Source organism: Mycobacterium paraseoulense, from assembly GCF_010731655.1.
Lineage (GTDB): Bacteria > Actinomycetota > Actinomycetes > Mycobacteriales > Mycobacteriaceae > Mycobacterium > Mycobacterium paraseoulense.
The window spans coordinates 1142788-1258130 of the sequence record NZ_AP022619.1 but is presented as its reverse complement, the minus strand read 5'-3'; the positions used below and the strand labels follow the sequence as shown (position 1 = coordinate 1258130).

Sequence of the window (115343 nt, the reverse complement as noted above, 5' to 3'; positions counted from 1 at the left end):
CAAGGTGTTCCTGCTCTCGCCCGCCGACGTCGATGTGTCCCCGGAGGAGCGTCGGCGGATCGCCGAAACCGGCTTCTACGCTTACCAATAACGCTGAGCAATAACCCCTACCGGTAGCCCTGGGTCGGCGGCGCCGTTCCGGTGGTCCCCGGTGGCTGGGCCGGCTGAGATGTGGGCCGGGCCCCGGAGTCGGTACGCTGGCAGGCGCCGCGCAAGCCCGCGGCGCTTGACATCTCATCGGTAAGGTCGGGGCTGTTCAGTTGGTGCTGTTCTTTCAGATCCTTGGGTTTGCGCTGTTCATCTTCTGGCTGCTGCTCATCGCCCGGGTCGTCGTCGAGTTCATCCGCTCGTTCAGCCGTGACTGGCATCCCACCGGCATCACGGTGGTGATCCTCGAGATCATCATGTCGATCACCGACCCTCCGGTGAAGCTGCTGCGCCGGCTGATCCCGCAACTCACCATCGGGGCCGTCCGCTTCGACCTGTCCATCATGGTGCTGTTGCTGGTCGCGTTCATCGGCATGCAACTGGCATTCGGGGCCGCGGCCTGAGCCGCCCGGCGCGGCGCCACCTTCCGGGCCGGCGACGGTTCGGCCACGTTTTAGCTTCGGTTTGGCGCCTGCGATTTAAAAATTCTAAGGTTTCCGATTTTATTGCCCTCAGTGTTTGAAATTGGTTCTTATTTATTGGCCTCAACAGCAACGGTCGCGCCTGGTGTGACAGGATGGACGGCAGTTGCACGACGGCTACCACTGCGTTCTACACTTTCCAGAACGTTAGACAGGAACTTGAGGGGACGAAACAATGCCGCTTACACCAGCCGACGTCCACAATGTGGCGTTCAGTAAGCCACCGATCGGCAAGCGGGGCTACAACGAAGACGAGGTCGACGCCTTTCTCGATCTGGTGGAGGCGGAGCTGACCCGGCTCATCGAAGAGAACAGCGATCTGCGCCAGCGCATCGAGGAGCTGGACCACGAACTTGCCGCCGGCGGTGGCGCCAGCGCCGCCCCCGCCGCCGCGCCCACCCAGGCGATTCCCGTCCCCGAGCCGGAGCCGGCGCCCAAGGCGGCGCCGGTGGCCGCCCCGGCCGCTCCCGCGGCACCGGGGGCCAGCAACGAGGAACAGGCCATGAAGGCCGCCCGGGTGCTGAGCCTGGCCCAGGACACCGCCGACCGGCTGACCAGCACCGCCAAGGCCGAGTCCGACAAGATGCTGGCCGATGCCCGCGCCAACGCCGACCAGATCCTCACCGAGGCCCGCCAGACCGCCGAGACCACGGTCACCGAGGCCCGGCAGCGCGCCGACGCCATGCTCGCCGATGCGCAAACCCGCTCCGAGACCCAGCTGCGCCAGGCCCAGGAAAAGGCCGACGCCCTGCAGGCCGACGCCGAGCGCAAGCATTCCGAGATCATGGGAACGATCAACCAGCAGCGCACGGTCCTGGAAGGCCGCCTCGAGCAGCTGCGCACCTTCGAACGCGAGTACCGGACTCGGCTCAAGACCTACCTGGAATCGCAGCTGGAGGAGCTCGGCCAGCGCGGATCGGCGGCTCCCGTCGACTCCAGCGCCGACGCCGGCGGGTTCGAGCAATTCAACCGGGGTAACAACTAGCCTCACAGGCGTGCCGGGAGACTCGCCAAGCTGCGCGGTTGGCACACTGGATCTGCACACGAACTGGCTGTCCCGCTCGTCGCTTGGAGGATGACCGATGCTGATCATTGCGCTGGTATTGGCCCTGGTCGGGCTCGTCGCGTTGGTGTTCGCCGTCGTCACGAGCAACGAGTTGGTGGCCTGGGTGTGCATCGGCGCCAGCGTGCTCGGCGTCGTGCTGTTGATCATCGACGCGTTGCAGGAGCGGCAGCGGCGGGACGCGGGCGGCGCAGCCCAGCACGAGGCCGAGGTCCAGGACCAGGACGGCGCCGGTGAAGAGGCCGTCGACTATCCCGAGGACGCCTCGCAGGAGGGCGGCTACGAATCGTCCGGGGAGCCCGGCACGGACTCACAATCCGGGGCGACGGAACAGTCTGCGGTGTCGGCGGAGGGCCGCGGCGACGAGGCCGCCAAGTAGCACTCAGCCGGTCGCAGTGGCGAGCGCCTGACGCACCTCGTCGTCGCTGACCTGGTGAAAATCGGCGTACACCTGGCCGACGGCCTCGAACCCCGGCGGCATCGTCACGCAAACCACTTCGTCGGCCTCGAGCGCGAGCTCGCGGCAGGTCGACGCGGGTCCCACCGGGACCGCGACGACGACGGACTTCGGAGCCGACGCCCGCACCGCCCGGACGGCGGCCAGCATGCTGGCGCCGGTGGCAATGCCGTCGTCCACCACGATCACCACCTTGCCGCGCGGGTCGGCCGGCGGGCGACCGCCTCGGTACGCGTCCTCGCGGCGGGCGAGTTCGGCCGTCTCGCTCTCGATCACCTCGCGCACCTGCTCGTCGGTGATCCGCAGGCTGGACACCACGTCGTCGTTCATCACGACCCCGCCGCCGCTGGCTAGCGCGCCCATCGCGAGCTCCGACCAGCGCGGCACCCCGAGCTTGCGGACCAGGAACACATCCAGCGGGGCGTGCAGGGCCGCGGCGACCTCCCCGGCCACCGGCACGCCGCCGCGGGCCAGGCCGAAGACCAGCACGTCGTCCCGGTCGCGGTAGGACATCAGCTGTTCGGCCAGCGCGCGACCCGCCTCGCGACGGTCGCCGAACGTGCGCGTCGCAGAGTGCCGGAGAAATCCGTCGGGTGTCATCGGTCGCAATCCAGCCTACGGCTTCGTAGCGGCCCCGCGCCGGTCAGCGAACCCGCGTCTGTCCCGGAGCGTTCTCGCCGCGCCGGTCCGCGCTCGACGTGCCCGACTCGGGGTCGGACGCGGCGACGAGGTGGTCGAACGTGCCGGTGACGTCCAGGATGCGGTCAAGGAATAGCGGCCGATGGTCCAGGTGCAGGCGCACGCCCGCCTGAGAGCTCTGGCGATGGACGAGGAGCAGGCCGGACAGGCCGGCGGAGTCGCAGAACGCCAGCCCGGAGAGGTCGAGATGAAGGTGCGCCGGGGCCGGTCGTTGGCTGAGCAGCCGACCGACGGCGGCGACCATGGCGTCCACGGTTTCGTACACCAGGTCGCCGGAGATCTGCAGGCGGGCCGACGGCCCCGTCGTGGCGACGTTCAGGGAGAGGTTCATGCCGACGCTCCAGGCTCTGCGACGGTGGTGAGGGCATCGTTTGCTGCTCGCAGTAGACGCAGGCTGCGGGGAAACTCCTTGAGTTGCACCGCCAGCAAATCCAGCGCCGGGTGAAGCGACGCCGCCGGAACGCCGCGCGCGGTGAGGATGTCGGCGGTCCAGGTGATGAAGTCGGTGAACAACGCGTCGTCGTCGGTATACAGGCTCACGGTGAGGAAGTCCACGATGTGGGCGATGTCTTCGACGGTGCGCTGGTGCTGCTGCGTGGAGTAGGCGCGCATGGCGGGAAAGCGGTCCTCCAAATCGGCGACGGTGGTCTTGACCAGTTGCGCCGCGCTCCGGCTCACCATGGTGAATTCCTGGTCGACCAGGTGCGGCAAGTCATCGACCGGCTGGCGGTTGGGAATGCGCCGGACGGCGGGGAATCCGCGAGTCAGTCGTTCGTGGGCGGTGCGGGCGTCGGGGGCCCAGGCGTCGGCGCCGAGCCTGCGGGCGAAGCGGCCGTCGCGGCCGAAGGCCGCGCCGCCGGCCAGGACCGGGAACCCGGCGGACTGGCACGCGACGATCGCGGCGTGCGCGTTGGGCAGCCGGGTGGGAATCGAGCAGGAGAGCGCCACGACGTCGGGGCCGTGCTGGTGCACGTGGGCGATCAGGTGCGGGGTCGGGACCTGCGCCCCCAGGAAGTCGACCTGCCAGCCGCGCAACCGCAGAACCTCGGCCAGCAGCCGGGCGGGCAAAGCGTGCCACTCGCCGTCCACGCAGGCCAAAGTGACTCGACCGCCGCCGCCCTGGACTTTGCCGGCGGGGTGATGGGCCAGCGCGGCGATGACGCGATCGTTGATGGCGGTCGCCGCGTGTTCCTGCGCGACGCTGATGCGGTTGGCGGCCCACTCGGTGCCGACCTTGTGCTGGACGGGGGCGATCACCTGCAGCAGCACGTCCTCCGGCGTCATGCCCGCATCCATCGCGGCGAACACCGTGGCCGCCGCCGCGTACTCGTCGCGGTCGGCCAGGGCGCCCCAAAGCCGTTCGCGGACAACGAGTTCGTCGGCGCCGGTGGCCTGGGACGCAGCCATGTCGGTGTCGTGGGGCCTCATGCCACGTACCTGCCCCGGGTGTGGCCGTCGACGGCGCTGAGGTGGGTCCGCTGCGGGGCGGTGATGGCCACCACCGCGATGTCGTCGTGCACGCGCTGCCCCACCCATTGCGCGGCCAGCATCAGGACGCGTTCGACGACCGCTTCGGCCGGGAGCCCGGCACATCCGGTGAGCGAGGCCGCCAGCCGCTGCTCACCGAAGAAGTCGTCGCCGTAGGGACCGCCGCGCGCCTCGGTGATCCCATCGGTGTACAGCAGGCAGGTTTCGCCCGGCGCGAGGGAGGTCTCGAAAGACTGCACGGTGATGCGCTCCAGGGCGCCGACCAGGGTGCCCTTGGTGTCGGCCTCTTCCACCTGCCCGTTGTCGCGCACGATCAGCGGGGGCGGATGCCCGGCGCAGGTCAGCCGCAGCGCCACCTGCCCGTCCCGGTGCGCGACCGAGGCCAGGACCAACGTGGCGAACCGCGTGTGGTCCGACGACAACATGGCGCGGTTGAGCAGCGTGAGCACACCCTCGTGGTCCTGCGCCAGCGGGGTCAGGGCCTGCAGCGTGTTGCGGATCTTGCCGGTCATCACGGCGGCCTCTAACCCCTTCCCGCACACGTCGCCCAGCACCACCAGCGTCTCGTCTTCGGGGCGCGCGGCGGGATGAAAGTCGTAGAAGTCGCCTCCGACGACCTCGTAGTCCTTCGATGCCCGGTATCCGCCGGCGAATTCGATGCCGTGCAACCCGTGCAGCGGCGGAGGTAGCAGGTCACGCATCAGCGTGCGGGTGATGGCGGCCTGCTCGGCGTAGAGCCGTGCGGCGGACAGCGCTGCCCCGGCCCGGGCGGCGAACAACCCGGCGAAAAGCTCATCGTCAGCGCTGTAGACCGGGCGATCGGCGCGTCGCAGCAACACCAGCGCCCCCGCTGAGACGCCGTGGCCCGGCAGCGCCAGGATCATCACGGACCCGACGGCGCCCGAGAAATGGTGTGGGACAAGCCAGTCCGGTACCGTCACCGGGTCGATCCAGCCGGAGGAGACGGGCGGGAATCCGTGTAGCGCCTCGCTCAGCCCCGCGATGTCCGCGGGGTCGGCGTCGACACTGGACTGCTCCACCACGCCGGCTGCGCCGCTGTAGAACACCGGCAGCCGCCGCCCGCGGCCCGTGGGCGCCACCAGCGCCGCCGCGTCGGCCAGGTGCCGGGCGGCCATCTGAACGGTCGCCTCCCGGCAGCGGTCCACGTTCAGCGACGCCGTCAACACCGACGACGTTTCCAGCAGGATCGCCGCGCGCTGCTGCTCCCGCGCGAGCGCTTCCTGCGCGTCGCGCAACAGCTGGCCGGTGTCCTCGACCAGCGACCACGCCACCTCGCCGCTGGGCAGCACCGCGGCGTGGGCGTCGAATTTGCGGCCGCCCACGCTTCCCGAGGCGACGGACGCGTCCCGGTTGACCGAATCGGGCGCGATGTGGACGAGACGATCGTGGGCCCGCCACAGCCAATCGACCGACTCGTCGATCCGGGCGCCCTGCAGCGCGCCGGGCAACAGCGATTCGGCCGACCCGCTCAGTGCCCGCACGATCCCCTCGCGATCGAGGAGCAGCGTGGGGCACGGCACCGCCGCCCACAAGGCGTCAAGGTCACTCTCGACGCCTACGTGGGCACCATCATGCATGCGGTTGACCTGTCAACGGAGAATCCGGTTTCGGCTGATACCCCGACTGTACGCGGAGTGGGTTGGGGGAGAGGTTCGTTCGCGCCGCGGCCGGGGTGGCCGCGCGTCGAAAGAGCAGCGGAGGAGCCACTTCTCGACCCCGTCGCATGGACTTCGGCAGAGCCGCCTCTCGAGGCGGGAAGCGGGCCTGCACCACGCGTGTCCGAGGGGGGACTTGAACCCCCACGCCCATTAGTAGGGCACTAGCACCTCAAGCTAGCGCGTCTGCCATTCCGCCACTCGGACAAGACCAACCGCATGGGTTGGCAGCTAAGGCTATCGGATTGTCGCACGCGGACCCAATCCAGTCGGGCCGCTCAGCACCGAGCCGAGCGGCCTCCGCAATGGTAGGAAAGGTGGTTGTGACCGCCCAGACCGAGTTCCCGACCGACCCGAGTGACGATGTGGTCGAGGTCGTCAGCAGGTTGATCCGGTTCGACACCACGAACACCGGGGAGCCGGAGACGACGCGGGGCGAGGCCGAGTGCGCGCAGTGGGTGGCCGAGCAGCTCGCCGAGGTCGGCTACCTGCCGCAATATGTCGAGTCAGGCGCGCCGGGCCGGGGCAACGTGATCGCCCGCCTCGCGGGCGCCGACAGCTCGCGCGGGGCGCTGCTGATCCACGGGCATCTCGACGTGGTGCCGGCCGAGCCGGCCGAGTGGAGCGTGCACCCGTTTTCGGGCGCAATCAAGGACGGCTTCGTCTGGGGCCGCGGCGCGGTCGACATGAAGGACATGGTCGGCATGATGATCGTGGTGGCCCGGCAGTTGAAGCGGGCCGGGATCGTGCCGCCGCGCGATCTGGTCTTCGCCTTCCTCGCCGACGAGGAACACGGCGGCAGCTTCGGGGCGCAATGGCTGGTCGCCAACCGCCCCGACCTGTTCGAGGGCATCACCGAGGCGATCGGCGAAGTCGGCGGGTTCTCGCTGACCGTGCCGCGCCGAGACGGGGGTGAACGCCGGCTCTATCTGATCGAGACGGCGGAGAAGGGTTTGTCGTGGATGCGGCTGACCGCCCGAGGTCCGGCCGGGCATGGGTCGATGGTGCATGACCAGAACGCCGTCACCGCCGTCGCCGAGGCGGTCGCCCGGCTGGGCCGGCACCAGTTTCCGCTCGTGCTGACCGACACCGTCGCCCAGTTCCTGGCCGCCGTCGGGGACGAGACCGGGCTGACGTTCGACGTCGACTCGGGCGACCTGGCGGGAGCGATCGAGAAGCTCGGCCCCATGGCCCGCATGCTCAAGGCCGTGCTGCACGACACCGCGAACCCGACGATGCTCAAGGCCGGGTACAAGGCCAACGTCGTCCCGGCGACTGCCGAAGCGGTGATCGACTGCCGGATCCTGCCGGGGCGCAAGGCGGCGTTCGAGGCCGAGGTCGACGAGCTGCTGGGCCCGGACGTGAGCCGCGAGTGGATCAAGGACTTCTCGTCGTATGAAACCAGCTTCGACGGCGACCTGGTCGACGCGATGAACGCCGCCGTGCTGGCGCTGGACCCGGATGGCCGCACGGTGCCCTACATGCTTTCCGGTGGTACCGACGCGAAAGCCTTCGCGCGCTTGGGGATTCGCTGTTTTGGTTTCAGCCCGCTGCGGTTACCGCCGGACCTCGATTTCACCGCGTTGTTCCATGGGGTCGACGAGCGGGTACCCGTGGATGCGCTGAGGTTCGGCACCGATGTGCTGGCACACTTCCTGACACACTGCTGAAGACACGACACGCAACGAGAGGATCGCCCATGAGCACCGCGCCCGACCCGTACGCCGCGCTGCCGAAGCTGCCGTCGTTCACCCTGACGTCGGAATCGATCGCCAACGGCCAGGCGCTGGCCATGCCGCAGGTCAGCGGAATCATGGGCGCGGGCGGAGAAGACGTCAGCCCGCAGTTGAGCTGGTCGGGGTTTCCGGGGGAGACGCGCAGCTTCGCCGTCACCGTCTACGACCCCGATGCGCCGACGGCCTCGGGGTTCTGGCACTGGGCGGTGGCCAACCTGCCGGCCGACGTCACCGAACTTCCCGCGGGCGCGGGGGATGGGAGTGACCTGCCCGGCGACGCGCTGACGCTGGTCAACGACGCGGGCATGCGCCGCTACATCGGCGCCGCGCCGCCGCCGGGTCACGGGCCGCACCGGTACTACATCGCCGTGCACGCCGTGGACGTGGACAAGCTGGACCTCAGCGAGGATGCCAGCCCCGCGTACCTGGGCTTCAACCTGTTCCAGCACGCGATCGCGCGCGCCGTCATTCACGGCGTCTACGAGCAGAAGTAGGCGCGGGGCCGCGGCCCGGATTTTCTGTCGGTGGCCGGGCGTACTATTCGAACATGCGTTCGAGTGATGCTTACGGCCGCATAGCCGCCCTGCTTTATCAGTTCGAGGCGGCGTTGGATCGGCTGGATGCATTGATCTATGAGCTGAGCAGCCCGTTCGTGTGGCCAGTTAGGCGGCGGACATGGCTGTGACCGACCGTGAGGCGATTCAGCACGACGTCGACGCGTTGCGCGCGGTGGTCTCCCGCTTCCAGGGGCATTCGTATGACCCGCTGACCAATCCGGAGCGGTTGCGGTTGTTGGAGATGTTCGAGTGCGAGACGCGCCGGCTGCAAGTGCCAAGTCATCAACTCATCAATCAGGTTGCCGAGCAGGCTGATTCCGCCGAGCTGGGCGGCAAGCTGAGCTGGGCGCTGGCCGACCGGCTGCACATCACTCGGGGGGAGGCCAGCCGCCGCGTCGCCGAGGCCGCCGAGCTGGGCCCGCGGCGGGCGCTTTCCGGTGAGCCGTTGGCACCGGTTTTGCCCGCCACCGCGGCGGCCCAGCGCGACGGGGCCATCGGGTCGGACCATGTGGCGATGATCCGGCGGCTTTTTCGCCAGCTGCCGGAATTGGTCGACATTGAAACGCGCGAGCACGCCGAGAAACACCTGGCCTCCGAGGCCACTCGGTATCGCCCGGATCAACTGGCCAAGCTGGCCCGCCGCCTGATGGACTGCCTCAACCCCGACGGCAATTACACCGACGCGGACCGGGCGCGGGCACGGGGGCTGGTGCTGGGCAACCATCAGGCCGACGGTATGTCGCGCCTGAGCGGGTGGCTAACCCCCGAGGCGCGCGCCAGCTGGGAGGCGGTGCTGGCCAAGCTGGCCGCCCCCGGGATGTGCAACCCCGGCGACGAGGCGCCGGTGGTCGACGGCGCCGCGTCCGAAGAAGCCATCGAGCGCGATACCCGCAGTTCCGCCCAGCGCAATCACGACGGCCTCAACGCCGCCCTGCGCGCGATGCTGGCCAGCGGCGAACTGGGCCGACACAACGGATTGCCGGCATCCATCGTCGTGACGACCACGCTGACCGAGCTGGAAGCCGCCGCAGGCAAGGGCTTGACCGGCGGGGGCACCATCTTGCCGATGTCCGACGTGATCCGCCTGGCCCGCCACGCCCACCACTACCTGGCCGTCTTCGACAGGGGCGAACCGCTCGCCTTGTATCACGGCAAGCGTTTGGCCTCACCCGGCCAGCGAATTGTGTTGTACGCCATGGATCGTGGCTGCTCCCATCCGGGTTGTGATGTGCCGGGCTACTACTGCGAAGTCCACCACGTCGACGATTGGGCCAGCACCTGCCGCACCGATATCGATCAACTCACCCTGGCCTGCGGACCCCACCACCGGCTTCTCGAGAAGGGCTGGACCACCCGAAGACGCGCCAACGGCGACACCGAATGGATTCCGCCGCCGCACCTGGATCGTGGACAGCCGCGGACCAACACCTTCCACCACCCCGAGAAGGTCCTGGCCGAAGACGATGACGAAGATGCCGACGAAGCGGGGGCGGCCTAACTCGCCGGGCCGCCGGCCCTCGGCGCCGCCGACCCGACCGCGTCGCTGAGCGAGGCGAATCCGCCGTCGCGGAGCCGGCGGGCGATGCCGTCGTGAATGCGCTTGGGCCACAAGCCGCCCCCGTAGATGAAGCCGGTATAGGCCTGCAGCAGCGACGCGCCCGCGGTGATCCGCTCCCACGCGTCGTCGGCGGTTTCGATGCCGCCGACACTGACCAGCACCAGGCGGTCGCCGACCCGGGCGTAGAGCCGGCGCAGCACCTCGGCGGCGCGGCGCGCCACGGGTCGTCCGGAGATGCCGCCGGGGCCCAGCGCGTCGACGCCCGGCGTCTTCAGGCCGTCGCGCGACACGGTGGTGTTGGTGGCGACGATTCCGGCCAGCCCCAACTCGACGGCCAGGTCGGCGATGTCGTCGAGATCGGCATCGGAAAGGTCGGGCGCGATCTTCACCAGCACGGGTTTCGACGTCTCGGCCAGGACGGCCGACAGGATGGGCCGCAGCGACTCGACGGCCTGTAGGTCGCGCAGGCCCGGCGTGTTCGGCGAGCTCACATTGACCACCAGGTAGGACGCCAGCGGGGCGACCAGGCGGGCGCTGGCCCGGTAGTCCTCGACGGCGTCGGCGGCCGGCGTGGCCTTCGTCTTGCCGATGTTGACCCCGATCGGGATGTCGGGACGGTGACGGGCGAGCTGGATCGCCAGCGCGCCGGCGCCGAGATTGTTGAAGCCCATCCGGTTCAGCAGGGCGCGGTCGGCGGGCAGCCGGAACATCCGCGGCGGCGGGTTGCCGGGCTGCGCGTTGGCGGTGACGGTTCCGACCTCCGCGTACCCGAACCCCAAAGCACCCCAGGTCAGCAAACCCTTGCCGTCCTTGTCGAAGCCGGCGGCCAGCCCGAGCGGCCCCGGAAACCGCGCCCCGAACACCGTGCTCCCCAGCACCGGATCGGTGGGGGCGAGCAGGCGGTGCAACAGCCGCCGCGTCAGGGCGACGGCGGTGGCCCCCCGCAGCACCGCGAAGACCAGCGTGTGGATGCGTTCGGGCGGAACCAGGAAGAACAGCCGTCGCACAAGGCCGTACAGCACGCCTTCGCGCGGTTGGGTCACCGTCACAGTTGCGGCTGGTCGGGTCGCCGGTTGTCCAGCCGAGACTTCTTGCGGCGCAACAACACCCGGCGGCTGCCGTCGGTGTAAAGCCGCACTCGGGTCAACTCCCAGCCCCGGTATTCGGCCTCGATGGACAGGCGGATGGACGCGCTGAGCCGGGTCACCTCGGGCGGCAGGCGCAGCGGCACCCACTCGTATTCGTCGGACAGTTCGGTGTCCCAGCCCGGGGGCAACTGACTTCGGCGCGGCGCGCTCAACGCGTACCCGCCGCGTGTTCGATCACCTGCACCCCCGCACCGGACCCCGACACCACGTACAACGTGTCCGACGCTTCGTCGAAGGCCAGTGAGTTCGGTTGCTGCACGGTTGGGTAACGCACCTTTTCGACGGGAATTCCGGTGGACAGATCGTAACCAATGACCATATTAGAAGCGGTCTGCGAAACCCAGGCCAATGCGCGCGAGCCGGCCAGGCCGTACGGCGCCTGCGGCACCGGATAGGCCTGACGCAGGATCAGCGGGTCGACGCCGTAGGCGAGTAGCTGGCCACCCCGGGTGTCGGCGACCAGGATGCGGCCCCACGGGTCCGCGGCCATGGTGGTGGCGCCTTCACCGGCCCGCAGCGCCTGTTGGACCTGACCGTCGGCGCCGATCGTGGTCACGGAGGTCTGTCCACGGTCCAGGACCGCGGTGGTGTTCCCTTGCGTTGCAAGACAATCGACGCGTGCGAAGATCTTGCTCCGGCCGGCGACGGTCGCGGTGGCGGCGGGTGTCGGCGCGGCGGGCGCGGGGGAAGCGAGCGTGTAGACGGCCCCGTCGGCGCTGCCCAACACCAGCTTTCCATCGGCCCGTTGGGCGACCGCGGTGAATTCGGTCTGCTGGGCGTCGGTCACGTTCACCTGTCCGGTGTGGCCGGTCACCAGGTCGACCACGACATAGCCGCCCCGGGCTGCCAGGAAGAGCGTGCCGTGGCCGTCGTCGGTCAATGCGTTCGCCGGTCCCGGCAGGTCGATGACGCGCGGCGGGGCCTGGGGGTCGTCGAAGACGGTGACGGTGGCCGGCTCCGCCGGGCCGGCGCCCGGCGCCAGCACGGCCAATCGGTGCGTGCCGCCGTCGAAGGCCGCCGCGGACGCGCGGGCGGGTAGCGGTCGCACCGCGCCGGCCGGGTTCTGCGACTCCGGCGGAGAAACGGCGGCTGACGCCGGTTCGATGGTGGGCGGCGCGGATTTGAATGTATTCGACGAACATCCCGTGACCGCGGCCAGCAAAAGGGCGACGCCGACCGCACCGCGGTGAGCTGCCATTTGATTACGGACTTTCCTTGACAGCAATTATTTTCCCTCGCGTAACGACTGTGGACTTCCTACTCTAAGGAACGCCTTCGCATCCAATATGGCCATGTCGCGCGCATCAAGGCCCACGCGCGAGGTATGGTCGGCTTATGGCCGTCATCGTTGACCGGCAACTCGCGGAAAAAGAGTTTGCTGTCGAGGACATGTCGACAGGAATTTTCGCGAGCGGGTATGGACAAGTCGGTGATGGGCGCAGTTTTGCGTTCCACATCGAGCACGGCTCGCTCGTCGTCGAGATTTACCGGCCGCGCCTCGCCGGGCCGGTGCCGCAGGCCGACGAGGTGGTCGCCACCGCGGTCCGCAGCCTGGTCGACATCGACCTCACGGACGAGCGGAGCCTGACCGCCGCCGTGCGCGACTCGGTGGCGCACGCGGTGCCGGTGGCGCACTAGGCACGCGCTGATCCATCGCCCGCGCTCGCAGCGGGTACGGTCGTGTTCGTGGTTGCCCCAGCGTCTCGGACGTCCCGGTCGGACACCGCGGCATGACGGTCATCCTGTTGCGGCACGGTCGCTCCACCTCCAACACCGCCGGCGTCCTGGCCGGTCGCTCGGAGGGCGTCGACCTCGACGACAAGGGCCGCGATCAGGCCGCGGGCCTGATCGACCGGATCGGTGATCTGCCGATCCGCGCGCTGGTGAGTTCGCCGTTGCTGCGCTGCCGCCGCACGGTCGAGCCGCTTGCCGCCGCGCTGTGCCTGGAGCCGATCATCGACGAGCGGCTCGCCGAAGTGGACTACGGGGACTGGACCGGCCGCAAGATCGCCGAGCTGGCCGGCGAATCGCTGTGGAAAGTCGTGCAGGCCCACCCGAGCGCCGCGGTCTTCCCCGGCGGCGAGGGGCTGGCGCACGTGCAGGCCCGCGCCGTGGCCGCCATCCGGGAACACGATCGACGGCTGGCCCTAGAGCACGGCGGGGAACGCGGCGGCGACGTCCTATGGGTGGCCTGCACTCACGGTGATGTCATCAAGGCGGTCATCGCCGACGCGTACGGCATGCACCTGGACGCGTTCCAACGGGTCACCGCCGACCCGGCGTCGGTGAGTGTGGTCCGATACACCGAATTGCGTCCGTTTGTGTTGCACGTCAACCACACCGGTGCAAAGTTGGCCGCGGCGCTGCGGGCCGGGCCACCGCCCCAGGACGAGGCGAAGGCGAAGACCGACGGCGAGTCCCCGGCGGCACCAACGGAACAGCCGACGGAACAGCCGACGGAACAGCCGGCCGCGGTCGTGCCGTCCAGCGACGCGGTGGTCGGCGGCTCGACCGATTAATTCCGCTTAAAACACGTGGGGCGGGGCAATCGAATCGCACGGCGAAGGCAACAGCCGGTATTTTGGAGGTGCCATGGCCCGCGCAATCCACGTCTTCCGCACACCCGACCGCTTCGTGGCCGGGACCGTCGGCCAACCCGGAAACCGCACCTTCTACATCCAAGCGGTGCACGATTCCCGGGTGGTGTCGGTGGTGTTGGAGAAGCAGCAGGTGGCGGTGCTGGCCGAACGCATCGGTGCGCTGCTGCTCGAGGTGAATCGGCGGTTCGGCACGCCGGTCCCGCCGGAGCCCGCCGAGGTCGAGGATCTCAACCCGCTGATCACGCCCGTGGATGCCGAGTTTCGGGTCGGAACCATGGGGCTGGGCTGGGATTCGGAGGCCCAGACCGTGGTAGTCGAGTTGCTCGCGGTCACCGACGCCGAGTTCGACGCGTCGGTGGTGCTCGACGACACCGAGGAGGGCCCCGACGCGGTTCGCGTGTTCTTGACGCCGGAGTCGGCGCGGCAGTTCGCCACCCGCTCCAATCGCGTCATCTCGGCGGGACGGCCGCCGTGCCCGCTGTGTGATGAGCCGTTGGATCCGGAGGGCCATATCTGTGCGCGCGCCAACGGCTATAGGCGCAGCGCGCTTCTCGGGCCTGACGATGAACTCGAGGCCTGACGACCGCGAGGTGTTGCGCAACGGTGAGCTGACAGTCCTCGGACGCATCCGCTCAGCCAGCAACGCCACCTTCTTGTGCGAGTCCACGCTCGGCGAGTCGATCGTGCACTGCGTCTACAAACCGATCTCCGGTGAAGCCCCGCTGTGGGATTTTCCCGACGGGACGCTGGCGGGTCGCGAACTTGCCGCGTACCTGGTGTCGACGCAGTTGGGGTGGAACATCGTGCCGTACACGGTGATTCGTCACGGGCCGGCCGGCCCGGGCATGCTGCAACTGTGGGTGGAACAGCCCGGCGACGCGGCCGACTCCGACCCGAGGCCCGGCCCCGACCTGGTCGACCTGTTTCCCGCCAACAAGCCCGAGCCGGGCTATCTGCCGGTGCTGCGGGCCTACGACTACGCGGGCGACGAGGTCGTCTTGATGCACGCCGACGACATCCGGCTGCGGCGGATGGCCGTCTTCGACGTCCTGATCAACAACGCCGACCGCAAGGGCGGCCACGTTCTGCGTGACATCGAGGGCCACGTCTACGGCGTCGACCACGGGGTGTGCCTGCATGTCGAGAACAAGCTGCGCACGGTGTTATGGGGCTGGGCCAACAAGCCCGTCGACCGGAAGATGCTGGAGGCGGTGGCCGGGCTCACCGAGGCCCTGGGCGGCTCGCTGGGCGATGAACTGGCCGAGCACATCACGCCGGCCGAGGTCGCGGCGCTGCGCAGGCGCGCGCATGCGCTGCTGAACGATCCGGTGATGCCGGGCCCCAACCGGCACCGTCCCATTCCCTGGCCGGCCTTCTAACCCACGGCTTCTGAGCCGTGGGCGGGCGTCGGGAATACTGAGCCGGTGAGCCAGGGCCCGGAAGAGCTGACCGACGCCGCACTGGCCGCCGAACTCGCCGCGGACGCGGGGGAGCTGCTACTCAAAGTGCGCGACGAGATCGGCTTCGGTCACCCGTGGGCATTGGGTGACGCCGGCGACACGCTGGCCAACGAGCTGATCCTGCGGCGGCTGCGCGCCGAGCGCCCCCACGATGCGGTGCTCAGCGAGGAGGCATACGACGACCGGGACCGCCTCCGGCGCGACCGGGTGTGGATCATCGACCCCCTGGACGGCACCCGGGAGTTCTCCACGCCGGGCCGCGACGACTGGGCGGTGCACATCGCGCTGTGGCAGCGCCCCGCCAACGGCCGGCGGGAAATCACCGACGCGGCGGTGTCGTTGCCGGCCCGTGGGAACACGGTGTACCGCACCGACACCGTCACCGCGGACGCCGCCCGCGTCGGCATCCCCCACACGTTCCGGATCGCCGTCAGCGCCACGCGGCCACCTTTCGTGTTGCACCGCATGCGCCAGTCGCTGGCCATCCAGCCGGTGGCGATCGGTTCGGCCGGCGCCAAGGCGATGGCCATCATCGACGGCGAGGTCGACGCCTATCTGCACGCGGGCGGCCAGTGGGAGTGGGACTCCGCCGCGCCCGCCGGGGTGGTGATGGCCGCGGGCATGCACGCCTCACGGCTGGACGGCTCGCCCATGCGCTACAACCAATTCGATCCCTACCTGCCCGACTTCGTGATGTGCCGCGCCGAGGTCGCGCCCATCCTGCTCGCGGCCATCCGCGACGCGTGGCGCTAACGACGCGCGTTTAGAGTCGATGCCATGCAGTCGTGGGTGTTTCCACCGGTGCCGGTGGTGCCGGGGCGTGGCCCGGAGCTTCGCCTGTATGACACCTCCGACCGGCAGGTGCGCCCGGTGGCGGCCGGTACCCGCCCGGGTGCGGCCGCGACCATGTACGTCTGCGGCATCACCCCGTATGACTCCACCCATCTCGGTCATGCGGCGACGTATCTGACCTTCGACCTGGTCTACCGGCTGTGGCTGGATTTGGGCCAGCCGGTGCACTACGTGCAGAACGTGACCGACGTCGACGATCCGCTGTTCGAGCGCGCCGAGCGCGACGGCGTCGACTGGCGCGAGCTCGGCGATCGGGAGGTCGCCCGATTTCGCGAGGACATGGCGGCGCTGCGGGTCCTCCCGCCGCGCGATTACGTCGCGGCCACCCAGGCGATCCCCGAGGTGGTCGAACTCGTCGAGAAGATGTTGGCCTCGGGTGCGGCGTACGTCGTCGACGGCGACTACCCGGACGTGTACTACCGCGCGGACGCCACGCCGCAGTTCGGCTACGAGTCCGGCTACGACCGCGAAACCATGCTGCGACTCTTCGAGCAGCGCGGCGGCGACCCGCAGCGGCCCGGCAAGACCGACGAGCTCGACGCGCTGCTGTGGCGCGCCGCGCGGCCGGGGGAGCCGAGTTGGCCGTCGCCGTTCGGCCCCGGGCGGCCCGGCTGGCACGTCGAGTGCGCGGCGATCGCGCTCAGCCGCCTCGGCAGCGGACTGGACATCCAGGGCGGGGGGAGCGACCTGATCTTCCCGCATCACGAGTTCACGGCCGCCCACGCCGAATGTGTCCGGGGCGAGCGACGATTCGCCCGGCACTACGTGCACGCGGGGATGATCGGCTGGGACGGGCACAAGATGTCCAAGAGCCGCGGCAACCTGGTGCTGGTGTCGACGTTGCGGGCGCAGGGCGTCGAGCCGGCGGCCATCCGGCTGGGGCTGTTGGCCGGGCACTACCGCGCCGACCGGTTCTGGAGCCAGCAGGTGCTCGACGAGGCCAACGCCCGGCTGCGGCGCTGGCGCACCGCCACCGGGCTGCCCGCCGGCCCGGACGCCGCCGACGTGATCGCGCGGGTACGCCAGTATTTGGCCGACGACCTGAACACACCCAAAGCCATTGCCGCACTTGATGGTTGGGCCACCGACGCCCTCGAATACGGGGGTCACGACACCGATGCGCCGCGGCTGGTGGCCACCGCGATCGATGCGCTGCTCGGGGTGGAGCTGTGAACACGGAGCTGTAAAGGCGTACGTTGTCGGCCATGACGTCGCTGCAGGACCAAGTCGTGTTCATCACCGGTGGTGCCCGGGGAATTGGCGCCGAGGTCGCCCGCCGGCTGCGCAAGAAGGGCGCCAAGCTCGTGCTCACCGATCTCAACGACGCCGAGCTGACCGCGCTGGCCGCCGAACTCGGCGAGGACCACGTGCTGACCGCGGTCGCCGACGTGCGGGACCTGCCGGCCATGCAGGCCGCCGCCACCCGGGCCGTCGAACGCTTCGGCGGCATCGACGTCGTGGTGGCCAACGCCGGCATCGCCAGCTACGGGTCGGTGCTGCAGGTCGACCCAGAGGCGTTCAAGCGGGTCATGGACATCAACGTGCTCGGCGTCTTCAACACCGTGCGCGCCACGCTGCCCACGGTGATCGAGCGCCGCGGCTACGTGCTCATCGTCTCGTCGCTGGCGGCCTACGCCGCGTGCCCGGGCCTGGCCCCCTACAACGCGTCGAAGGCCGGCGTCGAGATCCTGGCCAACGCGCTGCGGCTGGAGGTGGCCCACCACGGAGTCGCCGTCGGCTCGTCACACATGTCGTGGATCGACACCGCGCTGGTCCGCGACAGCGAGGCCGACCTGCCGGCCTTCGGCAAGCTGCTCGCCAGCTTCCCGTGGCCGCTGAACAAGACCACCACCGTCGACAAGTGCGCGGACGCCTTCGTCAAGGGCATCGCGGGCCGCCGCAGCCGCATCTACTGCCCGGGCTGGGTCGCACTGTTCCGCTGGATCAAGCCGGTGCTGTCCACCCCGCTCGGGGAGCTGCCCCTGCACAAATCGACCGCGGAACTGTTGCCCCAACTGGATGCCCAGGTCGCCGCGCTCGGACGCTCCACCAGCGCCTATAACCAGGGTCTGGGCAAAAAGCAGCCTTAACGTCCAAACCCGGGCCGGCGGCGGCGCAGATACCGCTCGAACTCGGCGGCCAGCGCGTCGCCGTCGATCTTGCCCAGGGCTTCGTTCATGTCGACCTCGGCGTCGCCGCGCTGTTCCAGCGACAGCACGTACTCGGCCAGGTCCTCGTCCTCGGCGGCCATCTCGGTGATCGCCTGCTCCCACTCCTCGGCTTCCGTCGGCAGGTCGGCCAGCGGAACCTCGATGTCGAGCACGTCCTCGACGCGGCGCAGCAGCGCCACCGTCGCCTTCGGGTTGGGCGGTTGCGACACGTAGTGCGGCACCGCAGCCCAGAACGTCACCGCGGGGATCCCGGCGGCCACGCAGGCGTCCTGGAACACCCCGGCGATGCCGGTCGGGCCCTCGTAGCGGCTTTCCTCGAGCCCGAAGCGCTTCGCCGACTCGGGGCTGTAGGCCGCGCCGGAGACGGGAACCGGCCGGGTGTGCGGCGTGTCGGCCAGTAGCGCTCCGAGGATGACCACGGTGTCCACGTTCAGCTTGTCGGCGATGGCGACCAGCTCGGCGCAGAAGGTGCGCCAGCGCATGTTGGGCTCCACGCCGTGCATCAACACGACGTCGCGGTCGCTGCCCGGGGGCCGGCAGTGCGAGATCCGCATCGCCGGCCACACCAGCTCGCGCGTGACACCGTCGACCTGCCGGATGACCGGGCGATTCACCTGGTAGTCGTAATAGGCCTCGTCGTCGATCTCCAGGATCGGGTCGGCTTCCCAGATGGCCTCGAGGTGCTCCAGCGCGTCGCTGGCGGCGTCGCCGGCGTCGTTCCAGCCCTCGAACGCCGCCACGACGATGGTGTTCTGCAGTTCGGGCAGCGCGGCTCCTCCATACGGGGCGCCCTCGGGCGGGGTCACAGAATCAGCGTACGGCCTCGCGGCCCGATGTTCGGGGCGCGGTGGCCACGGATTGCCGGCCGATCGCCGCTCGACAGGGGGCTTTGCATAGGACGACTATTCTTATGGGGTGACGCCGCCGACGGACACCGCGGCCGAGACGAAATACGGTTCGGCTGCAAACCCGTTAACCTTGGTAACTACGACATTGCCGGCAAGATCCCGCGAGACAGCGCGCAGAGGGCAGCGCGAGCGCCAAGCGGGTCGGGTCGAGCTGGGCGTCCAGACGTCGGGTGACGACGTAGACTTTTCACCGTCGAGAGGCGTTGCAACGGTTATTGGGGGGACCCGGGTCCCCGCCGGTATCCGCCACGCTCGGCAGAGTCAAGGACGCCTTCCGTAACGGAAGGAACGTGCGTGAACTCCTCTATTTCAGAGACCTTCGTGCCGAACATCCGCCCAGACTGCACCGACGAGCTCAAGGCGGCTCTGCGCCGGCGGATCATGGTGATCGACGGCGCGATGGGTACGGCGATCCAGCGCGACCGGCCGGACGAGGCCGGCTACCGCGGCGATCGGTTCACTGAGTGGCCGACCGCTCTGCAGGGCAACAACGACCTGCTCAACCTGACTCAGCCGCAGATCATCGAGGGGATCCACCGCGAGTATCTCGACGCGGGCGCCGACATCCTGGAGACCAACACGTTCAACGCGAACGCGATCTCGCTCTCCGACTACGACATGGCGGACCTGGCCTACGAGCTGAACTACGCCGGCGCCGCCCTGGCGCGGGCGGCCGCCGACGAGTACAGCACACCGGAGAAGCCGCGTTACGTCGCCGGCGCAATCGGGCCGACGACGCGGACCGCGTCGATCTCGCCCGACGTCAACGACCCCGGGGCCCGCAACGTCTCCTACGACCAGCTGGTCGCCGCCTACCTCGAAGCCGCCAACGGCCTGGTCGACGGCGGTGTCGACCTCCTCATCGTTGAGACGATCTTCGACTCGCTGAACGCCAAGGCGGCGGTGTTCGCACTCGAGACGCTGTTCGAGGAGCGCGGACGCCGCTGGCCGGTGATCATCTCGGGCACCATCACCGATGCCTCCGGGCGGACGTTGTCCGGTCAGGTCACCGAAGCGTTCTGGAACTCGATCAGGCACGCGAAGCCGATCGCGGTCGGCCTCAACTGCGCGCTGGGCGCGCCGGAGATGAGGCCCTACATCGCCGAGATGTCGCGGATCGCGGACACCTTCGTCTCCTGCTACCCGAACGCCGGACTGCCCAACGCCTTCGGCGAGTACGACGAGTCCCCCGAGCGTCAGGCGAGCTACATCGCCGACTTCGCCGAGGCCGGCCTGGTCAACCTCGTCGGTGGGTGCTGCGGGACGGCGCCGCCGCACATCACCGAGATCGCCAAGGTCGTCGAGGGCAAGCCGCCGCGCAAGGTGCCGGAGATGCCGGTGGCGACCCGGCTCGCCGGCCTCGAGCCGCTCAATATCACCGACGACTCACTGTTCGTGAACATCGGTGAGCGCACCAACATCACCGGCTCCGCCCGGTTCCGCAACCTGATCAAGGCCGAGGACTACGACTCCGCGCTGTCGGTCGCCCTGCAGCAGGTCGAGGTCGGCGCGCAGGTCATCGACATCAACATGGACGAGGGCATGATCGACGGCGTCGCCGCGATGGACCGGTTCACCAAGCTGGTCGCGGCCGAGCCCGACATCAGCCGCGTCCCGGTGATGATCGACTCCTCCAAGTGGGAGGTCATCGAGGCGGGCCTGAAGAACGTCCAGGGCAAGCCGATCGTCAACTCGATCTCCATGAAGGAGGGCGAGGAGAAGTTCGTCCGCGAGGCGCGGCTGTGCCGCAAGTATGGCGCCGCCGTCGTCGTGATGGCCTTCGACGAACAAGGGCAGGCCGACAACCTGGAGCGCCGCAAACAGATCTGCGGGCGCGCCTACCGGATCCTGACCGAACAGGTCGGCTTCCCGGCCGAGGACATCATCTTCGACCCGAACTGCTTCGCGCTGGCGACCGGTATCGAAGAGCACGCGACGTACGGGATCGACTTCATCGAGGCCTGCGCCTGGATCAAGGAGAACCTTCCCGGGGTGCACATCTCCGGCGGTATCTCGAACGTGTCGTTCTCGTTCCGGGGTAACAACCCCGTCCGCGAGGCGATCCATGCGGTGTTCCTGTACCACGCCATCAAGGCCGGCCTGGACATGGGCATCGTCAACGCCGGCGCGCTGGTGCCCTACGACTCGATCGACCCCGAGCTGCGGGACCGCATCGAGGACGTCGTCCTGAACCGCCGCGCGGACGCGGCCGAGCGGCTCCTGGAGATCGCCGAACGGTTCAACCGCTCGGAGAAATCCGAAGACCCGGCGGCGGCGGAGTGGCGATCCTTGCCGGTCCGCGAGCGGATCACGCACGCCCTGGTCAAGGGCTTCGACGCCCACGTCGATGCCGACACCGAGGAGTTGCGGGCCGAGATCGCCGAAGCGGGTGGCCGCCCGATCGAGGTGATCGAGGGCCCGCTGATGGACGGCATGAACGTCGTCGGTGACCTGTTCGGCTCGGGCAAGATGTTTTTGCCCCAGGTCGTGAAGTCGGCCCGGGTGATGAAGAAGGCCGTCGCGTACCTGCTGCCGTACATCGAGGCGGAGAAGGAAGAGTCCGGCGCCGCAGCTGGCAAGGACACCAACGGCACGATCATCATGGCGACCGTCAAGGGCGACGTCCACGACATCGGCAAGAACATCGTCGGGGTTGTCCTGCAGTGCAACAACTTCGAAGTGATCGATCTCGGTGTGATGGTGCCTGCCGAGAAGATCCTGGCCGCGGCGAGGGAGCACGACGCCGACATCATCGGGCTGTCCGGCCTGATCACCCCGTCCCTGGATGAGATGGTCAACTTCGCCGCCGAGATGGAACGCGAGGGTATGGAGATCCCGCTGCTGATCGGTGGCGCGACCACCTCGCGCGCCCACACCGCCGTGAAGGTGGCGCCGCGTCGCAGCGGTCCGGTGGTCTGGGTCAAGGACGCGTCCCGCTCGGTGCCGGTCGCCGCCGCGCTCCTCGACGACAAGCAGCGGCCGGCCCTGCTGGAGGCCACCGAGGCCGACTACGCATCCCTGCGGGAACGGCACGCCCAGAAGAACGAGCGACCGATGCTGACGCTGGAGAAGGCCCGCGCCAACCGGACGCCGATCGAGTGGGACGGCTACACGCCGCCGGTGCCGGCTATCGGTGCGGGAGTACGGGAATTTCAGGACTACGACCTCGCCGAGCTGCGCGAGTACATCGACTGGCAGCCGTTCTTCAACGCGTGGGAGATGAAGGGCAGATTCCCCGACATCCTCAACAATCCGGCCTCGGGGGAGGCGGCCCGCAAGCTGTACGACGACGCCCAGGAGATGCTCGACACCCTGATCAAGGAGAAGTGGCTGACCGCCAACGGGGTGATCGGGTTCTTCCCGGCCAACGCAGTCGGTGACGACATCGAGGTCTACACCGACGACACGCGTACCGAGGTGCTGACCACGCTGCACAACCTGCGTCAGCAGGGCGAGCACCGGGACGGCGTCCCGAACCGGTCGCTGGGCGACTACATCGCGCCCAAGGACACCGGTCTGGCCGACTACGTCGGCGCATTCGCCGTCACCGCGGGGCTCGGCAGCCAGGAGAAGATCGCCGAATTCAAGGCGGACCACGACGACTACAACGCCATCCTGCTGGAGTCGCTCGCCGACCGGCTGGCGGAGGCGTTCGCCGAACGTCTGCATGAGCGGGTCCGCAAGGAGTTCTGGGGATTCCAGCCCGACGAGCAGTTGGACAACGAGGCGCTCATCGACGAGAAGTACGTGGGAGTCCGCCCCGCCCCCGGATACCCGGCGTGCCCGGAGCACACCGAGAAGGTGACGCTCTGGAAGTTGATGGACGTCAAGGAACGGACCGGCATCGAGTTGACCGAGTCGATGGCGATGTGGCCCGGCGCCGCGGTCAGCGGCTGGTATTTCTCGCACCCGCAGTCGCAGTACTTCGTGGTCGGCCGGATGGCCCAGGACCAGGTCGCCGACTACGCGAAGCGCAAGGGCTGGACGCTGGCCGAAGCCGAGCGCTGGCTCGCGCCGAACCTCGGCTACAACCCCGAGGACTGAGCCCTACCATGATTGAGTTCGCACCGGGGGAGGGACGTTGATGCTGGAGCGGGAGTTGAACCGGATTGCCGACACCGCCGTGGAAGCCGTCAATGTCACGGTCCTGCACGTCCGGCGCACCGTCGGAGCGCTGTGTACCGCGCTCGACCGCACGAAACGCGAAGTCAGCGATCTAGCCTGGGACTACGGCGATCTGGTGACAAGCGTCCGTTTCTCGGCCCGCGGCAGCCGCGCATCCACCGGCGACGACGCTCAGGCGATGCGCAGCGAGCACGTTGCCGACGTGATATCGATCGACCTCCGGCGCCGAAAGGCCAACTGAGACAACCCGAGAGGCGCATGCGCTAGACGCGCAGCACCGAACTCAACGCCGACAGCGGGATGTGCGCCTGCACGGTGCCCCCGTCCATGAACCACTGCATGACGCCGGGCGTGAAATTGAGCGGCTCGTCGTGGGCCACCGGATAGTCGGGCATGTACAGGATCAGCTCGTCGGGCGTCACCGCCCACGCCTTGTACGCCCCCGAGTAGACCTTGTCGGGCGTCCAGCGGTCGACGGTGAAGGGATAGGTTCCCGGGTCGTGTGGCGGCGGCGCTTGGTTGAGCGCGGTTTCGATGAACGGCTGCGCCAGTGGGGGAAGGGCGGTCAGCGGATTCGACGTCGTCAAGTCGGCGAGCTGCACCCGCCGGCCGCCGACCATGTCGAACGTGAAGGTCCGGTAGGCGTTGTTGGGCTTCGGCCCGTCGGCGTGGTAGTCCTCGTGGAAGACCGCGCTCAGCAGGTTGCCGTGCCGGAAGACCTCGAAGTTCTCCTCGCCATAGCTGTCGGCGGCCATGCTGCCGTTGGCCGTCTTCCAGTTGTTGACCAGGGTGCGCAGGTAGTCGCGAATCACCGGCCCCGCGGTCGGATTGTCGACCAGGTCATCGGGTACGGCGACCTTGATGTCGCGTACGGCGTTGCGTTCCGACGTCACCGAGGTGTGGCAGTACTGGCCGTCCCAGTCGCCGCCCAGCTCGCCGCAGAACGAGGGGGCGGATGCGTGCGCCGGGGCGGTGCTGGGAATCGTTGCGGCCGCGACCAATACGGCCGCCGCGAACAATGTCTTGAGCATGAGATGGGTCCGCCCGAGCTCAGAGGAGTTGGACTTTGCTTGCCCGCCAGCGACCGTCGACCTTTTCCATGGTCATCTTGATCCGGCTGCGATCGATGCGTGGGTCGGGTGCGGCGGTGTTGGTGACGGTCTGGTCGATGAAGACGAGCACGACAACCTTGTTGGTGGATTGCGACTGGATCGCCGAGTCCACCACCACGCCGTGCGCGGTCGCCTTGTTGTCGATCAGCAGCTGCCGGAGCTTGACGCTGGACTGGGTATACATGTCTTTGAACTCGCCCGTCGCGCCATCGAGGACCTGCCTGAAGTTCTCGTCGACCTTGTTCGAATCGATGCTCGTCAGCACCTGTGCGTAGCCGATGGCCGCCTGTTGGGCCTGTTCGCCGGCCAGTTTCACCTGATGATCTTGCCACTGCCGCCAGCCGAGAAACCCCGAAACGGCAAGTGAGGCAACGAGTAAGGCGGGCAGCGCGCTGCGACGAAGGTAGTGCCGCCAGGGCCGCTTGCGGCGCTCGGGACGTTTGCGTTTGAGCAGCGCGCCCCCGCCCTCGTCCTCATCGTCCCCGCCGGCCGCTGCGTCGGCGTCGCCGGTGGCCACGTCGCCGGGCTCGTCGGTGCGTGAGTCAACGGCGTCTTCGGCTGCGGCTTGCGGTGTTTCGGCATCCGGTAGCGCTTCGGCGCGCGCCTTAACTTTCGGGTTCTTCACGGTGGTCACGATCACGATCAGCTCCTAACGATCGGCTCGGCTGGTTTACGGCTCTAGTGCGGCGGTTCGATCGGTAGAGGCGGGCCGCCGTAGGGGGTGGGAATGGTGTACCGACCCCGCGGGGTCGGGTCCGTGCGTTGGCCCAGGTTCGCCCCGGGCGGCGGGCCGGCGGTGTCGTCGCCGCCCGGCCGCGGCGCGTTCTTGGCGCCGCGGATCGAGACCGCGGGGTCGTCGTCGCGGCAGTAGGTGTACAAGAACGGCTCGTAGTAGTCCGCGGCCGAAGAGGGGTGCGACGGCGTCCCGTAGTCGCACACGTAGCGGGGGTAAAGGTCGGCCGTGGCCCAGACGCCGCCGTCGTGAAAGGCGCTCGTCACGGCGTCCAACACCGACCCGCGGTAGTCGGGAAACAGCGCGTTGAGCGCCGGGACCCGCAGGTAGAGCAGCTGCGACATGGTGGCCATGCTGCCCAACAGTTGCACCATCGTGTCGGAATTGTCGGCGAACAGGTTGTCGACGGCCGACAGGGTGCGCGGCGTCTGCGCCGTCAAACGGCGGTAGCCGGCCTGCATCCTGGCCACGCCGGCCAGGGTCCCGTTGAGTTCCGTTGCGGCGGCGCCCAGGCCGGCGTTCTTGTCGCTCGCCAGGGTGAGTACGACGCGACTGGTCTTGAGGATGCTGGTGGTCTGCGGCAGCACCGAATCAAGCGTGGAAAGCAGGAACGTGCCGCCGTCCACGATGGCGGTCAGCTTCGCCGGGCCCTCCTTGCTCAGGCTCAACTCCTTTTTGATCGACTCGATCTTGTGGGGGTCGACCTGGGCCAGTAGCCCGTCGGCGTCACCGAGCAACTGTGCCAGGCTGACGGGGACGTCCGCGTGGTCGGAGGTGATGACGCTGCCGTTGTGCAGATACGGCCCCGCGTCGGATGCGGCCTCGAAGTTGATGTACTGCTCGCCGGCCGGCGAGAGGGCCGACACGTGCACGACGCTGTTCGCCGGGATCCGCACCCTCGACGTGATGCTGGCGATCGCGTTCACCCCGGTGTCGGTGATCTGCAGCGACTCGACCCGGCCGACGCGCACCCCCCGCAGTGCGACATCCTGGTTGGGCAGCAGGCCACCGGATTCCGCCAGTTGCACGGTGACCCGGTAGGACGAGGCGAAGGGCTTCACCCGCAGCGCGCCGATCATCAGGTAGGCGGTCGCGACGACCAGGATGAGCACCAATCCGGCCACCGACAGCCAGACCTGCCGCCGGTGACCGGCCCGCACCGCCCGGACGGTGAGGTTGGCGAAGTCGTTGACGGCGCGGATCATGGTCGCGGTCCTGGCGCCGGCGGGGGGCCCGGCGCGACATCGATCTGGCCCGGGATATTGGGGTCCGGTACGACGGGAACCTGCGGCGAGTCGGGCCCCCGCCCGACGACGCGTTCCTGCAGCCGCCACAGGGTGTACTTGAGGGTCCCGACGAGCAGGTTCACGTTGTAGTGGTGCGGTCCGTGCAGCCCGATGTCACCGGGGAATCCGATATCGGGGAGCGAGCCGAGCATGATCTTGTCCACGCTCACGCGCACCGAAATCGAGTTGCCCGCCGTCGATTTGACCAACGCGGGGATCAACCGGTTCAGCGCCAGCCAGCTGGTATCCGGGCTCACCGCAACGTCGTTGGCAGCCCCGGCGACGGTGTTCAGGTCGCGGATGATGCTGCGGCCGCTGGTGTCGGTCCCGCCGATCGACGGGAACCTGGCCAGCAAGCGGGAGGTGTCGCCCACCTGCACGGCCAGATCCGAAATCTGCGTGGTGTTGTCGGCCAGGGCCGAAGTGGCGGGACCGGCAGCCGCCATCAGGTCGCTGATAGTCTGATTCTCGCCGTCGAGTTGATCGGCCAGCCGCGACAATTGGGTCAACGCGGTCGAGATCTGATCGGACCGCGAATCCAGGGTCCCGAGCAACTGGTTTGACTTGCGGATCATGTCGCCGAACGCCTGGCCCTGGTCACCGGTCGCCTTGCCGAAACCGTTGATGATGTTGGTGAAGTTGCGCACCGCGCCACCGTTCACCAGAATCGCCGCCGAGCTGAGCACCGACTCCACGGTCGCGGCCGCCGCCGTCGACTCCAGGCCGATGGTGTCGCCGTCCTTCAACAGCGGCCCGTCCGGTTCCCCCGCGGCCGGCGGCTTCAGAGCGACGAACACGTCGCCCAGTGGTGTCGCGGTCCGCAATTCGGCGGTGCTGCCGCGGGGCAGTTGTACACCGTCCCTGATGCGCAGCCTGGTGACCGCCGTGTAGTTACGGGCGACCATCGATTCGAGCTGTCCGACGTCGGCACCGGCCAGCTTCACCTTGGCGTTCATCGGCAGGTTGAGCGCGTTGGAGAACACCGCGTTCAGCGAATAGCCTCCCGAACCCAGTCCCGGGGCCGGAAGGGGCAGGCTGGCAAGGCCGTTCGTGGCGCATCCCGCGGTCACCATCGCCACCGCCGCCACCGCGACCGCCACCATTCCCCGCGTGCCCGGGGTCGTCATTTCTGCCCCATGGCGGCCAATCCGTCCAGCACATAGGTCAAGCCGAAATCGGGACCGAAATCCTGGATGGTCCCGGTGCTGCAGCCCAGTTGCCGCAGGCCCATCAGGTTGCAGATCTCTTTGGTGTACTGGCTGTCGAAGAGCAACCGGTCGGTGAGGAAACGGGCGCGGACGCTGCCGTTCGCGCGGTCGATCATGTTGTAGGCGTTGTCGGCCACCAGCGGAGCCAGATCCAGCAGTTCGGCCAGGTCGCGACGCTGGTCGGTCACCATCTTCAGGGTGGCATTGCCGTTCAGCACGCCCTGCTTGATGTTGTCGCGGTTGGCGTCGAGCAGGTCGCCGGCGCGCTGGATCAGCTGGTCGAGCTTGCGTCCGGTGCTGCCGCTGCCGATGTCCTCGTCGGCCATGATCTGGCTGACTTGGTGGATGGTGGAGGCGAATTCGCGCAACTTGGCGTCGTTGGCCGACACGGCATCGAACAGCGTGCTGATATTGTTCACGATCGTGGTGATCTGCTCGCGGGTCGCCGCGCCGCCGTCGCTGGACAGCCGGAGCGCCTTGGACAGCTCGCCCAGCGCCGCTTTGATCCGTTCGCCGTTGCCCTTGACCACCTCGGCGCCCCCGCCCAGCACATCGGCGATCGGTCCGCCGCCGCGGCCGTCGCCCTCGAGCGATTTGGTCACCTTGTCCAAAACGTTGAGGACGCTGCTGAATTCGACTGGCGTCTTGGTCCGGGGCAACCCGATGGTGTCGTGGTTCTGAAGGGTCGGTCCGCCGTGATAGGGCGGCGTGAGTTCGATCTGCCGGTCGGTCAGGATGGAGGTCGACACGGTGACGGCTTGCGCGGCGGCGGGAACTTTGACGTGGCGGTCGACGGTGAATTCGACTTCCACGTAGCCGCCCTTCGCGGTGATCTTGGTGATCTTGCCGACCGACATGCCCAACACCGCAACCTCATTACCCTCGTAAAGACCTGAGGCGCTGTCGAATTGGGCGGTCAACGTGATCGTGTCGTCGTCGGAACCCAGGTACCACCAGCCGACGCCGATCATCGCGGCGATGACCGCAACGGCGGTCACCACCGTCAGCACGTGGCCCCTCACTTGCAGTCCTTGAAATACTGGATCATCCCGAACTGCTTGGCGCGGCCGCTGATGGCGCACATCCACGAGTCGATCAGCGGAACGTTGGGGGCGTTGAAGTTGATCGCGTTGCCGTCACCGGTGAGGTTGGCCGCCTCACGGAAGAAAATCGGGCTGGTTTGCAGCATGCTGTGCAGCAGGTCGTCGTGTTGAGACATCAAGTTGGTGAAGTCCCGGACGTCCTTGATCAGCGCGTCCAGGCCCGAGCGGTCGCTGACCACGACCTGGCTCATGGTGTCGACCAGGCTCGAGAGCGATTGCATCATCGCGTGGAAAACCGCACGCCGCGCCACGAATTGGCCCAGCAGATCTTGGCCCTGGTCGACCAGGGTGCCGATGCCAGCCTGCTGGCGCCGCAGCGTGTTGGTCACCAGTTCGGTGCTGCGCAGCAGCTGTCCCAGTTGGTCTCGCCGTGTCGCGATGATCGAGGAGAGCGTGTTGATGTTCGAAATCGCCTGGGGCACAACCGCGGGCAGGCCCTCGAGCTGCTTACCCAGCACCGCAAGCGATTGCGCGAACCGGTCGGAGTCGACCTGCTCGAAAGTGGTGGTGGCGTCCTGCAACGCGGCCTGCAGGTCGTAGGGCACCTCGGTGTGGGCGAGATCGAAGGTGTTGTTGGGCAGGTGCGCCGGCCCGTTGGGTTCCAGCGCGAGATAACGCGAGCCCAGGATGGTGGTGACCTTGATCTGTGCCCGGGAATCCTTGCCCAGCGCGATGTTGTCCCGGATCTTCAGCCCCGCCTCCACATGGTCGCCGACCAGTTTCATGCTGGTGACGTTGCCCACGGGGATGCCCGCGACCACGATCGGGTTGCCGGCCCGCAACGAGGCCGCCTGGAGGAACTCCGCGGTGTAATGGCGGTATCCGGCGCCGAGCGCGTGCACGAGCAGCATCACCGCGATGATCACCGCCACCACCGCGACGGCGACGAACCCGAGCCACGTCTTGTTGTAGCTCTCCAGCGGACGCTTCGTCATCCGCCGCCAAACGGACGGGTCAGCCATCGGCCGTGCTCCTGCATCTCGGTGTGTGCCACGCCTTGTTACCGGGCGTGGCGGCGTTGACGATGATCGGCACCACGTCGTTGAGGCCGGGGAAGAACCCCATGAAGTTCACGTCGCAGACGTAGGCGTTTCCGTAGGCGCCCTGGTTGCCGACCCGGGTGAGCCCCTTCAGCAGCAGTGGGATGTTATCGCCGAAGAACGCGACCTGTGGTTCGACGTCCATGATGTGTTTGGTGACGCCGGGCTGGCGATCGATGAATTCGCGCAGTGCCGGATAGACGTCCGTGGCCGAGGCGGACAGCCGGCCGGTCACCCTGGCCAGGGAACCCACGGAGGCGACCAGGTCCGGGCGCCGGGCGTCGAGCTCGCCGACGACGCTGCGGGTCTGCGCGATGACCCCGTCGAGATTGTCGTTCTGTTCGGCGAGGTTGCCCATCACCTTGTCGAGATTGGTGATCACGGCGCCCAGGGCCTGGTCCCGTCCCGCGAATGTCTCTGTGAGCGTCGAGGTCTGGCCGACCAGTGTGGCCAGCGACGACGTGTCGCCCTGCAGCGAGGCGATGATGCCCTTGGTGAGGTTGTCGGCATCGTGGGGGTTCAGCAGGCTGAACAACGGCTCGTAGCCGTTGAGCAGCGTGGTGACGTCGAACGACGCTTCGGTGCGTTCCAGGGGGATGGTGCTGCCCGGCGGAAGCAGCTGAGGGCTGCCTTCCTTGCCCAACGACAACCCGAGGTAACGCTGGCCCACGATGTTCTGGTAGGTCACCGACGCGAGGGTGTTCCCGAACAACCGCTGTTCTTGCTGCACCACGAACGAGACTTTCGCCAGCGTCCCGTCCAGCTCGATCTTCTCGACCCGGCCGACGCGAACGCCGGCCATGCGCACGTCGTCCCCTTCGCGAAGCCCGTACACGTCGCTGAAGACCGCCGAATACTTGGCGGTGTTGCCGGCCACGTCGCGCCGCAGGCTCACATACACCAGCCACGTCAGTGTCAGCGAGACGATCATGAACAGGGTCAAGGCGATCAGCGGGCCGCGGAACCTCATTTGGCCTCCCCGGATGGCTGCGCCGGTGCGCGGGTCAGGGACACCGTGGTGCCCCGGGCGACCGGACCCAGCAGCAGCTCGGTGGCTTCGGTCGTGGGCGCCCCGGTGATGACGCCCAACATGTTTCGTTCGTACTGGCTCCCCACGGGTCCCACGTTCCCCCCGAAGCGAGAGACGCCGAACGAGGCCTGCGGAATCCACGGCGCCTTGGGCGCCACCGGCGCGACCCACGGCTCATGCGGTTGTGGCGTCGCGGGCGCCCCCGGCGAGGGGTTGTCGGGATTGGCACTCCCCGGCACGGGTGGTGAAGGCGTAACCCCGGCGGGCAGCGGGGGATTCGGGTCGGACAGGTTGGGGTTCGGGCTGATCAGCGGTGGACCGACGGCGACAAGGTTTCCGTCGGGGCCGATCACCGTCCCGGGGGGCGGCGCCAGATCCTTGGGCGGCTGGTAGTTCTGCGGCAGCAGCACTTCGGGCAGATCCGGCCGCACCGGAACCAGCGGGGCGGTGAAGCAGCTGGGCCCCTTCAGTTCGCCGTAGTGCGGGCAGTCGGCGCGGGTGTAGGTGGAACTGGGGGTGAACGTCAGCATCGCGCGCATGTTGCCGAGGTTGGTCTCGGGGTTCCAGACCTGCTCCATGAACTGGTTGGCCAGGTTGTCCAATTTGGTCACCGCGGGCACAAAGTTGTTCGACTTCTGCGCCAGCACGCCGAGGACGGGGGTGAAATCGGTGGTGATGCGGATGAGTTGGTCGATGTGGTTGCCGAACGACTGACGCGTCGTGCCGACCGTGTAGTCGGCGCCCGACAGCAGCGACGCCAACTGTCCGCGTGTTTCGGCGAAGGTCCGCATCGGCTCGACGGCCTGGTGCAAGGCGTCGAGAAGGTCGGGGGCCGTCTGTGCGAGCCCACGCGTCGCATCCAGCAGCGCGGACACCGTGGACGGGCCGGCGTCGGTGCTGACAATCGAATTCAGCTGATCGAGAAGGCGATTCAATTGTGCGCCGGCGTTGAGCAGGCTGACGCGGCGGTGGTCGGTGGCGGCACCCAGCGCGGCCAGGATCCCCACTGACCTGTCGTCGCGGCCGCGTCCCGCCGCGGCGAGCACGTCGCGCAACTTGCTCACCGTCGTCTGAAAGAGAACGGTCGGAAGCCGCCGGTCTTCTGAGATATGCGCGCCGGCCCGGATCGTCGCGCCGGGGCCGTTGCCGACCAGCTGAACCGACGAGACCGCGAACACGTTGCTGGGCACCACGCGCGCGGTCACGCTGGCCGGAATCGACTTGGCGTACTCCGGTTTGAGGTCGATGTGGACATAGTTCGGTTTGCCGTGCTCCGCGGGGAGGACGCCGTTGACCATCCCGACGAGCACGCCGTGGTACTTGACGTCCGACTTTTGCGGCAGGCCGTCGCCCACGTTGACCAGATCGGCGATCACCCGCACGTAATCGTTCAGCCGGCCAGTGGATTTGACCAACATTGCGGTGGTGAGCAGGGTGCTCACGAGCACCACCGCGATGCCGATGCCGAGCAGCTGGCGGTCGGAGGGGCCCCGTCCGTCCAGCTCAAAGGAATTGGGCATGTTCCACCGACCTCGCCACGGGGCCTACCCGCCGAACCTTGCGCCGGAGTCGACGCCCCACAGCGCCATGGTGAGCAGCATGTTCACGATGATCACGACGGTGATGCTGGCCCGCATGCCATGTCCGGCGGCGACCCCAACACCCTCGGGCCCGCCGCTGGCGTAATACCCGTAGTAGCACTGGATCGTGGACGCGATCCAGACGAAGACGACGGCCTTGATCAACGAGTAGACGACGTCCTGGCCCGCCAGCATCAGCGTGAAGTAGTGCAAGTAGGAACCGGTCGAGCCGCCACTGCCGATTGCCACCACTATCTGCGTGCTCAGGTATCCGATCGCCAGGCACGCGGCGTACAACGGGACGATCGCCACCACCGAGGCGATGAGCCGGGTGGTCACCAGGTAGGGGATCGGGCGGATCGCAATGGATTCCATCGCATCGATCTCCTCGGCGATGCGCATGGATCCGAGTTGGGCGGTGAAGCGGCAGCCGCCCTGCATCGCAAAGGCGAGTGATGCCATCAGGGGAGCCAACTCGCGGGTGTTGACCAACGAGGAGACGAACCCGGTGGCGGGCCCGAGCCCCAGCAGGTCCAGGAAGTTGTATCCCTCGATCCCGACGAGCGCGCCGACCGTCATGCCGAGCACGACCGCCACACCGGCGGTGCCGCCGCCCACCACGATCGAGCCGTTGCCCCAGGTGATGTTGGACAGCAGCCGCAAAAACTCGCCGCGGTACTGGCGCAAGGCGAGCGGCACGGCGACCAGCGCGCGGACGAAGAACACCAGCAAATGGCCGAGCCGGATGACCGGCACGGTGCCCCTGCGGTAGAGCCGGACGAGCGGGACCGAGATCGGCGCAAACGGTCGATAGGCGGAGGCCGTCACGTCACAGCCCCGTCCTGGGCGACAACATGATGTAGAGCTGGCTGATGGCGACGTTGACGATCATCAGCAGCAGGATCGCCTCGACGACCGCCGCGTTCACAGAGTTGGCGACTCCCGTCGGTCCGCCCTTGGTGGACAAGCCCTTCTGGCTCGACACGATCGCCACGATGGCGCCGAACACGATCGCCTTGAGCAGCGCCAGGATCATGTCGCCGGTCGTCGCGAACGACGCGAACGTCGACACGAAGCTGCCGGGTGCACCGTTCTGGAAGTACACGTTGAACATGTAGCTCGCGAAGAATCCGGCGAAACACACGACGCCGGTGAGGGCCACGCCGATCATCACCGCCGCGGCGAACCGAGGGACGACCAGACGGCGGATCACCGAGACGCCCATCACCTCCATCGCGTCGGTTTCCTCGCGCATCGTTCGCGAACCCAGGTCGGCGGTGATGGCCGACCCGACAGCCGATGCCATGAGGACCGCGGCCACCAGCGACGCCCCCTGCCGGATGACCGCGAGCCCGCTCGCGGCCCCGGCCAGCGACGTGGCCCCGACCTGGCCGGCGAGCAGCGCGAACTGGATGGAGAGGGTGACGCTGATGGGCAGCGACACCAGAATGGTCGGCAACACCGCGGTGCCGGCCATGAACGCGCCCTGGCGGACGAACTCTTGCCATTGGAATCGGCCGGACACCAGGTCGAAGAAGAAGTATTGAACGGTGCGCACTCCCAGCACGAACTGCTCGCCCACCGTCGTCAGCGACGCGAGCGGGTGACGTCGCACGTACCCCACCGACCAGTCCCGGATGGCGACGACGCCGTCGACCTGCGCCGTCATAACGGCGTGGCCCGGCGCGCAGCCAGCAAACCCGTGGCACCGGTCATCGCGTACCAGCTACCGCTTCCATCGGCCCTCTCCCCACCCCGAATCCCTGAGTGCCGAGCAGAGGACCTCGAGCGCCATTGAAGGCTATTGTTATTAAAATAGTGTCAACAAGCCCTTAGACTCTGCAGTTCATTGGTGTGTGCCGCATCACGTTAGCCTACTTGATAGGGACTTTCAATAGTGTAGAGTCACTCATCTCGGTTCGTCGCTGGACTGCGCCGCGGGTTGGAACGTCGGAATGACGAAGGTGATGGCATGCCCTCAGCAAACACCGGTTCGTTGCGGGACCGACGGCGGGCCGCCTTGCTGACCAAGATCCAGCAGACCGCGCACAGGCTTTTCGCCGAACGCGGCTTCGAGGTGGTGACGACGGAGGACATCGCCGCGGCCGCCGGGATTTCCATCAGCACCTATTTCCGGTACGCGCCCACCAAAGAGGGTTTGCTGGTCGATCCCGTCCGGGAGGCGGCCGCCGAGATCGTCGGTTCGTACAGCGCGCGGCCGCCGGATGAGTCGCCGGTGGAAGCCTTGATCCAGCTGTTCGTCACGCGCGCCAGAGATGTCAGCGGGGTTGACAACCTCGACCCGTGGCGCAACGCCGTCGCGACCGCGCCCCACCTCTTGAGCAAGTCCGTGCTCGTCAGCCAGGCCGACCACAGCAAGTTGATCGAGCAGGTCGCCCAGCGCATGGGCGTGGACGCGGCGGTGGACATCCGGCCCGCGCTGTTGGTCCACACGAGTTTGGCGACAGTGCAATTCGTTCTCGACGGGTGGCTGGCATCGGATATGGCCACCAGCCCGCCCTTTCACGAGCAACTGGAAAAAGCGCTGCGGATCACCCTCGCCGGTTTCGACTGAGCGTGGGTTCGGATCCGGCCGGAGTGAAACCGCCGTGACTTTGCTCGCCGCCGCGTGAAACAATCGCTGGCCGTGAAGACCTTCGAGGACCTGTTCGCCGAACTGGGCGAGCGCGCCCGTACTCGCCCGGCCGGCAGCGCCACGGTCGCCGCGCTGGACGGCGGCATCCACGGGCTGGGCAAGAAGATCCTGGAGGAGGCCGGCGAGGTGTGGCTGGCCGCCGAGCACGAATCCGACGACGCCCTGGCCGAGGAGATCAGCCAGTTGCTGTACTGGACGCAGGTGCTGATGGTTGCCCGCGGCCTGTCCCTCGACGACGTCTACGCGAAGCTGTGACCATGTTGCGCGTCGCGGTTCCCAACAAGGGCACGCTGAGCGAGCCGGCGAGCGAGATCCTCGCCGAGGCGGGCTACCGGCGTCGCACCGATTCCAAGGACCTCACCGTCATCGACCCGGTCAACCAGGTCGAGTTCTTCTTCCTGCGGCCCAAAGACATTGCGATCTATGTGGGTTCGGGTCAGCTGGATTTGGGCATCACCGGACGGGACCTGGTCCGCGACTCCGACGCGCCGGTCCGCGAACGATTGGCGTTGGGTTTCGGGTCGTCGAGTTTCCGGTATGCCGGCCCGGCCGGTCGCGGTTGGACGACGGCGGATCTCGCAGGCAAGCGGATCGCCACCGCCTACCCGAACCTTGTCCGAAAGGACTTGGCGGACAGGGGTATTGAAGCAACCGTCATCAGACTCGACGGGGCGGTGGAGATTTCGGTGCAGCTGGGTGTGGCCGACGCGATCGCCGACGTGGTCGGTTCCGGGCGCACGCTGAGTCTGCACGACTTGGTGGCCTTCGGCGACCCGCTGTGCGACTCGGAGGCGGTGCTGATCGAGGGCGTCGACCCGGACGGCCAGGGCGAGACGCGGGCGGCGCGCGACCAACTGGTGGCGCGCATCCAGGGCGTGGTGTTCGGCCAGCAATACCTGATGCTCGACTACGACTGCCCGCGTTCGGTCCTGGACAGGGCCACCTCGATCACGCCCGGGCTGGAGTCGCCGACCATCGCGCCGCTGGCGGACCCGGACTGGGTGGCCATCCGCGCGCTGGTGCCGCGTCGGGGCGTCAACGAGATCATGGACGAGCTGGCCGCCATCGGCGCCAAAGCGATTCTGGCTTCCGACGTCAGGTTCTGCCGGTTCTGACCGAACGGGTGCGGTGCCCGCGGCTGTGTTAGCGTCCGCCTAGGGCTGCTTGCCCGTGTTGCTCCCCATGGGCCGTCATCCCTTGCCGTTACCGGGTCGTCCCAGGAGGGTCTTCGTGACACATGCGCTTATTCTGCTGCTGGCTTTACTGATCGGTGTCATCGCCGGGTTGCGCTCGTTGACGGCTCCCGCCGTGGTCGCCTGGGCTGCTTTCCTGGGGTGGATCGACCTGCATGGCACGTGGGCCGCCTGGATGGCCAGCATCATCACGGCGGTCGTCTTCACCGTGCTCGCCGTCGGCGAACTGGTCAACGACAAGCTGCCCAAGACGCCCGCCCGCACGGCGCCACCGATCTTCGCCGCCCGGATCGTCACGGGCGGGCTGGCGGGCGCGGTCCTGGGCGCCTGGCCGCACTGGACGTTTTCCGCGCTCGGCGCGGGCGTCGTCGGGGCGGTGCTCGGCACCCTCGGTGGTTACCAGGCGCGCAAACGCCTGGCCGCCGTGGCCGGACGGGACCTGCCGATCGCGCTGCTGGAGGACGCCGTCGCGATCGTCGGCGGATTCGTCATCGTCGCGGTGACCGGCCACGTGCTGACGGAGTACCTGCTGACGGCGGTTAAGTGACGGAGCATTTCGACGCGATCATCGTCGGGGCCGGACAGGCCGGGCCGCCACTGGCGGGGCGGCTGACGGCGGCGGGGCAGCGGGTCGCGCTGGTGGAGCGCAAACTCATCGGCGGCACCTGCGTCAACACCGGATGCATCCCGACGAAGACACTGGTGGCCAGCGCGTACGCCGCGCACCTCGCGCGCCGCGGTGCCGACTTCGGGGTGGCGACCGGGCCGGTCAGCGTTGACATGGCCAAAGTCAAGGCGCGCAAAGACGAAATCATGCTGGGCGACCGTAAGGGCGTCGAGGACTGGCTGGCGGGCATGGACGGCTGCACCGTCGTGCGCGGGCACGCCCGCTTCGAGGATCCGCACACCGTGCGTGTCGACGGCACCGCCCTGCGCGCCGACCGGATCTTCCTCAACGTCGGTGGCCGCGCGGTGGTGCCGGACATCCCGGGCCTGTCCGGCGTCGAGTTCCTCACCAACGTGTCGATCCTCGAACTCGACGCGCTGCCGGATCATCTGGTCATCCTCGGCGGCAGCTACATCGCGCTGGAGTTCGCGCAGATGTATCGGCGCTTCGGGGCGCGGGTGACGGTCGTCGAGCGGGGGTCGCGTCTGGCATCCCGGGAAGACGAGGACGTGTCCGCCACCATCCGCGACATCCTCGAGGACGAGGGCATCGACATCGTCGTCGGCGCCGACGACGTGCGGATCACCAAGACCGACAACGGTTTTGAGCTTACGCCCAGCGGCGGCGCCGCCCCGATCGCCGGAAGTCACCTGCTACTGGCCGTGGGCCGGCGACCCAACACCGACGACCTGGGCCTGGAGGCGGCCGGTGTGCGGACCGACGCCCGCGGCTACATCGTGGTCGACGACCAGCTCAAGACCAACGTCGACCACATCTGGGCGATGGGGGACTGCAACGGCAGGGGTGCCTTCACCCACACCTCCTACAACGATTTCGAGATCGTCGCCGCCAACCTCCTCGACGGCGACCCGCGGCGGGTGAGCGACCGCATCACCACCTACGCGCTCTACATCGACCCCCCGCTGGGGCGGGCGGGCATGACCGTCGACCAGGTCCGCGCGTCGGGACGTCGCGCGCTGGTCGGTAAGCGCCCGATGACCAGAGTCGGCCGGGCCGTGGAAAAGGGTGAGACGCAAGGCTTTATGAAGGTGGTAGTCGACGCCGAGACCCAAGAGATTTTGGGAGCGGCCATCTTCGGCGTCGGCGGTGACGAGGCGATTCACGCCATCCTGGACGTCATGTCGGCCAAGGCGCCCTACACCACGCTGGCGCGCACCATGCACATCCATCCCACCGTCAGCGAGCTGGTGCCCACCATGCTGCAGGAAATGGCCCCGCTTGCGGGGGACGGGTCGCCACCATCAAACTAGCGCGCTGCGGTGGCGGGGCGACGGGAGCGGCGTCGCCTGCTGCGCCCCGCCGTCGAACCGTGGGTGGCAACAGGGGTCGGCGCGGGCCGAGGGGCCGCCACCGGCACGGCCGCGATGGTCTCCCGGGGCGCGGCCTGGCCGGCCAGGTTGTGAATGACGGGGGAGGCTGCGGTGACCTGCTGGGGGACGGCGCGGATGGCCGCCTTGCGCATCATCGATTCGGTGTCGCGGCGTTGCTCGGGCAGCGCGATGGTGACCACGTCACCGGAGGCGCCGGCCCGAGCCGTGCGGCCGGAGCGATGCAGGTAGGCCTTGTGCTCCGCGGGCGGGTCGACGTGGACGACCAGTTCGACGTTGTCCACGTGCACGCCGCGTGCGGCGATGTCGGTCGCGACGAGCACTCGCGCCTGTCCGGCCGCGAACGCCGCCAGGTTGCGGTCGCGCACGGCTTGGGAAAGGTTGCCGTGCAACTCCACCGACGCGATCCCCGATTGGCTGAGCTGGCGGGCCAGTTTCCGCGCCTGGTGCTTGGTCCGCATGAAGAGGATCCGCCGGGAGTCCCCCGTGGCCAACCGATGTACCACGTCCTTCTTGGCCTGCGGCCCGTCGACACAGAACAGGTGGTGCGTCATCGCGGGGCTCGCCGACTTCGGTTCTGCGATCGACCGCGTCACCGGGCTGGTGAGGAATCGCTTCACCAGGGTGTCGACCGCCGCGTCCAGGGTGGCGGAGAAGAGCATCCGCTGGCCGCTGGCGGGAGTGGCCGCCAGGATGCGAGTGACGGTGGGCAGGAAGCCCAGATCGGCGAGGTGGTCGGCCTCGTCGATGACCGTGACCTGCACCGCGCCCAGGCTGACGAGGCCTTGCTTCATCAGATCCTCCAGCCGCCCGGGGCAGGCGACGACGATATCGACCCCCGACTTCAGCGCGGCGACTTGCTTGTTTTGCGGCACCCCGCCGAAAATCGTGACCACGCGCAGCCCCCGTACCGCGGCGAGCGGCGCGATGGTCGCGGCGATTTGTGTGGCCAGTTCGCGGGTGGGCGCCAACACCAGCCCGGTGGGCTTGCGTGGCCGTCGATCACCGGCATCGAGCCGGCTTACCAGCGGAATCGCGAAGGCCAGCGTCTTGCCGCTGCCGGTCTTGCCGCGGCCCAACACATCACGGCCGGCAAGCGTGTCCGGCAGCGTCTCGATCTGGATGGGAAACGGCCGGTGGGCGCCGCGTTTGGCGAGCGCGTCAATCAACGGAGGGCTCACCCCGAGGTGAGCAAAAGTTATGTCTTCAAGCATCTTTCAGTGTCCTACAGCTTCGGTGGTAGCGAGATTGCCCGTCTGGCAACATCGGTCGTCGCGACTCGAGGCTGTGCGGTGCGCACCTAGTCATCTCGGACTCGGCGCCCCGCGGGGATCTGAGAAGAAATAACGAATCGATCACGACTCGCCGGCCAAGCCATTCGGCGGCCAACGTTGACACGAGCTTACCGCATCCGTCGATGCGGGCCTATTCGGCGGCCGCTACACCGCAATGACCCTCATCACAGCGGCGGGACCGTCGACGGTCATGCCGCCGGTTCGGTGGGCTGCGGAACCCCTTGTGCCAGTGCGTAATCCGGCCACCCGGGGTAGGGCGGCGGTGTTCCGCCGAACAGCGGGCAGTGCTGCCGGTGGGGGCACCAGTCACACAGCCGCGACTGGCTGGGCCGGAAATCGCCCGTCTGGCCCGCGGATTGGATGGCACGCCAGATCGCCATCAGGGTTTTCTCGAAGCGCACCAACTCGTCGTGGTCCGGCGAGTAGTCCAGCACCTGCCCGTCGGCCAGGTAGATGAGCCGCAGCCGGGTGGGCGGCACGCCGCGCGTGCGCAGCAGGGCCACCGCGTAGAACTTCATCTGGAACATCGCCTTGAACTCGGCCAAGGCCCGCGCGGCCGGCGGCGACTTGCCGGTCTTGTAGTCGACCACCCGCACCTCTCCCGTGGCGGCGACGTCGATCCGGTCGATGAAGCCTCGCAGCAGCGTGCCGTCGGCGAGCTCGACCTCCACGCGCTCCTCACAGCACTGCGGGTCGAAGCGGGTCGGGTCCTCGAGCCGGTAATAGCCGGACAGCAACGCCCGAGCCTCGGCGAGCAGCTGGCCGCGCTGCTCGGGACCGAACTCGCCGACCATGTCGGGCGCCGCGGCGACCACCTGGTCCCAGGCCGGCTCGACCAGCGACAGCGCGGTGTCGGGACCGCGCTGCGCGGCGGGCAGCCCGTAGAGCTGCTGCAGGGTGGCGTGCACCACCGAGCCGCGCAGCTGCGCGGCCGACGGCGCCTCGGGCAGCCGGTCGATCGCCCGGAACCGGTACAGCAGCGGGCACTGCTTGAAGTCCGCCGCCCGCGAGGGGGACAGTGCCGGTTTCGAAGCCGGTCTTGCTGCCGGCCGCGCAAGTGTCAGCGGCTGGTCGGTCATGCCCGCAGCGTAGAACCGGAGGCCGACAACCCCGGGCACCGCCCGCGGCGAGTCGGCTGGCACGCTAGACGGCGTGTCCGCAACCGGCCCGTTCACCGTCGGGGAACGCGTCCAACTCACCGACGCCAAGGGCCGGCACTACACGATGTCGCTCACGCCCGGCGCGGAGTTCCATACCCATCGCGGGTCGATCGCCCACGATGCGCTGATCGGGCTGGAACAGGGCAGCGTGGTCAAATCCAGCAACGGCGCGCCCTTCCTGGTGCTGCGCCCGCTGCTGGTCGACTACATCATGTCGATGCCCCGCGGGCCGCAGGTCATCTATCCCAAGGACGCCGCGCAGATCGTGCACGAGGGCGACATCTTCCCGGGCGCGCGCGTGCTGGAGGCCGGGGCGGGATCGGGGGCGCTGACCTGTTCGCTGCTGCGCGCCGTCGGGCCCGACGGGCGGGTGGTCTCCTACGAACAGCGCGCCGACCATGCCGAACACGCCCGTCGCAATGTCTCGGTGTTCTACGGCCAACCCCCGGACAACTGGGAACTCATCGTCGCCGACGTCGCCGACTCGGAGATGCCCGACGGTTCTTTCGACCGGGCCGTGCTCGACATGCTCGCGCCGTGGGAGGTGCTCGACGCGGTCGCCCGGCTGCTCATCCCCGGCGGCGTGCTGATGATCTATGTCGCTACCGTGACCCAGCTGTCGCGGGCCGTGGAGGCGCTGCGGGCTCAGCAGTGCTGGACCGAGCCGCGGTCGTGGGAGACGCTGCAACGCGGCTGGAACGTCGTCGGTCTGGCCGTGCGGCCGCAGCACTCGATGCGCGGCCACACCGCGTTCCTGATCTTCACGCGGCGGCTCGCGCCCGGCGTCGTCGCACCGGCGCCGTTGGGTCGCAAACGCGAGGGCCGCGACGGCTAGCGCCAACCGTCAAGCACTAATCATCGCTGCGCCGCAGGCCGCGCCGTACCGACAGGAGCTCGAACTCGGGATGCGCGGCCACCAGCCGTTCCGCCGCGTCCAGGACGTCGACCGCCTGGCTGCGGTCGCCGGACACCGTGGCCACGCCGATGCCCGCGCGTCGATACAGCTCGCGCGAACCAGTCTCGGCCGCCGAAACGCTGAACTTGCGCTGCAGCTCGGCGACCACGGGGCGGATCACCGACCGCTTCTGTTTCAGGGATCGGACATCGCCCAGCAGGACGTCGAATTCGAGCCAACCGATCCACATGCCGCGCGTCACCCGGGTGGACCCGGGGCCGGACCGGGCTCCGGCCCCGGGGCCGGTTGCTGGGCAGGCGCCGGCTCGGGAGCCGGGGACGGCGCCGGGTTGGCCGGCGGCGGCACCGTCGGCGACTTGCCCAACGCCAGCAACATCTCGGCGGTTTGCCGGGACAGCTGCCAACCGCCTTGAAAGGGCGTGAATTCCATAGGGAAGTGAAAGCTGGCGTTGGCGGCCCGGGCCGTGTTCACGTCGATGGTCGCCACCACGTCGGAGGACGTCTTGTCCGACCACGCGATGTCGTGCGCGACGAAGTTGATGGGCAGGTAGCCGTTGTCGCGCAGCGCATTGGTGAACTTGTCCAGGTTTTCGGCGCTTTCGGGCGTCGCGCCTTCGACCAGACTCACCTTGTTGATGCCGGGTATCTTCGGGTCGACCAGCCGCGTCAAGATGTCGGTGAGGGCTTCGGGCGGCGGCAGTGGGGTAGTCGGAGAGATGACAACCGTGCTCGACGTCGCCGGCGCCGCCGCGGGCACGGAGGAGGCGATTCTGGGTTGTTGATGCGACGAGCATCCCGAGATGCCGACCGCCGCCAGGACGGCGGCGGCGGTCAACGTTGCGGACAGGTGCCGGTGCATCCAGTCGGTCAGGCCGGCCGGCGGGTCGTGGCGCTTCTCGGAGCGGGCACCCGCCGCGCGGTGGGGCCAACGGGTGCAACTGAACTCACACCCGCGGTCGCCGCGCCGTCGGCGCCAGTGCCGACCAAGCCTGTGGCGAGGCTTTTTGCGGTCACGGCGGCCCTTTCGATCGGCGAGATTAGTGGCCGAGATTACCAGCGTGACGAAAATCTTAACTTTTCGTGGGTATTTGACTCAGCACATCATCGGTCAATCGCCGGTAGCTTTGAAGTATCCACCGCGCCAATTCGGTGTGGGAAAGGAGCGCAACATGGGTGGCTCAGAGCGTTCTGAATCATTCGGTACCCCCCGCGAGTCAGGCATGTCCCCCGGCGATGCTGCCGAATTAGAAGAATTGCGCCGCGAGGCAGCGTTGCTGCGCGAGCAACTCGAGCACGCAGCCGGGGCGCAGGGCGGCACCCGCTCGGCGCGCGACGTGCATCAGCTCGAAGCCCGGATCGATTCTCTGGCGGCCCGTAACTCGAAGTTGATGGAGACGCTCAAAGAGGCGCGGCAGCAACTGCTGGCGTTGCGTGAGGAAGTCGATCGGCTCGGGCAGCCGCCGAGTGGCTACGGCGTCTTGCTGGGCTCGCACGACGACGAAACCGTCGACGTGTTCACCTCGGGTCGCAAGATGCGCCTGACCTGCTCGCCGAACATCGACGTGGCGTCGCTGCGGAAGGGCCAGACGGTTCGCCTCAACGAGGCGCTGACCGTCGTCGAGGCCGGCACGTTCGAATCCGTCGGCGAGATCTCCACGCTGCGCGAACTTCTTGCCGACGGGCACCGGGCGCTGGTCGTCGGGCACGCCGACGAGGAACGCATCGTCTGGCTGGCCGAGCCGCTGGTCGCCGAGGACCTGCCGGAGGGTCACCCCGACGCGCTCAACGACGACAGCAGGCCGCGCAAGCTGCGGCCGGGCGACTCGTTGCTGGTCGACACGAAGGCGGGCTACGCGTTCGAGCGCATTCCCAAGGCCGAGGTCGAAGACCTGGTGCTGGAAGAGGTGCCCGACGTCAGCTACTCCGACATCGGTGGTCTGACGCGTCAGATCGAGCAGATCCGCGACGCCGTGGAGCTGCCGTTCCTGCACAAGGAGCTGTACCGGGAGTACGCGCTGCGCCCGCCCAAGGGTGTGCTGCTCTACGGCCCGCCCGGCTGCGGGAAGACGTTGATCGCCAAGGCGGTGGCGAATTCGCTGGCCAAGAAGATGGCCGAGGTCCGTGGCGACGACGCGCGCGAGGCGAAGTCCTACTTCCTCAACATCAAGGGCCCCGAGCTGCTGAACAAGTTCGTCGGTGAGACCGAACGTCACATCCGGCTGATCTTCCAGCGGGCACGGGAGAAGGCGTCCGAAGGAACGCCGGTGATCGTGTTCTTCGACGAGATGGACTCGATCTTCCGCACCCGCGGCACCGGGGTCTCCTCGGACGTCGAGACCACCGTCGTCCCGCAGCTGCTGAGCGAGATCGACGGCGTCGAGGGCCTCGAGAACGTCATCGTGATCGGCGCCTCCAACCGTGAGGACATGATCGACCCGGCGATCCTGCGGCCCGGCCGTCTCGACGTGAAGATCAAGATCGAGCGGCCCGATGCCGAAGCGGCGCAAGACATCTTCTCGAAGTACCTGGTCGAGTCGCTGCCGCTGCACGCCGACGACCTCGCCGAGTTCGGGGGAGACCGCACCGCGTGCATCAAGGCGATGATCGAGAAGGTCGTTGAGCGGATGTACGCCGAGATCGACGACAACCGGTTCCTGGAGGTCACCTACGCCAACGGCGACAAGGAAGTCATGTATTTCAAGGACTTCAACTCCGGGGCGATGATCCAGAACGTGGTCGACCGGGCGAAGAAGAACGCGATCAAGTCGGTGCTGGAGACCGGGCAACCGGGTCTGCGCATTCAGCATCTGCTCGACTCGATCGTCGACGAGTTCGCCGAGAACGAGGACCTGCCCAACACCACCAACCCCGATGACTGGGCGCGGATTTCGGGCAAGAAGGGCGAGCGGATCGTCTACATCCGCACCCTGGTCACCGGGAAGAGTTCGAGCGCGTCGCGGGCCATCGACACCGAATCGAACCTCGGCCAGTACCTGTAGGCCTGCAAGCCGCGCCGACACTCAAACCAGGCGCACCACGCGCCCGTGGCTTGAGTGTCGGCGCGGTGCCGTGTGAGATCAGCCCGTCACCAGCGAATAGCTGTTGGTGAGGTTGTCCTGCAACACCTGGGCCGCCCTGGTCCTCGTGTCCACGCGCAGCTCGTCGGTGAGCACCCGCGGCTGGTAGGTCCAACCCGCCGGCAGGTCGAGCCGGTCGGCCAGTCGCGGCAGGTCCGCCCGGGTCAGGCTGGGGTCGGCGACCTGGCTCAAGGTCTGCATCACCCAATGCTGGCCCTGCGGATCGATGAGTTCGTAGATCTGTTCGCCGGCGTTGAAGACGAACACCGTGTGCCGGTTGACCTTGTTGGGGATGTAAGGCGCCGGATTCATCGACGACAGCAGGACCGTGGCCTGCTGGATCATTTCGATCCCGCCGAAGGTCTTCGTCACCTGCGGGCCCTGGGCGTCCTTTTCGATCGCGTTCATCAGCCAGTACCGGGGACCGTTGAGCAGGGCCGCGGCCACACCGTTTTCGGCGGCGATGGCGTGCGGGTCGAGCGCGGACCACAGCTCGGCCGGGCAGTCGTTGAGCGGGAAGCTGTTGTAGACCGTTGCCTGCGGGCCGGCCTCGCCGGCGGTTACCAGGAGCACTTCGCCGTAGCGTTTTCCCGCCAGGTCGCGTGCGTGTTTACCGACGTGGTCGGATTGGGGGGCGGACACACGGTGAAGCTAGTCACTACCGCCGGTGCCGTCAACAGTGCGCGCGGACAGCGCGACGGCGCCCCGGTAGCGGTTGCGCGCGATCAAGGTGGTGTGCAAGTCCTCGATCAGTGGGTCGAGGAAGGCGGAGCGGTATTCGGCGTCGCCCGCCGCGCGGGCGCTGATGTACATGAAGGTCAGCGCGCCGAGGAAAAGGCTCATGTGCACCAGCGAATCCGGAACCGGCAGCGTGAATCCCAACACCGTCGCGGTGCTCTTGTAGGTGTGGGTCCATTCGTTGAGCAACTCGGGGCTCAGCACGATCAGGCCCAGGATCAGGTAGATCGCGGCGGTGACCACCGCCACCACCAGGATCTGCGCCAGCTGGGACGCGACCAGGACGAAGACGACGTTGAGGCGCTCGGCCTTTTTCAGCGGTGGGCAATCCGGGGCGGCCGGCATGGCCGCGAACGGCGTGCCGGCGAGGTGCTCGGTCTCTTCGGGCAGGGACGTCGACCTCAGCATCGGGCGGACCCGCTCCACGGTGGCGGACACGACGAACACCGCGGCGATGGACATCAGGAATGCCATGGCCAGCCCCAGCCGGTTTCCGCTGATCGTCGCCGCCATCAGCCAGACGTAAGTGTTGAAGAACACCAACGCGGTCAGCAGCACGACCGGCAACGCCCGGACCGCAAGCGCGCCCACCATGGCGAAATGCGACAGCATCATTCGCACCGCCCAGCCGACCACCGACCCGACGCCGAAGCCGGTCAGAACCAGCACGACGGCGACCACGACGGCCTCCTGCTGCAGGTCCGCGACGTCCGCCGTCGTCAGGCCCACGCACGCCACCAGCAGAACCGACGCGGCCGCTATTGCCGCGCGGACCCGGCCGTTTCGTGACCGGGACACCAGCCAGCCCACGACGGCCATCAGCGGGAGGGCGAGGCCGACGATCACCAGCACGGCCAGCTCGGAAGTCGTTGGCGCGCCGGTGATCTCGACGTCGTGGCCGCCGGTGATCAGATACACCGGCAGGATGCAGGCCTGCAGCGTCGCGTACGCCGCCAGCATGGGCGCCGAACGTGGCCAGAGTCGTCGCCACCGCGCCCTCCTGGTCAGCACCGACGGCAAACCCCGCGCCAGGAACCAGCTTTCGGCCGCACCGCTCGCCGAACCCCGTCGGCGCTGCGCCCGGCGCAGAGTGAGGTCCATGCCGGCTCACCCTACGGCGGCCGAGTCGCCCGCGCCGGTCGTTCAGCGACTACAGATCTTCGTTGTTGCCCGCCCCGTCGCGCGGGGCGCATCGTCGGCGGGCCTAGCCCGATTGCCCGCCTTCTCAGCGCCCCGCCGCGCGGGGCGCATCGTCGGCGGGCCTAGCCCGATTGCCCGCCTTCTCAACGCCCCGCCGCGCGGGGCGCATCGTCGGCGGGCCTACGCTTAGGTGATGCAACGGATTATCGGGACGGAGGTCGAGTACGGCATTTCATCACCGTCGGACCCGACGGCCAACCCGATCCTCACCTCGACCCAGGCGGTCCTGGCCTATGCCGCCGCCGCCGGCATCCAGCGCGCGAAGCGCACCCGCTGGGACTACGAGGTGGAATCACCGCTTCGGGACGCCCGCGGTTTCGATCTGAGCCGCTCGGCCGGCCCGCCACCGGTGGTCGACGCCGACGAGGTCGGCGCGGCCAACATGATCTTGACCAACGGGGCGCGGCTCTACGTCGACCATGCCCACCCCGAATACTCGGCGCCCGAGTGCACCGACCCGCTGGACGCGGTCATCTGGGACAAGGCCGGCGAGCGGGTGATGGAGGCCGCGGCCAGGCACGTCGCCAGCGTCCCCGGGGCCGCCAAGCTGCAGCTGTACAAGAACAACGTCGACGGCAAGGGCGCCTCCTACGGCGCGCACGAGAACTACCTGATGTCGCGGCAGACGCCGTTTTCGTCGATCATCGCGGGCCTGACCCCTTTTCTGGTGTCCCGGCAGGTGGTGACCGGCTCGGGCCGGGTCGGTATCGGACCGTCCGGTGACGAGCCCGGGTTCCAGCTGTCCCAGCGTTCCGACTACATCGAGGTCGAGGTCGGCCTGGAGACCACGCTCAAGCGCGGCATCATCAACACCCGCGACGAGCCGCACGCCGACGCCGACCGGTACCGCCGGCTGCACGTCATCATCGGCGACGCCAACCTCGCCGAGACGTCGACCTACCTGAAACTGGGCACCACGGCGCTCGTGCTCGACCTGATCGAAGTCGGCCCGGAACACGGGATCGACCTGAGCGACCTGGTACTGGCCCGGCCGGTGCATGCGGTCCATGCGATCAGCCGAGACCCGTCGCTGCGGGCCGTCGTCGCCCTGGCCGATGGCCGCGAATTGACGGGGCTTGCCTTGCAACGGATTTACCTGGATCGGGTGGCCAAGCTGGTCGACAGCCGCGACCCCGATCCGCGCGCGGCCGACATCGTGGAGACCTGGGCGCACGTGCTCGACCAACTCGAGCGCGACCCGATGGAATGCGCCGAGGTGCTCGACTGGCCCGCCAAGCTGCGACTCCTCGAAGGATTCCGGCAGCGGGAGAATCTGAGCTGGTCGGCGCCGCGCCTGCACCTGGTCGACCTGCAGTATTCCGATGTCCGGCTGGACAAGGGTCTGTACAACCGGCTGGTCGCGCGCGGTTCGATGAAGCGTCTGGTCACCGAACACCAGGTGCTGGAGGCGGTCGACAACCCGCCGACCGACACGCGCGCCTATTTCCGCGGGGAATGCCTGCGCAGGTTCGGCGCCGACATCGCCGCGGCCAGCTGGGACTCGGTGATCTTCGACCTGGGCGGCGATTCGCTGGTGCGCATTCCGACGCTGGAGCCGCTGCGCGGCAGCAAGGCGCACGTCGGAGCGCTGCTGGACTCGGTGGACAGCGCCGCCGAACTGGTGGAACAACTCACCAGCTAGCCCGGTTAGACCGGGGAACGTCGGGGTTGACCGGTAGGGTAGAGAAGTACCAGCGGGCAGCGTGGCTCTCAGGAACCAGGCAAGCCGCTGAACAAGTTCAGATGAAGCAGGAGGCCGGCGATGGCTCAAGAGCAGACCAAGCGTGGCGGTGGTGGCGGCGACGACGACGACTTCGCCGACAGCACGGCCGCGGGCCAGGAGCGCCGCGAGAAGCTAGCCGAGGACACCGACGACCTGCTCGACGAGATCGACGACGTCCTCGAAGAGAACGCCGAAGACTTCGTCCGGGCATACGTCCAAAAGGGCGGACAGTGACCTGGCCCTTCTCCGATCGCCTGTCTACTAACCCCGCACTCCCGGCAAATCCCGCCGTAGACCTGTCATCGTTTGCTGACTTTCTGCGCCGCCAGGCGCCGGAGCTCTTGCCGGCGAGCCTCGGCGGCGGCGCCCAGGCGGGTGGGGCCGGCTCGCAGCTGCCGCACGGCACCACCATCGTCGCGCTGAAATATCCGGGCGGCGTAGTGATCGCCGGGGACCGGCGCTCGACCCAGGGCAACATGATCGCCGGGCGCGACGTGAAGAAGGTGTACGTCACCGACGACTACACCGCTACGGGCATCGCGGGGACCGCGGCCATCGCCGTCGAGTTCGCGCGCCTGTACGCGGTGGAACTCGAGCACTACGAGAAGCTCGAGGGCGTGCCGCTGACGTTTGCCGGCAAGGTGAACCGGCTGGCGATCATGGTGCGCGGAAACCTGGCCGCCGCGATGCAGGGGCTGGTGGCCCTGCCGCTGTTGGCGGGCTACGACATGGCCGCACCCGACCCCGAGGGCGCCGGCCGGATCGTCTCGTTCGACGCCGCAGGCGGCTGGAACATCGAGGAAGAGGGCTACCAGTCGGTGGGTTCGGGGTCGATCTTCGCCAAGTCGTCGATGAAGAAGCTGTATTCGAGGGTCGTCGATGCCGATTCCGCGGTGCGGGTGGCGGTCGAGGCGCTGTACGACGCCGCCGACGACGATTCGGCCACCGGCGGCCCCGACCTGGTCCGCGGTATCTACCCCACTGCGGTCACCATCGGCGCCGAGGGGGCGGCCGAGGTGCCCGAGAGCCGGATCGCCGAATTGGCCCGCGAGGTCATCCAAAGTCGTTCGCGCGCAGACACGTTCGGCCCAGACGGCGGTGAGAAGTGAGCTTCCCGTATTTCATCTCGCCCGAGCAGGCGATGCGCGAGCGCAGCGAGCTCGCACGCAAGGGCATCGCCCGGGGCAAGAGCGTGGTGGCGCTGGTCTACGCCGGTGGTGTGCTCTTTGTCGCGGAGAACCCGTCGCGCTCCCTGCAGAAGATCAGCGAACTCTACGATCGCGTGGGCTTCGCGGCCGCCGGCAAGTTCAACGAGTTCGACAACCTGCGCCGCGGCGGAATCCAGTTCGCCGACACCCGCGGTTACGCCTATGACCGCCGCGACGTCACGGGGCGCCAGCTGGCCAACGTCTACGCGCAGACGCTGGGGACCATCTTCACCGAGCAGGCCAAGCCCTACGAGGTCGAGCTGTGCGTTGCTGAGGTGGCGCATTACGGCGAATCGAAACCTCCTGAGCTGTACCGGATCACCTACGACGGCTCGATCGCCGACGAGCCGCATTACGTGGTGATGGGCGGTACCACCGAGCCGATCACCACCGCGCTCAAGGAGTCCTACGCCGAAAACGCCGACCTGCGCGACGCGACACAGATCGCCGTGAGGGCGTTGCGGGCCGGCAGCGCCGACGGATCCAGCGGGGATCAACCCTCGCCGGACGTGGGCAGCCTGGAGGTCGCCATCCTCGACGTCAGTCGGCCGCGGCGGGCGTTCCGGCGGATCAACCGCGCCACCCTGGAAAGCCTGCTGCACGAGGGGGATTCGAAGCAGCCGGAAACCAACGGCGAAGGGCCGGATTCCAACGGCGATTCCGCGGGCTGAATCGGGCCGCATCGGCCCGGCCGGTGGCGTTCGCTCAGGGCGAAACACGCGGCTCGGTACCACGAGGCCGGCGTTGCTGGCAACCCGTCGCGACGGCTGAGACGCGGCGCCGCGAAACTCGTCGGGAGCCGTAGGCGCGGCTTCCGCACCGTCCCGGTCGCAGAACCAGTACCCTCGATTACGTGCAGCGGCGAATTATGGGCATCGAGACCGAGTTCGGTGTCACCTGCACCTTCCACGGCCATCGGCGCCTGTCTCCGGACGAGGTAGCCCGTTATCTCTTCCGGCGCGTCGTGTCCTGGGGGCGCAGCTCCAACGTTTTCCTGCGTAACGGCGCCCGCCTCTACCTCGACGTGGGCAGCCACCCCGAGTACGCGACGGCCGAGTGCGACAACCTGGTGCAGCTGGTCACCCACGACCGCGCCGGCGAATGGGTGCTGGAAGACCTGCTCATCGACGCCGAACAGCGGCTCGCCGACGAGGGCATCGGCGGCGACATCTACCTGTTCAAGAACAACACCGATTCGGCGGGCAACTCCTACGGCTGCCACGAGAACTACCTGATCGTGCGCGCCGGTGAGTTCTCCCGGATCTCCGACGTGCTGCTGCCGTTCCTGGTCACCCGCCAGCTGATCTGCGGGGCGGGCAAGGTGCTGCAGACCCCCAAGGCGGCGACGTTCTGCCTGTCGCAACGTGCCGAGCACATCTGGGAAGGCGTCTCGTCGGCGACCACCCGCAGCCGGCCGATCATCAACACCCGCGACGAGCCGCACGCCGACGCCGAGAAGTACCGGCGGCTGCACGTGATCGTCGGCGACTCCAACATGTGCGAGACCACCACCATGCTCAAGGTGGGCACCGCGGCACTTGTCCTGGAGATGATCGAGGCCGGGGTTCCCTTCCGCGACTTCTCCCTGGACAACCCTATCCGGGCCATCCGCGAGGTCAGCCACGACATCACCGGCCGGCGGCCCGTCCGGCTCGCCGGCGGCCGACAGGCCAGCGCGCTGGACATTCAGCGCGAGTACTACACCCGCGCCGTCGAACACCTGCAGACCCGGGAACCCAACGCCCAGATCGAGCAGGTGGTCGACCTCTGGGGGCGTCAGCTCGACGCCGTCGAGAGCCAGGACTTCGCCAAGGTCGACACCGAGATCGACTGGGTGATCAAGCGCAAGCTGTTCCAGCGCTACCAGGACCGCTACAACATGGAGCTGTCCGACCCGAAGATCGCCCAGCTGGACCTGGCGTACCACGACATCAAGCGCGGGCGCGGCGTGTTCGACCTGCTGCAGCGCAAGGGCCTTGCGGCACGTGTCACCACCGACGAGGAGATCGCCGAGGCGGTCGACACCCCGCCGCAGACCACCCGCGCCCGGCTGCGCGGTGAGTTCATCAGCGCCGCCCAGGCCGCGGGTCGCGACTTCACCGTGGACTGGGTCCACCTCAAGCTCAACGACCAGGCCCAGCGCACCGTGCTGTGCAAAGACCCCTTCCGCGCGGTGGACGAGCGGGTCAAGCGGCTGATCGCCAGCATGTAGCTCGCCCCGCTCGTCGTCGGCCGCATCAGTCACACCAGCCTCGCCGGTAGGCCATGTTCCCGCGGAAATGTGATAGCGCGGGCGCTATCAACTTCGCCGAGGCGGTACCGCCCGTCGACTCGTGACCGATGTGGCCGTTGTGAATGCTGCGACGCGCGAACCGGTGCAGGCGCGGAGCGGGCCCCGGCTATAACCTGGTGTGAATGGCGACCTCCAAAGTCGAGCGGTTGGTCAATCTCGTCATCGCCCTGCTGTCCACGCGCGGCTACATCAGCGCGGAGAAGATCAGGTCCAGCGTGGCCGGTTACGCCGACAGCCCCAGCGCCGAGGCGTTCTCCCGCATGTTCGAGCGCGACAAGAACGAGCTGCGCGATCTGGGCATTCCGCTCGAAGTCGGCCGGGCGTCGGCGTTTGATCCCACCGAGGGTTACCGAATCAACCGCGACGCCTATTCGCTGCCGGCCGTGGAGCTCACTTCCGACGAGGCGGCCGCGGTCGCGGTCGCGACGCAGCTGTGGGAATCGCCCGAACTCATCACCGCGACCCAGGGCGCCCTGCTCAAACTGCGCGCCGCCGGGGTGGACGTCGATCCCGACGCCCCGGTGGCCATCGCCTCGCCGGCCGGCGTGCCCGGCCTGCGCGGGTCGGAAGAGGTTCTCGGAATCCTGTTGTCCGCCATCGATTCCCGACAGGCGGTGCAGTTCCTGCACCGCCCGTCGCGGGCCGAGCCCTACAGCATGCGCACGGTGGAGCCGTGGGGCGTCGTCACCCAGAAGGGACGCTGGTATCTCGTGGGCCACGACCGCGACCGCGACGCCACCCGCACCTTCCGGCTCTCGCGGATCGGCGCCGAGGTCAAGCCGATCGGCCCGCCCGGGGTGGTGGTGGTGCCCGAGGATGTCGACCTGCGCCAGATCGTGGCCCGCACGGTTGCCGAGACCCCCACCGGCGGGCAGGCGCGCGTGTGGGTCGCCGAGGGGCGGGCCACCGCGCTGCGGCGTGCCGGAAGGACCACCGGCGCGCGGCAGCTGGGCGGCCGGGACGGCGAGGTGATCGAACTCGACATCGGCTCCAGCGACCGGCTGGCGCGCGACATCGCCGGCCACGGCGCCGACGCCGTCGTGCTCGAGCCGCAGGCACTGCGCGAGGACGTGCTGACGCGGCTGCGCGCCCACGCCGAACGGGGGGAGCTGGCATGACTGCCGTATCCACCCGCCTGATCCGGCTGCTCAACATGGTGCCGTACTTCCAGGCCAACCCGCGGGTCACCCGGGCCAAGGCGGCCGCCGACCTCGGGGTGTCCGCCAAGCAGCTGGAAGAGGACCTCAACCAGCTGTGGATGTGCGGCTTGCCCGGTTACTTCCCGGGCGATCTGATCGACTTCCAGTTTGCCGGCGACACCATCGAGGTGACGTTTTCCGCCGGCATCGACCGGCCGCTCAAGCTCACGTCGCCGGAGGCCACCGGTCTGCTCGTGGCCCTGCGCGCGCTCGCCGACATTCCCGGTGTCGTCGATCCGGAAGCGGCGCGCAGCGCGATCGCCAAGATCGAGGCGGCGGCGGGCGAGGTGGGGAACGACGCCACCGGCTCGGCGGCGGCCGTCGATGAGCAAGCGCCCGCGGAGACCCGCGCCGCGGCCGCGGTGCGCACTGCGGTGCAGTACAGACGCGCCCTGGCCATCGACTATTACTCCGCGTCGCATGACACCCTGACCAGCCGGATCGTCGACCCCATCCGGGTGCTGCTGATCGGCGGACACAGCTACCTGGAGGCCTGGTCGCGCGAGGCCGAAGGGGTGCGGCTGTTCCGCTTCGACCGGATCGTCGACGGCACCGAGTTGGGTGAGCCGGCGGCCCCGCCCGAACTGGCCATGCAGGCACCGCCGGATACGTCGCTGTTCGACGGCGACCCGGCACTGCCGTCGGCCAAGCTCCTGGTCGCGCCCTCGGCGTCGTGGATGTTCGAGTACTACCCGATGCGCGAGGTGCGGGAGCTGGCGGACGGATCCTGTGAAGCGGTGATGACCTACGCCTCCGAGGACTGGATGACGCGCCTGGTGCTGGGCTTCGGGTCGGCCGTGCGGGTGCTTGAACCGGAGTCGCTGGCACGACGTGTACGGGATGCCGCCGCGGCGGCGTGTGAGTCCTATCAGGCGCTTGCCCCGTAGGCCACGGCGCGGGCGGCCCGGTGTATCGCCGCGCTGCGGTAGCATCGGGTAGACGTCTGGAGGTAATCAAAGTGGGCAGTCTTAGTCCGTGGCACTGGGCGATCCTCGCGGTGGTGGTGATCCTGCTTTTTGGTGCCAAGAAGCTCCCCGATGCAGCACGTTCGTTGGGCAAGTCGATGCGCATCTTCAAGTCCGAGCTGCGCGAAATGCAGAGCGAGAACAAAGCGGAGCCGTCGGCGCTGGACGCCAACAGCGCGCCTCCCGCCGCGAACCCCACTCCCGTGCAGTCGCAGCGGGTCGACGCCCCGGCGACGGCGCCCGAGCAGGGGCACTCCGAAGCTCGCCCGGCGTAGCCGGTCATCATTGTCGCGGTGCCCGAACGCCACTGAACGAGCGTCGTGAAATTTCTCAAGGTTTCAGCGCGCACTGCCGGCGTGCTGAGGCGCCTCAACCCGCGTAACCGGCGCAGTCGCACCAATCCCGACGCGACGATGTCGCTCGTCGACCACCTGACCGAGCTGCGCACCCGGTTGCTGCTGTCGCTGGCCGCCGTCCTGGTGACCACGATTTTCGGGTTCGTCTGGTACTCGCATTCGATCTTCGGCCTGGAAAGCCTCGGCGAGTGGCTGCGCCATCCCTACTGTTCGCTACCCCAATCCGCGCGCGCCAGCATCAGCGCCGACGGTCAATGCCGGCTGCTGGCCACGGCGCCGTTCGACCAGTTCATGTTGCGGCTCAAGGTCGGGCTGACGGCCGGGGTCGTGCTGGCCTGCCCGGTGTGGTTCTACGAGCTGTGGGCGTTCATCACGCCGGGGCTGTACCAGAAGGAGCGGCGCTTCGCGGTCGGATTCGTCGTGCCCGCGGCGGTGCTGTTCGTCACGGGCGCGGTGCTGGCTTACTTCGTGCTGGCCAAGGCGCTGGGCTTCCTGCTGACCGTGGGCAGCGACGTGCAGGTGACCGCGCTGTCCGGGGACCGGTACTTCGGGTTCCTGATCAACCTGCTGGTGGTGTTCGGGGTCAGCTTCGAGTTCCCGTTGCTGATCGTCATGCTCAACATGACGGGTGTGCTGCCCTACGAGCGGCTCAAGTCCTGGCGGCGTGGCCTGATTTTCGCGATGTTCGTGTTCGCGGCCGTCTTCACCCCCGGTTCCGATCCGTTTTCGATGACCGCGCTGGGTCTGGCGCTCTCGGTGCTCCTCGAGTTCGCCATCCAGATCGCGCGCCTGCACGACCGGCGCAAGGCCAAACGCGAAGCCCAGGCCGTTATCCCCGACGACCAGGCATCGGTCATCGAGCGGCCCGCACCCGTACATGAGTCGGTCCCGGAGCCGTCGTTCACCGCCGGCCAGCATGACGATGTCACCTGAGCCGTCGGTGCCGAAGGATGTGGCAGAGCTCGTCGAGCTGACTCGCTTCACCGCGGAATTGCCTTTCGCGCTGGACGGCTTCCAGCAGCGGGCGTGCGCGGCGCTGGAACGAGGGCACGGTGTGCTGGTGTGTGCGCCGACCGGCGCCGGCAAGACGGTGGTGGGTGAATTCGCCGTGCATCTGGCGCTGGCCGCCGGGGGCAAGTGCTTCTACACCACGCCGCTGAAGGCACTGAGCAACCAGAAGCACACCGACCTGACCGCGCGCTACGGTCGCGACCGGATCGGCCTGCTGACCGGTGACATGTCGGTGAATGCCGACGCTCCCGTGGTGGTGATGACCACCGAGGTGCTGCGCAACATGCTCTACGCGGATTCACCTGCGCTGCAAGGGCTTTCCCACGTGGTGATGGACGAGGTGCATTTCCTGGCCGACCGGATGCGCGGCCCGGTATGGGAGGAAGTGATCCTGCACCTGCCCGACGAGGTGCGGGTGGTCAGCCTGTCCGCGACGGTGAGCAACGCCGAGGAATTCGGTGGGTGGATCCAGACGGTGCGGGGCGATACGACGGTGGTGGTCGACGAGCACCGCCCGGTGCCGTTGTGGCAGCACGTGTTGGTGGGCAAGCGGCTCTTCGACCTGTTCGACTATCGGAACTCCGACGCCGGCGAGCAGGCGGGCGCCGGCCGCGAGTCGCGTGTCAGCCCGGATCTGGTGCGCCACATCGCGCACCGCCGTGAGGCGGACCGGATGTCGGACTGGCGAAGCCCCCGCCGCGAGCCGGGAAGGCGTGGTGCCGGCCGCGGCGCCCCCGGCCGGCCGCGCTTCTACCGACCGCCCGCGCGGCCGGACGTGATCGCGACGCTGGACTCCGAGGGGCTGCTGCCTGCGATCACGTTCGTGTTCTCCCGCGCCGGCTGCGACGCCGCCGTCCAGCAGTGCCTGCGCTCGCCGCTTCGCCTGACCACCGAGGAGGAACGGGCGCAGATCGCCGAGGTGATCGACCACCGGTGCGGCGATCTGGCCGACGGTGACCTGGCGGTGCTGGGCTACTACGAGTGGCGCGACGGGCTGCTACGCGGCCTGGCGGCCCACCACGCCGGGATGTTGCCCGTGTTCCGGCACACGGTCGAGGAACTGTTCACCGCCGGGCTGGTCAAGGCGGTGTTCGCCACCGAGACCTTGGCGCTCGGCATCAACATGCCCGCCCGGACGGTGGTGCTCGAAAGGCTGGTGAAGTTCAACGGCGAGCAGCACATGCCGCTGACGCCGGGGGAGTACACGCAGCTGACCGGGCGCGCCGGCAGGCGAGGCATCGACGTCGAGGGCCACGCGGTGGTGCTGTGGAACCCCGCGGAAGAAACCACCGAACCGGCCGCCGTCGCGGGCCTGGCCTCCACCCGCACCTTCCCGCTGCGCAGTTCCTTCGCCCCGTCGTACAACATGACGATCAACCTGGTGCAACAGATGGGGCCCGAGCAGGCGCATCGCCTGCTCGAGCAGTCGTTCGCCCAGTATCAGGCCGACCGCTCCGTCGTCGGCCTGGTCCGCGGTATCGAGCGCGGCAAGGAGATGCTCGCCGAGATCGCCGGTGAGCTGGGCGGCCGGCACGCGCCGATTCTCGACTACGCCCGGATGCGGGCACGCATCTCCGAGCTGGAGCGCGCGCAGTCGCGCGCCTCGCGGCTGCAGCGGCGGCAGGCGGCCAGCGACGCGCTGGCCGCGCTGCGGCGTGGCGACATCATCAACATCACCCACGGCCGGCGCGGTGGGCTGGCGGTGGTGCTGGAATCGGCCCGCGACGGCGACGACCCGCGGCCGTTGGTGCTCACCGAAAACCGCTGGGCGGGGCGGATTTCGACGGCCGACTACTCGGGAGCGTCCGCTCCGGTCGGCTCGATGCCGTTGCCCAAGCGGGTCGAGCACCGCCAGCCGCGGGTCCGGCGTGACCTGGCGTCGGCGCTGCGGTCGGCGGCCGCCGGGCTCGCCATCCCGGCCAGACGCCGCAGCGGCCGCGGCGACCACGACGGCGCGTTCCACGACCCTGAGCTGGAATCCTTGCGCGACGAGCTGCGCCGGCACCCGTCGCACAACACTCCCGGCCTGGAGTCCCAGGTCCGGCAGGCCGAGCGCTACCTGCGCATCGAACGCGACAACGCCCAACTGGAGAAAAAGGTTGCCGCCGCGACCAATTCGCTGGCGCGGACGTTCGACCGGATCGTCGGCCTGCTCACCGAGCGCGGTTTCATCCAGGGCCCGGACACTGATCCCCATGTCACCGACGACGGCCGGCTGCTGGCCCGCATCTACAGCGAGAGCGACCTGCTGGTTGCCGAATGCCTGCGCACCGGCGCGTGGGCCGATCTGCAGCCGCCCGAGTTGGCGGCGGTGGTCTCGGCGGTGCTGTACGAAACAAGGGGCGGTGAAGGCCCGCGGGCGGCGTTCGCCGGCGAGGCGCCCACCCAGCGAGTACGTCAGGCGCTGCAGCAAACATCGCGGCTGTCGTACGCGCTGCGCGCAGACGAGCAGACGCATCGAATCGCGCTCAGCCGGGAACCCGACGACGGGTTCGTCAACGTCATCTATCGCTGGGCGAAAACCGGCGACCTGGCCGCCGCGCTGGCGGCCGTCGACCCGGTCGGCACCGGCTCGCCCCTGTTGGCGGGGGATTTCGTGCGTTGGTGCCGCCAGGTCCTGGACCTGTTGGACCAGGTCCGCAACGCGGCCCCGGACGCGGAGCTGCGGGCTACGGCCAAGCGCGCCATCAATGACGTTCGGCGCGGCGTCGTCGCTGTTGACGCCGGGTAGGCTGAGCCGAAGCTACCGTAGATCCAACAACCACAACGCCGATAGTTCATGCCAAGACATAAGGGGCTGAGGAGAAACGATGAGCGGACCGCAGGGACCGGACCAGCAGTGGCAACCGCCCGGCCAAGGTAGCGATCATTCCTCCGAACCGACCCAGGTCGGTTCGCCCTGGCAGCAGCAGCCGGGCCAGGAGGCGACGTGGCAGGCCCCGGCGTACACGCCGCCCGCCGACTACCCGCAGTACCAACAGCCGGCCGAACAGGCGTACCCGCAGCAATACCCGCAGCAGCCCGGCTACGGGCAGCCCGGCCAGTACGGCCAGCCGGGTCAGTACGGGCAGCCCGGGCAATACGCGCAGCCGGGTCAGTACGGGCAGCCCGGGCAATACGCGCAGCCGGGCCAGTACGGGCAGCCCGGGCAATATGGCCAGCCGGGCCAGTACGGGCAGCCGGGCCAATACCCGCAGCAGTACCAGCCCTACGACCAGCAACCGGCCAAGAAGCGGTCCACGGCGGTGATCCTCGGGGTGGGCGGCGTGATCGCCTTCCTGCTGATCGCGGTCGTGCTGATCCTGGGCTTTTGGCAACCCGGCTTCTTCGTGACCACCAAGCTGGACGTGAACAAGGCGCAGGCCGGCGTGCAGCAGGTGCTGTCGGATGAGACGAACGGCTACGGCGCCAAGAACGTCCAAAACGTCAAGTGCAACCACGGCCAGAATCCGACCGTCAAGAAGGGAGCGACTTTCGACTGCGACGTCAGCATCGACGGCGCGCCGAAGCACGTGACGGTGACCTTCCAGGACAACAAGGGCACCTACGAAGTCGGGCGCCCGCAGTAGTCGTCATCCCGGCAGCGCGTCGAGCGCCTTCTGCAACCGGGCTATCGACGACCCGACGCCCAGCCGCGTCGCCAGCTTGGCGGTGCGCTGCGGATCCTCGGCCGCCAGCGGTAGTGCGTCGGTCGGGGCCGACAGGCTGACGGGCGCGTCGGTGGCCACCCGGACCACCCGCCCCGCGGCCTCGATGTAGTCGGTCGCCCCCAGCAGTTTCGAGCGCAGCCCCTTGGCCATCGTCGACTTCGGGTCCTGGGCGGCCGTCAGGATCTGGTCGAGCGAGCCGTGCTGGGCCAGCAGCGTCGCCGCCGTCTTCTCACCGACACCCGGCACGCCCGGCAGTCCGTCGGACGGATCTCCGCGCATGAGGGCGAATTCGGCGTAGGCCGGTCCGGCCCGATGTGCCGGCAGGCGGTAACGGTCGGCTACCTCGGCCGGCCCGAACAGGGTGGCTTTCGTCAGCCCGCGGCCCAGGTAGAGCACGCGGACCGGGACCGGATCGTCGGACACCACCTGCAGCAGGTCGCGGTCTCCGCTGACCACCACCACCGGGTCACGCCGTTCGCGGGCGGCCAGCGTGCCGAGCACGTCGTCGGCCTCGAAGCCATCGGCGCCCGCGGTCGGGATCCCGAAGGCGTCCAGCAGCTCCATGATCATGTCGATCTGCGGCGTCAGGTCGTCGGGGACCGCTTCGACGTCCGGTTCGCCCTCGGGTTCTGGCTCCGCGACGCGATGGGCCTTGTAGGACGGGACGAGGTCGACGCGGAACTGCGGCCGCCAATCCAGATCCAGGCAAACGACCAGCCGGCCGGGGCGGTGCTGATTGATCACCACGGCCATCGAATCGATGAACCCGCGCACGGCGTTGACCGGCCGGCCGTCGGGGGCGGTGATCGAGGACGGCACCCCGAAATACGACCGGAACCACATGCTGGCCCCATCGAGCAGCACTAGCGGTGCGGACATGCGGCTATCCTGCCAGCGCCGTCGCCACGCGGTTAGCCTGGCTGCCATGGAATCCGATCGGTTCGACGCCGGGGTGTATGCCCGCCGGTTGGCCGCGGCGGCCGCCGCGACCGCCAAGGCGGGGCTGTCGGGGCTGGTGATCACCCCGGGGTACGACCTGCGCTACCTCGTCGGGTCGCGCGCCCAGACGCTCGAGCGGTTCACGGCGCTCGTCTTGCCGGCGGCCGGCGACCCGGCCGTGGTCATCCCGCGGCTGGAGCTGGCCTCACTCAAGAAATCGGCGGTTGCCGAACTGGGTTTGGCGGTGCGGGATTGGGTCGACGGTGATGACCCGTACCAATTGGTGGGGACGGCGTTGGGGGGCGCCCCGGCCGCGACGGCCGTAACCGATTCCATGCCCGCGCTGCACTTGTTGCCGCTGGCCGGTGTGCTCGGTGTGCTGCCGGTGCTGGCGACCGACGTGATGCGCACACTGCGAATGGTCAAGGAGGAAGGCGAGATCGACGCCCTGCGCAAAGCCGGTGCGGCCATTGACCGCGTCCATGCCCGCGTACCGGAGTTCTTGGTCCCCGGGCGGACGGAGGCCGACGTGGCCGCCGACATCGCGGAAGCGATTGTCGCCGAGGGTCATTCGGAGGTGGCGTTCGTCATCGTCGGCTCCGGGCCGCACGGCGCCGATCCCCACCACGGGTACTCCGATCGTGAACTGCAAGTCGGTGACATCGTCGTCGTCGACATCGGCGGCGCATACGGGCCGGGGTATCACTCGGACTCAACCCGCACCTACAGCATCGGTGAACCGAAACCAGAAGTAGCACAGCACTATTCGGTGCTGCAGCGGGCGCAGCGCGCGGCCGTCGATGCGGTGCGTCCGGGCGTGACGGCCGAGCAGGTCGACGCGGCCGCGCGCGACGTGCTGGCGGAGGCGGGGCTTGCGGGGGCTTTCGTGCACCGCACCGGCCACGGCATCGGACTGTCCGTTCACGAGGAGCCTTACATCGTCGCGGGCAATGACCTGCCGTTGGCCGCGGGCATGGCCTTCTCCATCGAGCCGGGCATTTATTTCCCGGGCCGATGGGGCGCCCGCATCGAGGACATCGTCATCGTGACCGAGGACGGCGCGCTGGCCGTCAATAACCGGCTGCACGATCTGATCGTGGTGCCGGTGGCATAGCATCCGGGGCTCACCGGCGCGTACGTTTGGCCTTGATGTCACTTCTGGATTTGACTCTCCTTCCGATCCGCATCGCACGCCACATCGCCGACACGCTGACGCATCCCGCCGCGACGGCGCCCGCGCCACCGGCCGAACTCGTCGTCGTCGACGGGATGCCCGAGGGGGTGCCGCCGGCGGCCTTGCGCCCCGAACCGCAACTCCCGGCGCCGTCGGGATGGCCGTTCGGCGAGGAGTTTCCACGCACCTGTGGCGCAGGCCGCATGGCGGGCGGGGCCCTGTTTTGGACCGACTTCCTGTATGACGACCACGGCGCAACGGGCCTGCCGATCGGCGACCTGAAAGTGCAGGTGCCCCCGCGCGGCACCTACATCTATCCCGACGGCCCGGCGGCGCGCAACGGCGCCGACATCTTCCGTGCCGCGATCGGGCTCACCGCCACCCACACGTGGTGGCGGATCGACTGGAACACCTTGCTGGACGCGTCGATCCCCATCGCGCTGTTCACCCTCGACACCGACCCCGTCCGCACCGCGCCGGAGCAGTGGCCCGCCGGGGCCGGGGTGCGTTCGATCGGAATCGACATGGCTCTGCTGATTTCGGGCAGTGGCGCCGCGCTGATCGACCTGATGACCGGATCCACGACGCCGGTACAGCACAGCGTCGACATGGGATCGCGAACGTTTCTGGCCCAGGTGCCGCGGGCTGTGCTGGAGCCGGCCGGCGCCTGGACGGTGCGGCTGGCAGCGGGACTGGCCAACCCGGCGGGGGACGGGTTCGCCGACGTGCCCGCCGAGCACGGCGCGCTACCCGGGCAGCCCAACGTCTACAACGTCGCCTTCCGCGCCAACGAGCAGGAGCCGCCCCACCTGAACTTCTGGTCGGATTCCGCCCAGGCCGCGGCCCTGACCGCCGGCGACGTGTCGAAGTTCGCCGTGACGGTGGAATGGGCTCGGCTGGCGGCCGACGAGACCTCTCCCGAGCCGGTGATCACCGGACCGTCGACGCGGTGGTACGTGTCCTCCGTCGAGCTGGGCCAGGGCTTGGAACGAGGGTGGGCCGCCGACGATATCTTGAGCACCAAGCCGCAGTTCCTCGGTCGGGTGCAGCCGTATTCGGTGTGTCTGCCATCGAGTTTCAAGCCGGGCCGGCCGCTGCCGTTGACCCTGCTGCTGCATTCGCTTGCCCTGGGGCAGAACCAGTTCGCCGCGATCGACCCGCGTCTGCTGCACCAAGTGTGCGAGGGCCGCGACTCGGTGGTGATCACGCCGCTGGCCCGCGGACCGTCGACGTGGTACTTCGACACCGGAGAACTCGACGTGTGGGAAGTGTGGGCGCGCGTCGCCGAGCAACTGGGCACCGACCCCAACCGCACCGTGATCTCGGGTTACTCGATGGGCGGCTATGCGGCCTACAAGCTGGGATTGACCTACCCGCAGGTGTTTTCGCAGGCGGTCGTGCTGGCCGGTCCGCCGACGTGCGGGGTGCGGCTGCTTCCCGACATCGATATCCCTGCCGACCTCGACCCGGACTCGCCCTGTGCCCGCGAGGGCGACACGTGGAAGCTGTTGGTGAACGCGCGCTGGCTGCCCTACGTCATCGCGCACGGGCTGGTCGACGAACTGGTGCCCTTCGCGTCGGCCGCCGAGCAGGTGCTCGAACTCGACCGGTTGGGCTACCGGCACCGCTTCACCGTGTATCCGTTCGAGGATCACATCGCCTGGGTGCTGCAGGACAAGTTCGAAGACCCGATCGCCCACATGGAAACCGGCCTGAGGCAGGCAGATCCGGGACACATCACGTTCGCGTGGCACCCGCAGCTGGTGCGCGACGACCTGGGTATCGGGCCGCATCAGGTGTGGTGGTTGTCGGGCCTGACCGCGGACGCGGCCGTGACGGCGCGACGCGGGGCGATCGCCGAGGTCGACGCGCGTTCGTATGCGCGCCCGGACCCGACGCACACCGTTCGGCATCATCGCGGGTTCCTGCTGAACTTCGACCCGACCCCGGGCGTGTACAGCGAACTGGACTGGCGGGTGGGGACGCCGGTGGGTCCGCTGCCCTACCTGACGTTGCGGCTGACCGGCGTCGCCGGGGTCACGGTGGATGTTCAGCGCGCCGGGCTGGGCGCGTTACCGAAGTCGACGATCGCCGTGGCCACCGACACCGCCGCACGGATCACGCTGAGTGCATTGCCCGCCGGGTTCAGCGTGCACCTCGACGGTCAGCCGGCCGAACCGACCCTGGCGGTGTCGGCGGGACGGCACCCCATCACGTTGGCCGCGCGGGCTGTGGATGAATGAGTTGTGCCTGCTTCGTGGCCGCGGCTAGCTTGGGCAAGGCCATCATTGGGTGAATAGCTTCTGCGTGCGGTCTCGACGAGAATTTCGCGCGTGGCTCCGTTGGCTGTCGATCCCGAGGCGATGTTCGCTGCGGGTAGCGCGGTGCAGGCCGCCGGCGAGGGTTTGGCGGCGAATCTGTCGATATTGACGGCCGGCTTTTCCGCGCACACCGGTGTTGACCGGGCGGGCGAAGTGTTCGGCTTGACGTATCAGGAGAAGGCCGAGTCGGTGCTGAAGGCGGCCGCTGCCGCCGTCAACGCTTGCCGCACAAGCGGGGCCGTCATCCAGCAAGGCGCGTCGAACTACTCCCACGTCGAGGCGGCTTCGACGCTGGGCGGCGGAAGCGGAGCTTTAGAGCCACCGTCCCCACCGGCCGAGCTTGCCGCGCCGGGGCCGCCCGGGACGTGGGGGCCCGGCCAGCCGCCCCCACCGCTGTGGTCGCTCGTGCAGTCGTTCGTCCTCGAGGCATGGCCCGATGGTGATGTGGCGGGTCTGCGTGCAGCTGCATCTCGTTGGCGTGCCTTCGGGGCCGCGGCTCACGGTGTGAAGGGAACTCTCGACGCATCGAAGACGCTGTTCGACAGCCAACACATTCCTGAAGGCGAGAACATCGACAACGCTTTGAAGGAAATCGGCTCGTCGACGGCGACCATCGGCGAGCTGTGCGGCTCACTGGCCGACACCGTCGACACGTTCGCGAACAGGGTGGACCACGCCCAAACGGCGATCCGGGATCTGTTGAGTCGGATCGAGTCCCTTGGCGACCTCGGTCACGACGTCATGCTCCTCATCGACGGTGACGCGTGGGATGAGATCAAACAGATCGTCAAGGACATCAACGCGGTGCTGCAGCACCTTGGGCAGGAAGCCAGGGCCTGCGAGGATGCGATCAAGTTCCTCGTGCAAGCGGCCGATCGCGCGGTCGTCGCATGCGAGAAGTACGCGCGCCGCGGGCTCGTCCGATTCCTGGGAGAGAACGTCGGTAACCCCGTCGCGACCGTCGCCGACACCTGGATCAACGGGTATGAGGGTGTCCTCAAAGGTGCGGTTGGCGTGGGGCTGGGCCTCGTCGACCTGAGCCCGCACTGGATCGCTGCCGATCCCCACGGTGCAGCCGCCACCTGGACGGGCTTGGTGAAAAACGCCTGGAAAGAAAGTCTGATCAATGCCGCGGTCAATCCCAAAGAATTCTCAGAAGCGAGGCTGCAGGAGCTGAAAGGCCTTGTGCATGCCAAGGATTGGAGCACGGCTCGCCCGGGATTGGGCGCCGGTGAAGTCGCATTCGACGGCGCCACGCTGATCGCCCCGGGCCTCGGTGAGGCAGGTGCGGCGGCCGATGGTGCGGGAGCCGCTGCACGTGGCGCAGGGGAAGAGGTGGAGGCCGCGGGTGGCGCTGCCGGGCGTGCCGGTGGGGAAGGCGCAGCGGGAGCGCGCGGCGCGCTGACCGACATCACCAAGGCCGGCGGCGACGTGACCAAGAACCTCGAAGGCGCCACCCGTGATCTGCCGGAAATCAAAGCTCCGCCCGCTGGCGGTACTCCTGTCGGTCTGCCATCCGGCAAGCCGCTCGACGCGCCCGTCGAGGCGACGCCGCACCCGCCCGACGCCGCACCGGGTGCGCCGCATGATCGGCCCGCCGCTGCGGGGCCAACGTCCCCGGAGGCTCCGGGATCTGGGGCCGGGAGCGGTCCGCATGAGCCTGCGCCCGGGCCGGCGGGGGGTGCACCACACGATCCCGCAGCGGCTCCACCAGCAGCACCGGCGCCGGCGGGTGGTGTTCCGGACCGGCCCGGTGAGCCCGCGCCCGCTCCGGCGCCGGCGTCAGCGTCCCCAGGTGGCGGCCCCCACGATGCGTTGGCCGCGCCGGGGGAGGCTCCCGCACCTGCTGCTGCGCCTTCGGGTGGTGGTCCGCATGATCCGGGATCGGTTCCCGCTGGGAGTCCCCACGACCCCGTGTCGGTGCCTTCGGGTCGCCCCCATGAATCGTTGCCCGCGTACGCGGGTGATCCGCGGGAACCGATACCGGCCACGGCACCCGGGTCAGCCCCGGCAGCCGTCCCCGCCGCAGTGGGCGATCGAGTGCCAGCGAGCGTGGCGCAATTAGCCGAACATTCGCCGGCGCGTGCGCCAGTAGCGCCGAGCGGATTGCCGGTCGAGGCCGCGCCGGTCGGCGCGAGCACGCCAAGGCCGGCGCCTGCTGTCGCACCCCCGATGTCTACGCCCCATTTCACCGCCATTGGCCGCCCGGCGGAGATGCCAGCGCCGGGTCGCGCGTGGCACGGTCCTGGCGAAGGTGGGCCAGACGGACAGCCGCCGCATGGCGGACAACCTAGCGGTCCCGGCGACGGCGATCCGGCAGGCGGTAAGCCAGACGGACAGCCACCGGACGGTGGCGGTCGGCATTTGGGTAACGGTCAAGATGAGTCGCGCTTTCCCGACGACAGCTCCGAAGGCCGGGACAGGACCTCTCACGAGGGCGATGGCGCCGGTGATGAACCACCTGGGGGGACGGATGTCAGCGGTTCACCCGGGACACCGGTTCCCGAGAAGATTCCGGGCGTCGACTACTCACTGCCCGCGGCGGACGCATTGCGCTTGCTCGAGCGTCCCGGCGCCGAGATCGAACGACTTTTAAGCGGGGGCGTCCCGCACGGGTTGTTGGATGGCTACGAACCGCTAGCTGGCCGAAGCCTAGAAGAATTTAAAGACGAATTCACAATTCAGGGCCCAAATGGTGAGCCTTGGTGGGACTGGGAGGGTCAAGCGCCTCGGAACGGGTTCGCGGGAGAACCCTCAATTGGCAATTGTATTCCGACTGAAATCCGCCTCGACCGCCTGGGCTCAAACGCTGGCGGGTTCTTGTCGCCCGAGGGAGTCCCGTTAGCAGAGCGTGCGACTCCGCCTGGATTGGCCACGCAGTACCATACATTCGAAGGTACGGGTCGAGAAATACCTCCGGGCAAAGATTGGGTTGTCCAACACGGCCCAGCCAAGGAAGCATTCGGTCAGCCGGGCGGTGGCGAACAGTGGATTGTCCTTGATACATCGACAAAAAAGCCCGTCCCTGTAGATGAATTGATTCAGGCTCGACTTCTCAGAGAGATAACTCCACCGAGGTGATATCCTACTTATGGAGATTGAAGGAGTTGGGCCAGTGACGCTGGAAAAGGACGATCCAGACATCCGGGAGCTCATTGCCCGATACAATAAATGGAGAGAAATATACAGTGTTGTCGGAGAGCCGCCTCCCGACGAAGCCAGCTGGGACGGAGGCAGGTTGTACCTCCGTTTTGGTTACCCGCATCCGGACTGGTGGACATATATTCTCGCCGAAAAGAATGATGGGCTGTTTTCGGTGCTCCGTGGATCGACTGAGCGAAGTAGGAGTCTCATAGAATCTCCCAAAGGGAGTTTCTCTCGCTTGTACGATGCGGGAAAATTTCTCATCTATGAAGTAGGGGAATGGCTTCGAATTAGTCGCCGGATGGAGCCGGTTAGTTGGAAGTGGGATGACTCCGGTCTTGATCCTCGAGTAGATCAAGAAGTTCATAGCGACAAGATCGTGAAATATTCGCTGCGGAGCGATTCCGATGCATACTTTATCATGACACGTGGCGATGTGGCTTACAGTCACATCCTTCCCCTCTCCTATGATGAGTTAGATGCTCAGCTTATCGATGGCTTTCCCGATAGCGTCACATCGGGCATCAGCATCGGATCACGTTAATCGCCCAACGGGACAAACGGAGTAGAGCTTTGAAATTCCGTGACGCTTATACCTCGGGGGCTGGCAGATACTCAATTGGAGTCTAGTCAGAGTCAGGCCGCTACTACGCGTCGATACCGGTGAGCAACGGTATCGTAGATTATGAAGAATATTACGAGCTTACGCCGGACCAATACCGTCATTTCCTACGTGACCGGGAAGCTGCGGTCGACTTCATAGACGCATGTCCGAAGGCGAGAGCATGACGACCTTCTTCTACAGAGGCCCGGCAGTAACCGAGGAACGCCTGTCTAAAGGCGGAGTGCGAAATCGTTTGAGCGCCAAGCGAACCCAGAGAACGGCGGATACGGTGTTATGAGTAGGAAAATCGCCGGGAAAATCTTCTCTACGCCCGAAGGGGCCGGCGTAACTCCGCCGACAGCAGAGGAGTTGGCGAAAGCCCGGAAATCCTTCGATGAATTTCAGGCTGAGGTAAATGCGGTCGCCGATGAAGACCGGGCAACCGAAGTCTCGCCGAAGTTCTGGGATGATATTTCAGGGACTGAGTACGACCCTCGGAGAAAAGGCAGTTAGCAAGGGTCCGATATGGCGGATCGGCGGGCGTGGCCTACGTCTCGCCCCGGTCCAATAAACCCGACGAGCCCAGCACGCGCTCCACTTGCACCTCGATGACCACCCGCCGCGGGTTGGGGCGTGGGGTGCGGTAGCGCTGGGCGTACCGCAGTTCGGCATCGCGGACGGCGTCGACATCGCTGTTGACCTTGGACCGGCCCTCCAGCGACAGCCACCGCGCGCCGTCGACCTGACTGAGCACGGCCACCCCGCCGCGGTCGGCGTTCACCGCCTTCTGCGAGCCGCCGGTCGTGATGACCCGCGCGATGTGCGTCTTGGGATCGAAGGTGAAACCCACCGCCACCACATGCGGCGAATTGTCGGCTCGCAGCGTGGTCAGCATGGCCAGATGCCGTTCGGACAGAAACGCCAAAGCATCGTCGGTGAGCCGAGTAGTGGTATTCGCCATCAGAGTCCACGCTAGCGCAGGACATAATCGCACCCGTGGACGACACGGGCGCAGGACCAGTACTGATCCTGGGCGGGCGCAGCGAGATCGGCGTCGAGCTCGCGCGCCTGCTGGCACCGGGAGCGACGGTGGTGCTGGCGGCCCGCAAGGCCGATCAACTCGACGAGCAGGTCGCCACGCTCAAAGTCGCCGGGGCCAAAACGGTGCACACCGTCGAGTTCGACGCCGACGACCTCGCGTCACACGGACCGCTGGTCGACGCCGTCGTCGCCGAGCACGGACCCATCGCGACGGCGGTGCTGGCCTTCGGGATCCTCGGCGACCAGGCCCGTGCCGAGACCGACGCCGCGCACGCCGTGGCGATCGTGCACACCGACTACGTCGCCCAGGTCAGCATGCTCACCCACCTGGCCACAACCATGCGCAACGCCGGAACAGGCCAACTCGTGGTGTTCTCCTCGATCGCCGGCGCGCGCGTCCGCCGCGCCAACTACGTCTACGGCTCGGCCAAGGCCGGCCTGGACGGCTTCGCGAGCGGCCTGGCCGACGCCCTGCATGGCAGCGGGGTCCAACTGCTGATAGCCCGTCCGGGTTTCGTGATCGGACGCATGACGCAAGGTATGGATCCGGCGCCGCTGTCCAGCACGCCCGCGCAGGTGGCCAAAGCGACCGCGCGTGCGCTGGCGAAGGGCCGACGCGCCGTGTGGATCCCCTGGGCGCTGGGGCCCGCCGCCGCCGTGATGCGGCTGCTGCCGCAGTCCTTATGGCGCAGGATGCCGCGATGATCATCGTGGTCGGCATCGGGGCCGACGGCATGGCGGGACTCGCGGACACGTCCCGCGCTGAATTACAAAGGGCGACAATAATCTACGGCTCGAAGCGGCAACTCGACCTGCTCGACGACACCGTGGCCGCGCCCCGCCGGCAGTGGCCCTCGCCGATGCTGCCCGCCCTGCAAACCCTGCGAGACCGCCACGCCGAAGACATCCACGTCGTCGCCAGCGGCGACCCGCTGCTGCACGGCATCGGGGGCACCCTGACCCGGCTGTACGGCCCCGACCAAGTCCGGGTGCTGCCGCACGTGTCCTCGGTGACGCTGGCGTGCGCGCGGATGGGCTGGAACGCCCACGACACCGAGGTGATCAGCCTCGTCACCGCGCCGCCGCACACCGCGGTACGCCGCGGCGGCCAAGCGATCGTGCTGTCGAAAAACGGCGCCACACCCAAGGAACTCGCCGGACTGCTCGACGCGCATGGCCGCGGCGATTCCACGTTCACCGTCCTGGAAAACCTCGGTGGCCCGGCCGAACACCGCCGCGACGCCACGGCACGCCAATGGGCGGGGGAAGGGCCCCACGACGTCGATGACCTCAACGTCGTCGCCATCCGGTACCTGCCCGACGAACGGCTGTCGCCACTGCCCGACGATGCGTTCGTCCACGACGGGCAGATCACCAAACACGGGATCCGCGCGGTGACCCTGGCGGCGCTGGCCCCACGCCCGGGAGAGGCGCTGTGGGACGTCGGCGCGGGCTCGGGCAGCATCAGCGTCGAGTGGTGTCTGATCGGGAGTGGTTGCCGTGCAGTCGCATTCGAGCGCGACGAACGACGCCGCCACAACATCGGGTTCAACGCCTCGGCTTTCGGCGTCAGCATCGACGTCCACGGGGACGCCCCGGAGGCGTTCGGCGGGCTGGAGCCACCATCGGCGATCTTCATCGGCGGTGGCCTGACCCAACCCGGCCTGCTCGACGCCTGCCTCGAGGCCCTGCCGACCCGCGGCCGCCTGGTCGCCAACGCCGTCACCGCGGAATCCGAAGCCCTGCTGGCACAGTCATACTCGCGCCTCGGGGGTCAGCTGCGACGCTTCCAGCACTACCACGGCGAGCCGCTCGGCGGCTTCACCGGGTGGCGCCCGCAGATGCCGGTCACCCAATGGTCGGTGACGAAATGACGGTGTATTTCATCGGCGCGGGTCCCGGTGCTGCCGATCTGATCACGGTCCGCGGCCAGCGGCTCCTCGAAAGGTGCACCACCTGCCTGTATGCCGGTTCCATCATGCCCGATGACCTGCTGGCGCTCTGCCCGCCCGGCGCGAAAGTCATTGACACCGGCCCGCTGACGCTGGACCAGATCATCGCCGAGCTGGCCGACGCCGACGCCGCCGGCCACGACGTGGCCCGGCTGCATTCCGGTGACCCGTCGCTCTACAGCGCGCTGGCCGAACAATGCCGAAGGCTCGACGCGCTGGGCATCGATTACGAAATCGTGCCGGGCGTACCGTCTTTCGCGGCGGCGGCGGCAGCGCTCAAACGCGAGCTCACGGTCCCCGGCGTCGCGCAGAGCGTGACCCTGACCCGCGTCGCCACCCTGTCGACGGCCATGCCGCCCGGGGAAGACTTAACGACCCTCGCCCGCTCCGGCGCCACGCTGGTGCTGCACCTGGCCGCGGCCCAGATCGATGCCATCGTGCCGCAACTTCTCGACGGCGGCTACCGGCCCGAAACCCCCGCCGCCGTTGTCGCTTTCGCGAGTTGGCCGCAGCAGGTGGTGCTGCGCGGCACGCTCGCCGACATCGCCGGCCAGATGCACGGGGCCGGTGTCACCAAGACGGCGGTGATCGTCGTCGGTGACGTGCTGGTCGCCGAGGGATTCACCGACAGCTACCTGTATTCGGCCGGACGATCGCGGGGGAGTAGGCACTGATGCGAGTGCTGCTGCTGGGCGGCACGGCCGAAGGTCGCGCGCTGGCGAAAGCCTTGCACCCTGGCGTCGACATCGTCAGCTCGCTGGCGGGCCGGGTGCCCGACCCCGCGCTGCCGGTCGGCCCGGTACGCATCGGCGGCTTCGGTGGCGTCGAGGGCCTCCGGCGCTGGCTGCTCGACGAACACATCGACGCCGTCATCGACGCGACCCACCCGTTCGCGGCGACCATGACGGCACACGCCGGGCAAGTGTGCGCCGAACTGCGCCTCCCGCATCTGGTCCTGGCCCGCCCGGCGTGGGAGCCGGGCGATGCGACCGTCGTCAAATCCGACCACGAGGCAGCGGAAACCGTTGCAAAGGAACACTTCTCACGGGTATTCCTCACCACCGGACGGTCCGGGACGACGGCCTTCGCGGACAGCGACGCCTGGTTTTTGATCCGCGCGGTCACCGAACCCGACCCCGCGTCATTGCCGCGCCGTCACCAGCTGGTGTTATCCCGCGGGCCGTATCACTACGACGGTGAGCTCGCGCTGCTGCGGGAACACCGCATCGACGCCTTGGTCACCAAGAACAGCGGGGGGGATATGACGAGAGCGAAGCTCGACGCCGCTGCGGCAGTGGGCGTTCCGGTGGTGATGGTGGCGCGACCACCGCTACCGCCCGGGGTCACCGCAGTGAGCAGCGTCGAAGAGGCAGCCGAATGGGTGACGCGGCTGAATTAGCCGGTCAGGTCGTCCCGCTCGGCGTCGGAGGCCAGCAGCGCGTCGCGGGCGCGCGCGACGCGGGATCGGATGGTGCCCACCGGGCAGCCACACACCGCCGCGGCATCGGCGTAGGGCAGCCCGAGTAACTGAGTGAGCAGCAACGCTTCCCGTTGCTCGGGGGTGAGGCTCGCGATCATCGTCGTGACCTCGACCAAATCTTCGAATCCGCGGGCGTGGCGGTCGCCACGCACAACGTGTTCGGGGTCGGCCCCGAGGGCGGCGCGCGGCCGCGACTGCACGTGGCGGATGTGATCGGCCACCACGCGGCGCGCGATGGACAGCAGCCAGGTCCGGGCACTCGAGCGCCCGGAGAACCGCTCGATGGCGCCGATCGCGCGCAGAAAGGTTTCCTGAGTCAGGTCGTCGGCGCTGCCCGCGTCCGACAGATACGTGACGAACCGCCACACGTCTTGCTGGGTGGCTTTGATGAAAGCCTCGAGCGCCCGGTCGTTCCCACGCGCGGCGGCCAATGCGAGCTCGGTAACGGCCTCGTCATCGCTTGACGCGATCATGGCGAACCACCTTTGTTTCGCGGGCTCACTGAGTCTACGACGGTCTGTCGTAGCAGATGCGGCGGGGTCGGAAGCCGATCGGTTGATGGGCCAGAGGTGACCGCGGCGTCGGGCGACGGGAGACTCTGGCGCCCAGGTGGCATCGTCGGCCGCCTCGGAAGCGCCCGCTCTGTCCGAACTCACCCGTTCCCGCGCGACGAGCAGCGCGAATGCGAGGCCCAGCAGCAACGGCATGTGGCTGGCGATGCGCGTCGCCGTCACCTCGCCGGCAAAGGCGTCGATGACCACATAACCCAGGAGGGCGATCGAGTAGACGCCCGTGATCGCCGCCACGCCAATCGCGGTGACGGGCCAGAAGCCGGCGGCAACCATCGCCAGACCCAGCGCCAGCAACCAGGCGGTGGACTCGTGCATCAAATGCTCACCGGACATCGCGCCGTGCATGTGGCTCGACACCATGCCGAAATCGATGCCGCTGATCTGCGCGGCGGCGATCGCCACCTGGAAGAGCCCGACAGCGATCAGGCCCCAGCGCCGGTAGTGTGCGCGCAGCCAACGCATTCTGCGCTGGCGGCCGGACGATTCCTCGCCGATGTTCGCCATGATCTTCGCGACCAGATCGGGTCCGTCGCCCGCCTGGACCGTGGCCAGCCGGCGGGTCTGGGCCGCGGCGCCGATGAGCCAGGAGCGGCAACGCCGGCACGATTCGAGATGGGCATCGACCTGCTGCGCGAGCACCTGGGGACGTTCGCCGTCCAGTCGAGCCGAAAGCGCCTCACGCGCCGCGTCACACCGCATCCCTGCATCGTTGCGCATGCCTCGTCCGCGTGCAAAGAGCACGCGAAATCAACCCGCGGGAACTAATCCGCGCGGCCAACCGACCACTGAACATCAGCAGCGCCAGCCCACCTGCCACCGAAGAGGTGCCCGTGTTCGTGTCCGAAGACCGCCGACGATGACCGCCCCGATCTGGATCGCCTTCCCTCCCGAGGTGCATTCGACCCTGCTCAGCAGCGGACCCGGACCCGGGCCGCTGCTGGCTGCCGCGGCGACGTGGTCGTCGATGAGTGCCCAATACGCCGAAGCCGCAGAGGAACTCATCGGGCTCCTGGGCGAAGTGCAGGGCGGCGCGTGGCAGGGGCCCAGCGCCGGACAGTACGTCGCGGCCCACGCCCCGTATCTGACCTGGCTGCTGGAGAGCTCGGCCAAGAGCACCGCGGCGGCCACGCTGCACGAGACCGCGGCCGGCGCTTACACCGCCGCGCTGGCCGCCATGCCGACGCTGCCCGAGCTCGCGGCGAACCATGCGACCCACGCGGCGCTGGTCGCGACGAACTTCTTCGGCATCAACACCATTCCCATCGCCGCGAACGAGGCCGATTACGCGCGCATGTGGGTGCAGGCCGCCGCGACCATGACCACCTATCAGGTGGCGGCCGAATCCGCCCTCGCGGCGGTCCCCGCGACCACGCCCGCGCCGTTGATCGTCGCCCCGGCCGCGGAGGCGAGCGTCACGACCGCACAAGCCGCCGACACCCAACAAGCGGCCCGGACCTACCCGTCCTGGCAGGACCAGCTCACGGCTTGGCTGCAGCAGTACACCAAGAATTTCGCCTGGCCGGTGTCCAAAGACCTCAACCCCGGTGGCTGGCCGTTCCCGCCGGTGCCCTTCGTCAACGGCCTCGCCTCGTTCTTCAGCCAATTGGGGTTCTCGCCGGCCCTCTCGAGTGCGCTGGGCTGGGCGATTTTCCACACGCTGATGATCTTCTGGCCGTTCATGCAGGCCGCCATCCAGATGGCCGTGGTGCTGGCACCGATGGTCGTTTCCGTCCTGGGCGCCGCGGCGGCAGGAGGTGCGGCGGCGGCGGTCACCGCGATCAGCGTCGCTGCCCCGCTCTCGTTCGCGCCGCCGCTGCCCGCGGCCGGCGCCGCGCCGGCGCCGACGGCGCCCGCGCCGGCCCCGACCGTCAGCACCGCTCCGGCGAGCGTGAGCAACGCCCCGACGGTGTCCAGCGCTCAGGCGTCGACCGTGGCTACACCGGCCGCTGGCGGGCCGGTCGGCGGCGGGCCCGGGGTCGGGTTCGGTCCGACCGCGACGGACGGCGTCGGCGCGGGAATGTCCGACGCGTTGTACGCCGCGGCGCTGTCGGGGCTCGCCGCTCGCGGCAGCGCCAGCGGCCGTGCCCGGCGCCAGTCGGGGGAACCGGCGCCCGACAGGGTCGACGCACCCGCCGCGGCCGCGGCGGCGGCAGCGGCCAAGAAGAAGGCCCGGGCGCGGCGGCGCCGCGCCGGCACCGCCAAGGATCGCGCGTATCGCTACGAATTCATGGACCTGGAGCCGGATTTGGGTGTGGACCAGGACGACCCGGACGCCGTGTGCGCCTCGGATCAGGGCGGGGGGGCTTTCGGATTCGCCGGGGCCACAGCGAAGTCCGGCGTCACCCAGCCGGCCGGGTTGGCGACGTTGACACGCGACGGTTTGAGCGACGGGCCCACCGTGCCGATGATGCCCGGCAGCTGGGGAAGGGACTAGCCGACGGGGTAGCGCCGAGGCGTGAACACCCGGTCACCGGAATCGCCTGGGTACCACTGGGTTTGCGAGGAACCCACGATCAGCAGGCAGCGCATGTCCACGTCGGCGGGATCGAGATCGGCCAACCGCACCACGCGGACGTCCTCGTCGGGGCCGGAAACGCTGCGGCCGATCACCACCGGCGTCCCGGGTTCGCGGTGTTCCAGCAGCACGTCGCGCATCGCGCCGACCTGCCATGTCCGGGTCTTCGAGGCCGGGTTGTAGATGGCCAGGACGAGGTCGGCGGCGGCCGCGGCGGCCAGCCGCTCGGCGATGATCGCCCACGGCTTGAGCCGGTCGGAGAGCGAGATCACCGCGTAGTCGTGGCCCAGCGGGGCCCCGACCCGACTGGCGACGGCCTGGGCGGCGGTCATCGCCGGAATCACCCGCACCCGCACGCCCGGCCATTCCTTGGCCTCCTCCAATACGGCGGTGGCCATCGCGAAGACCCCGGGATCGCCCGACGACACCACCGCCACCGAGCGCCCTTGCTCGGCCAGCGCGCAGGCCAGCCGGGCACGCGCGGGTTCGTCGGTGTTGTCACTGGGATGGCGCCGTTGGCCGTCGCGAACGGGGACGCGGTCGAGGTAGCCGCCATAGCCGATCAGGTCGGTGGCGGCGGCCAGCTCGCGCCGGCTCTGCGGCGTCATCCAGTCGGCGTCGCCGGGCCCCAGTCCCACCACCGCGACGGCGCCGGCCGCGGGCGACCGCCGTCCCCGCCGCCCGCCCGGCAGCATGGCCAGCGAGAAGTACGGCACGCCGGCCTCGTCGACCTCGGCGGCGGGCAGGATCCGCTGCCCGGTGGTGCTGGCCCGCTCGACGTAGTACGCGTCGTCGAGCTGGCCGGATGCCGAAAGCGCGTCGCGCACAGCGTGATACGAGCGACCTAGTTTGAGCACCACGGCGGCGTCCGCGTCGGCGAGGCGGCGGGTAAGCTCGGCCACCGGCAGCGTGCCGGGCAGCACCGAGAGCACCTCGTCGCCGGCCACCAACGGCGTCGCGATCGCCGCAGAGGCGGCGCTCACCGATGTCACACCCGGGACGATGACGGCGTCGAACCGCTGCGTCAGCCGGGTGTGCAGGTGCATGTAGGAGCTGTAGAACAGCGGGTCGCCCTCGGCGAGCAGCGCCACGTTGCGGCCCGCGTCGAGGTGGGTGGCGATGCGGTCGGTGGCTTCGACGTAGAAGTCCTCGAGCGCCCCGGCGTAGCCGCCGGGATGGTCGGTCACCTCGGTGGTCACCGGGTAGATCAGGTGCTCCTCGATCTGTCCGGCCCGCAGGTACGGTTCGGCGATGCCGCGGGCGATGCTGCGGCCGTGCCGGGCGCTGTGGTAGGCCACCACGTCGGCCTCGCCGATCACCCGGGCCGCCTTGACGGTGACCAGTTCAGGGTCGCCGGGCCCCAGCCCGACGCCCCATAGCGTGCCCCGCGCGGTCATTCTCGGTCGCTCGCGATCGCGTTGACGGCGGCGGCGGCCATCGCGCTGCCGCCGCGACGGCCCCGCACCACCAGGTACGACATGCCGCGCGGACGGTCGATGAGCTCCTGCTTGGACTGCGCCGACCCGACGAAGCCGACCGGCCCGCCCAGCACCCCGGCCGGCGGGCAGACCCCGTCGTCGACCAGCTCGAGCAGCCGGAACAGCGCGGTCGGTGCGTTGCCGATCGCCAGCACGGCGCCGGACAGCCGCTCGGCCCACAACTCCACCCCGGCCGCCGAGCGGGTGGTGTGCCGGCGCGCGGCCAGCTCCGGCGCGCGCGGATCGGCGACCAGCGACACCACCTCGTTGCCGGCCGGCAGCCGCGCGGCGGTGATTCCGGCCGCGACCATCGAGGAATCGCACAGCACCGGGGCGCCGCCGCGGAGGGCATCGCCGACGCGGTCGACGACATCGTCGGTGAACGCGACATGCTCGGCGACGTCGACCTGGCCGCAGGTGTGGATCAACCGGACCACCACCCGCGCGACGTCGTCCGGGAACCGGGTCAGGTCGGCTTCGGCACGGATGGTCGCGAACGACTGGCGGTAGATCTCCGCCGCGTCGCGGATGTAGTCGAGCACCCGATTACCGTAGCTGGCGGTATCCGTCGCCGGTCGCCAGCAGCACCTCACCGGCGAGCGGGCTGCCGCAGGCGCGCTCGCAGCCGACGAAGTGACGATGCACTCCCGATTCCGTGTCCAGCGCGCGGGTGGCGTCGGCCCGGACATCGGCGGCCGAGTGCGCGCACCCGGGGCTGCCGGTGCAGGCGCTGACGTTGAGCCAGGGGGAGTTCTCGTCGAACACCAAACCCAGCGGCGCCAGCACGCGAAGGACGACGTCCGCCACCTCTTCACTGAGATCGCACACCAGCACCGAGCGCCAGGGCGTGATCACCAGCGGCGCCTCGATCGCCGCCAGGTACTCCGCGACGCGTGCAGGCAGCACCCCCAGCGGCACCGCGGCGCCGAGCGCCACCCGGCCGTCGTCCTGGTGGATCCAGCCGACCGGCGGCTTGGTGACTGCGGGAAGGGGGGCGGCGGCGAGTTCGGCGCCGGGCAGCAGGCTCGCGATGTCATCCAATTCGTTGATACGCCAAGCGGTTCCGCGGGTGGCCACGAAACGTGTCGCGATGATGACCAGCGTCTCGACCACCTCGCCGGCGCTCAGCCGGACGCCGGTGTCGCGCCCGGCCAGCAGCAGCGCGGAACCCTCGGGCAACGCGTGGACGCCGACGTCGGCACACAGGCCCGCGACGTCACCGCGGCCGTCGTCGAAGCCGAACCAGAACCGGCCGCCCAGCTCGACCAGGCTCGGCTCTGCGCAGATGGCCGCGTCCAGTTCGGCGACCCACGGCCGCACGTCGGCGCCGCCGCCGGCCCGGCCCGACAGCGGCGACGCCACGATGTTGCGGACCCGCTCATGGGTCGCCGACGGCAGCAGCCCGGCATCGGCGATGGCCGCGGCCGCCGCCGTCACGTCGGTGATCCCACGCACCTGCACGTTGCCGCGGGCGGTGAGTTCCAGCGTCGCCGAGCCGTATTCGGTGGCCACCCGCGACAGCGCGGCGAGCTGCGCGGCCGTGAGTGCGCCCCCGGGCAGCCGGATCCGCGCCAGGGCGCCGTCGGCCGCCCGGTGCACCTGCAGCGCGCCCGGGCAGGCGTCGGTGTCGCGGGCTCTGGCCATCCGTCCACGGTACGGCCAGGACGCGGAGCGTCAGTCGCGGTGTTGAAGGGAGTTACTTGCCGGGCGCTCTATGAGGGGTCCGTTGCGTCTCACTGGCGACGTCGACCGGTGCACGGTCGGTGGCGTCGGACCCCGCACCGGCCTCGTCACTTTCGACGATGTCCGCCACCGCGGTCATTGTGTCCGGCTGGCGTCTCTGCCGACCAGGGGATTGCGCAGGGTTATTCCCTGAATGATTCGACATTTGCATCAATGCGCCGAGGGTTGGCATCGCGGCGGAATGTGCGTGCTCGCCTTTCGCGTCCTGGGGGCTCTCCGGGATCTCTTTCGTGCCTGTCAGGCTGCCTTCGGATTCTTGCTCAGCCGCCTTTCGCTGCGCTGATTGTCGGCCGCTGGGCGCGGCGAGCGTCGGGGACGGCCCGCTGAAAAGTGTTTGGAATTCGGAAACCCGCGACTCGGGTGCCGCAGGCACCACGCTGTGGGCCGTCGACTCAACCGCGATTCGCGCCGCGGCCGCACCCAGGCGTTCGAAGTCGGAGGCCACATTGTCCGCTTTATTGCCGTTTTCTACCGACAAGCCGATGAGGGCGCCGAGCATGCCGAGCGCGGCAGCCATCGCAAGCGAAGACGCCGCGATAGCCCAGCCGCTCGCCCACAGCGCTCCGCCCGGGACATAAGCCAGGGCTATTCTCAGGACGACTTCAATGGCGATCGCTGCGGTGAGCAAGTTGAGCAATATCCCGAAACCAAGGCGAATGTGGGTGACCCATTCCGCTTGATTCGCCACAATCTCTTCCAGTTCACGGTCTAATCCGGCCAGTGTCTGCGCGATGTCCTGCAGTGCCGCCAGCTGTGCTGTGTAGGCCTCTGAGGCCTCACCCTGCCAGCCCTCGTCTGGTACGGCCGATTCGAGCTGCTGCTGGAGCGCGCCCCACAGCTCCGCGCCGACTTCGAGATCGCTTCCCTCGTTCGGTGGCCCGAATCCCGTTAACAGCTCCAAATACCCGACAATGCTGGCAGTCCACGGCAGAATGTTTACAGCCGCGCCGCTAAAGCCTTTTGTAGCGCCTTTTAAATTAGCGGCTACGTCACCGTCGCGCGCGATCTGCAGTCGACGGGTGGGGTCGTATAAGTACTTGGAATGCTTCTGCCATCTCGCATCGTTGAAGGCTGTACGTACCCCTTTGTCGCGGTCGTATTTCGTGATGAAATCGGCCGGCTCAAACATTCCCGTGAGAATCTGCCGCGATGTCAGCGAGCTACCCAGGCCTCCGGTCATGCCGGTCACGCTGGCCGCAAGGTATTCACTGCCGCCCACGGTATCGGACGTGGGGGGCGTGAGGTTGGTGTCCAGGCCGATGAAATGCGATCCGAAGTTAGCCAGATTGCTCAGCATTCGGAGAGCATCTGAAATAATCGACATTCGGGAGTCCTCGGGTTAGCTTGTCGCTCTTCGTGTTCAAACAACGCTAACACCGGTTAAGGTACGCGAGCGCCACCAATTTTTCGCATATGGGATTGAGTCCCCGCTGTCACGGGCACACTCGTGCCCGTGAGGACAGTGGAGTACGCCCCGGGACGATTCGCCGACGTCTACGGCGACTCGACGCAACCCACGGTCGTGCTGTGGCACGGCATGCAGACCGATGCCCGCGCCGCCTTCCGGCCGCTCGCCGGCATGCTCGCCGACCGCGGCGCGGCCGTGGTGGCGCCGGATTGGAATTCCCACGCCCACGACGGCGGGCGCGGGGATCTGCTGCGATCGCTCGACTTCACCCGCAACTTCGCCGACCACCCCGACGGCATTGTGCTGGTCGGGTGGTCGATGGGAGGTGTCGCCGCGGCGGCAATGACACTACGCGGCGATGCACACTTGGCGCATACCGTGTGCCTGGCGGGCGCTTTCATGGTTCCCGATCCGATTTTCGGTCGACGCGTGATCGACGACCTCTCGCCCGAGCGCGTCGGCACGCCGTTCACACTGCTGCACGGCCTGGCCGACGACGTCGTCCCCGTGACGGCCAGCAGGGAGTTCGCCGAGGGCCTCGAACGGGTCGGCTGGCCGGTCGAGTTGGTGGAGCTGGCGGCCGACCACGGGTCCATCGCCGGCGCCGACTACGACCCGGTCGCCGACCGTTATGAGCCCGGCACCAGCGAAGAGGCCTTGCGGGTGGCCGGAGAGGTCGCCGCCCGGATCGCGGCGACGCTGCTGTACGAATGAGGGGTGGCTGAGCCGACCATCCTGCTGCTGTCGACATCCGACACGGACCTGATCAGCGCCCGTTCCAGCGGCAAGAACTATCGGTGGGCCAACCCCTCACGCCTGGACGACAGCGGACTGCCCGGCCTACTGGACGGTGCCGCGGTCGTCGTGGTGCGCATCCTCGGTGGCTACCGCGCCTGGCAGAGCGGCATCGACGCGGTGCTCGCCAGCGGCGTGCCGACGGTGTTGGTCAGCGGGGAGCAGGCCGCCGACGCCGAGCTGACCGGCCTGTCCACGCTCGCGGCCGGCATCGCGGTGCAAGCGCACATCTACCTGGCGCACGGCGGCGTGGAGAACCTGCGACAGCTGCACGCCTTCCTGTCCGACACCGTGCTGATGACCGGGTTCGGGTTCGGTCCGCCGGTGGTCACGCCGACGTGGGGCGAACTCGAGCGGCCCACCGGCCACGCCGACGGCCCCACGATCGCCGTCCTGTACTACCGTGCGCAGCAGCTGGCCGGCAACACCGGCTATGTCGAGGCGCTGTGCCGGGCCATCGAGGACGCCGGCGGGCGGCCGTTGCCGGTCTACTGCGCGTCGCTGCGCACCGCCGAACCCGCACTGCTGCAACGCCTGGCCGACGCCGACGCCATGGTGGTGACCGTGCTGGCCGCCGGGGGGCTCAAGCCGGCCACGGCGTCCGCCGGCGGCGATGACGACAGCTGGAACGTCGAACACCTCGCGGCCCTGGACATTCCGATCCTGCAGGGATTGTGCCTGACCAGCTCCCGGGCCCAGTGGGCCGACAACGACGACGGGCTCAGCCCGCTCGACGTCGCCACCCAGGTGGCGGTGCCCGAGTTCGACGGCCGCATCATCACGGTCCCGTTCTCGTTCAAGGAGATCGACGACGACGGGCTGATCTCCTACGTCGCCGACCCGGAACGATGCGCGCGGGTCGCGGGCCTGGCCGTCCGGCACGCCCGGCTGCGCCACGTCGCCCCGGCCGACAAGCGGGTGGCCCTGGTGTTCTCGGCCTATCCGACCAAGCACGCCCGCATCGGCAACGCGGTCGGACTGGATACCCCGGCCAGCGCGGTCGCCCTGCTTCGGGCCATGCGCGATCGCGGCTACCAGGTGGGCGAGCTGCCCGGGGTCGAGGCCAACGACGGTGACGCCCTGATTCACGCGTTGATCGAGCGCGGCGGCCAGGACCCCGACTGGCTCACCGACGGGCAACTGGCGGGCAATCCAATCCGGTTGTCCGCCAAGGACTATCGCGACTGGTTTGCCACCTTGCCCGCCGAGCTGAGAGACACGGTGACACGGCATTGGGGCCCGCCGCCGGGCGACCTCTTCGTCGATCGCAGCAACGACCCCGACGGTGAAATCGTCATCGCCGCAATGCAAGCCGGCAACCTGGTGCTCATGGTGCAGCCGCCGCGCGGTTTCGGCGAGAACCCGGTGGCGATCTACCACGACCCGGACCTGCCGCCCAGCCACCACTACCTGGCCGCCTACCACTGGCTGGACGCCGGTTTCGGATCACACGCCGTGGTGCACCTGGGCAAGCACGGCAACCTGGAGTGGCTGCCCGGCAAGACGCTGGGCATGTCGGCGGCCTGCGGATCCGACGCCGCGCTGGGCAACCTGCCGCTCGTCTACCCCTTCCTGGTCAACGACCCCGGCGAGGGCACCCAGGCCAAGCGGCGGGCGCACGCAGTGCTGGTCGACCACCTCATTCCGCCGATGGCGCGCGCCGAAACCTACGGCGACATCGCCCGGCTCGAGCAGCTACTCGACGAGCACGCCAACGTCGCAGCACTGGATCCCGGCAAGCTACCCGCCATCCGCCAACAGATCTGGACGCTGATCCGGGCCGCCAAGATGGACCACGACCTCGGGCTGACCGAGCGGCCCCCGGAAGACTCGTTCGACGACATGCTGCTGCACGTCGACGGCTGGCTGTGCGAGATCAAGGACGTCCAAATCCGCGACGGGCTGCACATCCTGGGTCAAAAGCCCTCGGGGGAAGTCGAACTCGACCTCGTGCTGGCGATCCTGCGGGCCCGCCAGCTGTTCGGGGGCGAGCAGGCCATCCCGGGGTTGCGGCAGGCGTTGGGCCTGGCCGAGGACGGCACCGACGAACGGGCGTCGGTCGACCGGGCCGAGGCCGCCGCCCGCGAACTCGTCGCCGCGCTGCAGGCCAGCGGCTGGGATCCCGACGCCGCCGGACGGATCACCGAGAATGAGGACGTGGCAGAGGTCTTGCGGTTCGCGGCCACCGAGGTAGTGCCCCGGCTCGGCGGCACCGCGGCCGAAATAGATCAGGTCCTCAACGCGTTGGACGGCCGGTTCATCCCGGCCGGCCCGTCGGGATCGCCGCTACGCGGCCTGGTGAACGTACTGCCCACCGGCCGCAACTTCTATTCCGTGGATCCCAAGGCGGTGCCGTCGCGGCTGGCCTGGGAAGCCGGTGTGGCCCTGGCGGATTCGTTGCTGGCCCGCTATCGCGCCGACCATGGGCAGTGGCCGCGGTCGGTGGGGCTCTCGGTGTGGGGCACCTCGGCGATGCGCACCGCGGGCGACGACATCGCCGAAGTGCTTGCGCTGCTGGGTGTCCGGCCCGTCTGGGACGACGCCTCGCGGCGCGTCGTCGACCTGACGCCGATCCCGCTCCCCGAACTGGGCCGCCCGCGCATCGACGTGACCGTGCGCATCTCGGGTTTCTTCCGCGACGCCTTCCCACACGTGGTGACGATGCTCGACGACGCGGTGCGGCTGGTCGCCGGCCTCGACGAGCCGACCGACGACAACTACGTGCGCGCCCACGCCCAGGCCGACCTGGCCCAGCATGGCGATCAACGACGGTCCACCACAAGGATTTTCGGGTCCAAGCCGGGCACCTACGGGGCCGGGCTGCTGCAGCTGATCGACAGTCGCAACTGGCGCGACGACGCCGACCTCGCGCAGGTGTACACCGCGTGGGGCGGCTTCGCCTACGGCCGGGACCTGGACGGTCGCGAGGCGGTCGACGACATGAACCGCCAGTACCGGCGCATCGCGGTGGCCGCCAAGAACACCGACACCCGCGAACACGACATCGCCGACTCCGACGACTACTTCCAGTACCACGGCGGCATGGTCGCGACCGTCCGGGCGTTGACCGGCCAGGCGCCGGCCGCCTACATCGGCGACAACACCCGGCCCGACGCGATTCGGACCCGCACGCTGTCCGAGGAGACCGCGCGGGTGTTTCGCGCCCGCGTGGTCAACCCGCGGTGGATGGCGGCGATGCGGCGGCACGGTTACAAGGGCGCGTTCGAGATGGCGGCGACGGTGGACTATCTGTTCGGCTATGACGCGACCGCGGGGGTGCTGGCCGACTGGATGTACGAGCAGCTCACCGAGCGCTATGTGCTGGATCCCGAAAACCGAAAATTCATGGCGGAGTCCAATCCCTGGGCTTTGCACGGCATGGCCGAACGACTGCTGGAGGCCGCCGGCCGCGGCATGTGGGAACAGCCCAAACCGGAGACGCTCGACGGGCTGCGCCAGGCGCTGCTGGAAACCGAGGGCGACCTGGAGGGCTGAAGCGTCAGATGAAGTCCGATCCGCCGTCGACGTTGACGGTTGCGCCGGTGACATAACCGTTTCGCCGTGACACCAGGTAAGCCGTGATGGAAGCGACCTCTTCGGGAAGTCCGGCCCGGCCGAGGTCGCACGGCTGGTGAAAGTTGTTGTCGATCCAGGTCATCACGTCGGCCGGATCGGTGGCGTCGAGGCCGTCGGCGGCAAGGATGTCTTTGAGGGCTTCGGTGAAGCTGGCCGTCACGATGGTTCCGGGGCATACGCAGTTGACCAGAATGCCTTCCGGGGCAAGGCTTTTGGACAGGTTTTTGGTGACGCTGGCCAATGCCGCCTTCGATGCGGTGTAGGCGACGATGCGCGGGTTCTGCCGTTGGATCGAATGTGCGGACAGCGTCACGATGCGGGCCCAGTCCGCGGACCGCAGCAGCGGCAACGAGGCGCGGATCGATCGCACGGCAGACATCGTGCCGAGTGTGAACGCTTCGTCCCATTGCGAGTCGTCCATCTGCTCGAAATAGCCGTCGCCCGGACCGATGGTGTGTACCAGGCAGTTGAGCCGGCCCCAGCGCTTCCAGACTGCCGTGAAGCCGTCGGCGATGGAGGCGGCATCGGCCATATCCACGCTGATCCCGACGGCGTCCGGAGCCCCGGCTTCGCGAAGGGACGCCACCGCGGCATCGAGGGCTGCGCGGCTTCGGGCCATCACTGCGACGCTGGCTCCCTCGGCGGCGAGGGCTTCGGCGATGGCCAGCCCCATCCCCTTGCTGCCGCCGGTGACCACCGCCGTCGATCCGGCAAAACCCAGGTCCATTGGTACTCCCTTGGTCAGTCGTTCGAGCAGATCTGATTGATCGCTTCAGGGGCCACGCCGAGCGCGCGCAGACAGAAACGGAGCGCGTCTTCGCGGACTTCGGCGCGGTCGCAAGTGCCGGTCCGCCACTGCCGGTTCGTGCTGGCCCATACCACGCCGTGGATGAACTCCGCGTCGGTCACTGGATCGATATGGTGGAACAGCCCACCCCGCAAGCCCCGCTGAAGCGCTTCGGTGAGCGGCTTGAGCATCTCGGCGTAAGCCGGCTGAACCAGACCGGGTGAGGAGAACGTCTGGGATTGCGCTTCCAACGACAGGCGACGCAAATCGGATTTGATGTTGTCGTCGAACGCCAAGTCGAGCCGCCCATCGATCCACGCCGCCACCGCGTCGATCTCCGTCGCGGCGTTCGCCATTCGACGTCGCAGCCGTCGCTTTTCCGCGCGGGCGGCCTCCAGGAAGACCGCGGCAACCAATTCATCCTTCGAGCCGAAATGCCGGTAGAACGCCCGGGTGCTCAACTTGGCGCATTCCAATACAGCGGCGACGCTGAATCCCTGGATACCGTTCTCGCGCAGGACTGTTGATGCGGCACTCAGAATCTGTCGATGGACCGCCGGGTCCGGGTCCAGCTTGTCGCGTCGCCGCGTCCGGGGAGCGCTCACGTGGTCAGGCCGTCGCATCGTAGGCGGCGAGGTAGTCCGCAAACCGCTCGCGTACGCCTTCGGGTGTCAGGCCGTAGTCGGCCAGGTCGTAGTCGTGTGCGCCGCGGGAGCCGGGCTTATGCGCTTTGGCCCACTGCCCGACCGCGTCCGCGGTGGCCTGGGTGAACCTCAATCCCAGGCGCTGGTAACTGGTTTGCAGGGTCTGCACCGGATCGGTCTGCAAGTCGGCGAAGGAGACATCGGCGAACCGTTCATGGCCCATTCGGGCGCGGAAATCCATCGCCCGCCGGACCGCTTCGACCCAGCTGTCGACCTGCTCGGCGCCGAGTTCCTGAGGATCATTGCGGTCGCTGCTCCAGCTGCGGACGTACCGGATCAGGCTGCACACCGACCCCATCACTTTCGCCGGATCGCGATGACTCCACAGGAATTTGGCGTTGGGATACGCCTCGACGAGCGCATCGAGGGCAAACATGTGCACGGGCGTCTTGAGGTGCCAGAGCACCGGCGGGCAATGCCACTGCAACAGCTGGAGCACCCGACGGTGAAAGATGTAGGTCTCGCGCATATCGCAGTCCATCAGCCACGCGAGATACCGAGGTGCGCGAACCGCCCCGTCAAAGTGGAAGGTACGAAAGCTCATTCCCATCAGGTCCTGGCACTCGGTCGGGGCCGTCGGCTCGGAGTTGTACAGCGTCTTCATCAACGGGAACATTTCGTCGAGCATCTTCAGACCGGCCTCGGCCTGTGCGATCCGCGGATCGGTATGTTGGGTGGCGGCTTCCGGCGGCGGGGTGGGCGCCTGGGATTCCCACATCCGGAGCGATCGGAATTGAGGGTCCGCGGCCACCAGTTGGCTCAACGCGGTGGTGCCCGTGCGGGGTAGGCCGATTACGAAGACGGGGCCGCCGACCTCCTGGTCGTTGATTTCGGGGTGGCGGCTGTAGGCGTCCTCGATCTTGAGGCGTTGAATCAGGGCGTTACTGATGGTCGCGTGCTGGATGACCCGCCCGATGTCGTTGAGGTCGGCCTCGGTGTTCAGTGCATCGACGATGCGCTCGAGCCCCTCGCGATAGTAGGAAGACCCGAAATCCTCGAGACCTGTTGCGGCACGGGCGCCGTCTTCCAGCTGGTCGGCGTCGAACATCACCGTTCGAACCTTTCGCGCACGGCCCGGCGACGCGCCGCGAGGACGGACCGGCGCTCTTCGGGAGTGACGTTGGTGGTGTCCGGCGGCAACTCCGCATGAATGTTGTCGTGCGGCACGACTCGGGTCGTCGGTGTGGGCGCCGTTTCGGTGCGCACGCAGCGCAGAATGATCGGGCCGTTGCTATGGCCGGCGGTGTCGAGCCAATTGGCGACCCCGGGGTCAGCCTCACACAGCACCACCCGCACCTGGCCGTCGGAATCCACCGCTGCCTGATGGGCGTTCAAGCTGGACTGGTGACGCCCGTAGTGGATGGTCTCCCACCACGGGTTGCCGATCGAAAAGCTCCAATAGATTCCTTGGGGTGGTTTCACTTCGACGATGAGCGCCTCGTCGGGCTGCAGCTCCCAGCGACCTATTACCGGCCGGTTCTCTGCCGCGGCACCGATGTCAGTGCGATCGATCGGGGGCAGGAAGCCGTTGGTCGGCGCGGCGGCACCGAACTGCAGGAAGAACGCCAAGTTGTCTTCGACGAAGTCGCCGAGGGCCACGAGCTGCCTCGATAGCGCAGCGTCCGCGCCGACCGCAGGCCCGTGAGCATCCACCGCGTCGCCGAGCCGCTCGATGTGCAGCGAAGATGCGACTTCGGTGTCCCAGTCGTAGAAGAAGTGCCGAACCGTCAGCGTGGGATGGTCGCCTGCTATCCGCATCCAATTTCCCGGTCGCTCATCAACCGACAGCACCACTTCAAAATTGCCGTCAGGGTCCACCTCGAGCTCGTCGACCAGTTCGTTCGCGGTTGCCGCGATGCCGTTCATCGTCTGCAGCCCGACGTAGCGGGCGGTGCCCCGGTTGCCGAACAGTCGGTAACTCTCCCCGCCTCGCAGCACCGCGCGGGTGTAGAGGCAATCCGGACACTCCATTCCCCAGGTGACGATGTCGTCCGTGCTGGTGCGCTGGACGCACAGGTTCGGATCGGGGTCGAACCGCAACACCTCGTCGATGCCCACGGTGAGCAGCACCAGCAGATGCCGCATTCCTGCGGCGAGATCGACCCGATTTCGACTCGCCGCGTCGGACTCCACCACCCGGGCGGCTTCGCGGAGTCGGTCCTGCAGATACGCCCACGCCAGCCCCAGATCCAGATCACCGCCGTCGGATCCCGCCAGCGCTGCCTCGGCGATTGAAAACGGCAGCCACGCCATCGTCTTCCTCGGAGCGCCCACGCGTTTCCCCGCTCGGTCGGAGTTGAAGAGCCCTTAAACGAAAATATTGTTTTCAGTTAATGAGCCGACTATCGCAGCTGACTGCCGAGAATGCAATGTGCGCGAGTAGGTTGGCACCGTGACGCCCACCTTCGCCGATCTCGCCAAGGCGCAATACATCCTGCTGACCACCTTCACCAGGGACGGCAAGCCCAAGCCGACGCCGATCTGGGCCGCCGCAGAGGGGGACCGGCTGCTGGTCATCACCGGAGAAAAGTCGTGGAAGGTCAAGCGGATCCGCAACACCCCCCGGGTCACGCTGGCCACCTGCACCATGCAGGGCCGCCCGACCAGTGAGGCCGTCGAAGGCACCGCCGCCATCCTCGACAAGTCGCAGACCGCGGCCGTCTACGACGCGATCGGGCGTCGGTACGGCATCGTGGGCAAAGTGTTCAACTTGTTCAGCAAGCTGCGCGGCGGCATGGAGAACAACGTCGGCCTGGAACTCAAAGTGGCCGCCACATAGGGCCCATGGGCACCGTCCTCATCCCGATCCCCGATCGCGACTTCGACCCCACCGAGGTGGCCGTCAGCTGGCGCGTCCTGACCGACAACGGTCATCGGGTGGTCTTCGCCACCGAAAGCGGGTCGCCCGGGGCGGCCGACGACATCATGGTGAGCGGTCGCGGCCTGGACATGTGGTCCGCCCTGCCGCTGCTGGGCGTCGTCCCGGTCATCGGGCTAATGTTGCGCGCGAATAAGGACGGGCGCTGTGCATACCGGGACATGTTGGCGTCGAACGAGTTTCAGCATCCGATCGCGTGGGCCCAAGCCGGCCTCGGCGGCATCGATGCGCTGCTGCTGCCCGGCGGGCATCGCGCCCGCGGAATGCGCAGCTACATCGACAGCGACATCCTGCACCGGCTCGTGGTAGCAGCCTTCAAAAGCGGTAGCGTCGTCGCCGCCATCTGTCACGGTGTACTGCTCGCCGCCCGCAGCGTCGACCCGGAAACGGGCCGCTCGGTGCTCTACGGGCGCAAGACCACCGCCCTGACGTGGGCGATGGAGCGCCTGGCGTGGCGGTTGACGCGCGTCACCCGATTCTGGGACCGCAACTACTATCGCACCTACACCGAGGAACCCGGCCAGCCCGGCGGTTACATGTCGGTGCAGGCGGAAGTGACTCGCGCACTTGAAGATCCGATGGATTTTCGCGATGTGGTGCGCGGTTCACCGGACTGGCGGCGCAAGACCTCCGGCATGGCGCGCGACACCGCGACGGACTCGCGGCCGGCGTTCGTCGTCGTCGACGGCAACTACGTGTCGGCGCGCTGGCCGGGTGACACTCACACCTTCGCGACGGTCCTGTCGCGAAAACTCAACTGAGGCAACTACGTCGTCGTCGACCCCGCCGCCAGATGTTCGCCGAAGAACGCGAAGACCCGGCTCCACGCGTCCTCGGTGGCCGCCCGGTCGTAGCCGAAACCGGTGATCCGAAGCAGCGGCTGAGCGGGCAATTCGTTGGCAAAGCTGTGACCGACGCCGGGATAGACCTTCACGTCGGCGGTGATGTTCTTGCGGGCGACCACCTCTTGCAGCTTCTCGGGCGCACCCCGGCCCAGCGGGTCGCGGGCGCCGAAGCTGGCCACGATCGGGCACGCCCCGTCGAGTGTCCTGTCGAGGTTGCGGGGCAGGGGAGCACCGTAGAACGGCGCGGAGGCGCCGAAACCCTTGGGCGACATCACCAGCGCGAACTGGCCGCCCATGCAGAAGCCCGCGATGCCGACCTGGCCGGAACATTGGGGCATGGCTTTCAGGTGATCGCGGGCGGCCACGATGTCGTCGAGGGCGCGGCCGCGCTGCGTCTGCAGCTCCTTCATGACCCTGGTGATACAGCGGATGCGCCCGCCCCGCGCGTACATGTTCGGAGTGATCGCCAGGTAACCGGCCTGGGCGATGCGCTTGTTCGTCGACTCCTTGTCCCGGCCGTATCCGAACGCGTCGTGGATCACCACCACACCGGGCCACGGGCCCTGACCCGAGGGCAGGTCCAGCAGCGCGTCGATCGGTCCGTCGGGCGTGTCGATCTCAATCGTGGTCATAGCGTCATCTAACTGCAATCGGCCCGGACACCACCATGGGAACTTCGGCTTGGCCGGCGCACGTTGGCGTGACATGTTGTCACGGCTGTTTCTGGTCTACGCCGTCGTCGAGCTGGCGGCGGTCATCGCCCTGGTATCGACGATCGGGTGGGGTTGGACGCTGCTGGCGCTGGTGGGCAGTTTCGTGCTCGGCTGGGTGCTTTTGGTGCCGATGACGGGCTCGCACCTGCTCCGCCAGGTCGGCCACCTGCGGTCCGGTCTCGCCGAGTCGCGCGCCGCGGTGCGGGACGGGACATTGGTGACGCTGGGCGCCCTGCTGGTTCTGATACCCGGACCGGTCACCACCGTGTTGGGGCTCTTGTTGCTGGTGCGGCCCGTCCGGTCGGCCGTCGGCCCGGGGTTGGCCGCGCTCGCGATGCGCGGCCTGCGGCGGCGGATGCCGCTGCTCGCCGAGACCACGCTGTTCGGTGCCGGCGTGCGTCACCGTGGCGCGGCCGCGGGTGACGGCTACCTCGACGGCTACATCGAGGGCGAGGTCGTCGACGTCCGGGACATCCGCCCGCCCGCCCTGCCCACCGAGCCGGTGCGCGGCGGGTACCCGGGGCGGCCCGCCTGGGACTGAACACTTCCCGCCGGCACACGTAGTTTTGCCCTGTGAGCGAGACGTCCACCACCCTGCTGGTCAACGGCCGGGTGTACAGCCCGACCCATCCCGACGCCACCGCCATGGCGGTGCGGGGCGACGTCGTCGCGTGGCTGGGCGGCGATGAGGTCGGCCGCGGCCTGTTTCCCGGCGCCGAGATCGAGGACCTGGACGGGGGCTTCGTGGCGCCGGGGTTCGTCGACAGCCACATCCATCTGACAGCGACCGGCCTGACGCTCAGCGGGCTGGACCTACGCGCGGCGCGTTCGCGGGCGCACTGCCTCCAGACGGTCGCCGACTACGCGGCCGCCCACCCTGACCGACCCGTGTGGGGGCACGGCTGGGACGAGTCGTCGTGGCCCGAGAACCGTCCGCCGGACACCGCCGACCTCGATGCCGTCCTCGGCGACCGGCCGGCCTATCTGTCCAGGATCGACGTCCACTCCGCGCTCGCCTCGACGGGGTTGCGCCGGCTGGTCGCGGACCTACCGGCGGCGGCCGGCTTCGCAGCCGACCGGCCGCTCACCGGCGACGCTCACCACCTGGTCCGCGCCGTCGCCCGCGAACTGTTGACGCCCGGCCAGCTGACCGACGCGCGCGCGGCCGCCCTGCGGGCCGCCGCGGCGGCCGGGATCGTCGCGGTGCACGAATGCGCCGGGCCCGATATCGGCGGGCTGGACGACTGGCTGCGGCTGCGGTCCCTCGATCACGGTGTCGAGGTGACCGGCTACTGGGGTGAGGCGGTGAGCACGCCCGCACGGGCACGCGCGCTGATCGAGCAGACCGGGGCGCGCGGGCTGGCCGGCGACCTGTTCGTCGACGGCGCCCTCGGATCACGCACCGCCTGGCTGCACGAGCCGTACGCCGACGCCGCGGACCGGCTCGGCACCTGCTATCTGGACCCCGACGCCATCGAGGCGCATGTGCGGGCCTGCACTGAAGCGGAGGTGACCGCCGGCTTCCATGTCATCGGCGACGCCGCCGTGACGGTGGTGGTCACCGCCTTCGAACGCGTGGTCGCCCAGCTCGGGCCGGTGGCCGTCGCCCGGTGCGGGCACCGCCTCGAGCACCTGGAAATGGTCACCGCCGAGCAGGCCGCCCAGCTGGGCCAGTGGGGCGTCATCGCTAGCGTGCAGCCCAACTTCGACGCGTTGTGGGGCGGGACCGAAGGCATGTACGCGCGCCGCCTCGGCGCCCACCGAGGCAGTCAGCTCAACCCGCTGGCGCTGTTAGCATCGCAAGGCGTGCCCCTCGCGCTAGGTTCCGACGCGCCGGTAACGGGCCTCGACCCGTGGGCGAGCGTGTGCGCGGCGGTCAACCATCACACCCCGGGCAGCGCGATCTCAGCGCGGGCCGCGTTCGCCGCCGCGACCCGTGGCGGCTGGCGGGCCGCCGGCGTCCACGACGGCAAGACGGGAACGCTGGTGCCCGGCGCACCGGCCTCCTACGCCGTCTGGGACGCGGGTCCCCTGGACGTCCACGCACCCCGCGACGCCGTCGCGCGCTGGTCGACCGACCCCCGCGCCAGGGTGCCGGCCCTGCCGCGCCTGGGCCCGACCGACACCCTGCCACGCTGCCGTCGAACGGTGCATCGGGGCGCTGTCATCCATGGCTAGGGAATGGTTCGGCGGAAAGGACCGTCCCGACCCGCTCGATCCGGTGGAGGACGTCCTCGCGGCGCACCCCGACACCGACCCGATCAGCGACGAGGCCGAATCGGAGCGCGACGACGAGCCGGCCACCGTCCTGCCGGGGCCCGAACCCGGCGCCGAGCCAGCCGACGACGGCGCCGCCGCCCCGCAAGCCGGCGGCGCGCCGCCGACGGACCGGATGGGGGCCGTGGGGCGCCGGGTGTTCGCGCGGCTGCCGGCCCTCGGGGCCGCCACGGTGCCGCGGCTGCCCCGGTTGGCGTGCGCGGTGGCGGGCGGCGCGCTGCTGTTCGCCAGCTTCCCGTCGCTGAACTGGTGGTGGGGCGCGGTCGTCGCGGCCGCGCTACTGGCGTGGGTGCTCAAGCACCCGGCGACCACGCCGGCGGGTGGGTTGGGCTACGGCTTCCTCTTCGGGTTGGCCTTCTATCTGCCGCTGCTGCCGTGGATCAGCATGCTCGTGGGTGCCGTGCCCTGGGTGGTGCTGGCGATGACGTGTGCGCTGTTCCCCGCCATGTTCGGCCTGTGCGCCGTGGTCGTGCGCCGGCTGCCGGGCTGGCCCGTCTGGTTCGCGCTGGTGTGGACGGCCCAGGAGTGGCTGAAGTCGATCGTCCCGTTCGGCGGCTTCCCGTGGGGGTCGGTGGCGTTCGGTCAAGCGCAGGGACCCTTCTTGCCGTTGGCCCAGCTCGGGGGCGCCGCGCTGCTCTCCATGGCGATCGTGCTGGTGGGATTCAGCGCGACCGCCATCGAGCTCGAGATCGTGAAGTGGTGGCACACCAGCCAGGCGGCGCGTCGCGGGCGCGAACCGGCCGACGCCGCTGCGACACCGCCCGCGGTGGTGCTCCCGGGCGTGTGCATCTGCCTGGTGATGTTCGCGTGCGTCGTCGTCTGGCCGCAGGTTCGGCACGCCGGCACCGGGTCCGGCGGCGAGCCGTCGGTCACCGTCGCGGTGGTGCAGGGCAACGTGCCGCGGCTCGGCCTCGACTTCAACGCCCAGCGCCGGGCGGTGCTCGACAACCACGTGCGCGAAACCCTGCGGCTGGCGGAGGACGTGCGCGCGGGCCAGGCGCCGCAACCGCAATTCGTCATTTGGCCGGAGGACTCCTCGGACATCGACCCACTGGCCAACGTCGACGCCGCGCTGGAGATATCGCAGGCCGCGACCGCGGTCGGGGCGCCAATCCTGATCGGCACCGTGTCGGAGCTGCCCGGCAGCCCGCCGGAGAATCCGCAGTACACCAACACCATGATCGTGTGGAATCCGTCCACCGGACCCGCCGATCGGCACGACAAGGAAATCGTGCAGCCATTCGGCGAATACCTGCCGATGCCGTGGCTGTTCAAGCATCTTTCCGGCTACGCCGACCGCGCCGGGAACATGGTGCCCCGCCCGGGCCGGGACGTCGTGCACATCGCGGGGGTTCCGGTGGGGGTCGCCACCTGCTGGGAGGTGATCTTCGACCGCGTCCCGCGCAAGGCGGTCCGCAACGGCGCCCAGTTGCTGGCCGTCCCGAGCAACAACGCCACCTTCAACAAGACCATGAGCGAACAGCAGCTGGGATTCGCCAAGGTGCGTGCTGTCGAGCACGACCGATACGTGGTGGTCGCCGGCACCACCGGGATCAGCGCGGTGATCGCGCCGGACGGCGCCGAGCTGGTGCGCACGGACTTCTTTCAGCCCGATTACCTGGACATCCAGGTACGCCTGAAGACGAAACTGACGCCGGCAACTCGCTGGGGTCCGCTGCTGCAGTGGTTTCTGGTCGCGGCGGCCGGCGCGGCCATCCTGGCGGGGATACGGCACAATGGATGGTTCCCGCGTCCGATTCGGCGGGGTTCCGAGGCCCCGGACGAATCCCCAGACGCCGGCCCGCCGCCGGCCGCAACCCCACCCGCCGAGGCCGACTCGGCCGGTCCGCCCGACGAGGGCGGGGACCAGACGCCGCCGGATGACGGCGGTGACTACACTCCGCTCCACGAGGGCGGCCGACGACCGTCGCGTAATTTCGGGCGACACAGAGGAGCTACATGACCACCGGCCAGCCGGCGCCCCGGGATCCGGGAAGTCGTCCCAGCGAGCGCGTCCTGGTGATCATCCCCACCTACAACGAGCGGGAGAACCTGCCGGTGATCCACCGGCGCCTGAAGGACGCGTGCCCGCACGTGCACCTGCTCATCGTCGACGACAGCAGTCCCGACGGCACCGGTGAGCTCGCCGAGGAACTTGCGGCCGCCGACGCCGGTCGCACCCACGTGATGCACCGCACCGCCAAGGACGGGCTGGGCGCGGCGTATCTGGCCGGCTTCGCCTGGGGCCTGAGCCGCGACTACTCGGTGCTGGTGGAGATGGACGCCGACGGCAGCCACGCTCCCGAACAGCTGCACCGCCTGCTGGACGCCGTCGACGCCGGGGCCGATCTGGCCATCGGGTCCCGCTACGTCGAAGGCGGGGCGGTGCGGAATTGGCCGTGGCGGCGCTGGGCGCTGTCGTGGACGGCCAACACCTATGCGCGGCTAGCGCTGGGAATCGGTGTCCATGACATCACCGCCGGATACCGCGCCTACCGGCGCGAAGTCCTCGAAGCGATCGGTCTCGACGCGGTGGACTCCAAGGGCTATTGCTTCCAGATCGACCTGACCTGGCGCACCGTGTGCAACGGCTTCGTCATTGCCGAGGTGCCGATCACCTTCACCGAACGTGAACTCGGCGTCTCGAAGATGAGCGGATCGAACATCCGCGAGGCCCTGGTCAAGGTCACCCGCTGGGGCATCGAGGGGCGCAAGACCCGCGCCGGCACCCAGCGCGCCGACCACCGCAGCTAAGCGGCCGGGTCAGCCGCGGCGGCGTGTCCGGATGATTTCGAGCCGCTCCTTGAGCAGCTCTTCGAGTTCTTCGACGCTGCGCCGCTCCAGCAGCATGTCCCAGTGCGTGCGCGGCGGCTTCACCTTCTTCGGCTCGGGCAGGTCGCCCTCGATCAGGGTGCCTTCCATGCCGTTGCGGCACAGCCAGGTGCCGGGGATCTCAGCGTCATCGGCGAAGGGAACCTCGAACTCTTCGCCGTTCTCCGTGCGGTACCGCGCGATCTGGCGCGGCGCGAGATCGTGGTTGCGGTCGGTCTCGTAGCTCACGGCTCCGAGACGACTGCCCCTAAGGACGCGATCAGCCATGTTGCTACTCCTCTAGGTATTTCGAACTTCTGGGCTGCTGCTCTTTTGGGCTGCTGTAGTGCAATTCTGTCCGCTTGGCAAACGTCGTGGCGCTCTGCGCAGTTCCCGGCTCGGTTGCCGGCGTACGCGACGCGACCTTCAATGATACCGGGATCGCCGCGCGATCCCGACTAAAGTCGGCAGGCGTGAGTCGTCGCACCCACCCGCAGCCGTGCCGCTGGTGCGGTCGAGACGTGTCCGACGCCGGGATGGGGCGTCGCCGCCAGTACTGCCGGCAGTCGTGCCGGCAGCGGGCGTACGAGCAACGCGCTTCTTTGACCCGGGGCGCCGCCGGGGCCGCACTCGCGTTGCCTGCCGACGCGGTGGTGCTGTCGGCCGACGACGCGGTCGACCTGTCCGACCGGGTCTACCAGGTGCGGTGCGCGGCCGAGGACGTCGTCACCGCCCTCGAAGAAGGAGCCCGGGCAGCCGAACTGCGCGAACTGTGCGACGTGCTGATCCGGGCCGCCCGAGCGGCCGACGGCTGGCGCCGGGCTGGTGTCTGAGCCGTCCTGACCACTGTCGATGCCCGGCCGGGTACAGTCGCGCCATGGCAGGCGCGTCGGTTGTATCCCGCTCTACCCAGGTCTGGACGGACCCCGGTACCCGCGGGCGCAACGACGCGTTTCGATCCCCTTGGACAAGGCGTTCCGCACGCCGAAGCCGGTCCTCCCGTAGCAGCCGGGAGCATCGGACGTTTTGAAATCCCGTCGGAGTTGGCCATACTCACCAGCGACATTCTTGGGCCGGAGAGCGGCACGGCATCGCATCGTGCAGCAATTTCCGTGACTCGGCGAGAGTCGCATCGGGGCAGCTGACGGCCAAGTTAGGCGAGAGGTAGTGGTGGTGGATCAACTCCAGCATGCGACCGAGGCGCTGCGGAAAGCGCTGGTCCAGGTCGAACGCCTGAAACGGACCAACCGTGCGCTGCTGGAGCGGTCCAGCGAACCGATCGCGATCGTCGGCATGTCCTGCCGTTTCCCCGGTGGGGTCGAGACACCCGAAGACCTGTGGCAGATGGTCGCCGACGGCCGCGACGTGATCACGGACTTCCCCGCCGATCGCGGCTGGGACCTGGCGGCCCTGTACGACCCGGACCCCGACGCGCGCCACAAGACCTACGCGCGGACCGGCGGTTTCGTGGACGGCGTCGCCGACTTCGACGCGGCCTTCTTCGGCATCGCTCCGAGCGAGGCGCTCGCGATGGACCCCCAACACCGGATGCTCCTGGAACTGTCGTGGGAGGCGTTGGAACGGGGTGGGATCGACCCCAGCGCGCTGCGGGGCAGCGCGACCGGCGTGTTCGCCGGCCTCATCGTCCAGGGCTACGGGATGCTCGCCGAGGAGATCGAGGGCTATCGCCTGACCGGCATGACCTCCAGCGTCGCCTCCGGTCGGGTGTCATACGTGCTGGGGCTCGAGGGCCCGGCGGTGTCGGTGGACACGGCGTGTTCGTCGTCGTTGGTGGCGTTGCACATGGCGGTGCAATCGCTGCGTTCGGGGGAGTGCGATCTGGCGCTGGCCGGCGGTGCGACGGTCAACGCCACCCCGACGGTCTTCGTCGAATTCAGCCGCCACCGGGGGCTGGCCCCTGACGGCCGGTCCAAGGCTTACGCCGGAGCGGCCGACGGCGTCGGCTGGTCGGAGGGCGGCGCGATGCTCGTCGTCGAGCGGCTCTCGGATGCGCGGCGGTTGGGTCATCCGGTGCTGGCGCTGGTCCGCGGCTCGGCGGTCAATCAGGACGGCGCATCCAACGGGTTGACCGCGCCGAATGGTCCGTCGCAGCAGCGGGTGGTGCGCGCGGCCCTGGCCAATGCCGGATTGTCGACGGCCGACGTCGACGTGGTCGAAGGCCACGGCACGGGCACCACGCTGGGCGACCCCATCGAGGCCCAGGCGTTGTTGGCGACATACGGCCAGGACCGGTCCGAGCCCCTGTGGCTGGGGTCGATCAAGTCCAACATGGGTCACACGCAGGCCGCGGCGGGTGCGGCCGGTGTGATCAAGATGGTCCAGGCCATGCGCCACGAAATGTTGCCGGCGACATTGCATGTCGACGTGCCCAGCCCGCATGTCGATTGGTCGGCGGGTTTGGTGTCGCTCCTGACGGAGCCGCAGCCCTGGCCGGCGAGTCGCGTCCAGCGGGCCGGCGTGTCGTCGTTCGGGATCAGCGGCACCAACGCACACGTGATCATCGAGGCGGCCCCCGCGCCCGAGCCGCCGGAGGACCGCCCGACGCCGGCGGCCATGCCTTGGGCGTTGTCCGCTAAATCCTTGCCGGCGTTGAGGTCTCAGGCTGATCGGCTGGCCGCGCATGTGCGCGGCCACGGTGAACTCGACGTCGCCGACGTGGCCTGGTCGCTGGCGGGGCGCGCGACCTTCGAGCATCGGGCCGTCGTCGTCGGCGGAGATCGGGACGGGTTGCTGGCCGGGCTGGACCAGTTGGCCGGCCCCGACGGTGAGGTCCCGACCGCTTCCGTCATCCAGGGCAGCGCCGGGCCGGCCGGCAAAAACGTCTTTGTGTTCCCCGGTCAGGGTTCCCAATGGCTTGGCATGGGCGTCGAATTGCTGGACACCGCACCGGTATTCGCCCAGCAGATCGACGCGTGCGCGGAGGCGTTCGCCGAGTTCGTCGATTGGTCGCTGATCGACGTCCTGCGGGGCGCCCCCGGTGCTCCGGGGATGGATCGCGTCGACGTGGTGCAGCCGGTGCTGTTCGCGGTGATGGTGTCGCTGGCCGAACTGTGGAAATCGATCGGAGTCAACCCGGACGCGGTGATCGGCCATTCGCAAGGGGAAATCGCCGCGGCGTACGTCGCCGGCGCCCTGTCGCTGCGCGACGCCGCGCGGGTGGTCACACTGCGCAGCACGTTGTTGCGGTCGCTGGCTCATTCCGGCGGCATGCTGTCGATCGCATGCAGCACCGAGCGGGCACGGGAATTGTTGGCGCCCTACGGCAATCGCGTCAGCATCGCGGCCGTCAACGGCCGTTCCGCGGTGGTGGTATCGGGTGAGGTGGCCGCGCTGGAGGAACTCGTCGGCTTCTGCGCGGACCTGGAGCTGCGCACCCGTCGGATCGACGTGGACTATGCGTCGCACTCGGTCGAGGTCGAGGCCATTCGTGACGAGCTGGCCGAGGCGCTGGCCGGTATCCAGCCGAGTTCGTCGCGCATCGCCTTCTTCTCCACGGTGACCGGAAACCGCTTGGACACAGCGGGTTTGGACGCAGCGTATTGGTATCGCAACATTCGGCAGACCGTGCAGTTCGACCAGGCGGTGCGCGCCGCATGCGAGCACGGGTACCGGACTTTCATCGAATCCAGTCCGCACCCCGCGCTGATCGCCGGCATCGAAGACACCTGCAACGACTGCACCGGCGGCGAGACCGAGGCCACCGTCATTCCCACCTTGGGCCGTGACGACGGCGGCCTCGAGCGGTTCCTGACTTCGGCCGCCGGCGCGTTCGTCGCGGGCGTGAGCGTGGATTGGCGCGGTCTCCTGGCCGGCGCGAGCTTCGTGGAGCTGCCGACGTACGCCTTTGACCGGCGCAGGTTTTGGCTGTCGGGAGAGGGTATCGGGGCCGACGCCGCGGGCTTGGGGCTGGTCACCAGCCAGCACGCGTTGCTCAGCGCGGTCGTGGAGCTGCCGGCCTCCGACGGGGTGCTGCTGACGGGTCGGCTGTCGCCCAGCCTGCAGGGTTGGTTGGCCGATCACGCGGTCTCCGGCGCCGCCGTGTTCCCGGGCGCGGGGTTCGTCGAGTTGGCGATCCGGGCCGGCGACCAAGTCGGCTGTTCGGTGGTGGACGAACTGACTCTCCAGGCACCCCTGATGCTGCCCGCCGCCAGTTCGGTTGCCGTGCAGGTGGTTGTCGGTCCCAGCGAAGAAGCGGGCCGGCGCGCCGTCTCGGTGTTTTCCCGCGCCGACGCCGGTTCCGGGTGGGTGTGTCACGCGGAGGGGGTTCTGAGCTCCCGGTCCATCGAGCCGAGCGCCGACCTGGCCGTGTGGCCGCCGGAGGGCGCGATCGCCGTGAATGTGGCCGACGGTTACGAGCGGCTGGCGGCGCACGGATACGGCTACGGCCCGGCCTTCAGGGGATTGACCGCGACGTGGATCCGCGGCGACGAGGTGTTCGCCGAGGTGAATTTGCCGGACGCGGCGGGCGGCGTCAGCGGGTTCGGAGTGCACCCGGCGTTGCTCGACGCGGCCATGCACGCCGTCATCATGGCGCAGCAGGCGGCAGGCCAGCCCGTCGAAGTGATGCTGCCCTTCTCCTGGCAGGACGTCTCCTTGCACGCCGCTGGTGCCAGCGCGGTGCGCGCCCGGATCGCGCCGACCAGTCCGGCGGCCGGTGGGGGCGCCACCGCAATCTCGATCGAGCTGGCCGACGGGCTCGGGTTACCGGTGCTGTCGGTGGGCGCCATGGTGGCCCGCCCGGTGAGCGAGCGGCAGCTGCGCGCGGCGGTGTCGGGTTCTGGCCCCGAGCGGCTCTTCGAGGTGACTTGGTCACCGGCCACTGTGGCGGCCGCTGGCCAGCCGGCGCCGCCCTACGAGATACTGGAATCGGTTGGTTCCGAAGGTGATCCGGTCCTCGCGACTTATCAGCGGACCCACCAGGTGCTGACCGCCGTGCAGGCGTGGTTGACCGAGCGCGATTCCGGTGTGCTGATCGTGGCGACTCGCGGAGCCGTCGGACTGGCCGGCGAGGACGTCGGCGACCTGCCCGGCGCGGCGGTGTGGGGACTGGTGCGCTCGGCGCAGACGGAGCACCCCGGGCGTATCGTCCTCGTGGATTCCGATGGGCCACTGGATGATCGGATGGCGACGTCGGCGCTCGCGGCGGGCGAGCCGCAGGTATTGCTGCGCAACGGCCAGGTCTATACGGCGAGGGTGCGGCCCAGCCGCGCGGTCGACGACCTCCTGGTCCCCCCGGCGGACGGACCCTGGCGCTTGGGTATCGGTAACGCCGGCACCTTCGAAAACCTGCAATTGGAGCCGGTTCCCAACGCCGGCGCGCCATTGGAGCCGGGTCAGGTGCGGGTGGCGCTGCGCGCGATCGCCGCCAACTTCCGCGACATCATGATCACCCTCGGCATGTTCACCCACGACGCGCTGCTCGGCGGCGAAGGCGCCGGCGTGGTGACAGAGGTCGGCCCGGGCGTCACCGAATTCGCCGTCGGCGACTCGGTTTACGGCTTCTTCCCCGACGGCAGCGGCACGCTGGTCCCAGGCGACGTCCGCCTGCTACAGCCGATGCCGGCGGATTGGTCATACGCCGAAGCCGCCGCCATCTCCGCCGTCTTCACCACCGCCTACATGGCCTTCGTGCACCTGGCCGATGTCAAGCCGGGGCAGCGGGTGCTGGTGCATGCCGCCGCCGGTGGTGTCGGCATGGCCGCGGTCCAGTTGGGCCGGCACCTGGGTCTCGAGATCTTCGCGACGGCGAGCAAGGGTAAGTGGGACACGTTGCGGGCCATGGGGTTCGACGAGGACCACATCTCGGATTCCCGCAGCCTGGACTTCGAGGAGAAGTTCCGGGCGGTCACCGGTGGCCGGGGCATGGATGTGGTGCTGGATTCGCTGGCCGGCGACTTCGTCGATGCCTCCCTGCGACTCGTCGCCCCCGGTGGCGTGTTCCTGGAGATGGGTAAGACCGACATCCGTGACCCCGGCGTCATCGCCCAGGAGTACCCGGGCGTGCGTTACCGCGCGTTCGACCTCTTCGAGCCCGGCCGTCCCCGGATGCACCAGTGGATGATCGAGCTGGCCGGGCTTTTCGACGCCGGTGTGTTGACGCCGTTGCCGGTGACCACTTTCGACATCCGGCGCGCTCGTGCGGCGTTGCGGTACCTGAGCCAGGCCCGCCACATCGGCAAGGTCGTCATGACGGTTCCGGACGGGTGGGCGGCGGGCACGGTGCTGATCACGGGTGGGACCGGAATGGCGGGTTCGACGCTGGCCCGCCACTTGGTGACCCAACACGGAGTGCAGAACCTGGTGTTGCTGAGCCGCAGCGGTCCCGACGCGCCGGGCTCCGCCGAGCTGATCGCCGAACTACGGGAAGCCGGCGCCCGGGTGCGCGCGGTCGCGTGCGATGCGGCCGACCGTGCGGCCCTGGCCTCGGTGATCGACGATATTCCGGCGAGCCATCCGCTCACCGGCGTGATCCATGCCGCCGGCGTCCTCGACGACGCGGTGCTCACGTCGTTGACTCCGGAGCGCGTGGATGCCGTGTTGCGCGCCAAGGTCGATGCGGCCTGGAACCTGCACGAGCTCACCCGCGAGCTCGACCTCTCCGTGTTCGTGATGTTTTCGTCCATGGCGGGTCTGGTCGGGTCTTCGGGCCAGGCCAACTACGCGGCGGCCAACTCGTTCCTGGACGGATTGGCCGCGCATCGGCGGGCCCATGGGTTGCCGGCGATCTCGCTGGGATGGGGCTTGTGGGATCAGGCCAGCGCCATGACCGGTGGGCTGGACGCCGCCGACCTCGCCCGGCTCGGCCGCGACGGCATTCAGCCCTTGACCTCCGACGAGGCGATGGACTTGTTCGACACCGCACTGATCGTCGATGAGCCGTTCATGGCGCCCGCGCGCATCGACCTGAGTGCGCTGCGTGCCCACGCCGCGGCGGTGCCGCCCATGTTCGCCGATCTGGTCAACGCGCCCGTGCGGCGCCAGGTCGACGACTCGCTGGCGGCCGCGAAGTCGAAATCGGCTCTGGCGCACCGTCTGCACGGGCTGCCCGAAGCAGAACAGCACGCCGTGCTGCTGGACCTGGTCCGCTCGCACATCGCCACCGTCTTGGGGAACACCACCCCGGAGGCGATCGACCCGGACAAGGCGTTCCAGGACTTGGGTTTCGACTCGCTGACGGCCGTCGAGATGCGTAACCGGCTGAAAACCGCGACCGGGCTGGCGCTTTCACCCACCCTCATCTTCGACTACCCGACACCGAACGGCCTCGCCGGCTACATCCGCAGCGAACTCGCCGGAGTGCCACGGGAAGTCACGCCAACCCCGGTGGTTCGCGCCGCCGGCGACGACCCGATCGTGATCGTCGGCATGGCGTGCCGCTATCCGGGCGGGGTGAATTCCCCCGATGACCTGTGGCGGATGCTCGTCGAGCGCCGCGACGTGCTCTCGGACTTTCCCACCGACCGTGGCTGGGACCTGTCGGGCATCTACAACCCGGATCCCGACGTCCCGGGCACCTGCTACACCCGCACCGGCGGATTCGTGGAAGGTGTCGCGGACTTCGACCCCGCCTTCTTCGGGATCGCGCCGAGCGAGGCGCTGGCAATGGATCCCCAGCAGCGGATGTTCCTCGAGCTCGCGTGGGAAGCCTTGGAGCGGGCCGGAATCGAACCCGGCGCGTTGCGCGGCAGCGCGACCGGCATGTTCGCCGGGGTGTACACGCAGGGCTACGGGATGGGCGCCGCCCCGGCCGCGGAGGGTTTCCGCCTGACCGGGCAGTCGTCGAGCGTGGCGTCGGGCCGGGTGTCCTACGTGCTGGGCTTGGAGGGCCCCGCGGTGTCGGTGGACACGGCGTGCTCGTCGTCGTTGGTGGCGTTGCACATGGCGGCGCAGTCGCTGCGCTCGGGGGAGTGCGACCTGGCGCTGGCGGGTGGCGTCACCGTGAATGCCACACCCGACATCTTCGTGGAGTTCAGCCGGATGCGCGGGCTGTCCGCCGACGGCCGGTGCAAGGCGTACGCGGGGGCCGCCGACGGCACCGGATTCTCCGAAGGCGGCGGCATGCTGGTCGTGGAGCGGCTCTCGGATGCGCGGCGGTTGGGCCACCCGGTGCTGGCGGTGGTGCGGGGTTCGGCAATCAATCAGGACGGCGCGTCCAACGGCTTGACCGCGCCGAATGGTCCGTCGCAGCAACGGGTGGTGCGCGCGGCGTTGGCCAATGCCGGACTGTCCGCGACCGAGGTCGACGTGGTCGAAGGCCACGGCACGGGAACCACATTGGGCGATCCCATCGAGGCCCAGGCGTTGCTGGCGACTTACGGGCAAGACCGGGCCGAGCCGCTCCTGCTGGGATCGATCAAGTCGAACATGGGCCACACGCAGGCGGCCGCCGGCGTGGCCGGTGTGATCAAGATGGTGCTGGCGATGCGTCACGACCTGCTGCCGGCGACGCTGCACGTCGACGAACCCAGCCCGCACGTCGACTGGTCGGTGGGATCGGTGGCGTTGCTCACCGAGCCGCAGCCCTGGCCGGCGAACCGTCCGCGCCGGGCCGGCGTGTCGTCGTTCGGCATCAGCGGCACCAACGCGCACGTGATCATCGAGGCCGCGCCCGCGGAGGCCGCCCCTGTCGTGCAGCGCTCCACAGCGCCGGTCGTGCCATGGGTGGTGTCGGCAAAGTCGTTGTCGGCATTGGGTTCCCAGGCGGCGCGGCTCGCAGGGCACCTGCGCGAGCGGGACGGGCTCGACGCCGGCGACGTGGCCTGGTCGTTGGCGGGCCGATCCAACTTCGAGCACCGCGCCGTCGTCGTCGGCGGTGACCGCGAGCAGTTGCTGGCCGGCCTGGACGAGTTGGCCACCGGTGAAGCCGGATCGGTCGTTCAGGGGACGGCGACGCCCGGCGGCAAGACCGTTTTCGTCTTTCCCGGGCAGGGCGCCCAGACACTCGGCATGGGAATGGGCCTGCACGCCGCCTACCCGGTGTTCGCCGAGGCGTTCAACGCGGTGGTTGCTGAGCTCGACCGGCACCTGCTGCGGCCGTTGCGCGAGGTCATGTGGGGCCACGACGAAAACCTGTTGAATACCACCGAATTCGCGCAGCCGGCGTTGTTCGCGGTGGAAGTCGCCCTCTTCCGGTTGCTCGAATCCTGGGGTGTCCAGCCCGACTTCGTGCTGGGCCACTCGATCGGGGAGTTGTCGGCCGCGCACGTCGCCGGCGTCCTGTCGCTGGAGAACGCGGCGGTCCTGGTGGCCGCCCGCGGCCGCTTCATGCAAGCCCTGCCGCAGGGCGGGGCGATGATCGCCGTGCAGGCGACCGAAGACGAAGTGCGGCCGCTGTTGGGGCCCGAGGTCGGCATCGCCGCCGTCAACGGGCCTGCGTCGGTTGTTATTTCGGGCGCTGAGGACCAAGTGGAGGCGATGGCGGACCGACTGCGCGCCGACGGCCGCCGCGTCCACCGATTGGCGGTGTCCCACGCGTTCCACTCGCCGCTGATGGATCCGATGATCGATGAATTCGGCACGGTGGCAGCCGGGCTCGCCGTCGGCAAACCGGCGATACCGATCGTGTCGAACCTGACCGGCCAGCCGGCCGCCGACGACTTCGCTTCGCCGGCCTACTGGAAACGGCACATCCGCGAGGCGGTGCGGTTCGCCGACAGCGTGCGCTTCGTACACTCGGCCGGCGGAACCCGCTTCCTCGAAGTCGGCCCCAACAGCGGCCTGACGGCATCGATCGAAGAAACGCTTCCCGACGCCCCCGCGATCACCATCTCGGCGCTGCGCAAGGACCGCCCCGAACCGGTGACCCTCATGCGCGCCGTCGCGCAAGGATTCGTCGCCGGGATGGACGTGGATTGGCGCGCGGCCGTCGGTAAAGCCAATTTCGTGGAGCTGCCCACCTATGCGTTTGAGCGCCGGAGGTTTTGGCTGTCCGGCGAGGGCGCCCCGGTTGACGCCGCGGGGTTGGGGCTCGCTCCCGGCGAGCATGCGCTGCTCGGTGCGGTGGTGGAACTGCCGGCGTCGGGCGGGGTGGTGTTGACCGGCCGGCTGTCGCCCACCGCGCAGGGCTGGCTGGCCGACCACGCCGTCGGCGGTGTGGTGCTGTTCCCGGGCGCGGGATTCGTGGAGCTGGCGATCCGCGCCGGCGACGAAGTGGGCTGCGGCGTGGTCGACGAGCTGAATTTGGCTGCGCCGCTGGTGTTGCCGGGTTCGGGATCGGTCGCGGTGCAGGTAGTGGTCGGTGGTGCCGACGAATCGGGCGCCCGCGCCGTGTCGGTCTTTTCGCGTGCCGACGCGGGTTCGGGTTGGTCGTTGCACGCCGAGGGTGTGCTGCGCGCCGGCTCCGTCCAGCCCAGTGTCGATCTGTCGGCGTGGCCACCGATGGGTGCCACCCCGGTGGACGTCGGCGACGGCTATGAGCGCCTGGCCGCCCGCGGGTACGGATACGGGCCCGCGTTCCGAGGCCTGACCGGGATGTGGCGTCGCGGCGACGAGGTTTTCGCGGAGGTCACCCTGCCCGCCGACGCGGGGGTCTCGCCGGCCGGTTTCGGTGTCCACCCGGTGATGCTCGACGCGGCGCTACACGCCGTGATCTTGACGTCTGACGGCGACGATCTCCCCGAAGGTTCGATGCTGGTGCCATTCTCGTGGCAGCAGGTGTCGCTGCACGCCGCGGGCGCGACGGCGGTGCGGGCGCGGATCGTGCCGGTGAGCGATTCGGCGGTGTCGATCGAGCTGGCGGACGGTCTGGGGCTGCCGGTGCTCTCGGTCGCCTCGATGGTGGCCCGGCCGGTGACCGACCAGCAGCTGATGGCGGCGGTGTCGAATTCGGGACCGGACCGGCTGTTCGAGGTGGTCTGGTCGGCGCAGCGGTCGACGTCGGTGCAGCCCGTCACGGTGTCTGGTTGGGGCGCAACCGAATCGGATGACTCCCGGCCGCAACCGTCGGCGGTGGTCTTCGAGTCGGCGCCGGTGTCCGACGATGTTGTGGCCGAGGTCTACGCGGCCACCCGCGCGGTGTTGCCCGTCCTGCAGTCCTGGCTGGCCCGCGACGGGGCGGGCACCTTGATAGTGGCGACGCGCGGCGCGATGACGTTGCCGGGGGAGGACGTCACCGACCTCGCCGGCGCGGCGGTGTGGGGCCTGGTGCGGTCGGCGCAGACCGAACACCCCGGCCGGATCGTCCTCGTCGACACCGATAGCCCGTTGGACGATGAGTCGGCCGCCGCCGCCCTGTCGGTCGGCGAGCCGCAGGTATTGCTGCGCGGCGGGGCGGTGTACACCGCCCGGGTGCATGGCAGCCGCGCCGTCGGCGGTCTGCTGGTGCCCCCGGCCGACGGGCCGTGGCGACTGGGCATGAGCAGTTCCGGCACGTTCGAGAATCTGCGGTTGGAACGGATCCCGGACGCCGACGCCGCGCTGGAGCCGGGGCAGGTGCGCGTCGCGCTGTCGGCGCTGGCCGCCAACTTCCGTGACGTGATGATCGCGCTGGGGCTGTATCCGGATCCCGAGGCCGTCATGGGTATCGAGGCCTCCGGCGTCGTCGTGGAAACCGGCCCGCAAACGGGCTCGGACGAGCCACGTTTCGCGATCGGCGACCGCGTGATGGGGCTGTTCCCCGACGGCACCGGAACGATCGCCAGGACGGATCAGCGCCTGCTCGCCAAGATGCCGGCCGGCTGGTCGCACACGGCGGCTGCCACGACCACGGTGGTGTTCGCGACGGCCTTCTACGCGCTGGTGGACCTGGCGGCCGCCAAGCGGGGCCAGCGGGTGCTGGTGCACGCCGCCACCGGTGGCGTCGGCATGGCCGCGGTCCAGCTGGCCCGCCATCTGGGATTGGAAGTGTTCGCCACCGCCAGCCGCGGCAAGTGGGACACGCTGCGGGACATGGGCTTTGACGAGGATCACATCTCGGATTCCCGCAGCCTGGACTTCGAGGAAAAGTTCCGGGCGGTCACCGGTAGGACCGGCGTGGCGGGGATGGATGTGGTGCTGGATTCGCTGGCCGGCGACTTCGTGGATGCCTCCCTGCGACTCGTCGCCCCCGGTGGCGTGTTCCTGGAGATGGGCAAGACCGACATGCGCGAGCCCGAGGTGGTGGCCCAGGAACATCCCGGCGTGCGCTATCGCGCGTTCGATCTGTTCGAGGCCGGCCCGGACCGCATTGCGCAGATCCTCGACGAGCTGGTCGCCTTGTTCGGTGACGACGTGCTCCGGCCGTTGCCGGTGACCAGGTTTGACGTGCGGCGCGCGCCGGCGGCGTTGCGGTATCTGAGCCAGGCCCGCCACGTCGGCAAGGTTGTCATGACCCTGCCGGACGCCTGGGCGGCCGGCACGGTGTTGATCACCGGTGCCACCGGGATGGCGGGTTCGGCGTTGGCCCGCCACGTGGTGGCGCGCCACGGGGCGCGGAATCTGGTGTTGGTGAGCCGGCGCGGTCTGGACGCGCCGGGGGCCGCGGAGTTGGTGACGGAGCTCGGCGCCGCCGGTGCCCAGGTGCAGGTGGTGGCCTGCGATGCCGCCGACCGCGAGGCCCTGGCCAAGGTGATCGCCGATATCCCGGTGCAGCGGCCGCTGTCGGGAGTGCTTCACGCGGCCGGCGTCCTCGACGACGCGGTGATTTCATCGCTGACCCCGGAGCGGGTGGCCGCGGTGTTGCGGGCCAAGGTCGACGCGGCGTGGAACCTGCACGAGCTGACCCGCGACCTGGATGTGTCGGCGTTCGTGCTGTTTTCATCGATGGCCGGATTGGCGGGAGCGTCGGGTCAGGCCAACTATGCGGCGGCCAACTCGTTCCTGGACGGGTTGGCCGTGCACCGGCGCATGCACGGGTTGCCGGCGATGTCGTTGGCCTGGGGACTGTGGGACCAGGCCAGCGCGATGACCGGCGCGCTCGGTGCGGCCGACCGTGCCCGGTTCGGGCGCGACGGGATTGTCGCGATGTCCTCGGACGAGGCGTTGGAACTGCTCGACACCGCGCTCGTCGTCGACGAGCCGTTCCTGTTGCCCGCCCACATCGACCGTGCCGCCCTGCGGGTCAAGTTCGACGGTGGAACGTTGCCGCCGATGTTCGTCGATCTGATCAACGCGCCGACCCGTCGCCAGGTCGACGATTCGCTGGCCGCGGCGAAGTCGAAATCGGCCCTGCTGCAGCGCCTGGAAGGATTGCCCGAGGACGAGCAACATGCGGTTCTGCTGGACTTGGTGCGATCCAACATCGCCACCGTGCTCGGCAACTCCAGCCCGGAGTCCATCGATCCGGACCGCGCATTCCAGGAGCTGGGCTTCGACTCGCTGACCGCTGTCGAGATGCGTAACCGGCTGAAATCCGCTACCGGCCTTGCGCTGTCGCCGACGCTGATCTTCGACTATCCCAACTCCGCCGCGCTGGCCGGTTACATGCACCGAGAACTCGTCGGAGCAACCGAGCAACAGAGCCCTGTCGCGGCGCCCGGGGAGGCCGAGATCCAGCGCGCGGTGGGGTCGATTCCGGTCAAGCGCCTGCGGCAGGCCGGGGTGCTGGAGCTGTTGCTCGCGTTGGCAAACGAGGCCGACGGCGGTCGGGCCGACGGGCAGTCCCCGGGGGCGGCGGTGACCTCGGAGAAGGATATCGCGGACATGGACCTCGAGGACTTGGTCAACGCGGCGCTGATGGACGACGACGACGAGTAACGATGAGCTTGAACAAGGGCATTCAGTGAGGATCGCCATCACCGGGGCGAGCGGCGTGCTCGGCCGGGGCCTGGCCCTCCGCCTGCTCAGCCAGGGCCACGACGTCGTCGGGATCGCCCGCCGCAGACCCGAAAGCTGGCCGAGCGCGGCCGAATTCGTCGCGGCCGACATCCGCGACACCGATGCGGTCAGCCGCGCGGTCGCCGGCGCCGAGGCCGTCGCGCACCTCGCCTGGGCGAACAGCCCGGGTCCCGAGGCCCGCATCAGCGAGCAGGTCAACATCGAGGGCACCCGCAATCTGCTGGCGGCGGTGGCTGGCACCGGAGCCAGGAGGATCGTCTTCGCGTCGTCGGCACAGGTTTACGGGGGCGGAAACGCGCCCCGGACCGAGCACGACGAGACAACACCGGTCAGCGCCGACGGTCGACACAAGGCTCGGGTCGAGCGGATGCTCGAGGAATCGGATTTGCAATGGGTCGCCATCCGCTCCGCGCTGATTCTCGGCCGAAGCGTCGATAACTGGGTGCGTCGGCTGCTGGCGCGGCCGGCATTCCCCGACGGGTCGGCCGACCGTCTCATGCAGGTCGTCCACCTCGACGACGCCCTTCGGCTATTCAACCGGGCGATCGTGGACAGCGAAATCGGCAGCGGCCCGGTCAATCTCGCGGCCCCGGGCGAGCTGACCTTCCGGCGGGTTGCCGCGGCGGTTGGACGCCCCGTCGTGCGGTTGGGCCTTGGACCGGCCGAGCTGCAACTCGTGCACGGCGCGGCGTTCATGGATACCGCGCGGTTGCGTGAGCAGTGGGGATTCCGTGCCGCGTGGAACTCCGGTGAATGCGTCGAGGATTTCGCGCGGTCGGTGCGCGGCCGGGTCACCCTGGGCAAGCGGGTGGTGTCGCTACCGTGGCGGATGGCCACCGTCGACGACCTTCCGTCCGTCGACGCGCCGACCGAGGACGGGGTGAAGCCCGATTGGGCTGGCCCAGCCGGAGACAACGGCGAGTTCGATACCCCGATCGACCCGCGCTTCCCGACTTTTCTGGCCACCAATTTGTCGGAGGCGCTGCCGGGCCCGTTCTCGCCGGCGTCGGCGTCGGTGACCGTACGCGGGCTGCGCGCCGGCGGAGTCGCCATCGCCGAGCGGCTGCGCCCCGGCGGCATTATCCAGCGTGAGATCGCCACGCGGACCGTCGCCGTGTTCGCCCACCGGCTCTACGGGGCCATCACCTCGGCGCATTACATGGCCGAGACCGTACCGTTTGCCAAGCCCGCGACGATCGTCAGCAACAGCGGATTTTTCGGCCCCAGCATGGCGTCGCTGCCGATCTTCGGTGAGGAGCGGCCGAGTTCCGAAACAAGCCGAATCCGAAAGCAACTGCGGACCATTCGCAACATCGGGGTATTCGGCGTCAACCTCATCGGGCTGTCCGCCGGGTCGTCGAGGGACACCCACGAGTTCGTCGGCGATGTCGATCGCCTCGAACGCCTGGCCGACGACGCCACCCGGCTGGACGATCGTCGGCTGCTCAGCCTGATCTCGTTGGCGCGCGACGATGTGGTGTACGGCTGGGTGCTGGCATCGGCGTCGTTCATGCTGTGCGCCGCGTTCAACGTCCTGCTGCGCGGCCTGTGTGGGCGGGAGACCGCTGCGCCGGCGGGGCCCGAATTAGTCAGTGCGCGATCGGTCGAGGCGATCCAGCGGTTGGTGGTCGCCGCACAACGCGACCCGAAAGTGACCGCGCTGCTGGCCGAACCGGGGGAGCGGCTGGGCAAGCTGGCCGTCGAGGCGCCGGAGTTTCACGCCGCCGTGCTGGCCGAGCTGGCGTTGATCGGGCATCGCGGCCCGGCCGAACTCGAGATGCTGTCGATCAGTTACGCCGATGATCCCGAGCTGGTCGTCCGGATGGTGACCCGAGCGATGAGCGTCCCTCCGGCGCCCCAGCCGCCGCGTGCCGTGATCCCCATGCACGCCAAGCCAATTGCTCAGCTGGCGGGCCGCCAACTGCGCGACCGCGAGGTCCGTCGCGACAAAGTGGTGCGGGCCAACTGGGTACTGCGCAACCTGATGCGCGAGTACGGGCGCAGGCTGGTCGAGGCCGGAATCTTCGATACCGCCGACGATGTGTTCTATCTGCTGGTGGATGAGCTCGATGCGCTGCCGGCGGATGTCGGGGCGCTGGTGGCCCGTCGCCGCGCCGAACAACGCCGGTTGGTCGCCGTGGTTCCGCCGACGGTGTTCAGCGGGACCTGGCAACCGACGACGACGGCGACCGCCGTTCTCACCAGCGGGGAAACCCTGCGCGGTGTCGGCGTATGCGGGGGCAAGGTGCGCGGCCGCGTGCGAATCGTGCGGCCCGACACCATCGACGACCTGCGACCCGGCGAAGTTCTGGTCGCGGAGGTCACCGACGTCGGGTACACCGCGGCTTTCTGTTACGCCGCCGCTGTGGTGACCGAACTCGGCGGCCCGATGTCACACGCCGCCGTGGTGGCCCGCGAATTCGGCTTCCCCTGCGTGGTGGACGTGCAGGGAGCCACCAAGTCGTTGCCGCCCGGCGCCCTCGTCGAGGTCGACGGCGCCTCGGGCGAGATCCGCCTGCTGGAACTGCCGCGGCGGACAGCCCGTCCTTGATCCGCTGAGCCGGTGCCTCAGGGCAGGTTGGTCGACAGGAAGGTAAGCGGCAGGCCGCACACCGACAGGTCGATTTCCTCCAGGTAATTGCCCTCGCCCTCGAAGCCTTGCCGGAAGCGCGTGATGGACCCGTAACGCTCGGCGATCTCGTCGGCCTGTGACGCCGCTTCGACCTGCACCACCACGGTGTAGACGCCGTCGCCATGGCTCGCCAAGAACTCGGCCACCGAGGTGGCCACCGTGGCGGTGGACGAGGGATGCGGGCTGATCAGCTCGATCCCCCGATTCCAATCCAGGAGCACCCGAAGCCCCAGTTCGTCCAAGTTGATCTCGTCGAAGCTGAAGCCCAGCTCGGTAAATAGTCGTCCCACAGCGTCATGTCGTTCACTTGCCACCGCGAAGACGACGTGATGCAGGCGCGGCGATGAGTCATTCATCGGTGACCTCCAAGCGCACTCGTGAGATCGTCATTGGCGGTCGAACTCCACGAGAAGGCTTGTCGGACCGCTCATGCCGAGCATCGGTTTCCACGGAGCCGGGCCGACACGGTGGGCATTCGGCAGCCGCTGCGCCAATATCTTGAGACCTTCGGCCAGCTCCAGTCTGGCCAGGCTGGCGCCCAGGCAATAGTGCACGCCGCCACCGAACGTCAGCACCGCAGGCGCTTCCGTGCGGGTGATGTCGAAGCGGTCGGGATCTGGATAGATGGCCGGATCACGGTTGGCGGCAAATGAATTCACCACGAGGTAGGTGCCGCTGGGGAACGAGTAGCCGCCCAATTCCACGTCTTCGTGCACCGTGCGGACGGTGTTGCACACTGCGGGGGAGTGGCGCATGCTCTCCTCGACCGCCGGTGCGGCGAGCTCGGGGTGCGCACTTAACATGGCCCACTGCTCGGGGTGATCGAGGAGTACCTGCATGGAGGCGGCCAGCTGGTTGCGCGTGGTATCCGTTCCGGCAAGCAACAATCCGGCCACGGTCATCCGCAGTTCGTCGGCATTGAGCCGATCGCCTCGACGAGTCGGGTCCTCGGCGCGGATGAGATCGGACAGCAAGTCGTCCGTCAGCCGGTGTCGTCGTTCGGCCACCATTTCATCGACATAAGCGTCGAGCTCGGCCCAGCCCTCAAGGACCGCGGGCATTTCGTCGACGAGATTCACCGAAAAGTTCACCATCTTGAAAATGGTTTCGGCCCAGTGGGAGAACTGTTCCCAGCTTCCGCGGGGCGCACCCAGCAGCGCGCAGATGATGGGGATCGGGTACTGACGGGCGATATCGGTGACGACGTCGCAGCGGCCGGTGTCGGCGACGCCATCGACGAGTTCGTTGACCACTTCGTCGATGGTGTCGTACAACCGCGCGGTCGCCCGCGGTGTGAAGGCCCTCGACACCAGGCTTCGCAGTCGATGATGTTCGGCGCCCTCGGCGCAGATGATGCTGCCGACGACTCTGTCCCAGAGCGGACCCGAGGTCACGCCTTGCGCCGCCAGATGCAATCCGGGGGGGATCACAAATCGGGTGTCGCGCAGGATGGCGCGGGCGAGCTCGTAGGAAAGGACTTCCGGGCCGATCGGGCCGATGGCGATCGGGCCCTGCCGCTGCGCGGCCCGGATGCGGGGATACACCTCGTGCGGTGATTCGGTGATGTCATATTCGAGCGTCGGGAGGCCGGCGTCGAAGACACTGGGCGCACCGGGCCCGGGGGCAGGCGGCGCGTGATGTTTGGTCTGGGGCATCAAAGCCACGTCCTCTCAATTTCGTGCCAGCACTCCGCGGGGAAGGAGCAGCGGTAGGTCGTTGTAGGTGGCGATGCCGGGTGGGGCGGCGACGACGGCGGGTATCGCGGTGATCGCCGGCATGGCGGTGATCGTGAGACCCAACATGATGTAGTCGTCCAACGTCTCGCCCTGAAAGTCTGGCGGTGGAAGGAAACTCAGCGTGGTCTTGATGGTCGGTCGCCCTTGAACCTCGATGGTGTAGCCCATGTCCAGCGGCCAGTCCGGGTCCAACGTTTGACCCTTGCGCCAGCGCCCACGGATTTCGATGACCTCGCGGTCGAGGGCGATCCCCTTCCACCGGACGTCCACCCCCGCGACGCAGCCTTTGGCGATCGTCCAGTCGCCGGGAAGATGGAGGTCTTCGGTGGTGCTGGCATACTCGACTTCGCAACGCACGTCGTCGAGGTCGGCGCCCAGAGCGTCGGCGACCAGCAACACGGCGTCCCGGAAGACGCCCGAACCCTTGGCGGTGATCGCCGGCAGATCGGGCTGGTCGACGGGATAGCCGAAGCCCATCGGTATCTCGGTGGCCGGCGAGTTGTAGATCGTCGTGTCAACGGATTCCAGCATGGATACCTTGTCGACTCGATCCGACAGCCCGGCCGACACGATCGCGAACAGTTGCACGAACCCCGGATTGATGCCGCTGCCGAAGATGGTTGACCCGCCCTGCCGGCAGGCCTCGGCGATGCGATCGCGACCCGCGCCGAGAAAGTGGCCGGTGATGAACCCGGCCGTGCCCACGACGTTAACGCCCGCACCGAGGATGCGGACCAGCTCGTCGACGTCGGCGAACATCGGGTTGTAGACCACGCAGTCGGGCTTGAGCGCGAGCAGGGCCTCGATGTCGTTGGTGGCCTTCACATCGAGGGGTTCAATCCCGCACAGCTCGCCCACATCGCACCCGACCTTCCCCGGCGACCAGGCGTAACATCCGACCAGCTCCAGCGCCGGGTTCGAGGCGATCGCGCGCACCGAACTCTTGCCGACGTTGCCCGTCGTCCATTGCACGACCCGATAGGTCACGGGTGCGGCGCCGAATGCTGTTGGGCGGCCTGCCGGGCCAGCCGTTCGTTGTGGATCTTGACGAGCTCGCGGAACCCGAGCCGGTGATACTTCGGTATCGGCTGGATACCCCACACGTCCTGCGCGGTGGCCTTTCCCTCGGCGCCCTCGGGCGGCCCGAATGGCGGGTAGGGGTACTTGCACTCCAGCGTGTCGTTCGAGTAGCGAATCTTGAGCAGTTCGCTGCAGATCTGGGTGAGGCTGAGCGTGGGGTAGCCGTAATAGACCGCCATGAACGGCAACGTGAACGCGCCTTCGATCACCAGTGCCACCAGGCAGACCAAGACGGCCCGCTTGATCCATTTGTGCATACGCGCGTAGTACGGAGTGGTTCCCGGCTCGAGATCCGTGGCCGGTTCCTGTTCTTCCGTGGGAGATGAGGCGGTCATGGCAACCCTCCTTGAGACCTAGTCGGTGAAGATTTCGCGGTTGACGGTGTGCAGATACGGGATGGCGAGGAAGGGGGTGATGTAGAAGATGTCGTAGAGCCACCAGCCGACGACCGGGAAGACGACGCCGGCGTAGCGCACGTCGGCGAACATGGTCATGTTGAACACGTAGGCCGACCAAATCACCACGCCCATCCAGCAGGTGACGATCATCCACTGATGGCCCCACCGTTTCATCTGCAGGAACCCGATTGCCGCGGCCACCCGCATCGAGAACACCGTGAGGATCAGCCCCGCCACGTAGGCCTTCTCGCCCGGTCCCGCCGCACCGCCGACCCAGAGCTCGTTGTAGTGCCAGAAGTAGCCGGCATCAAACATGTTGCCCCACCCAACCATCAGCACCCGGTTGATCAGCGTGTGGTTGGCGACCAGGTCCAGAGCCCAGCCGAGACTGTTGAGCATTCCGTCGATCAGGACCAGATAACCGATCAGCGTCACGATCATGGGCCGGACCGACAAGCCGGCGCGCAGCGCTTGGCGCTGCAGCCACACCCCACGCATGAAGATGGGAAATCCGATGAGCCCCGGCGCCCACATGCCCATCAGGGCGGCGCCGATGATCATCCACTTATCGGCCCGACGCTGCGCTTGGCGGGACTCGTCGTGGTGATCCTCGAGGCTGACCGATCCGGTGCCGGTCGGTCCTCCGTCCGAATTGCGTTTGAGCAGAGGCAGGTTCACAAGTCCCACCACCCCCGGGCGAACGACATGTACAGCTGGATGCCGAACATCACCAGCAGGTAGCCGTAGATGAAGATCTGGAAGACGATGAGCGCCCGTTTGCGCTTCTGCTCCTGTCGGTCCATGCCGGACTCCTTTCCTAGGGGGTTGCGCTCGGGGTGTCCGTGGCGGCCAGGCTGGCCGCCGCGACTTCGCGTAGGCCGTCGGTGACCGCGCCGTCGGTGCTCAGTGGCGCGAGTATGCAGGCGTCGGCCGCATCCAATTCGGTTGCGCCGGCAGCGATCATGTGTGCGGCCGTGACCAGCACCCGGGTGGACGGCGGCTCGAAGTGAAAGGCTTCGTCGGCGGTGCGAATGGCAACCGCGCATCCGACCAGCCGCCGTGCCGTCGCGATGGGAATTCCGGCTTCGGCGAC

At 68.5% G+C, this 115343-nt stretch carries 96 protein-coding genes, 1 tRNA gene and 4 pseudogenes (2 of these 101 only partly in view); 55 read left to right on the top strand and 46 right to left on the bottom strand.

Annotated features, from left to right (window positions below):
* The 4 genes from G6N51_RS05535 to G6N51_RS05520 all read left to right on the top strand — a co-directional run.
* Positions 1 to 91: the 3' end of a cell division protein SepF gene (locus G6N51_RS05535; protein WP_083172741.1), read on the top strand. The gene continues 566 nt to the left of window position 1, outside the view; only the last 91 of its 657 coding nucleotides appear in the window; its start codon lies beyond the left edge, outside the window; it ends in the stop codon at positions 89 to 91.
* Positions 92 to 260: 169 nt separating this feature from the next.
* On the top strand, positions 261 to 551 hold the full coding sequence (locus G6N51_RS05530; RefSeq protein ID WP_007170773.1) for a YggT family protein: 291 nt from the start codon (positions 261 to 263) through the stop codon (positions 549 to 551).
* A gap of 253 nt (positions 552 to 804) precedes the next feature.
* Entirely contained in the window at positions 805 to 1614 is an 810-nt protein-coding gene (wag31, locus tag G6N51_RS05525; protein ID WP_083172740.1) for a DivIVA-like cell division protein Wag31, read from the top strand.
* Between the two features lie 97 nt (positions 1615 to 1711).
* Entirely contained in the window at positions 1712 to 2071 is a 360-nt protein-coding gene (locus G6N51_RS05520; RefSeq protein WP_083172739.1) for a hypothetical protein, read from the top strand.
* Positions 2072 to 2074: 3 nt separating this feature from the next.
* Here G6N51_RS05520 and G6N51_RS05515 read toward each other — a convergent pair.
* The 5 genes and pseudogenes from G6N51_RS05515 to G6N51_RS05495 form a co-directional block, all read right to left on the bottom strand.
* A pseudogene (locus G6N51_RS05515) lies at positions 2075 to 2758 on the bottom strand (phosphoribosyltransferase); the annotation flags it as partial.
* Positions 2759 to 2792: 34 nt separating this feature from the next.
* A complete protein-coding gene (locus tag G6N51_RS05510; protein ID WP_083172737.1) occupies positions 2793 to 3179 on the bottom strand; it encodes an STAS domain-containing protein in 387 nt (128 codons plus the stop codon).
* Positions 3176 to 4276, bottom strand: coding sequence for a cobalamin B12-binding domain-containing protein (locus G6N51_RS05505; protein ID WP_083172736.1), 1101 nt, complete (start codon positions 4274 to 4276; stop codon positions 3176 to 3178). The genes G6N51_RS05510 and G6N51_RS05505 overlap by 4 nt, the downstream gene beginning before the upstream one ends.
* Positions 4273 to 5934 carry a PP2C family protein-serine/threonine phosphatase gene (locus G6N51_RS05500; protein ID WP_083172735.1) on the bottom strand — a complete coding sequence of 554 codons (1662 nt, stop codon included), beginning with the start codon at positions 5932 to 5934 and terminating at the stop codon, positions 4273 to 4275. The genes G6N51_RS05505 and G6N51_RS05500 overlap by 4 nt, the downstream gene beginning before the upstream one ends.
* Before the next feature lie 199 nt (positions 5935 to 6133).
* A tRNA-Leu gene (locus G6N51_RS05495) sits at positions 6134 to 6219 on the bottom strand.
* A gap of 98 nt (positions 6220 to 6317) precedes the next feature.
* On the opposite strand from G6N51_RS05495, the gene G6N51_RS05490 reads away from it, so the two are divergent.
* The 3 genes from G6N51_RS05490 (at position 6318) to G6N51_RS05480 (ending at position 9803) form a co-directional block, all read left to right on the top strand.
* The gene (locus G6N51_RS05490) at positions 6318 to 7682 is read left to right on the top strand and encodes a M20/M25/M40 family metallo-hydrolase (RefSeq protein ID WP_083172734.1); all 1365 of its coding nucleotides are present in this window, start codon (positions 6318 to 6320) and stop codon (positions 7680 to 7682) included.
* Positions 7683 to 7711: 29 nt separating this feature from the next.
* Positions 7712 to 8242 (top strand): YbhB/YbcL family Raf kinase inhibitor-like protein, encoded by a 531-nt coding sequence (locus G6N51_RS05485; protein WP_083172733.1) that lies wholly within the window; start codon positions 7712 to 7714, stop codon positions 8240 to 8242.
* A gap of 181 nt (positions 8243 to 8423) precedes the next feature.
* Positions 8424 to 9803 (top strand): HNH endonuclease signature motif containing protein, encoded by a 1380-nt coding sequence (locus G6N51_RS05480; RefSeq protein WP_083172732.1) that lies wholly within the window; start codon positions 8424 to 8426, stop codon positions 9801 to 9803.
* Here G6N51_RS05480 and G6N51_RS05475 read toward each other — a convergent pair.
* The 3 genes from G6N51_RS05475 to G6N51_RS05465 are packed head-to-tail and all read right to left on the bottom strand — an operon-like array spanning position 9800 to position 12209.
* Positions 9800 to 10882, bottom strand: a complete 1083-nt coding sequence (locus tag G6N51_RS05475) for a quinone-dependent dihydroorotate dehydrogenase (protein WP_163750885.1) — start codon at positions 10880 to 10882, stop codon at positions 9800 to 9802. The two genes, G6N51_RS05480 and G6N51_RS05475, sit on opposite strands and share 4 nt — an antisense overlap.
* Positions 10883 to 10908: 26 nt before the next feature.
* Complete coding sequence (locus tag G6N51_RS05470) at positions 10909 to 11163, bottom strand: DUF5703 family protein (RefSeq protein ID WP_083172731.1); 255 nt, start codon at positions 11161 to 11163, stop codon at positions 10909 to 10911.
* Entirely contained in the window at positions 11160 to 12209 is a 1050-nt protein-coding gene (locus tag G6N51_RS05465; protein ID WP_083172730.1) for a YncE family protein, read from the bottom strand. The genes G6N51_RS05470 and G6N51_RS05465 overlap by 4 nt, the downstream gene beginning before the upstream one ends.
* 137 nt (positions 12210 to 12346) lie before the next feature.
* Here G6N51_RS05465 and G6N51_RS05460 point away from each other — a divergent pair, with 137 nt between their 5' ends.
* The 7 genes from G6N51_RS05460 to G6N51_RS05430 all read left to right on the top strand — a co-directional run bounded on the left by G6N51_RS05460 (position 12347) and on the right by G6N51_RS05430 (position 18013).
* Entirely contained in the window at positions 12347 to 12649 is a 303-nt protein-coding gene (locus tag G6N51_RS05460) for a hypothetical protein (protein WP_083172729.1), read from the top strand.
* Positions 12650 to 12741: 92 nt separating this feature from the next.
* Positions 12742 to 13530: an MSMEG_4193 family putative phosphomutase gene (locus G6N51_RS05455; RefSeq protein WP_083172728.1), complete on the top strand. Its 789-nt coding sequence runs from the start codon at positions 12742 to 12744 to the stop codon at positions 13528 to 13530.
* 73 nt (positions 13531 to 13603) lie between these two features.
* Positions 13604 to 14191 carry a DUF3090 domain-containing protein gene (locus tag G6N51_RS05450; RefSeq protein ID WP_046186213.1) on the top strand — a complete coding sequence of 196 codons (588 nt, stop codon included), beginning with the start codon at positions 13604 to 13606 and terminating at the stop codon, positions 14189 to 14191.
* Entirely contained in the window at positions 14175 to 14990 is an 816-nt protein-coding gene (locus tag G6N51_RS05445) for an SCO1664 family protein (protein WP_083172727.1), read from the top strand. Before G6N51_RS05450 ends, G6N51_RS05445 begins: the two co-directional genes overlap by 17 nt.
* Positions 14991 to 15035: 45 nt before the next feature.
* Positions 15036 to 15824, top strand: coding sequence for a 3'(2'),5'-bisphosphate nucleotidase CysQ (locus tag G6N51_RS05440; protein WP_083172726.1), 789 nt, complete (start codon positions 15036 to 15038; stop codon positions 15822 to 15824).
* Between the two features lie 24 nt (positions 15825 to 15848).
* Complete coding sequence (gene mshC, locus G6N51_RS05435; RefSeq protein ID WP_083172725.1) at positions 15849 to 17096, top strand: cysteine--1-D-myo-inosityl 2-amino-2-deoxy-alpha-D-glucopyranoside ligase; 1248 nt, start codon at positions 15849 to 15851, stop codon at positions 17094 to 17096.
* Between the two features lie 32 nt (positions 17097 to 17128).
* Positions 17129 to 18013, top strand: coding sequence for an SDR family oxidoreductase (locus G6N51_RS05430; protein ID WP_083172724.1), 885 nt, complete (start codon positions 17129 to 17131; stop codon positions 18011 to 18013).
* On the opposite strand, the gene G6N51_RS05425 is transcribed toward G6N51_RS05430, so the two are convergent.
* Positions 18010 to 18900 carry a PAC2 family protein gene (locus G6N51_RS05425; protein ID WP_083172723.1) on the bottom strand — a complete coding sequence of 297 codons (891 nt, stop codon included), beginning with the start codon at positions 18898 to 18900 and terminating at the stop codon, positions 18010 to 18012. The two genes, G6N51_RS05430 and G6N51_RS05425, sit on opposite strands and share 4 nt — an antisense overlap.
* A 396-nt stretch (positions 18901 to 19296) precedes the next feature.
* Between G6N51_RS05425 and metH the strand changes: the two genes are divergently transcribed.
* The gene (gene metH / locus G6N51_RS05420; protein WP_083172722.1) at positions 19297 to 23046 is read left to right on the top strand and encodes a methionine synthase; all 3750 of its coding nucleotides are present in this window, start codon (positions 19297 to 19299) and stop codon (positions 23044 to 23046) included.
* 40 nt (positions 23047 to 23086) lie between these two features.
* Positions 23087 to 23368: a hypothetical protein gene (locus tag G6N51_RS05415; RefSeq protein WP_083172721.1), complete on the top strand. Its 282-nt coding sequence runs from the start codon at positions 23087 to 23089 to the stop codon at positions 23366 to 23368.
* 22 nt (positions 23369 to 23390) lie between these two features.
* Here the strand turns inward: G6N51_RS05415 and G6N51_RS05410 are convergent, their stop codons facing one another.
* Genes G6N51_RS05410 through G6N51_RS05365 form a run of 10 tightly spaced genes read right to left on the bottom strand, consistent with a single transcriptional unit; the run spans position 23391 to position 33888 of the window.
* Entirely contained in the window at positions 23391 to 24158 is a 768-nt protein-coding gene (locus G6N51_RS05410; protein ID WP_083172720.1) for a mannan-binding family protein, read from the bottom strand.
* Positions 24159 to 24177: 19 nt separating this feature from the next.
* A complete protein-coding gene (locus G6N51_RS05405; RefSeq protein WP_083172719.1) occupies positions 24178 to 24885 on the bottom strand; it encodes a YfgM family protein in 708 nt (235 codons plus the stop codon).
* Positions 24886 to 24917: 32 nt separating this feature from the next.
* Positions 24918 to 26177: an MlaD family protein gene (locus tag G6N51_RS05400; protein ID WP_083172718.1), complete on the bottom strand. Its 1260-nt coding sequence runs from the start codon at positions 26175 to 26177 to the stop codon at positions 24918 to 24920.
* Complete coding sequence (locus G6N51_RS05395) at positions 26174 to 27385, bottom strand: MlaD family protein (protein ID WP_083172717.1); 1212 nt, start codon at positions 27383 to 27385, stop codon at positions 26174 to 26176. Before G6N51_RS05395 ends, G6N51_RS05400 begins: the two co-directional genes overlap by 4 nt.
* Positions 27382 to 28494: an MCE family protein gene (locus tag G6N51_RS05390; protein ID WP_083172760.1), complete on the bottom strand. Its 1113-nt coding sequence runs from the start codon at positions 28492 to 28494 to the stop codon at positions 27382 to 27384. The genes G6N51_RS05395 and G6N51_RS05390 overlap by 4 nt, the downstream gene beginning before the upstream one ends.
* Entirely contained in the window at positions 28485 to 29531 is a 1047-nt protein-coding gene (locus G6N51_RS05385) for an MCE family protein (protein WP_083172716.1), read from the bottom strand. The genes G6N51_RS05390 and G6N51_RS05385 overlap by 10 nt, the downstream gene beginning before the upstream one ends.
* Positions 29524 to 30579 (bottom strand): MlaD family protein, encoded by a 1056-nt coding sequence (locus G6N51_RS05380; RefSeq protein ID WP_083172715.1) that lies wholly within the window; start codon positions 30577 to 30579, stop codon positions 29524 to 29526. Before G6N51_RS05380 ends, G6N51_RS05385 begins: the two co-directional genes overlap by 8 nt.
* Positions 30576 to 32159: an MlaD family protein gene (locus G6N51_RS05375; RefSeq protein WP_083172714.1), complete on the bottom strand. Its 1584-nt coding sequence runs from the start codon at positions 32157 to 32159 to the stop codon at positions 30576 to 30578. Before G6N51_RS05375 ends, G6N51_RS05380 begins: the two co-directional genes overlap by 4 nt.
* A 24-nt stretch (positions 32160 to 32183) precedes the next feature.
* Positions 32184 to 33047 carry an ABC transporter permease gene (locus G6N51_RS05370; protein WP_083172713.1) on the bottom strand — a complete coding sequence of 288 codons (864 nt, stop codon included), beginning with the start codon at positions 33045 to 33047 and terminating at the stop codon, positions 32184 to 32186.
* 1 nt (position 33048) lies between these two features.
* The gene (locus tag G6N51_RS05365; RefSeq protein WP_083172712.1) at positions 33049 to 33888 is read right to left on the bottom strand and encodes an MlaE family ABC transporter permease; all 840 of its coding nucleotides are present in this window, start codon (positions 33886 to 33888) and stop codon (positions 33049 to 33051) included.
* Positions 33889 to 34191: 303 nt separating this feature from the next.
* Between G6N51_RS05365 and G6N51_RS05360 the strand changes: the two genes are divergently transcribed.
* From G6N51_RS05360 to G6N51_RS05340, 5 genes are all read left to right on the top strand, one after another.
* Positions 34192 to 34794: a TetR family transcriptional regulator gene (locus G6N51_RS05360; RefSeq protein ID WP_083172711.1), complete on the top strand. Its 603-nt coding sequence runs from the start codon at positions 34192 to 34194 to the stop codon at positions 34792 to 34794.
* A 54-nt stretch (positions 34795 to 34848) separates the two neighbouring features.
* Entirely contained in the window at positions 34849 to 35130 is a 282-nt protein-coding gene (locus G6N51_RS05355) for a phosphoribosyl-ATP diphosphatase (protein ID WP_083172710.1), read from the top strand.
* Positions 35131 to 35132: 2 nt separating this feature from the next.
* Positions 35133 to 35990 carry an ATP phosphoribosyltransferase gene (gene hisG / locus G6N51_RS05350; protein ID WP_083172709.1) on the top strand — a complete coding sequence of 286 codons (858 nt, stop codon included), beginning with the start codon at positions 35133 to 35135 and terminating at the stop codon, positions 35988 to 35990.
* Between the two features lie 115 nt (positions 35991 to 36105).
* Positions 36106 to 36615 carry a DUF4126 domain-containing protein gene (locus G6N51_RS05345; RefSeq protein ID WP_083172708.1) on the top strand — a complete coding sequence of 170 codons (510 nt, stop codon included), beginning with the start codon at positions 36106 to 36108 and terminating at the stop codon, positions 36613 to 36615.
* Positions 36612 to 38006 (top strand): FAD-containing oxidoreductase, encoded by a 1395-nt coding sequence (locus tag G6N51_RS05340; RefSeq protein ID WP_083172707.1) that lies wholly within the window; start codon positions 36612 to 36614, stop codon positions 38004 to 38006. Before G6N51_RS05345 ends, G6N51_RS05340 begins: the two co-directional genes overlap by 4 nt.
* Here the strand turns inward: G6N51_RS05340 and G6N51_RS05335 are convergent.
* Positions 38003 to 39298, bottom strand: a complete 1296-nt coding sequence (locus G6N51_RS05335) for a DEAD/DEAH box helicase (protein WP_083172706.1) — start codon at positions 39296 to 39298, stop codon at positions 38003 to 38005. The genes G6N51_RS05340 and G6N51_RS05335 overlap by 4 nt on opposite strands.
* 269 nt (positions 39299 to 39567) lie before the next feature.
* Complete coding sequence (locus G6N51_RS05330; RefSeq protein ID WP_083172705.1) at positions 39568 to 40458, bottom strand: RecB family exonuclease; 891 nt, start codon at positions 40456 to 40458, stop codon at positions 39568 to 39570.
* Positions 40459 to 40531: 73 nt separating this feature from the next.
* On the opposite strand from G6N51_RS05330, the gene trmI reads away from it, so the two are divergent.
* The gene (gene trmI, locus G6N51_RS05325) at positions 40532 to 41374 is read left to right on the top strand and encodes a tRNA (adenine(58)-N(1))-methyltransferase TrmI (protein WP_083172704.1); all 843 of its coding nucleotides are present in this window, start codon (positions 40532 to 40534) and stop codon (positions 41372 to 41374) included.
* 16 nt (positions 41375 to 41390) lie between these two features.
* On the opposite strand, the gene G6N51_RS05320 is transcribed toward trmI, so the two are convergent.
* On the bottom strand, positions 41391 to 41684 hold the full coding sequence (locus G6N51_RS05320; protein WP_083172759.1) for a DUF503 domain-containing protein: 294 nt from the start codon (positions 41682 to 41684) through the stop codon (positions 41391 to 41393).
* Positions 41685 to 41692: 8 nt separating this feature from the next.
* Positions 41693 to 42313, bottom strand: coding sequence for a hypothetical protein (locus tag G6N51_RS05315; protein WP_083172703.1), 621 nt, complete (start codon positions 42311 to 42313; stop codon positions 41693 to 41695).
* A gap of 310 nt (positions 42314 to 42623) precedes the next feature.
* Here G6N51_RS05315 and arc point away from each other — a divergent pair, with 310 nt between their 5' ends.
* Entirely contained in the window at positions 42624 to 44453 is a 1830-nt protein-coding gene (arc, locus tag G6N51_RS05310) for a proteasome ATPase (protein WP_083172758.1), read from the top strand.
* 78 nt (positions 44454 to 44531) lie between these two features.
* Here the strand turns inward: arc and G6N51_RS05305 are convergent, their stop codons facing one another.
* Positions 44532 to 45173, bottom strand: coding sequence for a hypothetical protein (locus G6N51_RS05305; protein WP_083172702.1), 642 nt, complete (start codon positions 45171 to 45173; stop codon positions 44532 to 44534).
* Between the two features lie 9 nt (positions 45174 to 45182).
* Complete coding sequence (locus G6N51_RS05300; RefSeq protein WP_142275016.1) at positions 45183 to 46370, bottom strand: hypothetical protein; 1188 nt, start codon at positions 46368 to 46370, stop codon at positions 45183 to 45185.
* A gap of 232 nt (positions 46371 to 46602) precedes the next feature.
* Here G6N51_RS05300 and dop point away from each other — a divergent pair, with 232 nt between their 5' ends.
* The 11 genes from dop to G6N51_RS05245 all read left to right on the top strand — a co-directional run bounded on the left by dop (position 46603) and on the right by G6N51_RS05245 (position 58793).
* Complete coding sequence (gene dop, locus G6N51_RS05295; protein ID WP_083172701.1) at positions 46603 to 48111, top strand: pup deamidase/depupylase; 1509 nt, start codon at positions 46603 to 46605, stop codon at positions 48109 to 48111.
* 120 nt (positions 48112 to 48231) lie between these two features.
* The gene (locus tag G6N51_RS05290) at positions 48232 to 48426 is read left to right on the top strand and encodes a ubiquitin-like protein Pup (RefSeq protein WP_007170369.1); all 195 of its coding nucleotides are present in this window, start codon (positions 48232 to 48234) and stop codon (positions 48424 to 48426) included.
* The gene (prcB, locus tag G6N51_RS05285) at positions 48423 to 49301 is read left to right on the top strand and encodes a proteasome subunit beta (protein ID WP_083172700.1); all 879 of its coding nucleotides are present in this window, start codon (positions 48423 to 48425) and stop codon (positions 49299 to 49301) included. The genes G6N51_RS05290 and prcB overlap by 4 nt, the downstream gene beginning before the upstream one ends.
* Complete coding sequence (gene prcA, locus G6N51_RS05280; RefSeq protein WP_083172699.1) at positions 49298 to 50071, top strand: proteasome subunit alpha; 774 nt, start codon at positions 49298 to 49300, stop codon at positions 50069 to 50071. Before prcB ends, prcA begins: the two co-directional genes overlap by 4 nt.
* Before the next feature lie 182 nt (positions 50072 to 50253).
* Positions 50254 to 51612: a Pup--protein ligase gene (gene pafA, locus G6N51_RS05275; RefSeq protein ID WP_142275015.1), complete on the top strand. Its 1359-nt coding sequence runs from the start codon at positions 50254 to 50256 to the stop codon at positions 51610 to 51612.
* 203 nt (positions 51613 to 51815) lie between these two features.
* On the top strand, positions 51816 to 52811 hold the full coding sequence (locus tag G6N51_RS05270) for a helix-turn-helix transcriptional regulator (protein ID WP_083172697.1): 996 nt from the start codon (positions 51816 to 51818) through the stop codon (positions 52809 to 52811).
* Complete coding sequence (locus G6N51_RS05265) at positions 52808 to 53779, top strand: helix-turn-helix transcriptional regulator (protein WP_083172696.1); 972 nt, start codon at positions 52808 to 52810, stop codon at positions 53777 to 53779. Before G6N51_RS05270 ends, G6N51_RS05265 begins: the two co-directional genes overlap by 4 nt.
* 71 nt (positions 53780 to 53850) lie before the next feature.
* Positions 53851 to 54132 carry a Sec-independent protein translocase subunit TatA gene (tatA, locus tag G6N51_RS05260; RefSeq protein WP_083172695.1) on the top strand — a complete coding sequence of 94 codons (282 nt, stop codon included), beginning with the start codon at positions 53851 to 53853 and terminating at the stop codon, positions 54130 to 54132.
* A gap of 45 nt (positions 54133 to 54177) precedes the next feature.
* Positions 54178 to 55146, top strand: a complete 969-nt coding sequence (gene tatC, locus G6N51_RS05255) for a twin-arginine translocase subunit TatC (protein WP_142275014.1) — start codon at positions 54178 to 54180, stop codon at positions 55144 to 55146.
* Between the two features lie 19 nt (positions 55147 to 55165).
* Positions 55166 to 57955: a DEAD/DEAH box helicase gene (locus G6N51_RS05250; RefSeq protein WP_083172756.1), complete on the top strand. Its 2790-nt coding sequence runs from the start codon at positions 55166 to 55168 to the stop codon at positions 57953 to 57955.
* Positions 57956 to 58034: 79 nt separating this feature from the next.
* The gene (locus G6N51_RS05245) at positions 58035 to 58793 is read left to right on the top strand and encodes a DUF4333 domain-containing protein (RefSeq protein WP_083172694.1); all 759 of its coding nucleotides are present in this window, start codon (positions 58035 to 58037) and stop codon (positions 58791 to 58793) included.
* A 3-nt stretch (positions 58794 to 58796) separates the two neighbouring features.
* Here the strand turns inward: G6N51_RS05245 and G6N51_RS05240 are convergent, their stop codons facing one another.
* Complete coding sequence (locus tag G6N51_RS05240; RefSeq protein ID WP_083172754.1) at positions 58797 to 59753, bottom strand: 5'-3' exonuclease; 957 nt, start codon at positions 59751 to 59753, stop codon at positions 58797 to 58799.
* A gap of 46 nt (positions 59754 to 59799) precedes the next feature.
* Here G6N51_RS05240 and G6N51_RS05235 point away from each other — a divergent pair, with 46 nt between their 5' ends.
* The 6 genes and pseudogenes from G6N51_RS05235 to G6N51_RS05210 all read left to right on the top strand — a co-directional run bounded on the left by G6N51_RS05235 (position 59800) and on the right by G6N51_RS05210 (position 67569).
* On the top strand, positions 59800 to 60927 hold the full coding sequence (locus tag G6N51_RS05235) for a M24 family metallopeptidase (protein WP_083172693.1): 1128 nt from the start codon (positions 59800 to 59802) through the stop codon (positions 60925 to 60927).
* Between the two features lie 35 nt (positions 60928 to 60962).
* Positions 60963 to 63230 carry an alpha/beta hydrolase-fold protein gene (locus G6N51_RS05230; RefSeq protein WP_083172692.1) on the top strand — a complete coding sequence of 756 codons (2268 nt, stop codon included), beginning with the start codon at positions 60963 to 60965 and terminating at the stop codon, positions 63228 to 63230.
* Between the two features lie 90 nt (positions 63231 to 63320).
* Positions 63321 to 66389, top strand: a complete 3069-nt coding sequence (locus G6N51_RS05225; protein ID WP_083172691.1) for a TNT domain-containing protein — start codon at positions 63321 to 63323, stop codon at positions 66387 to 66389.
* 34 nt (positions 66390 to 66423) lie between these two features.
* Positions 66424 to 66996 (top strand): hypothetical protein, encoded by a 573-nt coding sequence (locus tag G6N51_RS05220; RefSeq protein ID WP_142275013.1) that lies wholly within the window; start codon positions 66424 to 66426, stop codon positions 66994 to 66996.
* A 113-nt stretch (positions 66997 to 67109) separates the two neighbouring features.
* Positions 67110 to 67290 (top strand): annotated as a pseudogene (locus tag G6N51_RS29055) (hypothetical protein).
* A gap of 60 nt (positions 67291 to 67350) precedes the next feature.
* The gene (locus tag G6N51_RS05210; RefSeq protein ID WP_083172690.1) at positions 67351 to 67569 is read left to right on the top strand and encodes a hypothetical protein; all 219 of its coding nucleotides are present in this window, start codon (positions 67351 to 67353) and stop codon (positions 67567 to 67569) included.
* Positions 67570 to 67603: 34 nt separating this feature from the next.
* Here G6N51_RS05210 and G6N51_RS05205 read toward each other — a convergent pair whose 3' ends face one another.
* Positions 67604 to 68017 (bottom strand): F420-dependent biliverdin reductase, encoded by a 414-nt coding sequence (locus tag G6N51_RS05205; protein WP_083172689.1) that lies wholly within the window; start codon positions 68015 to 68017, stop codon positions 67604 to 67606.
* A gap of 35 nt (positions 68018 to 68052) precedes the next feature.
* On the opposite strand from G6N51_RS05205, the gene G6N51_RS05200 reads away from it, so the two are divergent.
* From G6N51_RS05200 to G6N51_RS05185, 4 genes are read left to right on the top strand one after another with little or no spacing between them, the layout of a single operon-like run.
* Positions 68053 to 68802: an SDR family NAD(P)-dependent oxidoreductase gene (locus G6N51_RS05200; protein WP_083172688.1), complete on the top strand. Its 750-nt coding sequence runs from the start codon at positions 68053 to 68055 to the stop codon at positions 68800 to 68802.
* Positions 68799 to 69971, top strand: a complete 1173-nt coding sequence (gene cbiE, locus G6N51_RS05195; RefSeq protein WP_083172753.1) for a precorrin-6y C5,15-methyltransferase (decarboxylating) subunit CbiE — start codon at positions 68799 to 68801, stop codon at positions 69969 to 69971. Before G6N51_RS05200 ends, cbiE begins: the two co-directional genes overlap by 4 nt.
* Positions 69968 to 70723, top strand: coding sequence for a precorrin-4 C(11)-methyltransferase (cobM, locus tag G6N51_RS05190; RefSeq protein ID WP_083172687.1), 756 nt, complete (start codon positions 69968 to 69970; stop codon positions 70721 to 70723). The genes cbiE and cobM overlap by 4 nt, the downstream gene beginning before the upstream one ends.
* Positions 70720 to 71448: a cobalt-precorrin-6A reductase gene (locus tag G6N51_RS05185; protein WP_163750883.1), complete on the top strand. Its 729-nt coding sequence runs from the start codon at positions 70720 to 70722 to the stop codon at positions 71446 to 71448. The genes cobM and G6N51_RS05185 overlap by 4 nt, the downstream gene beginning before the upstream one ends.
* Here G6N51_RS05185 and sigC read toward each other — a convergent pair.
* Together sigC and G6N51_RS29045 are read right to left on the bottom strand one after the other, a co-directional pair.
* On the bottom strand, positions 71445 to 72002 hold the full coding sequence (gene sigC, locus G6N51_RS29050) for an RNA polymerase sigma factor SigC (protein ID WP_232078526.1): 558 nt from the start codon (positions 72000 to 72002) through the stop codon (positions 71445 to 71447). The genes G6N51_RS05185 and sigC overlap by 4 nt on opposite strands.
* Positions 72003 to 72155: 153 nt before the next feature.
* Positions 72156 to 72800 (bottom strand): annotated as a pseudogene (locus G6N51_RS29045) (DUF2275 domain-containing protein); the annotation flags it as partial.
* A 157-nt stretch (positions 72801 to 72957) separates the two neighbouring features.
* Between G6N51_RS29045 and G6N51_RS05175 the strand changes: the two are divergent.
* Positions 72958 to 74535 carry a PPE family protein gene (locus G6N51_RS05175; protein WP_083172685.1) on the top strand — a complete coding sequence of 526 codons (1578 nt, stop codon included), beginning with the start codon at positions 72958 to 72960 and terminating at the stop codon, positions 74533 to 74535.
* Here G6N51_RS05175 and G6N51_RS05170 read toward each other — a convergent pair.
* Genes G6N51_RS05170 through G6N51_RS05155 form a run of 4 tightly spaced genes read right to left on the bottom strand, consistent with a single transcriptional unit; the run spans position 74532 to position 79134 of the window.
* Positions 74532 to 76013, bottom strand: a complete 1482-nt coding sequence (locus G6N51_RS05170) for a precorrin-2 C(20)-methyltransferase (protein ID WP_083172684.1) — start codon at positions 76011 to 76013, stop codon at positions 74532 to 74534. The genes G6N51_RS05175 and G6N51_RS05170 overlap by 4 nt on opposite strands.
* Positions 76010 to 76636 (bottom strand): precorrin-8X methylmutase, encoded by a 627-nt coding sequence (locus G6N51_RS05165; RefSeq protein ID WP_083172683.1) that lies wholly within the window; start codon positions 76634 to 76636, stop codon positions 76010 to 76012. Before G6N51_RS05165 ends, G6N51_RS05170 begins: the two co-directional genes overlap by 4 nt.
* A 4-nt stretch (positions 76637 to 76640) precedes the next feature.
* Positions 76641 to 77738 (bottom strand): precorrin-3B synthase, encoded by a 1098-nt coding sequence (gene cobG, locus G6N51_RS05160; protein WP_163750653.1) that lies wholly within the window; start codon positions 77736 to 77738, stop codon positions 76641 to 76643.
* 52 nt (positions 77739 to 77790) lie between these two features.
* A complete protein-coding gene (locus G6N51_RS05155) occupies positions 77791 to 79134 on the bottom strand; it encodes an EspA/EspE family type VII secretion system effector (protein WP_083172681.1) in 1344 nt (447 codons plus the stop codon).
* 156 nt (positions 79135 to 79290) lie between these two features.
* Here G6N51_RS05155 and G6N51_RS05150 point away from each other — a divergent pair, with 156 nt between their 5' ends.
* Together G6N51_RS05150 and cobN are read left to right on the top strand one after the other, a co-directional pair.
* A complete protein-coding gene (locus G6N51_RS05150; protein ID WP_167528574.1) occupies positions 79291 to 79959 on the top strand; it encodes an alpha/beta hydrolase family protein in 669 nt (222 codons plus the stop codon).
* 3 nt (positions 79960 to 79962) lie between these two features.
* Positions 79963 to 83535 carry a cobaltochelatase subunit CobN gene (gene cobN, locus G6N51_RS05145; RefSeq protein WP_083172679.1) on the top strand — a complete coding sequence of 1191 codons (3573 nt, stop codon included), beginning with the start codon at positions 79963 to 79965 and terminating at the stop codon, positions 83533 to 83535.
* Positions 83536 to 83539: 4 nt separating this feature from the next.
* On the opposite strand, the gene G6N51_RS05140 is transcribed toward cobN, so the two are convergent.
* From G6N51_RS05140 to G6N51_RS05125, 4 genes are read right to left on the bottom strand one after another with little or no spacing between them, the layout of a single operon-like run.
* Complete coding sequence (locus tag G6N51_RS05140) at positions 83540 to 84343, bottom strand: SDR family NAD(P)-dependent oxidoreductase (RefSeq protein ID WP_083172678.1); 804 nt, start codon at positions 84341 to 84343, stop codon at positions 83540 to 83542.
* 14 nt (positions 84344 to 84357) lie between these two features.
* The gene (locus G6N51_RS05135; RefSeq protein WP_232078212.1) at positions 84358 to 85008 is read right to left on the bottom strand and encodes a TetR/AcrR family transcriptional regulator; all 651 of its coding nucleotides are present in this window, start codon (positions 85006 to 85008) and stop codon (positions 84358 to 84360) included.
* 4 nt (positions 85009 to 85012) lie between these two features.
* Complete coding sequence (locus G6N51_RS05130) at positions 85013 to 86158, bottom strand: sulfotransferase family protein (RefSeq protein ID WP_083172676.1); 1146 nt, start codon at positions 86156 to 86158, stop codon at positions 85013 to 85015.
* On the bottom strand, positions 86155 to 87360 hold the full coding sequence (locus G6N51_RS05125) for a DUF1214 domain-containing protein (protein WP_083172675.1): 1206 nt from the start codon (positions 87358 to 87360) through the stop codon (positions 86155 to 86157). The genes G6N51_RS05130 and G6N51_RS05125 overlap by 4 nt, the downstream gene beginning before the upstream one ends.
* A gap of 139 nt (positions 87361 to 87499) precedes the next feature.
* Here G6N51_RS05125 and G6N51_RS05120 point away from each other — a divergent pair, with 139 nt between their 5' ends.
* Together G6N51_RS05120 and G6N51_RS05115 are read left to right on the top strand one after the other, a co-directional pair.
* A complete protein-coding gene (locus G6N51_RS05120) occupies positions 87500 to 87886 on the top strand; it encodes a PPOX class F420-dependent oxidoreductase (protein WP_083172674.1) in 387 nt (128 codons plus the stop codon).
* A gap of 5 nt (positions 87887 to 87891) precedes the next feature.
* Positions 87892 to 88746 carry a type 1 glutamine amidotransferase domain-containing protein gene (locus G6N51_RS05115; RefSeq protein ID WP_083172673.1) on the top strand — a complete coding sequence of 285 codons (855 nt, stop codon included), beginning with the start codon at positions 87892 to 87894 and terminating at the stop codon, positions 88744 to 88746.
* 5 nt (positions 88747 to 88751) lie between these two features.
* On the opposite strand, the gene G6N51_RS05110 is transcribed toward G6N51_RS05115, so the two are convergent.
* The gene (locus G6N51_RS05110) at positions 88752 to 89462 is read right to left on the bottom strand and encodes a dienelactone hydrolase family protein (RefSeq protein WP_083172672.1); all 711 of its coding nucleotides are present in this window, start codon (positions 89460 to 89462) and stop codon (positions 88752 to 88754) included.
* A gap of 73 nt (positions 89463 to 89535) precedes the next feature.
* Here G6N51_RS05110 and G6N51_RS05105 point away from each other — a divergent pair, with 73 nt between their 5' ends.
* The 3 genes and pseudogenes from G6N51_RS05105 to lnt all read left to right on the top strand — a co-directional run bounded on the left by G6N51_RS05105 (position 89536) and on the right by lnt (position 94574).
* Entirely contained in the window at positions 89536 to 90084 is a 549-nt protein-coding gene (locus tag G6N51_RS05105; RefSeq protein ID WP_163750650.1) for an FxsA family protein, read from the top strand.
* 104 nt (positions 90085 to 90188) lie between these two features.
* Entirely contained in the window at positions 90189 to 91721 is a 1533-nt protein-coding gene (locus G6N51_RS05100; RefSeq protein WP_142274906.1) for an amidohydrolase, read from the top strand.
* Between the two features lie 214 nt (positions 91722 to 91935).
* A pseudogene (gene lnt, locus G6N51_RS05095) lies at positions 91936 to 94574 on the top strand (apolipoprotein N-acyltransferase).
* Positions 94575 to 94583: 9 nt separating this feature from the next.
* Here lnt and rbpA read toward each other — a convergent pair.
* The gene (rbpA, locus tag G6N51_RS05085) at positions 94584 to 94919 is read right to left on the bottom strand and encodes an RNA polymerase-binding protein RbpA (RefSeq protein ID WP_007170328.1); all 336 of its coding nucleotides are present in this window, start codon (positions 94917 to 94919) and stop codon (positions 94584 to 94586) included.
* A gap of 185 nt (positions 94920 to 95104) precedes the next feature.
* Here rbpA and G6N51_RS28930 point away from each other — a divergent pair, with 185 nt between their 5' ends.
* The 3 genes from G6N51_RS28930 (at position 95105) to G6N51_RS05070 (ending at position 110955) form a co-directional block, all read left to right on the top strand.
* On the top strand, positions 95105 to 95464 hold the full coding sequence (locus tag G6N51_RS28930) for a hypothetical protein (protein ID WP_083170996.1): 360 nt from the start codon (positions 95105 to 95107) through the stop codon (positions 95462 to 95464).
* 337 nt (positions 95465 to 95801) lie between these two features.
* A complete protein-coding gene (locus G6N51_RS05075; protein ID WP_163750648.1) occupies positions 95802 to 108323 on the top strand; it encodes a type I polyketide synthase in 12522 nt (4173 codons plus the stop codon).
* 25 nt (positions 108324 to 108348) lie between these two features.
* Positions 108349 to 110955, top strand: a complete 2607-nt coding sequence (locus G6N51_RS05070) for a sugar epimerase family protein (RefSeq protein ID WP_083170994.1) — start codon at positions 108349 to 108351, stop codon at positions 110953 to 110955.
* Positions 110956 to 110972: 17 nt separating this feature from the next.
* Here G6N51_RS05070 and G6N51_RS05065 read toward each other — a convergent pair whose 3' ends face one another.
* The 7 genes in view from G6N51_RS05065 to G6N51_RS05040 are tightly spaced (at most 30 nt apart) and all read right to left on the bottom strand, a layout consistent with a single transcriptional unit that may run on beyond the window.
* The gene (locus G6N51_RS05065; protein ID WP_083170992.1) at positions 110973 to 111392 is read right to left on the bottom strand and encodes a hypothetical protein; all 420 of its coding nucleotides are present in this window, start codon (positions 111390 to 111392) and stop codon (positions 110973 to 110975) included.
* Between the two features lie 30 nt (positions 111393 to 111422).
* Positions 111423 to 112691, bottom strand: coding sequence for a cytochrome P450 (locus tag G6N51_RS05060; RefSeq protein WP_083170990.1), 1269 nt, complete (start codon positions 112689 to 112691; stop codon positions 111423 to 111425).
* Positions 112692 to 112706: 15 nt separating this feature from the next.
* Positions 112707 to 113759, bottom strand: coding sequence for an NAD(P)H-dependent amine dehydrogenase family protein (locus G6N51_RS05055; RefSeq protein WP_083170988.1), 1053 nt, complete (start codon positions 113757 to 113759; stop codon positions 112707 to 112709).
* Complete coding sequence (locus tag G6N51_RS05050; protein ID WP_083170986.1) at positions 113756 to 114187, bottom strand: hypothetical protein; 432 nt, start codon at positions 114185 to 114187, stop codon at positions 113756 to 113758. The genes G6N51_RS05055 and G6N51_RS05050 overlap by 4 nt, the downstream gene beginning before the upstream one ends.
* 18 nt (positions 114188 to 114205) lie before the next feature.
* Positions 114206 to 114928, bottom strand: coding sequence for a hypothetical protein (locus G6N51_RS05045; RefSeq protein ID WP_083170984.1), 723 nt, complete (start codon positions 114926 to 114928; stop codon positions 114206 to 114208).
* Complete coding sequence (locus G6N51_RS29405) at positions 114925 to 115053, bottom strand: hypothetical protein (protein WP_255361089.1); 129 nt, start codon at positions 115051 to 115053, stop codon at positions 114925 to 114927. The genes G6N51_RS05045 and G6N51_RS29405 overlap by 4 nt, the downstream gene beginning before the upstream one ends.
* A 14-nt stretch (positions 115054 to 115067) precedes the next feature.
* A protein-coding gene (locus G6N51_RS05040) for a CbbQ/NirQ/NorQ/GpvN family protein (RefSeq protein ID WP_083170982.1) crosses the window boundary here: on the bottom strand, positions 115068 to 115343 show its 3' portion. 534 nt of this gene lie beyond the right edge of the window; 276 of the gene's 810 nt are visible here — the last part of the coding sequence; its start codon lies beyond the right edge, outside the window; it ends in the stop codon at positions 115068 to 115070.

Excerpts from the sequence above, each read along its gene's own strand:
- G6N51_RS05140 (WP_083172678.1), bottom strand. The coding sequence starts at position 84,343 with ATGGACCTGGGTTTTGCCGGATCGACGGCGGTGGTCACCGGCGGCAGC.
- G6N51_RS05110 (WP_083172672.1), bottom strand. The coding sequence starts at position 89,462 with ATGACCACGATTGAGATCGACACGCCCGACGGACCGATCGACGCGCTG.
- G6N51_RS05240 (WP_083172754.1), bottom strand. The coding sequence starts at position 59,753 with ATGTCCGCACCGCTAGTGCTGCTCGATGGGGCCAGCATGTGGTTCCGG.
- cobM (WP_083172687.1), top strand. The coding sequence starts at position 69,968 with ATGACGGTGTATTTCATCGGCGCGGGTCCCGGTGCTGCCGATCTGATC.
- dop (WP_083172701.1), top strand. The coding sequence starts at position 46,603 with ATGCAACGGATTATCGGGACGGAGGTCGAGTACGGCATTTCATCACCG.
- G6N51_RS05210 (WP_083172690.1), top strand. The coding sequence starts at position 67,351 with ATGAGTAGGAAAATCGCCGGGAAAATCTTCTCTACGCCCGAAGGGGCC.
- G6N51_RS05170 (WP_083172684.1), bottom strand. The coding sequence starts at position 76,013 with ATGACCGCGCGGGGCACGCTATGGGGCGTCGGGCTGGGGCCCGGCGAC.
- mshC (WP_083172725.1), top strand. The coding sequence starts at position 15,849 with ATGCAGTCGTGGGTGTTTCCACCGGTGCCGGTGGTGCCGGGGCGTGGC.
- G6N51_RS05450 (WP_046186213.1), top strand. The coding sequence starts at position 13,604 with ATGGCCCGCGCAATCCACGTCTTCCGCACACCCGACCGCTTCGTGGCC.
- G6N51_RS05100 (WP_142274906.1), top strand. The coding sequence starts at position 90,189 with ATGGCGGTGCGGGGCGACGTCGTCGCGTGGCTGGGCGGCGATGAGGTC.
- G6N51_RS05455 (WP_083172728.1), top strand. The coding sequence starts at position 12,742 with ATGACGGTCATCCTGTTGCGGCACGGTCGCTCCACCTCCAACACCGCC.
- G6N51_RS05510 (WP_083172737.1), bottom strand. The coding sequence starts at position 3,179 with ATGAACCTCTCCCTGAACGTCGCCACGACGGGGCCGTCGGCCCGCCTG.
- G6N51_RS05115 (WP_083172673.1), top strand. The coding sequence starts at position 87,892 with ATGGGCACCGTCCTCATCCCGATCCCCGATCGCGACTTCGACCCCACC.
- G6N51_RS05315 (WP_083172703.1), bottom strand. The coding sequence starts at position 42,313 with ATGCACCGGCACCTGTCCGCAACGTTGACCGCCGCCGCCGTCCTGGCG.
- G6N51_RS05235 (WP_083172693.1), top strand. The coding sequence starts at position 59,800 with ATGGAATCCGATCGGTTCGACGCCGGGGTGTATGCCCGCCGGTTGGCC.
- sigC (WP_232078526.1), bottom strand. The coding sequence starts at position 72,002 with ATGATCGCGTCAAGCGATGACGAGGCCGTTACCGAGCTCGCATTGGCC.
- G6N51_RS05480 (WP_083172732.1), top strand. The coding sequence starts at position 8,424 with ATGGCTGTGACCGACCGTGAGGCGATTCAGCACGACGTCGACGCGTTG.
- cobG (WP_163750653.1), bottom strand. The coding sequence starts at position 77,738 with ATGGCCAGAGCCCGCGACACCGACGCCTGCCCGGGCGCGCTGCAGGTG.
- G6N51_RS05230 (WP_083172692.1), top strand. The coding sequence starts at position 60,963 with ATGTCACTTCTGGATTTGACTCTCCTTCCGATCCGCATCGCACGCCAC.
- G6N51_RS05445 (WP_083172727.1), top strand. The coding sequence starts at position 14,175 with ATGAACTCGAGGCCTGACGACCGCGAGGTGTTGCGCAACGGTGAGCTG.
- G6N51_RS05365 (WP_083172712.1), bottom strand. The coding sequence starts at position 33,888 with ATGACGGCGCAGGTCGACGGCGTCGTCGCCATCCGGGACTGGTCGGTG.
- cbiE (WP_083172753.1), top strand. The coding sequence starts at position 68,799 with ATGATCATCGTGGTCGGCATCGGGGCCGACGGCATGGCGGGACTCGCG.
- G6N51_RS05335 (WP_083172706.1), bottom strand. The coding sequence starts at position 39,298 with ATGCTTGAAGACATAACTTTTGCTCACCTCGGGGTGAGCCCTCCGTTG.
- G6N51_RS05460 (WP_083172729.1), top strand. The coding sequence starts at position 12,347 with ATGGCCGTCATCGTTGACCGGCAACTCGCGGAAAAAGAGTTTGCTGTC.
- G6N51_RS05330 (WP_083172705.1), bottom strand. The coding sequence starts at position 40,458 with ATGACCGACCAGCCGCTGACACTTGCGCGGCCGGCAGCAAGACCGGCT.
- G6N51_RS05205 (WP_083172689.1), bottom strand. The coding sequence starts at position 68,017 with ATGGCGAATACCACTACTCGGCTCACCGACGATGCTTTGGCGTTTCTG.
- G6N51_RS05360 (WP_083172711.1), top strand. The coding sequence starts at position 34,192 with ATGCCCTCAGCAAACACCGGTTCGTTGCGGGACCGACGGCGGGCCGCC.
- G6N51_RS05270 (WP_083172697.1), top strand. The coding sequence starts at position 51,816 with ATGGCGACCTCCAAAGTCGAGCGGTTGGTCAATCTCGTCATCGCCCTG.
- G6N51_RS29405 (WP_255361089.1), bottom strand. The coding sequence starts at position 115,053 with ATGGACCGACAGGAGCAGAAGCGCAAACGGGCGCTCATCGTCTTCCAG.
- G6N51_RS05050 (WP_083170986.1), bottom strand. The coding sequence starts at position 114,187 with ATGACCGCCTCATCTCCCACGGAAGAACAGGAACCGGCCACGGATCTC.
- G6N51_RS05290 (WP_007170369.1), top strand. The coding sequence starts at position 48,232 with ATGGCTCAAGAGCAGACCAAGCGTGGCGGTGGTGGCGGCGACGACGAC.
- G6N51_RS05430 (WP_083172724.1), top strand. The coding sequence starts at position 17,129 with ATGACGTCGCTGCAGGACCAAGTCGTGTTCATCACCGGTGGTGCCCGG.
- G6N51_RS05520 (WP_083172739.1), top strand. The coding sequence starts at position 1,712 with ATGCTGATCATTGCGCTGGTATTGGCCCTGGTCGGGCTCGTCGCGTTG.
- G6N51_RS05265 (WP_083172696.1), top strand. The coding sequence starts at position 52,808 with ATGACTGCCGTATCCACCCGCCTGATCCGGCTGCTCAACATGGTGCCG.
- G6N51_RS05410 (WP_083172720.1), bottom strand. The coding sequence starts at position 24,158 with ATGCTCAAGACATTGTTCGCGGCGGCCGTATTGGTCGCGGCCGCAACG.
- G6N51_RS05125 (WP_083172675.1), bottom strand. The coding sequence starts at position 87,360 with ATGGCGTGGCTGCCGTTTTCAATCGCCGAGGCAGCGCTGGCGGGATCC.
- hisG (WP_083172709.1), top strand. The coding sequence starts at position 35,133 with ATGTTGCGCGTCGCGGTTCCCAACAAGGGCACGCTGAGCGAGCCGGCG.
- wag31 (WP_083172740.1), top strand. The coding sequence starts at position 805 with ATGCCGCTTACACCAGCCGACGTCCACAATGTGGCGTTCAGTAAGCCA.
- G6N51_RS05065 (WP_083170992.1), bottom strand. The coding sequence starts at position 111,392 with ATGAATGACTCATCGCCGCGCCTGCATCACGTCGTCTTCGCGGTGGCA.
- arc (WP_083172758.1), top strand. The coding sequence starts at position 42,624 with ATGGGTGGCTCAGAGCGTTCTGAATCATTCGGTACCCCCCGCGAGTCA.
- G6N51_RS05385 (WP_083172716.1), bottom strand. The coding sequence starts at position 29,531 with ATGGCTGACCCGTCCGTTTGGCGGCGGATGACGAAGCGTCCGCTGGAG.
- G6N51_RS05320 (WP_083172759.1), bottom strand. The coding sequence starts at position 41,684 with ATGTGGATCGGTTGGCTCGAATTCGACGTCCTGCTGGGCGATGTCCGA.
- G6N51_RS05245 (WP_083172694.1), top strand. The coding sequence starts at position 58,035 with ATGAGCGGACCGCAGGGACCGGACCAGCAGTGGCAACCGCCCGGCCAA.
- G6N51_RS05155 (WP_083172681.1), bottom strand. The coding sequence starts at position 79,134 with ATGCTGAGCAATCTGGCTAACTTCGGATCGCATTTCATCGGCCTGGAC.
- G6N51_RS05415 (WP_083172721.1), top strand. The coding sequence starts at position 23,087 with ATGCTGGAGCGGGAGTTGAACCGGATTGCCGACACCGCCGTGGAAGCC.
- G6N51_RS05060 (WP_083170990.1), bottom strand. The coding sequence starts at position 112,691 with ATGCCCCAGACCAAACATCACGCGCCGCCTGCCCCCGGGCCCGGTGCG.
- G6N51_RS05395 (WP_083172717.1), bottom strand. The coding sequence starts at position 27,385 with ATGACGACCCCGGGCACGCGGGGAATGGTGGCGGTCGCGGTGGCGGCG.
- rbpA (WP_007170328.1), bottom strand. The coding sequence starts at position 94,919 with ATGGCTGATCGCGTCCTTAGGGGCAGTCGTCTCGGAGCCGTGAGCTAC.
- G6N51_RS05375 (WP_083172714.1), bottom strand. The coding sequence starts at position 32,159 with ATGCCCAATTCCTTTGAGCTGGACGGACGGGGCCCCTCCGACCGCCAG.
- G6N51_RS05300 (WP_142275016.1), bottom strand. The coding sequence starts at position 46,370 with ATGGACCTCACTCTGCGCCGGGCGCAGCGCCGACGGGGTTCGGCGAGC.
- G6N51_RS05400 (WP_083172718.1), bottom strand. The coding sequence starts at position 26,177 with ATGATCCGCGCCGTCAACGACTTCGCCAACCTCACCGTCCGGGCGGTG.
- G6N51_RS05105 (WP_163750650.1), top strand. The coding sequence starts at position 89,536 with ATGTTGTCACGGCTGTTTCTGGTCTACGCCGTCGTCGAGCTGGCGGCG.
- G6N51_RS05465 (WP_083172730.1), bottom strand. The coding sequence starts at position 12,209 with ATGGCAGCTCACCGCGGTGCGGTCGGCGTCGCCCTTTTGCTGGCCGCG.
- G6N51_RS05380 (WP_083172715.1), bottom strand. The coding sequence starts at position 30,579 with ATGAGGTTCCGCGGCCCGCTGATCGCCTTGACCCTGTTCATGATCGTC.
- G6N51_RS05500 (WP_083172735.1), bottom strand. The coding sequence starts at position 5,934 with ATGCATGATGGTGCCCACGTAGGCGTCGAGAGTGACCTTGACGCCTTG.
- G6N51_RS05175 (WP_083172685.1), top strand. The coding sequence starts at position 72,958 with ATGACCGCCCCGATCTGGATCGCCTTCCCTCCCGAGGTGCATTCGACC.
- G6N51_RS05505 (WP_083172736.1), bottom strand. The coding sequence starts at position 4,276 with ATGAGGCCCCACGACACCGACATGGCTGCGTCCCAGGCCACCGGCGCC.
- G6N51_RS05485 (WP_083172733.1), top strand. The coding sequence starts at position 7,712 with ATGAGCACCGCGCCCGACCCGTACGCCGCGCTGCCGAAGCTGCCGTCG.
- G6N51_RS05490 (WP_083172734.1), top strand. The coding sequence starts at position 6,318 with ATGGTAGGAAAGGTGGTTGTGACCGCCCAGACCGAGTTCCCGACCGAC.